Genomic DNA, 110,470 nt, shown 5'->3' with positions numbered 1-110,470 from the left:
GCTCCTCGCTCACCTCACGGGTCAGGTACTCCTCGCCGATCTCCTTCGGGCCGAACGGCCAGACGCGTTCCCGCCGGGCCCAGACCAGGAAGGCCGCGCAGCCGAGCGCCAGCCAGGCCAGGGACCACTCGACGGGACGACGGCCCGGGGAGTTCTCGTCCGCGTACCCGTAGATCACGCACCAGCCGGCGAAGGCGACGATGCCCGGCAGGGGGTACAGCCACATCCGGTACGGGCGGCGCAGGGCCGGCTGCCGCTTGCGCAGGACCGTGAGCGCGACGATCTGGGCGAGCGCCTGGACGATCACCATCACCGTGGTGAGCAGCTGGATCAGGGTGGCGAGATCGGTGTGGCGGCCGATCAGGAAGCCGGCGGCGGTGACCACGCCCATGGTCGCGAGGCCCAGCATCGGGAAGCGGTGCTTCGGGTGCAGCCTCTCGTACGGGCGGAAGAAGACCCGGTCGCGGGCGGCGTCGCAGGGCACCCGGGAGCCGCCCAGCAACCCGGCGAAGACGGAGGCGAACGCGGTGATCAGGATCAGCACGGTCACCGTGTCGGCCGCTCCCTTGCCCCAGGTCTCCTCCAGCACCGCGGAGGCCACCGAGCTGGAGGCGATGTCGTGCGGGTCGGTCATCCGGTGCCAGTCGACGACGCCGAGGGTGCCGATCTGCAGCAGCAGGTAGATCACCATGATGCCGAGGATCGAGAAGAGGATGGAGCGCGGGAGCGTGCGGCCCGGGTCCTTGATCTCGGCGCCCATGTAGGCGGTGGTGTTGTAGCCGAGGTAGTCGTAGATGCCGATGGTCAGGCCGGCGGCGAAGCCCGGCCAGAAGTGGCCGCCGGCCGGGTCGAAGGCATGGGCCGGGTAGGTGAAGGCGAGGTGCGGGCTGAAGTCGGTGGCCGCGGCGGCGATCACCAGCACCACCGAGGCGATCATCACGGCCCACATCACGGCGGTGATCCGGGCGATGTGCTCGATGCCGCGCCAGAGCAGGATCACCACCAGGGCGATGACGCCGAGGCCGATCAGGTCGCCGGTGGCCTGCCCCAGGCCGGGGGCGAGATAGCCCAGGTACTGCACGAAGCCGACCACGCCCGTGGACATGATCAGCGGGATGAAGAGCATCGCCGTCCACACGAACAGGAACGGCATCAGACGGCCGGTGCGGTACTGGAAGGCCTGGCGCAGATACACGTAACTGCCGCCGGAGCCGGGCAGGGACGCGCCCAGCTCGGCCCAGACCAGACCGTCACAGAGCGCCAGGACCGCGCCCGCGACGAACCCGACGACCGCTTGGGGACCGCCGAACGCGCCGACCATCAGCGGAATGGTGACGAACGGGCCGATGCCGCACATCTGGCTCATGTTGATCGCCGTGGCCTGGAACAGACCGACGCGACGGACGAAACCACCCGTGGGTGGCGGGCTACCGGACATGGGGACTCCTGACGCGACGGGCCCGGCCGCACCCCGGCGGAGGCCGGCAGGCCGATAAAGTTAAGGAGCCTTACTAGGGGCGTCAAGTATGCGTCGGGCATGCACGAGAATGGTGGGATGACCGCCGGCGACGTCGAAGAGCAGCAGGAACAGCCCTGGAGCCGCCGGCGCCTGCGCAGTACCAACGAGCGGCTGCTCCTGGACCGGCTGCGCGCCCTCGGCGCCGCCTCGCGCGCCCAACTGGCCCGGGAGACCGGTCTGTCGAAGCCGACGGTCTCCAGCGCGCTGGCCTCGCTGGCGACGGCCGGCCTGGTGCACGAGGTCGGCACGCACAGCCCGGAGCGCGGCCGCACCGCGGTGCTCTACGCCCCCGACCCGGCCGCCGGGTACGCCCTCGGTGTCGACATCGGCCGGGGCCGGCTGCGCGTGGCGGTGGTCGACCTGGACGGCACGGTCGTCGCCCGGGCCGACGTACGCAATCGGGCCCGCACCTCCGCCGCCCTGCTCGACCTGGTGGTGACCACCGCCCGTCAGGTGATCGCGAACTCGGGTGTGGAGCCCGGGGAGGTGGTGCACGGGGTGCTGGGCACGCCCGGGGTGTACGACGCGAGGCAGAAGCGGGTGCGGTACGCGATGCATCTGCCGGGCTGGGGGCGGTCCGGGCTCGTGGACCGGATACGCGCGGAGCTGGGCGTCCCCCTGGAGGTGCACAACGACGCCAATCTGGCCGCGCTCGGCGAGTACACGTACGGTGTCGGCGCGGGCAGCCGGCTCTTCGCGTACATCCTGATCGGCACCGGGGTCGGGATGGGGGTGGTCAGCGACGGGCGGCTGTTCACCGGCGCGCACGGGCTGGCCGGAGAGATCGGCTTCCTGCCCTGGCACGGCCGGCTGAAGCCGGAGCGGCTGGAGGATGCGGTGTCGGGGGTGGCGGTGGTGGAGGCCGCCCGGCAGTTCGGGATGCGCGGGCCCCTCACGGCGAAGGCCGTGTTCGACGCGGCCCGCGACGGTCATGCGGCCGCCGCGCGGGCGGTGGAGCTGGAGGGCGAGCGGATCGCGCACACCGTGGCGGCGGCCGCCGCCGTGCTCGACCCGGACCTCGTGGTGCTCGGCGGCGGGGTCGGCCACAGCGTCGGCCCGCTGCTCGGGCCGGTGCGGGAGCGGTTGCGCGCCCTCACCCCGCTGCGCCCCCGGATCGCGCCGGGCCGGCTCGGCGAGGACGCCGTCCTGCTGGGCGCGGTGGCCACGGCCCTGGACACCGCCCGGGACATCGTGTTCGAGCGCCGGACGGCCGGAACCTGACCCCGCTTCGGCGCCACCCCGGCGCGGGTCGTTGACGCCCGCCGTGGAGCGCCCTAGCGTGCGTCAAATTAGTAAAGTTTCCTAACTTTACGAGCCTGGAGAGCCCCGTGTTCCCTCGCCCCGCCTCCGGATACCGGTACGTCCGCACCGCCCTGGTCCTCGGTCTGCTCGGCACACTCACCTCCGCCGCCTGGCCCGGCGACCGGCAGCCGGCGCCCGCACACGGGCCCGCCCGGGTCACCCGTGTCCCCTCCGCCGCCGGCACCGGCACCCCGCTGTCCGGCTACGCCGTCCAGTCCACCGCGAAGGTGGGCGACTCCGCGACGGCCGTGTCCTCCCCCGGCTATCCGGCGACGGGCTGGTACCCGGCGGGACCCCGCTCCACGGTGCTGGCCGCACTGCTGGCGAACGGCGTGTACGCCGACCCGTTCCACTCCACCAACCAGCAGAGGATCCCGCAGGCCGCCTTCGAGGTCCCCTGGTGGTACCGGTCGGACTTCACCGTCGAGGACACCCGGCAGCGCACCCTGCTGGACTTCAGCGGCGTCGTCTCGGCAGCCGACGTCTATGTGAACGGCCGGCGGGTGGCCGAGGCCGCCGAGGTGACCGGTGTCTACACCCACCACGAGCTGGACATCACCTCCCAGGTCAGGTCCGGGACGAACACGGTCGCCTTCCGGGTCCGGCCCAACGACCCGAACCAGCACCTCACCATGGGCTGGCTGGACTGGCTCCAGCCGCCACCCGACCGCAACATGGGCCTCGTCCGGGACGTCCTGGTGCGCCGGGGCGGCCCGGTCGCGCTGCGCGACGCGCACGTGGTGACCGAGCCGGCCCTGCCCTCGCTCGCCACGGCCGACCTGACCGTGAAGGCCCGGGCCCGCAACGACTCCGGCGCGGCGGTCACCGCGGAGATCTCCGGCAGCATCGGCGGCACGCACTTCACCAGGACGGTGCCGCTGGCCGCCCACGAGACGAAGACCGTCACCTTCTCCCCCGCCGACGTACCCGGACTCCACCTCACGTCGCCGAAGGTGTGGTGGCCGGCCGGCATGGGCGGCCAGCCGCTGTACGACCTCGACCTCACCGCCACCGTCGCCGGTACGACGTCGGACACCGCGCACGAGACCTTCGGCATCCGTGACGTGCGGGCGCCGTTGAACTCCGACGGCGCCCGCCAGTACCGGATCAACGGCCGCAAGTTGCTGATCAAGGGCGGCGGCTGGTCACCGGACGAGTTCCTGCGCTGGGACCGCACCTACGCCGAGGACCGCCTGAAGTACGCCGTCGACCTGGGCCTGAACACCCTCCGCCTGGAGGGCCACCTGGAGCCGGACGAGTTCTTCGAGCTGGCCGACCGCCACGGCGTGCTCGTCCTCCCGGGCTGGGAGTGCTGCGACAAATGGGAGGGCGAGGTCAACCCGAGCGGGTCAGGGAAGAAGTGGACCGGCACCGACCACGCCGTGGCGAAGGCGTCCATGGCCGCCGAGGCCGCCCGGCTGCGCGGCCATCCGAGCGTGCTCTCCTTCCTGATCGGCAGCGACTCCGCCCCCGACGCGACGATCGAGAAGGGCTACCTGGACGCCCTGAAGGCCGCCGACTGGCCCGTCCCCGTGATTCCCGCGGCCTCCGAGGCGTCCTCGCCCCAGCTGGGCCGTTCGGGCATGAAGATGACCGGCCCCTACGACTGGGTGCCGCCCGGCTACTGGTACGCCAAGCGCGAGGGCGGGGCCACCGGCTTCAACTCCGAGACGAGCGCGGGCCCGAGCATCCCCACCCTGGACACGCTGCGCCGGATGCTGACGCCCGTCGAACTGGACACGCTGTGGAAGGACCCGGCGGCCAGGCAGTACCACCGCTCGCCGTCGTCCGTCTTCGGCACGCTCAGGGTCTACGACAACGCCCTCTCCGGCCGCTACGGCGCGCCCACGGGCCTCACCGACTACGTACGCAAGGCCCAGCTGGCCCAGTACGAGACCGTCCGCGCGCAGTTCGAGGCGTACGGCCGCAACGCCACGGACGCGGCCGAGCCCGCCACCGGCGTGGTGTACTGGATGTTCAACAGTGGCTGGACGTCCCTGCACTGGCAGCTGACGGACCGCTATCTGGACCAGAACGGCGCCTACTTCGGGGCGAAGAAGGCGAACGAACCGCTGCACATCCAGTACTCCTACGACAACCGCTCGGTCGTGGTGGTGAACAACCGGCATGCCGCCGAGCAGGGACTCACCGCCCGGGCCACGCTCTTCGACCCCGACGGGACGCAGAGGTACGACAAGACCGTCACCGGGATGACGGTCGCGGGCGACGGCGCCCACGCCCCGGCGCTCACGCTGCCGGTGTCGGTGAGCGGTCTGTCGCGGACGCACCTGCTCCGGCTGGTGCTGACCGACGCCGGCGGCAGGGAGGTGAGCCGGAACGTGTACTGGCTCTCCACCCGGCCGGACGAGCTCGACTGGGCCGGCACCGACTGGTGGCACACGCCGACGACGAGCTACGCCGATCTCAAGGGGCTCGCCTCGATGGCTCGGGTGCCGGTGTCGGCGACGGCGTCGACCGAGTCGTCCGGCGGCATGTCGACCACGACGGTGACCCTCCGGAACACCGGGACCGGCACCACCCCGGCTCTGTTCACGGATGTCCACCTGGTCGACGGGCAGGGCAGGCCGGTGCTGCCGGTGCGGTGGTCCGACAACGAGGTGAGCGTGTGGCCGGGTGAGTCGGTGACGCTGACCGCCGCCTACCGGACGGCCGACCTGCACGGCTCGGCACCGGGGGTGCGGGTCTCGGGCTGGAACACGGCACAGCGGTCCGTCCCGGCGGGGTGACCCGGCCGGCCCGGCGGGACAGGGGGTGGGCCGGCGCGGCCCACCCCCCTCTCGACGTGGCTCAGCCGACGTCGAGCGCGCTGTCGTCGATGACGAACGACGTCTGGAGGGTGGAGCCCTCGGTACCGGTGAACTTGATCGTGACCGTCTGGCCCGCGTAGCTCGCGAGGCTGAAGCTGCGCTGGGTGTAGCCGCTCGCCGCGTTCAGGTTCGAGTACGTGGCGAGGGTCGACAGCACCGTTCCGCTGCTGCCCAGGACCTGCGCCTTGAGGGTGTCGTAGGCCGTCGAGGTGGTCGTCTCGGCGGTGTCGACATGGAGGTGGAAGCTGAGGGTGGCGCTCGTGCATCCCGCGGGGATGGTCACGGTCTGCGCGAGGGTGTCGGTGTGGGCCGAGCCGTAACCGTTCAGCCATGCCTTGTAGGAGCCGGTGCGGGCGGCCTCGCCGGTGTCGTCGGTGATGACACCGCTGGACGCGGTCCAGGAGGTGGCGCCGGACTCGAAGCCGGGGTTGGCCAGCAGCTGGGCGGCCGTACAGGTGCCGCCACCGCCTCCGCCGTCGCTGCTGCCGCCCGCACCGGCCAGCCACTCGGTGGCGTTGAGGGCGAGGGGCGCGTTGGTGGCGGTGGAGTCGTTCCAGCCGTCGTAGAGGGTGTTGCCGGACTGGCCGGTGCCGTCGTCGATCGGGGAGCTGTCGCCCCAGAAGGCCACCCGGCCGCTGCCGAAGGTGCTGGTGGCGAAGAAGGCGCCGGTGTTGCCGGAGTAACCGGTGCGGTAGAGAAGGCCCTTGACGCTGGAGTTGTCGGCGGGCTTCAGGGTGGCGGTCGTGCCGCTCGCGATGAGGCTCTTGGTGACGGTGCCGAAGGAGCCGTGCAGCACCGGGTCGGTGCTGCCGCTGATGGCCGACGGGTGGTCGGAGCTGATGCTCAGCGAGTCGACGGAGAAGCCGAACGGGTCGGTGGAGTCGACGCTGTTGTTCGTCATCAGGTCGTTGAAGATCTCGACCGCGTCGTAGCCGTCGTTGTTGCGGTCGGCGCCGGTGTGGTCGGAGATCATGAACAGGCCGCCGCCGTTCTTCACGAAGTTCATGATCGCCGTCTTCTCGGCCGCCGTGAACATCGTGTTGGGCTCGGGCAGGACCAGCGTGTCGAAGTTCGACAGGTCGGTCGCGGACGTGCCGCCGTACGCGAGGCTGGACCCGGAGGGCAGCGTCCTCAGGCTGTAGCTGCCGGTCTTCTGGAGCGCCACGCCCCAGGAGGACAGGGCGCCGGTCCAGTCCGTCTCGGCGGACGGGGAGGAGTCCTGGCCGAGCGGGTCGGGCTGGCTGGTGGAGATGATCCAGTCGGCGTTGCCGGCCGTCTCGGCGTGGGCGTTGTCGAACAGGATCCGGTGGGTGGTCGCCGCGTGGGCGGGGGTGCCGGTGCCGAGCTGGACGGCCGCTCCGGTGAGCAGCAGTCCGAATCCGCCAAGGGGCCCGGCCGGGTCGAGTGGTTCGTCCGGGTCACCCTGGCGGCCCTGGGGCTGGCCGCACCGGACGGCACCCGGGCCCGCCGCCCAGTCAGCTCTCGTACAGGTACGGCGTCGTGGTGGTCAGTGGCCGGAAGCCGAGGCGTTCCAGGATCGGGCGGCTCATGGGCGAGGCGTCGACCTGGAGGTAGCGGTAGCCCTGGGCGGCGGCGACGCGGGCCCGGTGGGCGACCAGGGCGCGGTAGATGCCCCGGCCCCGCCATGCCTCGACCGTGCCGCCGCCCCAGAGTCCGGCGAACGGGGTGCCGGGCACCAGCTCCATGCGTGCGGAGCTGACGGGTTCGGTGCCGGCGAGGGCGACCACGGCGACGACCGTGCCGGGGTCGGCGGCCAGGCGGGCGCGCAGTCGGTGCCGCAGCCGGCCGCCGTCGGTCCCGAAGGCCCTCTCGTGCACGTCCACGACGAGGTCGACGTCGACCGGGTCGGTGACCCGGACGAAGCGGACACCGGCCGGGGGCGCGGTGTCGAGCGCGAGCCGGGCCACCTCGCCGATCATCAGCGTCTCCGCGGGCTCGGCCCGGAAGCCGGCGGCGAGCAGCCGAGCCCCGAGGTCCGCCGGCTCGTCGTGGGCGTACAGCTTCCACTCGCAGTCCCGGCCCAGGCCGGTGAAGTACGCGACCTGGTCACGGATCGCCCGGTCCGCGGCCGCCGCGTCGAGACCGGACCACAGCACGCCGTTCCAGCCCTGTGGGTCCGCGATCTGGCGCACGACCGCGCCGGCCCGTTCGATCCTGGCCGCGGGTCCGTCGGGCCGGGCGCCCTCGCGCATGTCACGGTCGTAGCGGGCGAGAAGGGCGCTGTGGTCCATGGCCTGCCACCTCATCAGGAACCAGCGGGTGAGGCAACGGACTTATCCGCTCCGGGCACCCTCGTCCGGCCGGACGGCGGCCAGGTAGGCGGTGAGCCGGTCGCGGTTGCGGGCCAGGCAGTCGATCCGGGCCTGAATGCGGTCGATGTGTTCCTGGAGCAGGGCGGCCGTCTCCGGCGGCACGCTCTCCGGGGCCGGCACGAGATGGCCGGGCCCGCAGAGGTACGGCAGGATCGCGCGGATCATCTCGGTGGTGAGCCCGGAGTCCAGCAGGCCCCGGATCTGCTGCACCTGCGCGACCGCGGCCTCCGGGTAGCTGCGGTAGCCGTTCCCGCTGCGTTCGGGGTGGAGCAGATGCTGTTCCTCGTAGTAGCGCAGCAGCCGGGTGGGGACCCCCGTACGGCGGGAGAGTTCACCGATCCGCATACCCGCCTCCTCGAACCGCGCTTGACCTTCACACTGATGTGAGGCTTCGACCATGGTCGCATGACGTTGTCCTCCCAGGCCAAGGGCGGTCGCCTGCCGTGGTCGGGGCTGCTGGCCCTGTCCTGTGCCGCCTTCACCGCCGTGCTGACTGAACTGCTCCCGGCGGGCCTGCTGCCCGCGATGGCCGCCCCGCTGGGCGTGGCCGGGTCCCGGATCGGTTTTCTCGTCACCGCCTATGCCGCCGCTTCCCTCGTGGCCGCGATCCCGGTCACCGCGGCGCTGCGCGGGCTGCCCCGGCGGCCGGTGCTGTGCGGAGCCCTGCTGGGGTTCGCCGTGAGCAACGCGCTGGTCGCGCTGTCGTCGTCGTATCCGCTCACCGTCGCGGCCCGGCTGCTGGCCGGGGTGATGGGCGGCACGCTCTGGGCGATGCTCGTCGGGTACGCGGCCCGGATGGTGCCGGCCGAACGGCGCGGCCGGGCCATCGCGGTGGTCCTGGCCGGGATCACGCCGGCCCTGGCTCTGGGGGTGCCCGCCGGTACCGCGCTGGCCGGTGCGGTGGGCTGGCGGGCGGCGTTCGGGACACTCGCCGTGCTCGCCGTCCTGCTCGTGGGCTGGGTGAGGCTCCGGGTGCCCGGCTTCCCCGGCGAGCCGGCGCACGCGCGGGTACCGCTGGTCCGGGTCGCCCTCCGGCCCGGGATCCGCCCGGTGCTGTCCGTGACGCTGTTCCTGCTGCTGGGCCACCAGGTGATGTACACGTACGTCGCCCCGTTCGCCGCGCACGCCGGGTACGGCGGCCGTACGGGCCTGCTGCTCGCGCTGTTCGGGACCGCCACCGTGGCGGGGATCTGGCTCACGGCTGCGCTGGTCGACCGGTACCCGCGGCCCGCGCTGCTGGGGGCGCTCGCGCTGGTCGCGGCCGTGCTGCCGGTCCTGGGCTGGGGCGCCGGGGTGCCGTGGCTGCCGGCCGGTGCGGTTGCGCTGTGGGGCGTGGCCTTCGGCGGGGCGCCCACCCTGATCCAGACCGCGCTGGTCGACGCGGCGGGGCCGGTCCACGCCGATGTGGCGACCTCGCTGCAGACCACGGTGTACAACGCGGGCATCGCGGCCGGTTCGCTCACCGGCGGTCTGGTGCTGGACACACTGGGCGCCGGGGCGCTGCCGTGGACCGCGCTCCCGCCGGTGCTGCTGGCGCTCGCGACGGTCGCGGCGGGGCGCCGGTACGCCTTCCCGGCCGGGCGGCGCGCCCGGGCCCCACGTGACCGGGCCGGGGCCGGTGCCGCAGCCGGTGGACGAGGTCGGGACCTGCACCGCTGCGTCCAGGCCGGCCGGCGTGCCGAACTGCCGTGACGGTCAGCCCAGTTCGAGGGTGGTGACGCCGAACACACGCTCCCTGGCATGGGCGCGCACCGGCCCGGTGTACATGCGGGCGGTCTCGAACGAGGGACGGAGTCCCGCCGCTTCGGCGAGGGCGACGCCGGCCGCGTTCGGCTCGGGCACGTCGAGGGCGACCTCTCGGCCCGCGACACCGGCGGTGAGGGCGGCGAACAGGGCCCGGGCGTCGTCGGCGGTGTCCGCGAAGAGGGGGCCGATGCGCAGGGTGTCGTGGCCGGGGCGGAGCACGCCGTAGCCGGTGATGCGCCCGCCGTCCTCGCGGACCAGGGCGTGGTGGCCGGGTGCGGTGAGCCATGCGGCGAGGAAGCGGGGGCGGTCGGCGGGGTGGCAGGCGCTGTCGTAGGCGGTGAGCGCGGCCAGGTCGGCGGGGCCTGCGGGGCGGACCCCGGTGGGCGTCTCGCTCTCCGGCGCGGTGCCGGTGAACCGGATCGTGCGGTAGGCGAGTTCGAAGCCGGACTGGCGGTAGTTGTCCTGCTGGGCGACGACTCCGTCCAGGCCGACGGTCCGGTCCCCGGCGTGCGCCAGGGCGGTCTTCCAGGTGGTGAGGCCGTGGCCGTGGCCGCGCAGGTCGGGGCGGACCAGGTAGCAGCCCAGGAAGGCGTAGGCGGGGCCGTGGTTGACCACGGAGACGGCGGAGACCGGCTCCCCGTCGATCCGGCCGAGGAAGAACCCGTCGGGATCCTGGGCGAAGAACGCGGGCCCGTCGGACAGCCCCGGATTCCAGCCCTCCGCCGCCGCCCAGGCGCTGATCACCGGCCAGTCGGCGAGGGTGGCCTGCGTGACGACGAGGTCGTGGGGGGCCGCAACGGTCATCGGTGCGCTCCGTTTCCGTGAGGGTCGGACTGTCGTGCGGCACGGCACTCGGCCGGGCCGCCCGCAGTATCCTTCCGGATCAACGGGGGCGACGCCACGGGGAGATCGGCCGACACGGCCCGCATCCGACGGCCGATACGGCCGCACGGCAGGCGGGCCCGGCCGGGGAGCCCGACGCGCGCCGAGCCCGCCCCGGACCGGCCCCACCGGCGTGTCCGGTGGGGCCGTGCGGGGTCCGGGTCAGTGGGGGCGGCCCGGGCGGAAGCGGCGGTAGAGGATCGCGCCCGTGACAAGGAGCGCGGCGCTGCCGGCGACGGCCGGGGCCGTCAGGTCCGCTCCGGTGTGGGCCAGCGTTGACGCCGCCGGGCGCGGGTGCGGGACGGGGTGGGAGCGGGCGGGGGCCGGGTGCTCGGGGGCCCGGGGTGTGGGCACGGGGGTGTGCGGGGCGCTGGGGTGGTCGCCGGGGCCGTTGACCGACTGGTTGCCGTGGGCCGGGTTGCCCAGGCCGACCACGTCGACACTGTTGCCGGAGACGTTCACCGGCAGGTCGACCGGGAGCTGGACCCCGTTGCCGGAGAGCACTCCGGGCGAATCCGCGGTGCGGCCCTGGGCGGAGGCCCCGCCGGACGCGGACGCCCCGCCGTCCTTTCCGGATCCGGCGCCCTTGCCGGATCCGGTGTTCGCGCAGGCGTTGCCCTCGGCCGGGTTGAGCAGCCCCACGACGTTCACCGTGTTGCCGCAGACGTTCACCGGCACGTGCACCGGGAGCTGGATGCCGTTGCCGGCGACCAGCCCGGGCGAGCCGCCCGCCGAGCCCTGGGCGTCGGCGCCGCCGGCCGCGAAGGCGGCGGACACCGGCATCGCCACGGCCATCGCGCCGGACGCGGCGGCGACGGCGATCACACCGTTTCGGGTAGCCCGTCTCATAGGTTCCCTGCCTTCCAGACATCGTCGCGGGCACTCGCCCGCACCTCCTAAAACGCCGGCGAACCATCAGAGTTATGCCTTATCGGTCCTTCACCCCATCGAGCGGCACTGTTATCGAACCTGATGTAAAGCCGCGGAATGATCGACAACCGCCACGGAGGGTGCGGAGGATACGACGGCGCGTGCCGTCCCGCTCGTCCGGAGGCGGGCCGTCCGGGGCCCGCTTATGGTGATCCGAGGGCGCCGTCCCGGTCCGCTGCGGGCGCCCCGGGAGGCTATCGATGCTGGTCAAGCTGTCCACACGGCCCGCCGTGCGGCGCTGCGCGGGCACCTCGGCGCTCGCCCTCGCGCTGCTCGGCGCCGGGCTGCCCGCGGCTTCCGGCGACCAGCCGGAGCCGGACCTGTCCCGGTTCTACCGGCAGAAGGTGACGTGGGCCGCCTGCACGGGCCCGGACATGCCGAAGGATCTCCAGTGCGCGAAGGTCACCGTGCCGCTCGACTACGCGCGACCGCGCGCGGGCACGCTCGACGTGGCACTGGCCCGCTACCGCGCCACCGGGAAGTCGCGAGGCTCGGTGGTGCTGAACTTCGGCGGCCCCGGCGGTGCCGGCGTCCCGGAACTTGCCACCAGCGGCAACGAGTTCATGGACCTGACCAACGGCTACGACGTGGTCACCTTCGACCCGCGCGGCGTCGGCCGCTCCTCCCCCGTCAGCTGCGGCGAGGGCAGTGACGAAGCCTCGGCCGTGACGAACGAGGACGCCGACATCAGCCATCCGCAGATGCTGCTCAAGCAGCTCCGGCACGCCGCCGACGAGTGCGCCCGGAACTCCGGCCCGGTACTGCCGCACATCGGCACCGTGAACGCCTCCCGCGACCTGGATGTGATCCGCCAGGCGCTCGGCGACAAGAAACTCAACTACCTCGGCTTCTCCTACGGCACCCGGCTCGGCGCGGTGTACGCGGCGCAGTTCCCCGGCAAGGTGGGCCGGCTCGTCCTCGACGGCGTGGACACGCTGACCGAGTCGCTGTCGGAGCAGGGGGTGGCGGGCGCCGAGGGGCAGCAGACCGCGCTGGACGACTTCCTGGACTGGTGCGCGACGGATCTCGGCTGTCCGTTCGGTCAGGACCGGCGCGTGGCCGGGGACGAGGTGCTCCGGCTGGTGCGCTCGCTCGACGAGAACCCGGTGCCCACGGATTTCGGCGGCTCGTTCTCCGGCCAGGACCTGGTGGGCGCCATCGGGCAGGCTCTCTACAGCAGGGAGCTGTGGCCCTCGCTGGAGCGCGCGCTGGCCTCGCTGATCGAGGACGGCGACACCCGGCGCGTCCTGGCCTTCTCCACGGGCGGCATCGGCCTGCCTCGCGGGGACGGCGGGCTGGTCGACGCCCAGGACGTCCCGGCGGACAATCTGCCGGCCGCGCTGATGGCGATCAACTGCGCGGACGATCCCGACCGGCCGGCCGCGGCGCGGCTCACCGAGGACCTGAAGAACCTGCGGGCCGCCTACGAGCAGGCGTCGCCGGTCTTCGGCCGCTACCGGCTCACCCAGTTGCTGATGTGCTACGGCCGGCCCAGGGGGACCGACTTCATCCGTGACGAGGTGCGGAACGTGCACTCGGCGAAGATGCTGCTCGTCGGCACGCGCGGCGACCCGGCGACGCCGTACCGGTGGACGGTGGAGACGGCCCGCCGGCTCGGCCCGTCGGCGGTGGTGCTCGACAACAAGGGCGAGGGCCACACCGGGTACTCCTCCTCGACATGCGTGCACCGCAAGGTCAACGACTTCCTGCTGTACGGCTCGCTGCCCGCGAGCGGCAGCTCCTGCCCGGCGGCCGCGGCCGGCGACGACGGCAGCTCGGACACCACCGGCTGACGGGCACGGACACGACCGGCCGGTGACAGGAGTGGCGCAACCGGGTAACAGCCGCGAACCGGGGCAACCTGCCGGCCTCCGCGCTCGTCACACTGGGCAGGCGCGCTTCGGCCGCCGTATCCCGTCAACCACTGCCCCTGGGGGACACCGCCATGCGTATCCGCGCCGCCATCGCCGTACCCGCCGTCTCGGCCGCCGCTGCGGCCCTGCTGCTGACCGCTCCGCAGAGCCAGGCCGCCACCGGCCACGACCGGCCCGTCCGCTGCGCGGAGAAGTCGCTGACGCTGCGGGCCAAGGCCGCGGCCGGCGATCCGACCGTGCTGCGGGTCAGCGTCGAAAACCGCGGCGCCCGCGCCTGCGTCGTCGACCGCGTGCCCACGGTGACCTTCGGCGACCTGGACGGGGCCGCGCTGCCCCTGCCCGAGGGAGGCACCGGGACGTACCGGCTCGCCGCGGGCGGCACGGCCCACGCCGACGTGCGGACCATCGCCGACCCGGCGGACCCCGAGGCCCGCCGGGTGGACGCGGTCACGGTGGCGGCGTCGGCCGCGCACTGGGGCCGGTCCTTCACCGCCGCGCAGCTCGGCATCGGGCGGCAGGTGCTCGTCTGGGAGCCGGTGACCACGTGGTGGCAGCGGTCGGCGGCGGCCGCGGACCGGATCATCGGGCTCGACTGAGCACCGGCGCGGACGGCTCAGTCGAGCACCAGCTCCGGCGAGTAGAGGTCCAGCCAGCCCGCGAGGTCCAGGGTGCGTTCGAGATCGCGCCGGGCCGCCTGGGTGCTGACCGGAGCGCTCCGCTCGGCCGCCCGACGGACCCGGTCCCGGTCGACGAGGTCGAAGACGCGGTGGGAGGGCCGGGCGAGCAACTCCTTGACCTGCTCCTGGAGCGCGCGGGCGTACCGCGGGTCCTGCGTGGACGGGTACGGGCTCTTCACCCGCTCGTACACCGAGCGCGGCAGGACGTCCGCGGCCGCCTCCCGGAGCAGGCTCTTCTCGCGGCCGTCGAAGGATTTCAGGGCCCAGGGCGCGTTGTAGACGTACTCGACCAGCCGGTGGTCGCAGAACGGCACCCGGACCTCCAGGCCGACGGCCATGCTCATCCGGTCCTTGCGGTCGAGCAGGGCCCGCACGAAGCGGGTCAGGTGCAGATGGCTGATCTGCCGCATCCGGTACTCGAAGTCGCTCTCGCCGTCCAGCCGGTCGATGCCGGCGACGGCGGTCCGGTAGCCGTCGGCCACATAGCCGTCCAGGTCCAGGGACTTGGCGAGGTCGGCGCGCACCACTCCGGCGTCCTCGCCGAAGTGGCGGCCCATGGTCGCGAGCCACGGGAAGGTGTCCGCGCGGCGCGCCTCCTCGTCGAAGAACTGGAGGTAGCCGCCGAAGACCTCGTCGGCGGACTCGCCGGACAGGGCCACCGTGGACTTCTCCCGGACGGCGCGGAAGAGCAGCAGCAGCGAGGCGTCCATGTCGCCGAAGCCGGCCGGCAGGTCGCGGGCCCGGATCACCCGCTCGCGGACGGCGGGGTCGGCGAGGGACTGGGCGTCGAGCACGATGTCCTGGTGGTCGGTCCGGGCGAGCCGGGCGACGTCGTGCACGAACGGGGTGTCGGGGGTGCCGCGCAGTTCGTCGGCGACGAAGTGTTCGGCCTGGCCGGCGAAGTCGACGGCGAAGCTGCGCACCTTCTCGCCCTGCGCGGCGAGTTGCCGGGCGGCGAGCGCGGTCATGGCGGAGGAGTCGAGTCCGCCGGAGAGCAGGGTGCAGCGCGGCACGTCGGCGACGAGCTGGCGGCGCACGATGTCGTCCAGGAGCGAGCGCACGGTAGTGATGGTGGTGGCGCGGTCGTCGGTGTGCGGGTGGGTCTCCAGGCGCCAGTACACGCGGGTGGACAGGCCGGACCGGTCGACGGTGACGACGGTGCCGGGCTCCACCTCGCGCATGCCGTCCCAGACGGCGTGTCCCGGGGTCTTGACCATGACGAACAGCTCGCGCAGACCGTCCAGCGCGACGCGGGGCCGGACCAGCGGGTTGGCGAGGATCGCCTTGGGCTCGGAGCCGAACAGGACGCCGTCGGCGGTCGGGTGGTAGTAGAAGGGCTTGATGCCCATGCGGTCGCGGATCATCACGAGCTTGTCGTGCCGGCCGTCCCAGACGGCGAACGCGTACATGCCGTTGAGGCGTTCGGCGACCGCGTCGCCCCACTCCAGATAGCCGTGCAGCACGACCTCGGTGTCGGAGTCGGTGCTGAACCGGTGGCCACGGTCGCGCAGTTCCCGGCGCAGTTCGGTGAAGTTGTACGCCTCTCCGGAGTAGACGAGGGCCACGGTCCCCTCGGAGGCCGGCAGGGACATCGGCTGACGGCCGCCGGGGAGGTCGATGATGGCGAGCCGGCGGTGCCCCAGGGCGGCGGGACCCTCGACCCAGGTGCCGCGGTCGTCCGGGCCCCGGCAGGCCATCGTCTCGGTCATCGCATGCAATGCGGTGGCCTCGGTGGTCAGGTCACGGTCGAAGGAGACCCACCCGGTGATGCCGCACATGCGCTACCTCCCGCCTCCGGCTCCCGGCCGGCGCCCGGTCCCACCTGTGCTGTCGCGGGCGGGAAAGGCCGGCCGGCAAACCAGTTGTATCGAGCACCTATATGACGAGCGTCCGCCGGGCGCCCGGCGCGGTCAACGCGGCCGCAACACGGGCCGGCCCCCTGCCCCCACGGTTTCGGCCGCGTTTTGCCTCAGCAAAATCAGCGGATGGACCTGCCACCGGGCCGGGGCGGAAAGAAACCGGCCACAAGCAAAAACTTCCTCAAGCAGCTCGCGCGTCACGCCTTCGCGGTCAGAAACGAGTCCAAAGCCCCGGTGAGTTCGGCCGGCTTCTCCACCGGCAGTTCGTGCCCCGCGTCCAGGATCCGCACGACCGCGTCGGGATAGGCCTTGGCCATCCGGAGCATCTGCCGCACCGGCAGCTGCACATCGTGGTAACCGTGCACCATCAGGGTGGGTACGGAGATCTCGCCGGCCCGGTCCAGGACGTCGAAGGCCCGCATGGCGCCGTAGAGCGTCATGACGACCTCGCGCGAGGTGGCGGCGGAGGCCCGGATGTGCGCCCGCACCTCCTCGCGCGGGTACCCGGGCGCGAAGGCCCGCTGGATGTTGGCGGCCACGAACAGCTTGAACGGCACCAGCGTGGAGGCCGCCATCAGCAGGCCCCGGCCGCGGTTGTACGTCATCCGGCCGATGGAGTTGACCAGCACCAACCGCTCCAGCCGCGCCGGCTGCGCGAGCGCGATGGTCTGGGCGATCATCCCGCCCATCGAGTGGCCGACCAGCGCGCAGCGCTCGATCCCGAGGTGGTCGAGCAACGCGAGGACGTCCTGGGCCAGCTCCGCGATGGTGCGCACCCCGGCGCCCGTGCTCTCCCCGTGCCCGCGCAGGTCCAGCCGGACCACCCGGCGCCGGGCGGAGAAGTGCGTCATCTGGTGGTCCCAGCGGTGCCGGTCGGCGGTCCAGCCGTGCACGAACACCAGGGGCACCTCCACCGCGTCGCGGGGACCCTCGTCGTCGTACGTCAGCGTCGCTCCGTCGACGTCGAGCTGCGGCATGGGGGCCTCCCGGGGTGCGGTACGGACTGGTTACTGACGGGTACGGTAACCGGCCGCACGGCCCCGCGTCACCGGCCTTCGCCAGGGAATTCCCATGGCGGCCGGGCATGGTCACATGAGTCCGGATTACCCCGAATGCCGGACAGGTGAATCCGCCCTATCGTGCTGTCATGGAGCACGCACTGAGTCCCGCGACCCTCGCCGAACTGCGGCGCCCGCGCCCCTACCCGGCGGTCTCCGTACTGACCCCGACGCACCGTCGAGAACGCGGAGGCGGCCAGGATCCGGTCCGGCTGCGCAACATGGTGACCGAGGCGCGCAAGCGCCTGGAGTCCGACCCCGCCGTCACCCGCGAGCGACGCGCCGAGGTCGTGGCACAGCTCGACCGCGCCCTGGCGGAGGTGGACCTGACGCACGCCGAGGACGGCCTGGCGATCTTCGCCGCGCCGGGCGAGCACCAGGTCTGGTCCCTGGCCCGGAGAGTCCCCGAGCGGGTGGTGCTCTCGGACACCTTCCTCACGCGCAACCTGGTCGCCGCCCAGGCCGCCGAACGGCCGTTCTGGGTGATGTCACTCTCCGCCGACCGCGTCACGCTGTGGAGCGGCGGCCCCGACCGCGTCGTCGAGGACCACTCCGGCGGCTTTCCGCTGATCCACGTCCGGGAGAACTTCGACGCCGAGCGGCTGATGCAGATCGGCGACCAGCCGAGCACTTTCCGCGACGAGGGCACCCGCCAGTTCCTGCGCGAGGCGGACACCGCGATGAGCACGGTCCTGCGCGACCAGCCCCGCCCCCTCTACGTCACCGGCGAGCAGGCCGCGCTCTCCCTGCTGGACGAGGTCGGCAGCGTCGCCAAGTCCGCGGTGCACGTGCGGCACGGCGGGCTCACGCACGCCGGCCCCGACGCCGTGTGGCAGGCCCTCCGGCCGGTCCTGGAGGAGGAGGCGGCGCGGGACACCGGCTCCGTGGTCCGGGAACTGACCTCCGCCCGCGGTCACCGGACCTTCGCGGCCGGCCTGGACGAGCTGTGGCAGAGCGCCCGGGAGGGCCGGGTCCGGCTGCTGGCCGTGGAGGAGAACTACCGCGCGACCGTCCGCGACGTCGGCGAGCATCTGCTGCCCGCCGAGCTCGGGGACCTGGACGCCCGCGAGGACATCGTGGACGAGATCGTCGAGCAGTGCCTGGAGACCGGCGCCGACGTCCGCTTCGTCCCCGACGGCACCCTGGGCGACGCGGACGGCATCGCCGGAGTGCTGCGGTACTGAGGGGCACGGGCGCCCTCACGGACCCTGACGCGTCCTGCCGCCCGCCGGTCCCCTCTCCCGTCGGCGTACGCTACGGCGTGATCGCCGGCGAGCGCCGACGGGAGGGAGCGCGTATATGGGTGACCTGCTGGGGGTGGCGATACTGGGCGCCGGCCACATGGGGGCCGACCATATACGCCGTGTCGACCAAGTGATCAGCGGTGCCAGGGTCGCGGCCGTGGCCGATCCCGAACGCGACCGGGCCGAGGAGGCGGTGGCCGGCCTGGCCGGGGTCACCGTGCACACGGACCCGGTGGCCGCGCTCGACGCGCCCGGGGTGGCGGCGGTCCTGATCGCCTCCCCCGGGCCCGCGCACGAGGAGGCACTGCTCGCCGCGTTCACCCGCGGGCTGCCGGTGCTGTGCGAGAAGCCCATGGTGCCGGACTCCGCCGGCGCGCTGCGGGTCATGGAGGCGGAGGCGCGGCTCGGCCGCCGGCTGACGCAGATCGGTTTCATGCGCCGCTACGACGCCGAGTACCGGCGGCTCAAGGCCCTGCTGGACGGCGGCAGTCTGGGCCGGCCCCTCATGCTGCACTGCACACACCGCAACGTCTCCTCCCCCGCCGGCTTCACCAGCGCCATGCTGATCAACAGCTCGGTCTCGCACGAGATCGACGCGGCCCGCTGGCTGCTCGGCCAGGAGCTGACGGCGGTCACCGTGCTGCGGCCCACGCCGTCCGCGGGCGCGCCGGCGGGCCTGCTCGACCCGCAGTTCGTGCTGTTCGAGACCGAGCGGGGCGCCCTGGTGGACGTGGAGGTCTTCGTGAACTGCGGCTTCGGCTATCAGGTGCGCTGTGAGGCGGTGTGCGAGGCGGGCAGCGCCCGGATCGGCGACGAGCACACCATGGTGGTCACCACCGCGGGCGGTGCCCGCGAGGAGGTGGCGCAGGACTATCTCGTCCGCTTCGCCGACGCCTACGACCGCGAGGTGCAGGCATGGGTCGACGCCACCCGGCGCGGGGAGGTCACCGGACCGGGAGTCTGGGACGGCTACGCGGCGTCCGTGGTCGCCGAGGCGGGGGTCCGGGCGCTGGAGACCGGCGGCCGGGTGGCCGTCGAACTCGCCTCGCGCCCGGACCTGTACACCGGGGTCAGCCGCTGACGCCGGCGGCACCCGTCTCCAGGTGCCCGGTGAACCGGCGCGACCAGGTCGCGTCGGAGTCGACGGTCGCCCCGTCCTCGCTGCACGAGGTCCCCTGCGGCACACCGTGCGCCAGGGCGCCCGCGGTGATCGTCGGGGTCCATACCCGTGCGGAGCTCGCCGACGAGTCCGGGCACTGCCAGGGATCTCCGGCAGCGAGGCGGGAGTGAACAAGAGTCAAAGTCGGGCCCGGGACGCCCCCGCGCCGGCCCGCGGCCGGCTCAGACCCCGCCGAACAGGGCGCTCAGCCCCCGCTCCACGACCTGCGCCACGTCCTCCTGCCCGCACGCCACCACCTCGTGGGTGCGCAGCAGGAAGCGGCGCAGCGTCGACGCCTGGAACAGCAGCAGGGCCATGCCGTGCGGCGAGTGGAACTCCAGCACCGTCCGGGTGCGGCCGTACGGCCATATCTGCACGTCCCCGTGGCCGGCCGGGGCCCGCAGCCCCTGGTCGAGCAGGGAGCGCGCGAAGGTCCAGGTGACCTCCTCGCCGTGCAGGGCGGCCTCCGCCGGGAAGTCCACGAACACGGCGAGGGGATCGCCCGCGGAGTAGCGGAGCGTGGCCGACACCGGGACCTCCCGGTCCTCGGCGGTGACGAGCCGGGCCAGTGCGAACTGTTCGACGGTGATGTCCATGCCTTTAAGGAGTCGGCGGCGCCCCGTCACATGCCGCCAAATCCGGTCAGAGTTCGGCAGGTACCGGCCGCTCTTCGACGCCTGGAACAGAGAAGCGTCGAACATCCGATTGAGCGCCGCCCCCAGGTGACCTGTCTGGCTCAACTCGCGTAAGTGGCATACGACTTGGACACCGCAGCGCGTACGTCATTCGTACCACCGGATCACTCCGGGAAGACTCTGGCATATGCCGGAAGCACCACCGTATCGTGTGTTGCCAAATCCCTTACAGGGCGTCGCGGGCTGTGCCAGAGTCGTAGCGGTCCCCCCGTCGTCCCCGCCGTACCGTCCCCCCCATCGGAGTGCGTCATGCCGTCCCCAGTCTCCGCGGACCGCCCAGCCGCTCAGCCACCCGGACGCGGCTCGGTCGAAGCGCTCATCACGCAGACGCGGCGGCTCAAGGGCGACGTGGACGCCGTGCGGCGGGACACCCGGAGTGACGGTGCGGACCCTGAGGAACGCTGGCAGCGCGCCCTGTACGACCTCGCCCTGCACGAACTGAACGACCTGGACGCGCACTTGGCCCAGCTGCGGGACGGCCCGGCCCCCGCCCCGGCAGAACCCGCCGAGCCGCCCGCCGTCCGGCCCGCGCCGGCCGCCGCCCCGCGCGGTGCGCTGCTCAGCCGTGTCGGCAGCGCCGAGTGGAACCTGCTGACCGACGAGGCCTGCTGGTCCGGCGAGCTCTACCAGATCCTCGGCCTCGACCCGGCCCGCCCGGCCCTCACCCTGGACGAGCTGCCCTCGCTGATCCTGGAGGAGGACCGGCCGAAACTCACCGCGATGGTGACGGACTGCCTGGTCGACGCCAAGCCGATCGACGGCGAGTTCCGCGTCGTACGGCCCGACGGCTCGACGCGGACCGTACACATGATGGGCGAACCCGTGCTCGGCGCCGACGGCGGCACGACCTCCATGTGGGCCGTGCTGCGCGACGTCAGCGAACTGCGCCGCAGCCAGCGGACGGTGAGCGAGACCCGTGACTCGCTGCACCGGCACCGCCGGCGCGAGCAGACCGAGCACCGGATCGCGGTAGAGCTGCAGGAAGCCGTGCTACCACCATGGCGCGGCTCCCTGCGACTCCCGCAGCAGGGGCCGGGGACCCTCGACCTCGCCGCCCACCGCCTGCCGGCCGCGACCGAGACGCTGCTCGGAGGGGACTGGTACGACGCGCTGGAGCTGTCCGACGGGCAGACCCTGCTCAGCGTCGGCGACCTCACCGGACAGGGCGTGGCCGTCGCCTCCGGCATGGCGATGCTGCTCGGTGCCGTACGCGGCATGGCGATGGGCGGGGCGGAGCCCGGCCGGCTGCTCACCATGCTCAACCAGTTACTCGACGCCACCGTACAGCCCGCCCTCGGCAGTGCCGTCTGCTGCCGCTACCGGCCCGAGACCCGCACCCTGGTGTGGGCGCAGGCAGGGCACCCCGCCCCGCTGCTGTACCGCGACGGGACGGGGCGCATGCTGAACACACCGGACGGCGTCCTCCTCGGCGCCTCCTCAGGCGCCGTCTACGGACAGTCCGTCGTCACCCTGCAACCGGGCGACCTGCTCCTGCTGCACACCGACGGGCTGCTGTCGGGCCACAGCGGGACGGCGGCCGCGGACCGGCTGCTCGGCCTCGCCCCACGGTTCGACGCGGCGCGCACCGCCCAGGACTGTGTGCGCACGGTCGTCGAGGAGTTCGGCGGATCCGGGCGCGAGGACGACGCCTGTGTGCTCGTCGCCAAGGTCACGGCGTGACCCGACCGCGCGGTGACGGGAAGAACCGACCGCCAGATCACGGCATGAACCGGCCCCGTTGAGCGCATGAACCGACCGCGAGGTCACCGCGGAATACGACCCGTTGGATCGCGCGGCGCACAGGCCCCCCTATGCCTGTGCGCTGTTGCCGTCTTGCTTGGCCCTCGGCCTGGGCAGGACGAGCCTGATCTCCTCCCGCAGCTGGTGGATCTTCGGATAGCCCGCGTACTCCGCGGTCAGCCGGTACATCTGACGCAGCCGGTCCCAGGTGCGACGGGAGGAGTTCGAGCCCATCGACATCAGGGCCAGCCGTGCGTAGCGGTCGGCCTGTTCGGGGTCGTCGGCGATGAAGCAGGCCGAGGCCATGGAGAGATGGTCGAAGATCTTCGACCGCTCCCGTCCGTCGACCCGGAGGGCGAGGGCCTTGTCCGCGTAGTACTGGGCGTGCACGGCCGCACTCGGATCGAACTCCGCCAGTGTGCGGTAGGCGAGCGCCTGCATGCCGTACAGATCCTCGTCCTTGAAGGTCTGCATCCAGTCCGGCGGTTCGACGTCCTGCCGGTCGGAGACGAAGAGGTCCTCCGCCTGCCCGAGCGTGCGGCGCATCGCCTGGCCCTTGCCCATCGACGCCTGCGCCCAGGCCTCGATGGTGTGGAACATCGCCTTCGTCCGCGGCTGAAGCCGGTCGCCGGCGCCGGACTGGGCGAGCTTCATCAGGTCCAGGGCGTCGTCCGGCCGGCCGAGGTGCACCATCTGCCTGGCCGCCCGGGACAGCGCCTCGCCGGCGCGCGGCCGGTCCCCGCCCTCCCGGGCGGCGTGGGCGGCGATGACGAAGTACTTCTGCGCCGTGGGCTCCAGACCGACGTCGTGTGACATCCAGCCCGCGAGGACGGCGAGGTTGGCCGCGACGCCCCACAGGCGCCGCTGGAGGTGGGGTGGATGGTGGTAGGCGAGCATGCCGCCCACTTCGTTCAGCTGACCCACGACCGCCTTGCGCTGGAGCCCGCCGCCACGGGCCGCGTCCCAGGCACGGAACACCTCGACCGAGCGCTCCAGCTCCTCGATCTCCTGCGACCCGATGGGGGCGGCCTCGTAGCGGTCGAACCCGGCGGGGTCGGCGTGCAGGGGGTTGTCGAGAACAGGGGCGTCGGCCTTCAGGGCCGGGTCGGTGTGCAGCCAGTCGTACATGGCGCTGCTGAGTGTGGATCCCGCGGCGAGCGCGGCACCCGCGCCCACCAAGCCGCGTCGGTTGAGCATGAGGTCCATTCCCGTGAATTCGGTGAGGACCGCGGCGGTCCGTTCGGGCGCCCACGGCACACCGTCGGGATGTTCCTCGATCCCGTCGCCCTGCCGTCTCCCCGCACGCCCGTGCCGCACCAGACCGAGGTCCTCGATGGTCACGACACGGCCGAGACGCTCGGTGAACAGAACCGCCAGCACCCGCGGCACGGGATCGCGCGGGATCTCTCCCGTGTCGATCCACCGCCGCACCCGGGAGGTGTCGGTCGCCAGCTGGGGGTGGCCCATGGCCGCCGCCTGCCGGTTGACCAGTCTCGCGAGTTCGCCCTTGGACCAGCCGGCCAGGCCGAACAGGTCCGCAAGGCGGGTGTTGGGTTGTCCGCTCACGTCAAGCCCCCAGGTTCTCGGCTGAGTTGACAGTAGCCCGGTGGAGGTTGCCGGGCGACTATTCGCCAGGGTTCGCCAGGGTCCGCCAGATGGTGTGCCACTGGGCATCGGGTGTCAGGTAGGAACGAGCCACCCCGACCCGGTCGCCACCTCCCATGGACGGCCCCTGTGGCCGCATATGACGGGCACATTCCCCAGGGTGTGCCCGGACGACCGGGCCGGGTGGGCGCACGCTCTCGAAACCACGCTCACGGGTCACACCCGGAGCAGAGGTTCGGAGCGCGGACGTACAGGCAGGCACCGCAGGCACACGAAGGGATCTGTATCTCCCATGTACGCAGCATCGTCCTCCGTGTCCGCCCCGCCCCGGCCGCTGCGCTCCCGCCCGGCGGGCGGCGGGCCGTATCTCGACCCGGCGGCGCGACCGGGCGGACCCGTGCCGGTCGTTGGCCGGCCCCGGCGGATCCCGGGCCAGCCCGGGGCCCAACCACTCAGCGGGAGACTCGACTTGTCCGGCCCCCAGGGCGCGCAGCTGCGCACCGCGCTCGCCTCGGTGCACCGGATCTGCCCGGAGTTCGCCCCGGTGCAGGTCCTGCGGCGCAGCGGACGGTCAGTCCTCCTCGTCGGGACGACAGGGCGCAGCACGGCCGTCGCCAAGTGTCTCCTGGACCACTCGCCCGCCTGGGCGGAGCGGGCCCGCCACGAAATAGCCGCATACCGCTCGTTCGTCCGGCACCGGCCGCCGGTCCGGGTGCCGAGGCTGATCGCGGCGGACCCGGACAACTGCACGCTGGTGATCGAGCGGATGGCGGGCCGGACGGCGGCGTTCCAGCGGCATCCGACGGAGGCGCCGCCCCGCGCGGACATCCGGGGCGCGCTCAGCGCGATCTGCCGGCTGAACGCCTGGCGGCCGCCGGCGGGCACCTTCGACATGCCCCTGGACTACGCGGCCCGGATCTCCCGGTACCACGAGCTGGGCCTGCTCACCGACCGGGACCTCGGCGACCTCCAGAAGCTGCTGCACGGCATCGCCCACGAGGTGGGCCGGCACGGCATGCTCCAGTTCTGCCACGGCGACGCCCTGCTGTCGAACATCCTGCTCTCACCGGCCGGTCCAGTGCTGGTGGACTGGGAGCACGCGGGCTGGTATCTGCCGGGCTACGACCTGGCGACGCTGTGGCTGGTCCTCGGGGACGCGCCGGTGGCCCGTCGGCAGATCAGCCAGATCGCCCAGTCGGCGGGCCCGGCCTCCCGGGACGCCTTCCTGGTGAACCTGATGCTCCTGCTGACCCGGGAGATCCGGACGTACGAGACGGCCGTGCAGCGTTCGATGCACGACACGGCCCCGGCGGCACCGGGCACGGCCCACCCGGGTGCTGCGCCGTCCGGCGAGGAACAGCGGCTGCTGCTCAGGCGGCTGCACGACGACTGCCAGATGGCCCGCAGGGCCGTCCGCGCGGCGGTCGGCACTCGCTGACGGGGACGACGGCTCCGCGGTGCGCCCTGAGCGGCGGCGCACCGCGGACCTTCGTCTCTCTGGCGCATGCGGCCCGGGAGGCCCGCCCTGGAGCCCGTTTCTCCCGGCGCGCCCGGCGCGCCCACTGGTGTATGCCAGTGACGCCTCGCAGGCCCGCGCACCGCCGCCGCGAAACTCGCCCGAAAACCCTCGTGACGTGGGAAATCGCCTGTTGGTGCGCATCATTGACGGATCGTCGGCAAGCCGGTACCACTGACCCAGCTCGGCGCCGCACGCCCCGCCACGCTCCGCCCGTCACAGGAGGCCGCATTGCGAGGATCCGCCACCGACCCCACATCCACACCCGGTCACAGACGACTGCGGCGGACCGCCGTCCCGCTCGCCTCCGTCGCCCTGCTGCTGCCCCTGCTCGGCGCGGCCCCGGCCCACACCGCCACCGACTCCTCCGCGCACCGGCTCCAGCACGCCTTCGCCACCGCGGCGGCCGATCACCACGTGCCGCAGAGCGTTCTGCTGGCCGTCTCCTACCTCCAGTCCCGCTGGGACTCGCACGGCGGCGCGCCGAGCGTGATCGGCGGCTACGGCCCCATGCACCTCACCGACGCCCGGACCGCGATCGCCACCACGGAACACTTCGCCGACGGCGCGGAGGACGCCCGGGGCGACACCGCACGGGCCGCGCTGCACCCCACCGTCGAGGCGCCGGCCGAGGCGGCGCTTCCGGCCCGCCTGAAGACGCTGCCGAAGGCCGCGGAGCTGACCGGCATTCCGGCCGGCGAGCTGCGCACCGACCCGGCGGCGAACGTGGCCGGCGGCGCCGCGCTGCTCGCCGCCGCGCAGAAGGAGCTGGGCGAGCCGCCGAGCACCGACCCGGCCGACTGGTACGGCGCGGTCGCCCGGTTCTCCGGCGCCGACGACACGGCGACCGCCGCCGCGTACGCCGACGACGTGTACGACGTACTACGCACGGGCGAGGAACGCACCACGGACGACGGCCAGCTGGTCGCCCTGGCCGCCCAGCCGCGGCTCACCGCCGACACCGCCCCGCTGCAGCGGGCCGGCCTGCGCACCCTGCCGACGGACGGCACCGAGTGCCCGAAGTCGGTGTCCTGCGCGTCGGTCCCCGCGCCGTACGCGGAGTTCGGGGACAACGACTACGGCAACCACGACCTCGGCGACCGCCCGGCGTCACAGAGCATCAAGTACATCGTCATCCATGACACGGAGGGCGCCTGGGAGGGGGTCATGAAACTGATCCAGGACCCCACCTATGTGTCGTGGAACTACACGATCCGCTCCACCGACGGTCTGATCGCCCAGCACGTCAAGGCGAAGGACGTCGCCTGGCACGCGGGCAACTGGTACGTCAACGCCAAGTCGATCGGCATCGAGCACGAGGGCTTCCTCGCCAGCCCGGACGCCTGGTACACGGAGGCGATGTACCGGTCCTCGGCGCGGCTCGTGCGCTACCTGGCCAGGACCTACGACATCCCGCTGGACCGGCAGCACGTCCTTGGCCACGACAACGTGCCCGGGCCGACCGCCTCCACCATCCCGGGCATGCACACGGACCCGGGCCCGTACTGGGACTGGCGGCACTACTTCCGGCTGCTGGGCCACCCGTTCCAGCGCACGGCCGGCCGGCACGCCGGCGCGGTGACGATCCTGCCGGACTACGCCTCGAACCGGCCCGTGTACACCGGCTGCACCACCAAGGGCGAGCCCTGCACCGCGCACGGCTCCAGCGAGGTGCGGCTGTACACGGACCATGACGTGACCGCCCCGCTGGTGAAGGACATCGGCCTGAAGAAGGACCCGACCGACGGGGTGAACGATCTGTCCTCGCGGGTCTCGACCGGCCAGCAGTACGCGGTCGCCGACCGCTGGGGCGACTGGACGGCCATCTGGTACCTGGGCCAGAAGGCATGGTTCCACAACCCGCGCGAGGAGCCCGCGGCGGTGCCCGCGAAGGGCCTCGTGGTGACGCCGAGGGACGGCCTGGCGAGCGTCCCGGTGTACGGCCGTGCCTACCCGGAGAAGGAGGCGTACCCGGCGGGCGTACCCGCCCAGTCGGTGGTTCCGCTGCCCTACACGATCCCGGCCGGGCAGAAGTACGTGGTCGGTGACGAGGTGCCGGGCGAGTACTACTACGCGGTCACCTTCACCACCGACTCGCACCGGGTGGTGGTGGGCACGGACCTGTACTACGAGATCCAGTACGGCCACCGGGTCGGCTTCGTCCGCGCCGCGGATGTGACGCTCGAGGGATCGGCCGGCTGAGCCGCGGCCGGGCGGTGTCTCAGCCCTGCTGGAAAAGCTCCGCCGGGAGCGGCTTCAGCAGGGCGTACAGGTCGTCGGTGATGGGGCGGTCCCAGGCGGCGATGGTGACGAGGACACCGTCGCTGCGGTCGAACTGGACGCAGGAGATCCGGCTCTCGGAGAGCTTCAGCCGCCGCACGATGAGGAGGTTGTCGCCCTGGAGCACCGGGGTGTCCTCGGTGCCGACGACGGTGATCTCCTCGTCGTTCTCCAGCGCCACCAGCAGCTGTCCCACCTCGAAGGGGATCTCTCCCTCGGCGACCTCGCGGGCCGGGGATCCCTCCGGGAGATTGCCGATGATCATGGCGGGGCCGCGTCCGCCGAACAGGTCGTAGCGCAGGAAGACGCCCTGGCAGGTGCCGTCGGGGGCGGGCAGCAGACCCGCGCCGAGGTTGCCCGGCCAGTCGCCCGGGTCCATGGCCAGCACGTCGAAGTCGGGTCCGGCGGGGGTCGCGCTGCGGCGGCGGAGGAACGACATGCGGCCATGGTACGTGCCCGTGCCCCGGTGGGTGACCTGCGGGCGCCCGGAAGATCATCTAGCCCAGCGGGCAGCTGGTGAGCAGGGTCGCCGGGTCCGCGCCGGCCGGGCGGGCGACGGTGTGGCCGGCGGGCGGGCGGCCCGCTCCGGCGATCCAGCGTTCCAGTGCCGTGAAGGCGGAGCGGTGGCAGGGCACCATCGGGCGGAGCCTGTCGGGGAAGGCGTCGGCGAGCGCGTCGGTGTGGGTGCCGTCCTCGATGCGGTAGTAGCGCAGCAGGGAACCGCGGCCGGCCTGCCGGACCATGCGTGCGTAGACGTCGGAGTCCTGGCTGATCGGCAGCAGCACGTCGAGGGTGCCCTGGAGGGTGATCAGCGGCTTGCCGATGTGTCCGGTGAGGGCGATGCGGTCGACCGCCCGGTGGACGGCGGGCCGGCCCGGATAGGCGTAGTCGGCGTCGCAGAAGGGGGTGCCGGAGACGCAGTACGGGGTGCCGGCCTCGGTGTCGCCGTCGTAGCCGGGGTCGAGTTCCTCCCGGTAGATGCGCTGGGTGAGGTCCCAGTAGACCCGGTGGTGGTACGGCCAGAGGAACTCGGATCCGGCCGGGAAGCCGGCCCGGTGCAGTGCCTCCGCGGCCTCGGCGGCTTGGGGGCCGCCGGCGGCGAAGGCGGGGTAGTGGCGCAGCGCGGCCGGCAGGAAGGTGAGCAGGTGGGGGCCGTCGGCACGCCAGAGGGTGCCTTCCCAGTCGACGCCGCCGTCGTACAGCCCGGGGTGGTGCTCCAGCTGCCAGCGCACCAGGTAACCGCCGTTGGACATGCCGGTGGCCAGGGTGCGGGCCGGGGGCCGGTGGTAGCGCTGGGTGACGACGGTGCGGGCGGCGCGGGTCAGCTGGGTGAGGCGGGTGTTCCATTCGGCGATGGCGTCGCCGGGACGGCGGCCGTCACGGTAGAAGGCCGTGCCGGTGTTGCCCTTGTCGGTGGCGGCGTAGGCGTAGCCGCGGGCGAGCACCCAGTCGGCGATCGCCCGGTCGTTCGCGTACTGCTCGCGGTTGCCCGGGGTCCCGGCGACCACCAGGCCGCCGTTCCAGTGGTCGGGCAGCCGGATGACGAACTGGGAGTCGTGGTGCCAGCCGTGGTTGGTGTTGGTGGTGGAGCCGTCCGGGAAGTAGCCGTCGATCTGGATGCCGGCCACGCCGCTGGGGATGGGCAGATCCTCGGGGGTGAGCCCCGCATAGTCGGCCGGGTCGGTGTGGCCGGAGGCCACGGTCCCGGCGGTGGTCAGTTCGTCCAGGCAGTCGGCCTGCGCGCGGGCGGCTCCGGGCACCGTCAGCTGGGCGCGGCCGGCGCAGTGCGCGCCCGGTGTCCCCGGGCCGGCGGGTGCCGCGCCGGCCGGGGTGACAGGGAGGGAGCAGACGGCGGCGAGCGCCAGCGCGCCCATCAGGGTACGGCGGACCGGGCGGCCGGGTGGTGAGGTGGGGTGGGGCCGGCGGTGAGTCGGGCGGTGGGGAAGCATGCGGATCCTCCGGCGGGTTGGGTGGAGCCGGGGCGGCGCCACGGCGGGCTGGGGACGCGCTGGAGGCTAGGGGTGGTGTGGTGGTTCCGGACATGTGTGGGGCCGCCATGATGACGGCCCGTTCAGGGGCGTCGGGCACCATGGCGGCCGGTTCCGGGCGCTGACGTCCGGTCAGGGGCAGCCGGTGTCGGCGATGGTGAAGTAGCCCGTGGGCGACTCCTTCAAGGTGTGGGTGACGAACGTGTTGTACAGGCCCATGTTCTGGTGGGAGCCGGTGGCGTAGGTGTAGCCGCCGCTGGTGGTGGCCCGTCCCGCCTGCACCTGGGCGTAGTTGCCCGCCGTCCAGCAGGCGGCGGTGCCGCCGCCCGGATCCGAGCCGCCCGGGTCGGAGGTGTCCAGGCCGAAGAAGCGGGCGATCCAGCGGCTGGAGCAGATCGAGTCGAGGAAGTACGGGGCTGCGGTGGCGCCGCACTGCTCGCTGCCGGTGCCGGGGTCGACCGGAGTGCCGTGCCCGATGCCGGGGACGCGGTCGACCTCGACGGCGACCGTGCCGTCGGCGGCCAGGTACTGGTCCTGGCGGGTGGCGTCGGTCCCGATGCTCCTCGTCCGGGTGGGGGTCTGGGACAGGCCGTGCAGTGCCGTCCACTGGTCGCGCAGTTCGGTGGCGTTGCGCGGGACGACCGTCGTGTCCTGGTCGCCGTACCAGATGGCGGTGCGCGGCCATGGCCCGGTGTACGACGCGTAGGCGTCGCGCACGCGCTGCGCCCAGGCGGCCGGGCTGAGGTCGACGCCCGGGTTCATGCAGGTGTAGGGGCTGTTGTCCTTCGTGCAGTCGTAGGGCAGCCCGGCGACGACCGCGCCCGCGGAGAAGACGTCGGGGTAGGCGGCGAGCATGACCGCGGTCATCGCGCCGCCCGCGGACAGCCCGGTGGCGTAGACCCGCCCCGGGTCGGCGCCGTAGGCGGTGACGGCATGGCTCACCATCTGCCGGAGGGACAGGGCCTCGCCCTGGCCGCGCCGGTTGTCGGCGCTCTGGAACCAGTTGAAGCACTTGCTGGGGTTGTTGGCGGTGCCGGTCTCGGCGAGGACCAGCAGGAAGCCCTTCCGGTCGGCGAGTTGCGGCAGGCCTGAGTTGTCCGCGTAGACCTGGGCGCTCTGTGTGCAGCCGTGCAGGGCCACCACGACCGGCGGGTGGGCCGGCAGGTCGGCGGGCCGGTACACGTACATGGTCAGCGCGCCCGGGTTGGTGCCGAAGTCGCTCACCCTGGTGAGCGTCACGGCGGCGCGGGCGGCGGGCACGGGCCCGGCGAGTGCGGTGCCGAGGACGACGGCGAGGACGGCGAGGAGACGGAGCAGGAGGCGGGCGCGGGGTGGTGCTCCGGGTGCCGTGCTGGACAAGGGCAGGGGCATGGCGGCTCCTTCGGTGGACACACGGGTCCCGGCCGCTCCCGCGCGGGGACGGCGCCTGGAGTGCCGGGGGTGGCGGAACCATAGATTCGGGGTGTGTCCGGGCACCATGGCGCCGGGCACCACAGCCGTAGGTGTCTCGGTCGGCACCGGACGGATTGCAGGGCGCTGTGGGGTGTGCTAGGCGGCTTGGTGCCGGCCTCAGTCCTCAGGCGGAGCCGGCGGTACCACCGCGACCGGGCTCGCCGCGTGCAGCAGCACGGCCTGGGTGACCGAGCCCATCATGCGGGCCGGGGCGAGCAGCCGCCGCCGGTGCCGGCCGACGACGACCAGGTAGGCGTCCTTGGATGCGGCGACCAGGTGGCCGGCCGCGTCACCGGGCAGCGCCTCGGCGTCGGCGCGGACCTCGGGGTGCCGTGCGCGGTGCGGTGCGAGGAAGCCCTCGGCGAGGGCTCGGGTCTCGTTCGCCACGGCGTCCTGGTCGAGCGGCGGCGGCACCAGCTGTCCGGGCGCGGACCAGGTCTGCACCGGCCAGGGGTAGGCGGCGATCACCTGGAGCCGGGCGTCACGCAGGGCGGCCTCGGCGAAGGCGAAGGCGAGCAGGGCCTCGTCGGGGCTGTCGGCGTGCAGACCGACGACCACCCGGGGACCGGGCTCGGCCGGTCCGTCTCCGTGCACCTCGCGGTCCGGGCGCGGTACGACGACGACCGGGCACTCGGCGTCCCGGGCGGCGGCGAGGCCGTTGGAGCCGAGCAGCAGGCTGGCGAAGCCGCCGCGGCCGCGCGAGCCGAGCACCAACAGCTGTGCGTCGGCGCCCAGTTCGGGCAGGACGGCGCCCGGTACCCCCTCCAGGGCGACGTACTCCACGGCCGGGTCCCCGGCACGGCCCGCGAGCCGGGTGCGCACCTCGTCGAGCACCGGGTCGCCCTCCGCCTCGGGCGGCGCGGCGACCAGCACGTCGGCCTGGCCCCAGGCCGCGTACTGCCGTACGTGCACGACCCGCAGCGGTGCCGTACGGCGGCGGGCGGCGTCCAGGGCCCAGTCCAGGGCGCGCAGGCTGTCCGCGGACCCGTCGACCGCGGCGACGACCGGCGCAGCGCTCATGCTTCCTCACCTCCGGAACACGACCTTCCCCTTGCTGGGGCCAGCCTCGCTCAGGTCCGGCCCGGGCAGGGCACTGCCGCTCGCGTGTCCGGAAATCCGGCGGCAACACCCCCGGTTCAGGTGAGGTCCGGGTGCGGCGCCGGAGGAGGCCGAGGGCGGGTCAGGTGAGGTCGAACTCACCCTCCCGCGCGCCGGAGACGAAGGCGCCCCATTCGGCGGGGGTGAAGATCAGGGACGGGCTCTCCGCCCGGCCGCTGTTGCGCATCGCGATGAAGCCCTCCACAAAGGCGATCTGGACATCGCCCAGGCCTCGGCTGCTGGACTGCCACTCGGCCCTGCTGAGGTCCAGCTCCGGCTTGTCCCAGCCCGCGAGCGGCTGCTGCTGGGTGGTGCTCTCGGCCACGTCCGTGCTCCTCCCGGTTCGTCGTCCGCGGGCCAGCCTAGCGACCGGCCGCTACGGCCGACAGGGCACGCGGGGACGACCTTCGCGCCGTCCGGCCGGACGTCCGCGGCCGGTCCGTCACGTCGCGGGGGGCTCGGCGCCCACCAGCCACATGGAGAAGAACTGCGAGCCGCCGCCGTAGGCGTGCCCGAGCACCCTGCGGGCGCCGTCGACCTGGTGTGCTCCGGCCTGTCCGCGCACCTGGAGGGCGGCCTCGGCGAAGCGGATCATGCCGGAGGCGCCGATGGGATTGGTGGACAGCACCCCGCCCGACATGTTGACCGGCAGGTCCCCGTCGAGTTCGGTCACCCCGGACTCGGTGAGCTTCCAGCCCTCGCCCTCCGCGGCGAAGCCCAGGTTCTCCAGCCACATGGGCTCGTACCAGGAGAACGGCACATACATCTCGGCGGCGTCGATGTCCCGGCGCGGGTCGGTGATGCCGGCCTGCCGGTAGACGTCGGCGGCGCAGTCCTTGCCGGCCTGCGGGGAGACGAAGTCCTTGCCGGCGAAGAGGGTCGGCTCGCTGCGCATGGCACCGCCGAGCAGCCACGCGGGCGGCCGAGGCGCGCGGGCCGCTCCGGCGCGGTCGGTGAGGACCATGGCGCAGGCGCCGTCGGAGGACGGGCAGGTCTCGGAGTAGCGGATGGGGTCCCACAACATGGGTGACGCCAACACCTTTTCGAGGGTGATGTCGTGTTCGTGGAGGTGGGCGTAGGGGTTCTTGAGGGCGTTGCGCCGGTCCTTGTAGGCGACGAGGGCACCGATGGTGTCGGGGGCACCGCTGCGCCGCATGTAGGCGCGCACATGGGGGGCGAAGAAGCCGCCGGCCCCGGCGAGCAGGGGCTGCTGGAAGGGGATGGGCAGGGACAGGCCCCACATGGCGTTGGACTCGGACTGTTTTTCGAAGGCGAGGGTGAGGACCGTGCCGTGGACGCGGGCGGCGACGAGGTTCGCGGCGACCAGGGCGGTGGACCCGCCGACGGAGCCGGCGGTGTGGACCCGGAGCATGGGCTTGCCGACGGCGCCGAGCGCGTCGGCGAGGTACAGCTCGGGCATCATCACGCCCTCGAAGAAGTCGGGCGCCTTGCCGATGACGACGGCGTCGATGTCGGCCCACGTCAACTCCGCGTCGGCGAGCGCACGCCCGGCGGCCTCGCGGACGAGTCCGGCGATCGACACGTCCCGGCGGGCGGCCACGTGCCTGGTCTGGCCGATCCCGGTGACGGCCACGGGCTCCTTGCTCATCGGGGATCCCCTTCGAGTACGGCGACCAGGTTCTGCTGGAGGCAGGGTCCTGAGGTGGCGTGGGCGAGGGCGCGGTCGGAGGCGCCGCGGTGGATGCGGGCGGCGGCCTCGCCGATGCGGATGAGTCCGGCGGCCATCACCGGGTTGGCGGCGAGGGCACCGCCGGAGGGGTTGACGCAGACGCTGTCGTCCAGCCGGAGCGCACTGCGCAGGACCACCTCCTGCGCACTGAACGGCGCGTGCAACTCGGCGGTGTCGACGGGGCGTTCGAAGGCGCCTGCGCGTTCGGCGGCGAGCCGGGCGGAGGGCGAGTCGGTGAGGTCGCGCACGCCGAGGCCGTGGGCCTCGATGCGGTGGTCGATGCCCCGGATCCAGGCGGGCCGCTCGCACAGCCGGCGGGCCCGCTCCCCCGCGGCGAGGATCACGGCCGCGGCGCCGTCGCCGACGGGCGGGCAGTCGCCGGTGCGCAGCGGCCGTACGACGTAGTCGCCCTGCGGTACCGGGCCGGTGAGCTGGGCGTGGGGGTTGGCGGTGGCGTCGGCGCGGCTGCGGGCGCCGACGGCGGCGAGGGCCGGTTCGTCGGTGTGCCCGGCGTCGATGAGGGCCTGTGCCTGGAGGGCGGCGAGGGCGACCGCGTCGGGCCACAGGGGGGCGAGGTAGTACGGGTCGAGCTGGCGGGTGAGCACATCGCGGACGGAACCGGGTGAGCACTTGCCGTAGGAGTAGACGAGCGCGGTGTCGGCGTCCCCGGTGAGCAGCTTGGTCCAGGCCTCGTACAGCGCCCAGGCGCCGTCCGTCTCGACGTGCGACTCGGAGATCGGCGGCCAGGCGCCGACGCCGTCGAGGGCGAGGGTGAAGGAGAAGGCGCGGCCGGCGAGGTAGTCGCTGGAGCCGGAGCAGGTGAACCCGATGTCGGCGGTCTTCAGGCCGGTTCGGGCCAGGACGTCGTGCAGCACCGGCATGACCATCTCGACCTCGGAGGACTCCTCGGTGGAGCGCCGGTGGTCGGTCTGCGCGAAGGCGACGACGGCGACGTCCCGGGGGCCGGGGGCTTCTTCGCTGGTCACAGCAGCTCCTTGTACGTCTCGTAGTCGGCGTCGGGTTCGCCGGTGGGCCGGTAGTGGTCGGGGTGGCGGGCGCCCTCGGTCCACACCGGCTCGACGCGCAGGCCCATGCGCACCCGGTCGTAGGGGATGCCGCCGATCCGGGCGTGCAGGGCGAGGTCGGCGCCGTCGAGGGCGATGTGCGCGTAGACGTACGGCACTTCCATGTCGAGGTTCGCCGGATGTGCAGCCTTGATGTTGACGATGCAGAAGGTGGTGACCGTGCCCCGGGGACCCACTTCGACCTGTTCCGCTGTGGCCACACCGCATGTGGGGCAGGCACCCCTCGGCGGGACGTACACCTTGCGGCAGGTCGGGCAGCGTTCGCCGACGGTCCGCCGTGCGGAGAGGGCCTCGAGGTAGGCGGACTGGGCGCGGCCGGGTGAGTAGGTGTAGTCGAGGCGGGCGTGGGCGACGATCCCGGTGAGCGGGTCCGCGAACTCACCGCTGTGGCCGCCGGGTCGCTCCGGTTCGCCGTCGTAGGGCTCGAAGCAGGCGATGTCGGTGATGGCGCCGGTGCGCTCCTCGGCCCAGCGGATCCGCACCCGCATGCCGGTGTGCAGCGCCTCGGGGCCGGGGGCGTCGAGGGCGTGCAGCAGGGCGGTGTCGGCGCCGTCGAGCCGGACCAGGACCCAGGCGAAGGGGGTGGTGAGGGGCTGGCCGCGGCGGGGGGCGTGGTTCCAGGCCCAGGTGGTGACCGTGCCGGTGGCCGCGACCTCCACCAGGTCGCGGATCTCCTCGGCGGTGGCGGGGTCGTACTCGACGGGCGGGACGAGGGTACGGCCGTCGGTGGTCCTCACGCCGAGCACGACCCGTTCGCGCAGGCCGGTGAGGAAGGCGCTCTGGACGGGGCCGAGGGAGCGGGTGAAGGGGAACTCGACGACGAGTGGCGCGGAGAGGACTTCGGGCATCGGGTGCTCCTCGGGTCAGGCGCGCTTGTAGACGGGGGGCCGTTTCTCCGCGAAGGCGCGGGCGCCCTCCTTGGCGTCGGCGGTGTCGAAGACCGGCCAGCCGCAGGCGAGTTCGGCGGCGAGCCCGTCGGACTCGGTCATCTCGGCGGTCTCGTACACCGACGCCTTGACGGCCTCGACGGCGAGCGGGCCGCAGGCGTTGATCTGTCCGGCGATCTCCAGGGCCTTGGCGAGGGCGGTGCCGTCGGGGACGACATGCCCGATCAGGCCGATGCCGGCGGCCTCCGGTGCGCTGTACGGGCGGCCGGTGAGCAGCATCTCCAGGGCGTGGGTGCGCGGGATCTGGCGCTGGAGGCGGACGGTGGAGCCGCCGATCGGGAACAGTCCGCGTCTCACCTCGAACAGGCCGAAGGTCGCGGACTCGCCCGCGACCCTGATGTCGGTGCCCTGGAGGATCTCGGTGCCGCCCGCGACGCAGTGACCCTCGACGGCGGCGATCACCGGCTTGCGCGGGCGGTGGTGGCGCAGCATCGCCTTCCAGTGCAGGTCGGGATCGGCCTTGAGCCGGTCGCGGTACCGCTGCCCCTGCATGCCGTCGCCGGCCAGCGCCTTGAGGTCCATGCCGGCGCAGAAGGCGCCGCCGGCCCCGGTGAGCACGATCGAGCGGACCGTGTCGTCCTCGTCGGCCTCCAGCCAGCCGTCGTACAGGCCGACGAGCATCGCGAGCGAGAGCGCGTTCCTGGCGTCGGGCCGGTTGAGCGTGAGTACCAGTGTGGCGCCTTCTCGCCGCACGGTGAGGTGTTCCGTCCCACCCATGGGCCATCTCCCCTCGGTCAGAACGAGAACAGGTTGCAGGAGGGGAGGGGGCACTTCAAGGGTTTTCTGACAGCCAGTCAGATTTCTTGGTGCGGGCCCTTCCCAGTTGCCGCGCGCTTTGCTCTGATGACCGGCGAACCGACGCATGCGCCTCTCATCGCCAGGACCGCCGGGGTCAGGAGGAAGCGGTGGAGTACAACCTTGCCGACCTGTTCGAGTCGGTCGTCGACGTGGTTCCGGACCGCGAGGCGCTCGTGTACCTCGACCATCCCGGCACGGGCGCGGAGCGCCGGCTGACGTACGCCGGCCTGGACGCCGCCGCCAACCGCATCGCCCACCACCTGATCGACAGCGGTGTCCGGCCCGGGGAGCATCTGGGCCTGCACCTGTACAACGGCGTCGAGTACCTCCAGACGGTGCTGGCCTGCCTGAAGGCCAGGATCGTCCCGGTGAACGTCAACTACCGCTATGTCGAGGAGGAGCTGGCGTACCTCTACCGGGACGCGGACCTGGTCGCGCTGGTCTTCGACGCGGAGTTCGAGGACCGGGTGGCGGGGGCGCTGCCGCGGGCGCCGCGGCTGCGCCGTCTGCTGCGGGTGGGCACCCCGGCCGCGCAGGCGGTGCCGGGGGCCGTGCCGTTCGCCGAGGCGGAGGCCGCCGGGTCGCCCGGGCGGGGCTTTCCCGCGCGGTCCGGGGACGACCAGTTCATCATCTACACCGGCGGTACGACCGGCATGCCCAAGGGGGTGATGTGGCGTCAGGAAGACCTGTTCTTCGCGGGTCTGGGCGGCGGGGCGCCGACCGGAGAGCCGGTGAAGGCGCCGGAGGAACTGGCCGAGCGGGTCGCGGCGGGCGGCGCCGGGATCACCTTCTTCCCCACTCCCCCGCTGATGCACGGCACCTCCACCCTGACCGCCTTCATCGGCTTCGACTTCGGTCAACGGGTCGTACTGCACCGCAAGTTCGTACCGGAGGAGGTGTTGCGGACGGTCGAGCGGGAGCGGGTCACCAGCATGTCGCTGGTCGGTGACGCGATGCTCCGGCCGCTGGTCGACGCGCTGAGGGGGCCGATGAAGGGCACCGACTGCTCGGCGCTGTTCAGCGTCTCCTCGTCCGGCGCGATCATGTCGGAGACGGTCCGCCGGCAGTTCCGCGAGCTGGTCCCGAACGCCCTGCTGCTGAACAACTTCGGCTCCTCCGAGTCCGGCTTCAACGGCACCGCGACCGAGGACGCGGGACCCGAGCGCGGCTTCCGCATCCGGGTCAACTCCCGTACTCAGGTGGTGGATCCGGTGACATACGAGCCGACGGCGGTGGGCGAGGTGGGCCGGGTCGCACAGTGCGGGCACGTGCCGCTCGGCTACTACAACGACCCGGCGAAGACCGCCGAGACCTTCTTCGAGCGGGACGGGCGGCGCTGGGTGCTGCTGGGCGACATGGCCACGGTCGGCGAGGACGGCGTGGTCACCGTCCTCGGGCGGGGCTCGCAGTGCATCAACACCGGGGGCGAGAAGGTGTACCCGGAGGAGGTCGAGCAGGCGCTCAAGGCGCATCCGGACGTGTACGACGCGCTGGTCGCCGGCGTGCCGGACGCCCGGTGGGGCAACCATGTGGCTGCCGTGGTGCAGCTGCGGGCGGGGGCGCCGCGCCTCTCGCTGGCCGATATCCAGAGCCACTGCCGTACCCGCCTGGCCGGTTACAAGGTTCCCCGCCAGCTGGTGATCACGGACGCCGTTCAGCGGTCCCCGAGCGGCAAGGCCGACTACCGGTGGGCCCGGGAGGTGGCGGTGGCCGCCGAGCAGCCGTGACCGCCGGGGTGTCCCGCCGCCGCTCCCGCCCGCGAGGATTACTCTGTGCGCACAACCGAGTCGCCTCGCTGACTTACGGTGACGGCCGACTGGGGCGACAGGCCCGGCCGCCCGCTCCGTCGGGGTGACCGGCTGCGGGCCCCGCACGGAAGGACCCTCGGGTGTCTCACCTCTCGCCCGGTCGCCTGCCGGACGGCACGGCGGAACCGGACACCCGCGACGCGGCGGCCGGGCACCGCGGCGCGCGGGCGACGGCGCACCCCGGTCCCGGCCGGGGCGCCCGGCTCCGCCGTCGGCACCCGCGCATGGCGCGGTGCGTGGGCGTGAGTACGACCGTGCTCGCCGCCGCCCTCCTCCTCGGCGCGCTGCTGCTGCCCAACCAGCTCGACCGGCTCGCCCCGGGCGCCTTCCTCCGCCTCCCGGTCGAGGGCCTGGTGGTCGCCGCACTGCTGCTCGTACTGCCGCCCCGGGCGCGGCGGGCCGGCGCCGTGGCGGCCGGTTGCCTGATCGGGCTGCTCGCCCTGCTCAAGGGGCTGGACATGGGATTCCACGCGGTGCTGCTCCGCCCGTTCGACCCGGTGCTGGACTGGGGTCTGCTGGAGAACGCGGCGGACTACGTGCGTGAGACGTCCGGCAGGACCGTGGAGTTGCTCGCCCTCGCCGCGGGCGCCACCGTCGCGATCGCCGTGCCCGCCCTGACCGCGCTGGCGGCGGTCCGGCTGACGGCGCTGCCGGCCCGGCACCGCCGGCGCGCGCTCGGCGTCACCCTGGTGCTCGGCACGGCCTGGATCACCTGCGTCACGCTCGGTCTGCGCGCCGACGGGGTACCGGTCGCCGCGGCGGTCGACGCGGAGCTCGTCGGCGAACGCGTCCAGCAGGTCCGTGCGGCCCTCACGGACGCGCGGGCCTTCCGGCGCCAGGCCGCCCACGACGCGTTCGCACACACGCCGCCCGACCGGCTGCTGACCGGTCTGCGCGGCAAGGACGTGCTGTTCACCTTCGTCGAGAGCTACGGCCGCTCCGCGATCGAGGATCCGGCGATGGGCCCTCGGATCGGCGCGGTGCTGACCGAGAGCACCGCCGCTCTCCGGGCGGCCGGCTTCGAGGCGCGCAGCGGGTGGCTGCGCTCGCCGGTGACGGGCGGCGGCAGCTGGCTGGCCCACTCGACGTTCCTGTCCGGGCTGTGGATCAGCAATCAGCAGCGGTTCCGCACCCTCACCTCCAGCGACCGGACGACCCTCACCGGCGCCTTCCGCACGGCCGGTGCCTGGCGGACCGTCGCTGTCGCGCCCGGGGTGGACAGGGCCTGGCCGGAGGGCCGGTTCTTCGGCCTGGACCACATCTACGACCGGGGCCGTCTCGGCTATCACGGCCCCGCCTTCGGCTGGTCGCACATGCCGGACCAGTTCACCCTGGAGACCTTCCGGCGACTGGAGTTCGGGCGGCGCGGCCGGGGCCCGCTGATGGCGGAGATCATCCTGACCTCCAGCCATCACCCCTGGGCGCCCGTCCCCCGTATGACCGACTGGCGTGGCCTGGGCGACGGCTCGGTGTTCCACCGCCTCGGCCGGGACGGCGAGGACGCCGCGGAGGTCTGGAAGAACCCGCAGAGCGTGCGCGCCGGGTACCGGAGGTCGATCGAGTACTCGCTGCGCAGTCTCGTCGGGTTCCTGCGCCGCTACGGCGACGGGAACACGGTCCTGGTCTTCCTCGGCGACCACCAGCCCGTTCCGACGGTCACCGGGGGCAGCCCCCGCAAGGACGTGCCCGTGACGATCGTCGCCCGCGACCCGAAGGTCCTTGAGCGGATCTCCGGCTGGGGCTGGACCGAGGGCCTCAAACCGGCCCCGGACGCCCCGGTCCGGCCGATGGACGCCTTCCGCGACCGGTTCCTGACGGCGTACGGGCCTCGGCGTGGCTGAGGGCACCCGGCTCGGCCGGAGGAACTCCGTCGGCAGGGCGAGGACCCTTCGGGCGGGACGCGTGTACGCCGGCCGGGCTGGGAGGCAGGCACGCCGTCCGGGCGGCACCCGTGCGCACCCACCGGGCGGGGCCGGTGCGGGTCATCCGGGCGGTGCGGGTGCGCGCCCACCGGGCGAGGCGGGTGCGGGCCGCCTATTTCGCCGGGGGCGGAGCGCTGACCGTGGGCTCGGCGAGGAAGGCGGCGAGCCGGCTCCGGAACCGTGCCGGGTCGTCCAGCCAGGGGTAATGGGCGGCGCCGGGCTGGACGGTGCACTCGGCGTGCGGGAAGACCTCGGCGGTGCGGCGGGCGAGCGCCGGGCTCGGACCGCCGTCGACTTCGCCCGCGTACACGAGGACCGGCGCGGCCAGGGCGGCGAGGGCGGCCCGGGTGGCGTCCGGGGTGAAGGCGCCCTCGGCGAAGTGGCGCTCCGCCGCCTCCTCGTTGGTCTGCTCCGGCTCGGCGTCCGTGTGCGCCCGGGCGGTGTCGTCCCAGCGGCCGTGGAAGAAAGGCAGGAACACCTCGTCGAAGTCCGCCTCGCCCGCCAGCCAGGCCCGGAAGGCGGGGTACGCCCGCGGGAACCACGGCTCGTCCGCGCGCAGCCGGGCCGCGGCCAGCCGGTCCTCGGGCGTGGCCCGCATGCCCAGGGCGGAGGGGTTGGGGGTGATCAGCACGAGCCGCCGTATCCGGTGCGGGTGCCCGGCCGCGTAGAGCATCGCCAGGGCGGCGCCCGCCGAGTGAGCGAGGAGATCCATGTGTTCCAGGCCCATGTGGGCGCGCCATAGCTCCACGTCCTCGACCATCCGGTCACACCGGTACGTCTCCGGGTCCGCCGGCCTCTCCGAGTCCCCGGTGCCCCGCAGGTCCAGCAGGGCCAGTCGGCGGTGCGCGGTCAGCCCGCCGAGATCCTCGAGGTAGGCGGAGGCGCGCATCGGGCCGCCGGGCAGGACGGCGAGAGGCTCGCCGGTCCCGCGCAGATGGTAGGAGAGCCGGGTGCCGTCGGCCGCCAAGAAGGTGGGCATGCACTGATCATCCTCGGCGGCCTCGCCCCGCCGCAACGCCTTTCGCGGCAGCTGGCGGCCGGGGCGCCGGAAAATTCCGCAGACCTCTTGCCCGGAGGCGCAGGGGCCTGAATTACTGACCCCGAACAGATCGACCGAATGATCGGTCGTCCGGAATGTGCGGCTGGCAAGGGAGGCGTCCCGATGGCGGATGCGACGGACCTGCTCGACGCGGGCGAACGGCTCGGGCCCGAGGAGCTGCGGGCGTTGCAGTGGGAGCGGCTGCGCGCCTCGCTGCGGCACGCCTACGAGCGCGTGCCGTTCTACCGGGAGTCCTTCGACAAGGCCGGCGTCCGCCCGGAGGACTGCCGTTCACTCGCCGACCTCGCCCGCTTCCCTTTCACCACCAAGGCCGACCTCCGGGAGAACTACCCGTACGGCATGTTCGCCGTCCCCCGGGAGCGGATCCGCCGGCTGCACGCCTCCAGTGGCACCACGGGTCGCCCCACGGTGGTCGGCTATACGGACAACGACCTTTCCATGTGGGCCGACATGGTGGCCCGGTCGATCCGGGCGGCCGGCGGCCGGCCCGGTGACATCGTGCATGTGGCCTACGGCTATGGACTCTTCACCGGTGGCCTGGGCGCCCACTACGGGGCCGAGCGCCTGGGCTGTACGGTCGTCCCGGCGTCCGGCGGCATGACGGCCCGCCAGGTGCAGCTGATCCAGGACCTGGAACCGTCCGTCATCATGGTGACTCCCTCCTACATGCTCACGCTGCTGGACGAGTTCGAGCGGCAGGGCGTGGACCCGCGCTCCACCTCGCTGCGGGTGGGCGTGTTCGGGGCCGAGCCCTGGACCGAGGAGATGCGGCGGGAGATCGAGGAACGGTTCGCGATCGACGCCGTCGACATCTACGGGCTGTCCGAGGTGATCGGTCCCGGCGTCGCCCAGGAGTGTGTGGAGACCAAGGACGGCCTTCATGTGTGGGAGGACCACTTCTACCCGGAGATCGTGGATCCGATCACCGGTGAGGTGCTGCCGGAGGGCGAGCGGGGCGAACTGGTCTTCACCTCGCTGACCAAGGAGGCCATGCCGATCGTCCGGTACCGGACGCGGGACCTGACGCGGCTGCTGCCCGGCACGGCCCGGGCGTTCCGGCGGGTGGAGAAGATCACCGGGCGCAGCGACGACATGGTGATCCTGCGCGGGGTCAACCTCTTCCCGACCCAGATCGAGGAGATCGTGCTGCGCACGCCCGGCGTCGCGCCGCACTTCCAGCTGCGCCTCGGCCGCGAGGGCCGCCTGGACACGCTGACCGTCCGGGCCGAGGCCCGCCCGGACGCGTCGCCGGAGGCCCGGGAGGCGGCGGCCCGGTCCATCGCCGCGGCGGCCAAGGACGGCATCGGGGTGTCGGTCGACGTGGAGATCGTCGAGCCGGAGTCGCTGGAGCGGTCCGTGGGCAAGATCCGCCGGATCGTGGACCTGCGACCGAAGATCTGACCCGGCCCGGCCCGGGGGCCACTATCAGCCCCGCTCAGGTCGGTCCACAAGCGCCGTCCCTACCCGTCGACCCGATCCGGCGTACCCCCTGGCCGCCGAAGCGGTCCCGCAGTTCGCGCTTGAGGATCTTGCCGCTGGCGTTGCGCGGCAGCCCGGGCACGAAGAGCACCCGCTTGGGTGCCTTGAACGGCGCGAGCTTCTCCTTCACGTGCGCGATGAGCTGATCCTCCGTCACTTCACCGCGCGGCACGACGACCGCCGTGACGGCCTCGATCCACCGCTCGTCGGGCAAGCCGATCACCGCGGCCTCGGCGACCGCCTCGTGGGTGTACAGGGCGTCCTCGACCTGGCGTGAGGCCACCAGCACGCCACCGGAGTTGATGACGTCCTTCACCCGGTCCACGATCGTGAAGTAGCCGTCGGCGTCCCGCACCGCGAGGTCCCCGGAGTGGAACCAGCCGTCGCGGAAGGCCGCGGCGGTCTCCTCGGGCTTGCCCCAGTACCCCTCGCACAACTGCGGTGAGCGGTACACGATTTCGCCGGGCGTGCCGGCGGGCACGTCCGCGCCGTCCTCGTCCACGACCCGGGCGTCCACGAAGAGCACGGTGCGGCCGCAGGAGTCCAGCCTGCCCTCGTGCTCGTCGGGGCCGAGGACCGTGGCCAGCGGGCCGATCTCGCTCTGCCCGAAGCAGTTGTAGAAGGCGAGTCGCGGCAGGCGCGCCCGCAGCCGCTCCAGGACGGGCACCGGCATGACGGACGCGCCGTAGTACGCCTTGCGCAGGCCGCCGAGGTCGCGGGTGGCGAAATCGGGCCGGCCGGCGAGGCCGATCCACACCGTGGGCGGCGCGAACAGGCTGTCCACGCGGCCGTTTTCGATCAAGTCGAAAAGCCGGTCCCCGTCCGGCGCGTCCAGGATGACGTTCGTGGCGCCGACCGCCAGGTAGGGCAGCAGGAACACGTGCAGCTGCGCCGAGTGGTACAGCGGCAGCGCGTGCACCGGCCGGTCGCCGGCGCTCAGATCGAGCGCGGTGATCGCGCTCAGGTACTCGTGCACCAGGGCCCGGTGGGTCATCATCGCGCCCTTGGGCAGGGCGGTCGTGCCGGACGTGTACAGCAGCTGCACCAGGTCCTCGGTGCGGGGTTCGGGACCCTCGTACGGCGTGGTGTCCGGGAGCCGGGCGAGCAGCGAGTCGCCGGTGTCACGCAGCGCCAGCATCCGCGCCCCCTCCGGCAGTCGCCCGGCAAGGTCCGGGTCGGCGAGGACCAGGGCGCTGCCCGACTGGCCGATGAGGTAGGCCAGGTCGTCGCCGGTGAGGCTGTGGTTGACCGGTACATGGACCAGGCCCGCCCGGGCGCAGGCGAGGAAGGCGATCAGGTACGCGTCGGAGTTGTGGCCGTAGGCGGCGACCCGGTCGCCGGGCGCGAGGCCCTCCGCGCGCAGCAGCGCGGCCGCGCGGGAGACGGCGTCGTCCAGTTCCTCGTACGTCCACCCGCGCTCGCCGTACTCCACCGCGACCCGTGCCGGGGTGCGGCGGGCGCTGCGCCGCAGCACCCCGTCGACCGTGCTGCCGTGTCCCTGCGTCATGACAGCCGATCCTCGGGCCCGCCGGAGGTGCCGGTCAAGCACCCGGAGACCGGGCCCGGCACGCTCACTCGTCGAAGTTGCCCGTCTCCAGGTGCTCGGCCTTGACGAGGACCCAGAAGTCCTCGGCCAGCCCGTCGTGGACGTAGCGGTAGGGCAGGTAGCCGTATCCGCCGTCGCCCCAGCGCTGTCCCCAGGAGTTGCGGATGACCAGGGCGCCTTCGGTGGTGCTGCCGTCGATGGGGTTGGTGACGACGCGCTCGTCGTCGTAGCCGACCACCACGACGGCGTGTCCGCCGGCCACCGTGTCGCGCCGGCCGGGGTAGGGGATGTCGCCGCCGGTGGCGACGTCGATGCTGTTGTAGACGGTGAACCCGAACATCGCGGGCAGCCCGGAGACGACGTGGGCCTTGATGTCCGCGAGCAGGTCCGGCCGGGAGATGCCCGCCGGATCCAGGCGGTAGTAGGTGAGGGCCTGGAAGTTGCTGGCGAACGAGTAGCAGAACGACGAGGGCTCGGTGTCGAACAGCTCGGTGTCGTACGGCCAGTAGCGCTCCGGCGGGGCCCCGAAGAGGCTCAGCGCGCCCATGGTCGAGCGCAGGTACGCGCCGGTGTCGCCGGTCCACTGGAGGTAGTCGCGGGTCGCCTTGTAGATGAACAGCCGGGACGCGGGCGCGTAGCCGCCGTGGGCCTGGAGTTCGAAGTACTCCAGAACCCCGGCGGCGGCGTTGGCCGTGCAGGACCCGAGGCTCGCCTGGTCCACGATCGGAGAACACTTCTCGCGCAGGTCCATCCGGGCCGGGAGCGGCCCACCGACCGCCTTGAGGACACCCGTGCGCTCGACGAGCTGCGGGACGCCGTTGGAGTTCTTGGTGAAGTCGCGGATGTCGGGCCGGTCCGGCAGCCAGCCCATACCCTTCCCCTGCGTGACCGCGAGGCGCGCGGTATCGGTCATGGTCCACCTCGTTTTCTCGAGCGGGTCGTTGTGGCATATGCCTGCCACCCGCGCCGGAGGTGCGATCAGGTGTCACTCGCCTGCCTCGTTGTGTGCGGGTCACACCGGTCGGGTACGCCCCCGCCAGTACGGCTCGCGCAGCCGCCGTTTGTACAGCTTGCCGTTGGGATCGCGGGGCATCTCGGCGATGAAGTCGACGCTCCTCGGCCGCTTGTAGCCGGCCAGCCGGTCGGAGCAGTGCGCGAGCAGGGCGGCCGCCAGCTGCGGCCCCGGTTCGTGCCCGGGGGCCGGTTCGACCACGGCCTTGACCTCCTCGCCCCAGTCGTCGTGCGGGATGCCGAAGGCGGCGGCGTCGGCGACGGCCGGGTGGGCGAGCAGCGCGGACTCGATCTCGGCCGGGTAGATGTTGACCCCGCCGGAGATGATCATGTCGATCTTGCGGTCGCGGAGGAAGAGGTAGCCGTCCTCGTCCAGACAGCCGAGATCGCCGACGGTGAAGAAGTCGCCGATACGGTTCCCGCGGGTCTTGGCCTCGTCCTTGTGATAGGCGAAGCCGCCGGTGCTCATCTTCATGTAGACGGTGCCGAGCCGGCCGGGTGGGAGCCGGTTGCCGTCGTCGTCGAAGATCGCGAGTTCGCTGATGGGCCAGGCCTTGCCGACCGTGCCGGGCTTCTTCAGCCAGTCCTCGGCGGTGGCGAAGGCGCCACCGCCCTCGCTGGCCGCGTAGTACTCCTCCACGCAGTGCCCCCACCAGTCGATCATGGCTCGCTTCACATGGTCCGGGCAGGGGGCGGCGCCGTGGATGGCGTGCCGCATGGACGAGACGTCGTGGCGGGCCTTCACCTCGTCCGGGAGCGCCAGCAGCCGGTGGAACTGGGTCGGGACCATATGGGTGTGCGTGCATCTGTGGGTGTCGATGAGGCGGAGCATCTCCTCGGGGGTCCACTTGTCCATGAGCACCAGGCGGTGGCCGATGTGCAGGGACGCGCCGGCGAACTGGAGGACGGCCGTGTGGTACAGCGGCGAGCAGACGAGGTGGACGTTGTCGTCGAACGGCCTGATGCCGAAGATGCCGAGAAAGCCGCCCAGGTGCGACTCCTCGGGCAGCTTGCCGGGCAGCGGGCGGCGGATGCCGCGCGGGCGTCCGGTCGTGCCGGAGGTGTAGTTCATGACCCAGCCGAGTTCGCGGCCGGCAGGGGCCGACTCCGGCCCGGCGGCCAGGAGTTCGGCGTAGGGCCGGAAGCCGTCGGCCGCGCCGACGCCGTACCGGTGAGTGGCCGGGAGTGCGGCCTCGTCGGCGGCCCGGCGTGCCGCGTCGGCGAACCGCTCGTGCGCGATGAGCACCCTGGCGCCGGAGTCGGCGACGATCCAGGCGATCTCGGGGCCGACGAGATGGTGGTTGACCGGCACCAGATAGAGGCCGGCCTGGGTGGCGGCCAGGTAGGCGGTGAGGAACTCGACGCCGTTGGGCAGGACGACGGCGAAGGCGTCGCCGCGCTCCAGGCCGGCCGCGCGCAGCCCGTGGACGAGCCGGTTGGCGGCGGCGTGCAGGCGGCCGGCGGTCCACGCCTCGCCGTCCGGCGCGATCAGGACCGTGCGGTCGGGGTCCTGGGTGGCCTGGGCCCAGAAACCGGCGGGGGGTGTGGTCACGGGTGCACTCACGGCCGGCCGCTCCTTCCGGCGATGCGGTTGATGCGGTCCACGGCCTGCTCGAAGCCGCGGGTGAGGTCGTCGACGACGGCCTGGACGCTGCGTTCGCCGGTCATCCGGCCGACGATCTGGCCGACGGGGGTGCCGAGCAGCGGCTCGACCTCGTACTTCTGGATACGGGAGACCGCCTCGGCGACCAGCAGGCCCTGGAGCGGCATGGGCAGGGCGCCGGGCCCGGCCGGGTCGTCCCAGGCGTCGGTCCACGCGGTGCGCAGCTGGCGCGCGGGCTTCCCGGTCAGCGCGCGGGAGCGGACGGTGTCCCCGGACCCGGCGGCGAGCAGTTTGCGGGTCAGGGCGGGCGAGTGGAGGTCCGCTTCTGTGGTGGTCAGCCATATGGAGCCCAGCCACACACCCTGGGCGCCGAGGGTGAGCGCGGCTGCCACCTGCGGGCCGCTGCCGATGCCCCCCGCGGCCAGTACGGGCAGCGGGTCCACGGCCTCCACGACCTCGGGGGTGAGCACCATGGTGGCGATCTCCCCGGTGTGGCCGCCGGCCTCATAGCCCTGGGCGACGACGATGTCGATGCCCGCGTCCCGGTGCTTGCGGGCGTGCCGGGCGCTGCCCGCGAGCGCGGCGACCCGGACGTCCCGGTCGTGGGCGCGGGCGACGACGTCGGCGGGCGGGGAGCCGAGGGCGTTGGCGAGCAGCCTGATCGGGTAGTCGAAGGCCACGTCGAGCTGGGTGCGGGCGACCTGCTCCATCCAGCCGGTGATGCGCCAGCCGGACGCCTCGCCCTCGGCCAGTGCCGGGACTCCGTGCCGGGCGAGGGTCTCCCGCACGAACCGCCGGTGCTCCTCGGGGATCATCGCCTCGACGTCGGCCTCGCTCAGTGTGTGGTCGCTCGGGGCCTCCGCCTTCTTCGCCGGCATGACCACGTCCAGCCCGTAGGGCCGGCCCTGGGTGTGCGCGTCGAGCCAGTCGAGGTCGCGTTTGAGGTCGTCGGGGGCGGTGTAGCGGACCGCACCGAGCACGCCGAAGCCGCCGGCCCGGCTGATGGCCGCGGCGACGGCGGGGAACGGCGTGAAGCCGAAGACGGCGTGCTCGATTCCCAGTTTCCTGCTCAGCTCCGTCTGCATGGGCGCAGGATGCCGCAGCCTGCCGGACGACGGAAGACCCTTTCTGATGCTCCGTCAGATTCATGGAGCCACGCACCCCGTTGACACGTCCCCCGCCTGACAGGAAAGTTTCACGGGCAGGGCAAGCCCCGAAAGATACTTTCAGACGGGAGGCCGCGCGATGACGGACGATCAGGCAGGCAGACGGGCGCAGGGGCTGACGCGCCGCCGGCTCGTCGTGGGCTCCCTGGCGGCGGGCGGCGCACTGGCCCTGGGCGCGCTCCCCGCGGGCCCGGCCGCCGCCGCACCCGCCGCCGGCCGCCGCACGCTGCGCCACGGTTCACCCGAACGCGCCGGGCTGCTCCCCGCGCACCTGCGGCAACTCGTCACGGACGCGGAGGCGTTCCTCGCCCCCTCCCCCCGCCACCCCTGGTACGCGGGTGCCGTCCTGCTCGCCGGGCGCGGCGGCATCGTGGCCCTGCACGAGCCGATCGGCATGGCGGTGCGCTACGCCGCCTACGACGAGAAGACGGACACCGGCGTCGAGTTCCCGCCCGGAGAGCAGCTCCCGATGACCCGGGACACCGTCTTCGACCTGGCCTCCGTTTCCAAGCTGTTCACCTCGCTGCTGGCCGTGCAGCAGATCGAGCGGGGCGCGCTGGACCTGGAGGGGAAGGTCGCGGCGTACCTTCCGGACTTCGGACGCGCCGGCAAGCAAGAAGTGACGATCCGGCAGCTCCTCACGCACACCTCCGGGTTCCGCGCCTGGATCCCGCTGTACGGCGCGCCGACGCGGGAGCGGAAACTGGAGCTGATCTGGAACGAGGCCCCGCTGCACCCGCCCGGCACCGCGTACCTGTACTCGGACCTGAACCTGATCTCCCTCCAGCTGGTCCTGGAGGAGGTCACCGGCCGCCCGCTGGACACGCTGCTGCACGAGGAGATCACCGGCCCGCTCGGCCTGGACAGCACCCGCTACAACCCGCCCGCCTCATGGAAACCGCGGATCGCGGCCACCGAGGACGCGCGCCGGCCCTGGTCCGGGCTGGACCGCGGGCTGGTCTGGGGCGAGGTGCACGACGAGAACGCGTACAGCCTGGGCGGTGTGGCGGGTCACGCGGGTGTCTTCGGCAGCGCGTGGGACCTCGCGGTCCTCGGCCGTACGCTGCTCGACGGCGGCGTTCACGGCCGCACACGCATCCTGCGGCGCGAGTCGGTGGAGCTGCTGTTCACCGACTTCAACACGGCCTTCCCGGGCGACGAGCACGGCCTCGGCTTCGAGCTGTACCAGCACTGGTACATGGGGGCGATGGCCACCCCGCGCACGGCCGGCCACACCGGCTTCACCGGCACCTCGCTGGTGCTCGACCCCACGACCGACACCTTCCTGATCGTCCTCGGCAACTCGGTGCACCCGGTGCGCACCTGGCGATCGGGGTCCGCTCCGCGGGTGGCCGCCGGGAACAACCTGGCCCGTGCGGTGCCAGTGCGCCCCGCGCGGGGCCGTACGGCCTGGTTCTCGGGCATGGCGAGCGGCACGTCGGCGACCCTCGCCCTCCCGCCGCTGGACACCTCCCCGGGTCCGGCCCGCCTGCGCTGCGCCCTGTGGTGGGACACCGAGCCCGTCTCCGACGTCCTGACCCTGGAGTCCAGCACGGACGGCGGTACCACCTGGCAACCGGTCCCGTTCACCGCCTCCCGGCCCGGCGAGGGCGCCGAGGACCACCCCGCGGGGACCGCCACCGGCTGGTCGGGCCGGGTCTGGCACCGGGTGACCGCGGCCCTCCCGGCCGGCATCGGGCTCACCCTGCGCTGGCGGTACACCACCGACCGGCTGTACGCCGGCCGGGGCGCCTACGTCGACGCGCTCTGCGTCGAGGCCGGCGGAAGGGTGCTGTTCGACGCGTCACGCCCGGCGGACGAAGCACGCGTCACGGCGGTGGGCTGGCGGCCGTCGGCCGACTAGGACCCCAGGACCGCCCTACGTCTCCAGCACCGCCATCGCCGCGTTGTGCCCCGGCACCCCGCTCACCCCGCCCCCGCGCACCGCGCCCGCGCCGCACAGCAGCACGTTGGCATGCCGGGTCTCCACGCCCCAGCGGCCCGTGTGCCGCCCGGCGTACGGCCAGGACAGGGCCCGGTGGAAGATGTTGCCGCCGGGCAGCCCGAGGTCCCGGTCGAGGTCGAGCGGGGTCTTCGCCTCGATGCAGGGGCGGCCGTCGGCATCCGTGGCCAGGCAGTCCGCGAGGGGTTCGGCGAGGTGGGCGTCGAGCTGGGTGAGGGTGGACATCAGCAGTTCCTCGCGCACGCCGTCGTTGTCCTCCTCGAAGAGCCGGGCCGGGGTGTGCAGGCCGAACAGGGTGAGCGTCTGGTAGCCGCGCTCGGCGAGGTCCGGGCCGAGGATGGTGGGGTCGGTCAGGGAGTGGCAGTAGATCTCCGAGGGCGGTGGGGCGGGGAGTTCGCCGGCGGCGGCCTGGGCGTGGGCGGCGGCGAGCTGCCGGTAGCCCTCGGCGATGTGGAAGGTGCCGGCGAACGCCTCGCGCGGGTCGGTGTCGGGGTCGCGCAGCCGGGGCAGCCGCTCGAGCAGCATGTTGACCTTGAGCTGGGCGCCCTCGGCGGGTTCGGGCGCCGGGTCGCCGGTGAGGGCGGCCAGTTCCCGCGGGGAGGCGTTCACCAGGACGTGCCGGGCGGCGGCGGTACCCTCGCCGTCGGCGGTGCGGTAGGTGACCTCGGCCGTCTGCCCGTCGGTGTCGATCCGGACCGCTTCGTGGCCCGTGGCGATGACCACGCCCGCCGAGCGGGCCGCCGCCGCCAGCGCGTCGGTCAGCGCGCCCATGCCGCCGACCGGCACGTTCCAGGCGCCGGTCCCGCCGCCGATGACGTGGTAGAGGAAGCAGCGGTTCTGGGCGAGGGAGGCGTCATGGGCGTCGGCGAAGGTGCCGATGAGCGCGTCGGTGAGGACGACGCCGCGGACCAGGTCGTCGGTGAAGGTCTCCTCGATGGCGACGCCGATCGGCTCCTCGAACAGGGCCCGCCAGGCGGCCTCGTCGTCGATGCGGCGGCGCAGTTCGTCGCGGGTGGGCAGGGGTTCGGTGAGCGTCGGGAAGACGCGCTGGGCGACGCGGCCCGTCATGGCGTAGAAGCGCTGCCATGCCTCGTACTCGCGGGTGCCGCCGGTCAGCCGGGCGAAGGCGTCCCGGGTGCGCTGCTCACCGCCGCCGACGAGCAGTCCGGTGGGCCGTCCGGCCCGTTCCACCGGGGTGTACGAGGAGATGGTGCGGGTGCGGACGCGGAAGTCCAGCCCGAGGTCGTCCACGATCTTCTGCGGCAGCAGACTGACCAGGTAGGAGTAGCGCGACAGGCGGGCGTCGACACCGGCGAACGGGCGGGTGGAGACGGCCGCGCCGCCGGTGTGGTCCAGCCGTTCCAGCACCAGTACGGAGCGGCCGGCCCGGGCCAGGTAGGCGGCGGCGACCAGGCCGTTGTGGCCACCGCCGACGATGACGGTGTCGTACGAGCGGATTCCCTCGGTGGCAGACATGGTTCTTGCTAACACATGGTGATCGACCAGGGAAGCCACACGTCTCTGTGGTGATGTGACCCCTCCACTTGGACCAGACACCGTCAAGACCGCGGGCCCGGCCGCCGATCCTCCCTGAGCAGACCTGCTGTCGCGGACGCGCGAGCGAGGAGTCGCAGATGGGCAGAACGGCAAGGTGGGGGGCGAGGACGCGCGACATGCTCGGGACGATGCCGTACTGGTCGTCCCGGGACGAAATGGGGCCGTGGGAACAGCGCGAGCTCTTCCTGGCGCGGATCACCGAGCTGGAGGCCGTCCTCGACGGGATCTCGGCGCGCGCCCAGGCGGACAGCGACCGCAGTGATCTGGCCGCGTCCTACGTGGCCAAGGCACGCCTGGAGCTCGACGCGGCCCGCGACGTCCTCGCGCACCGGGCCCATCCGATGACACGGCGGGCGGCGCACCTGGGTGTGGCCCAGTCACATGTCGACGCCGCGCTGAACCTCACGGTGTGGACGGCGTCCCTCGACGACGTCAAGGCGCTCCTTCCGGACATGACGGCGCTGGTGCAGGAGCAGTTCCCCGCCCGTGACCCGCGCCGGCTCCGCATCGAGGAGATCACCCGCAGGCTGAACGAGCCGGACACCCGGACACTCGAGCCCAGCGACCGCTCCTTTCTCGCCGAGACGGTCAGCCTCGCCCGGCGGCTGCTGCGCAAGGAGACCCTCCGGGTGCGCAGCTTCGTGCGCATCGTGTCGCTCGTGACGCTCGGTCTGGCCCTCGGCGCGGTCGCGGTCGCTCTCGCCGCCTACCGCTGGAACGACATGGTCCCCCTGTGTTTCACGCCGGAGTCCGACAACATGTTCACGATCGTGTGTCCCACCCGGACCATGGGCGGCTTCACCCACCCGCCCGGGACGGACGAGGTCGCCCGGGCCTCTCGCGCGGCGGACTATCTCGTCGTCGAGATCGTCGGCCTCGTGTCCGCCGGCATCGCCTCCGCCGCGGCGCTACGACGGATCAGGGGGACGTCGCTGCCGTACAACGTGCCGGTCGCGCTGGCGCTGCTGAAGCTCCCGACCGGTGCGCTGACGGCGGTGCTGGGGCTGCTGCTGATGCGCGGGGGCTTCGTGCCCGGGCTCAGCGCCCTCGACTCCACGGCCCAGGTCATCGCCTGGTCGGTCATCCTCGGCTACTCCCAGCAGGTGTTCACGAAGTCCGTCGACAGCCAGGGCCAGGCCGTCCTGGACGCCGTCCGCGGTCCGCAGAGCCCCGGCAAACCCGGCGAGCCGGAGAGGTCCTGAGCCACCGGGCGTGCCGGACCAGGCCCTGTCGTCACACTCCCGCCTGCCCCACGACGCCATGCACGCACTCTCGCCGCACCGGGCCCCGACCCACGTACATCCCGTACGAGGGCCGGGACCCGGCACTCCCCCGGCCTTCGGCCGGGGGACTCCCGGAGCACGCACCTGACGCCGCGCGGCCCGCCCTCCGGGCGGACGACGGGAGTGTGACGACAGGACCCAGCGCGAGTTTGACGACAGGACCTAGCGCGGCAGTCCGTCCACCGCGGGCCGCGCCTCCGGGCCCAGCCGCGCCATGGCGCGCAGGATGTGCCGGGGCGGCAGCCGCCAGCGCAGCCGTGCGGGTATCGCCCGCAGCAGGACGCCGGTGGCGCGGAGCCGGCGGGTGACGGTGGCGGGGGCGGGGGCCGGTCTGCCGTACAGCTCGTGGGCGTACGGCGGCAGGGCGGCGTACGCGAGCTGCGCCACGTGCCGCCACAGCAGCTCGCGTACCGGGACGAGCAGAGGGTGCGTCGGCGGACGGCGCAGGAAGTCGTCCACATCACGGGCCTCGGGTCCGGCGGTCAGTTCCGGCCGGACCTTCTCGAAGTACGCGGCCAGTTCGGCGCGGCTCGCCGGTACGGTCTGCGGGTCGAGGCCCACCAGCCGGGCGCTGACGCGGTGCTCGGCTATGTACCGGTCGGCCTGGGCGTCGGTGAGCGGGAAGCCGGAGCGGCGCAGGACGTGCAGGTAGGAGTCGATCTCCGCGCAGTGCACCCACAGCAGCAGCGCGGGTTCGCCGACGCCGTACCGCTCTCCCGTGTCCGGGTCGGTCGCCCGCAGCATGCCGTGGATCCTCCGCACCCGCGCACCGGCCCGTTCGGCCGCCTCGCTCGTGCCGTACGTCGTCGTCCCGACGAAATCCGCGGTACGCATCAGCCGTCCCCAGGCGTCCCGCCGGAAGTCGGAGTTCTGGAGCACGCCGCGGACCGCCCGCGGGTGCAGGGCCTGGAGGTAGAGCGCGCGCACGCCGGCGACCCACATCATCGGGTCGCCGTGCATCTGCCAGGTCACCGACCCGGTACCGAAGAGACCCGGGTCGCCAGGGGTGTCCGCACCGTCCACACCGGCAGTGTGAGCAGGTCCGCGGCCGGTGTTCAAGGGCGGCGGCCCGTGATGTCTCCCGGGCCGCCGGCTCCGGGCGGGGGCGCGGCGGAGCACAGGTGGACGCCGGGGATGCCGGTGGCGTACGGGCCGAGTGGGACGAGTTGGGATGAGGGCACGAGCCCGTTGGGCCCGCCGCCGACCACGACCGCGGTGGTCATGTGACCGCCTCCTTCCCGTTTGGCCCGGTGGGCCGGATGGCGAAGTGACGGCCTCGCGCGACGTACTTGGGAGCCGGCGTCCAGGGCTTGTGCGGCTACAACGCCGCGCGGTGAGCACTCGCCGCTCTGAAGGGACGATGAGGTCGGCCGACTTGGTCGAAGGACCGAGTCGGTGGTCGGTCTCGTCCCGCGATCAGCGCCGCACCCGGGGCATGCCCAGGCCGATCCAGGAGATGATCTCGCGCTGGATCTCGTTGTTGCCGCCGCCGAAGGTGAAGATGACCGCCGAGCGGTAGCCGCGCTCCAGTTCGCCGTGCAGGACGGCGCTCGCCGAGCCCTCCTTCAGCGGGCCGGCCGCGGCGACGATCTCCATGAGCCAGGCGTAGGCGTCCCGGCGGGCCTCGGAGCCGTAGACCTTGACCGCCGAGGCGTCCTGGGGGGCCAGTGTGCCGTCCTGGACGGCGGACACCATCTGCCAGTTGAGGAGTTTCAGCGCGTCGAGCCGGGTGTGGGTGCGGGCCAGCAGCCGGCGCACCCAGGGCAGGTCGGCCACCCGGCGGCCGTCGGCGAGCTTGGTCTCCCGCGCCCAGCGCTGTACGTCGTGCAGCGCCCGGATGGCCATGGTGCCGTGCGCGGCGAGGGTGACGCGCTCGTGGTTGAGCTGGTTGGTGATCAGCCGCCAGCCCGCGTTCTCCTCGCCGACGCGGCGGGAGACGGGGACGCGGACGTTCTCGTAGTAGCTCGCGGTGGTGTCGTGGGAGGCCAGGGTGCGGATGACCGTGCAGGAGTAGCCGGGGTCGGAGGTCGGCACCAGCAGCATGGTGATGCCCTTGTGCGGCGGGGCCGCGGGATCGGTACGCACGGCCAGCCACACCCAGTCCGCGGTGTCGCCGTTGGTCGTCCAGATCTTCTGCCCGTCGACGACGTACTCGTCACCGTCGCGTACCGCGCGGGTCCGCAGCGAGGCGAGGTCGGTGCCGGCGCCGGGCTCGCTGTAGCCGATCGCGAAGTCGATCTCGCCGGAGAGGATGCGCGGCAGGAAGTACGCCTTCTGCTCCTCGGTGCCGAACCGCATGATCGTCGGCCCGACCGTGTTCAGCGCCATCAGCGGCAGCGGTACGCCGGCCTGGGCGGCCTCGTCGAAGAAGATGAACTGCTCCATCGCGGTCATCCCGCGCCCGCCGTACTCCTTGGGCCAGCCGACACCGAGCCAGCCGTCCGTGCCGAGCCGGCGGATGGTGGCGCGGTAGAACCGTTTCTGCGCGACCGGGTCGGCATACCGGGCGTAGGCGTTGTCCGGAACCAGCTCGGCGAAGTAGGCGCGCAGCTCGGTGCGCAGCCGCTGCTGCTCGGGCGTGTGGTCGAGGTGCACGGCGCCTCCAGGCTCCCCAAGGGCGGTCCTGACGGCGCACACCGTAGAACGTGTTTCAGAAATTGGGAATGGCGGACCCCGGGGGAATTCCGTGGCGGCGGATGTCGGCGACCGGCGCCGGGATCCCGGTGCCGGCGCTCACTTGAGTGTCTCCAGGAAGGCCGCGCAGGCATCCGCACAGGTGCGGCAGGTCGCCGCGGCCGATTCGGCGCCGGGGTACTCGTCGAAGGCGCGGGCGCATTCCAGGCAGACCGAGCGGCACCAGTCCACCCGGACCCGCATCCCCTCCTCGTCCTGGCGGTTCTCCTCGCTCAGCACCCGGCAGGTGGCGTCACACACCTCGGCGCACATGATGCCCATCCGGCGCACCCGCTCCTGGCGCTCGGTGCCGTCCGGGTCGACGAGGCTCGCCCGCACCGCACAGGCCCTGGCACACTCCGTGCACGCCTGCGCACAGGTGAACCGGTCCTCCAGGAAGCGGTAGAGCTGCTGCGAAGTCGGCGATGTCACAGCGCCCGGGTAGCCGGGGCGCGCGGCCACAAACCACCGTCCCTGCGCCATCGGCGACCGCCGGAGCGCCGGTGCGTCACCCCCACCCCGAGGCCGTGCACGAAACGATCACCCGCACCATTCACCCCTAATGTCCGGGTTCACCCTGTTCTGGGTGGGGTACTCCGGTCCTATGAACACCGCATCGACGCAGCTGGCCGCGGCGAGCGGCCTGATGAGCCTCGTTCTGTTCGTCGTGGCCCTGGCCGTGCTCGCGCTGCTCGCCGGTGGTTTCTGGCTGACCGCCCGCGAGAAGTACCGCGAGTCCCCGCGCCCCCGCCCCGACGAGCAGCCCAAGCTGCCGCCGGAAGGCGCGGTGCACGAACTCCGGCAGAACAGGGAGTCCGCGGAGGTGCCGCAGATCCCCAAGGGCGAACGCCCGCTCACCCCGTACGAGCTGAGCAACATGGACAGCCGGCCGAGCGCGGCGAAGGAGCGCCCGCGCTGGAGCAAGGGGTCCAGCGGCTCGTTCGGCGGCGGCGGACTGGGCGCCCACTGAGTCCCTGAGTCCCTGAGTCCCCGACCTCACATCCGGGCCGCGGCCCCACACCTTCCGGCACCCCGGCCCGCGCCGGACCGCCGTACGCCCCTAGGAATCCTTCCGGGCGGCGTCGAGGCGGCCGACGCGGGCCACGTTCCGGCGGTCTTCCGGATCCTGGCTGGGCTCGGCCGCGAACCAGGCGTCGAGGATCTCCTTCAGCACCGGTTCGGAGGTGAGCCTGAGGCTCAGCGCGAGGACGTTGGCGTCGTTCCAGCGGCGCGCGCCGTCCGCCGTGGCGGCGTCCGTGCACAGGGCCGCGCGTACGCCGGAGACCTTGTTGGCCGCGATCGACGCGCCGGTGCCGGTCCAGCAGCACACCACCGCCTGGTCGGCCGCGCCCTCGGCCACGTCCCGGGCCGCGGCCGCCGAACAGGCCGCCCACTGCGCGTCGGCCCCGGGCCGCAGCGCGCCGTGCTCCCGGACGTCGTGGCCGCGGCGCCGCAGCTCCGCCACCAGCAGGCGGGCCACGGGTTCGTCCATGTCGGAGGAGACGGAGATCCGCATACCCCGGAGCCTAGCGCCCGTCGGCGGCCCGCAGGCCGGTCCCGGACATACCGAACGGCCCCGGAACGGCCCCGGACATACCGAACGGCCCGTCGCAGGGCCGTTCGGTAGGGCGTTTTGGGAGGTCAGGGATGATCGGGCTGCTGTGCGGGAGGCACCCCGCCGCCCTCTCCCCCGCCCTTGGCACCCTTGTCCGAGCCGTGCGGGCGGGCGCCCGCGTCACGGCCGGCCGCCTGTCGTGCCTTCTGTTCGCCGCTGTCCTGCGGGGTGGCGCCTCCCTTGTCACTGCGCCGCTGTTCGGGCTGCTGTGGATTGGACATGCGCCGGGCTCCCTCCGGTGGTGGTGATCCATTGCGGGGTCCGGGTTCCCAGGGTGCCGCGGGTGACGCACCTCGCCGGCGGATGGGCCGCACGGGGGTGCGCACCGGGCGGCGCCCGCGCGGGCCGCCGTACCGCCCCGTCCGGTCCGCGCCCCGAGCCGTGAGCCGGCCGCCGTGCCGCCCGTCCGGCGGCCGGCTCAGGGCGCGGTGCGGGTCAGCGTCAGCACGCGGTGGAGGTGTTCCAGGGCGTCCAGGAGCACCGAGCGGTGGTACCAGCTCAGCCAGGCCGACGTGTCCGAGGCCAGCAGGGCGAACGCCTCGGCCTGCGCGGCGGTGGGCCGGTGCCCGGCGTCGGGCCAGTGCAAGGTGACCATGCCGGTGCACGAGCCGGTGGAGGACAGCACCGGGATGCTGTGGAGGGCAGCGGTGCCCGTGGTCAGCAGGGCGCGCCGGCAGTCGTCGGACAGCAGCGTGTCGCCGGCGACGTCGGGCACGCTCACCTGGCGTCCCCGGGTGCGGGCCACCGCGTCGGCCGTGCCCTCGCCGCGGCCCCGCACGAGGTGATCGAGGAAGGTCTCCGCGCAGCCGTAGTGGGTCTCCAGCGTCAGCGTGTGCACGGCCGGGTCCACGAGCTGCACGTATCCGGCGGGTGCCCGGCCGATGGCCAGCCCCTCGTGCAGCACGGCGTCGATCATCTGCCGCCGGTAGCGCGGGTCGCGGCCGCCGCGGGCCAGGATCCGCAGCTGCGGCACGGGCAGGGGGCGGCGGCCCGGGAACCACACCTCGCCGGCCGGGGGCCGGGCCACGACCACGGCGGAGACGAGGACGCGCAGCGGCACGTTGAACCGCTGCGAGGCATCGCGCAGCACGCGGAAGGCACTGCCGGAGTCGGGCAGGCCGTAGCGGACCATCAGCACGCCCTGCGCCATGCCGATCACGGGTGCGGTGCGCACCCGGGCGCGCAGCGCGCGGACCTCCTTGTGCAGGTCCTCGTAGGAGGGGCGCAGCGGGTCGGCCATCTGTGACCGCCAGGCGGGCAGCTCCTCCACCCGGGAGGCGGCGCGGGCCAGCTCGCGCAGCGCCTCGTCCAGGGTGGCGTACAGCCGGACGCCGTCCAGGCGGGCCAGGTGGACCGCCTCGCGCACCCCGGGCCGGGCGCGGACGATGATCAGGTCGGGGCGTCCGGCGCGCGCCCGGGTCGTCTCGCTGAGCGTGCGCAGCACGGCGGCGCCGCCGAGCTGCACATGGGCCATGTCGAGCACGGGGCGCAGTCCTGCGCGGTCCGCCTGCTCCAGGTGGCCGCGCAGTTCGTCGGACCAGGTGCGCACGCCATGGGCGTCGAGGCTGCCCGACATGCGCAGCAGCAGGGCGCCTTCCGCGGGCAGGCCCTCGACGACCGAGGACTCGATGACGAGGGGAGCCGGGGCGGCCGGCCGGCCGGAAGACGGTTTCATGGCATCACCCAGACAGGACGGTCCCAAAAAGGTCGTTCGACCTCTTCCCGACCTTTGCACCACCTTGCACGCTTGCCCCCCGGGTATCAACCGCGCCGGGCCGCGCGGCGGCTACCCGGGTCCGCCGCGGTCCCCGCGGGCGGGTGTGGGGGCCGCCAGAGCGTGCAGGGCCGACGCCACGGTGGCATGCGTGCGGAGCCCCGGCAGGCCGGCCGCCGTCAGGGCCTCCCGCACGTGCGGCCGGGGCTGTACGACAGCGAGCGCGCGGCCGGAGCGGGCGAGGTCCGCGGTCGCCCCGGCCAGCGCGCTCACCGCGGCGGCTCCGGCGAGATACACCTCGGTCAGGTCCAGCAGCGGGTGCTCTCCGGTCCGGCCTGCTTGTGCGAGGTGCTCGGTGACGCTCTCGGCGAACCAGCGGGCGTTGGAGGCGTCGACCGTGCCCCGGGCCTTCAGGACGCTGATCCCGCCGAGCCCGCTCCGGTGCTCGTGCACGGTCTGGAGGAGCAGCGGGGCCGGGCCGCCGGGGCGGACGCGGGCAGGGGACGGCTGATCGGTTGCCATGGGGACGGGCTTCCTGGACGGGGAGGAAGGATCAGCCGGCCGCGTCTTGACCGGGAGAACACTGTGACCCGCCGGTGTCTTCGGCGCAACGACGTCTCCGGGGCGTGTCGTGGGGCCGTGGGACGTCAGCCGACGTACCGCCGTGCGGGCAAGTCCCTGCGGGCCCGTTCCAGCGCGGCGAGCCGGCGTTCCAGCTCCGGCGGCACGGGATCGCGCTCGCGCAGCACCCAGGGCAGTCCGGCGGTGGCGCGGGCGAACGCGCGGGCGGAGGCCGTGTCCCGGGGCACGGTCCGGATCAGCCGGCCGGTGCGGCGCAGCGCCGGCAGCAGCGGGCGGCGCAGCCAGGTGAACCACAGCGTGTTGCGCAGTCCGAGGACGCGGCGCGCCGTGCTGTCGCGCAGTCGGGAGGCCTGGTGGTGGACGGTGAGTTCCTCGGCGTAGGCCAGCCACCAGCCCTGGCGCAGCAGATCGCAGGCGAGCAGTTCCTCCTCGCCGCCGAGCCACAGGCCGGGGTGGAAGCCGCCGCCGGCGCGGAAGGCGTCGGTGCGCAGGACGGTGGCGGCGGCGAGGAAGGAGCCGAGGGCGGGTCCGGGCAGCCAGTCGGGGGCGGGCAGCGGGGACTCGCGCAGTTCGCGCACGACCGGGTCCTCGGTGCCGCCCGGTTCGACGAGGATGCGCGCGGTGACGGCCGCGAGCCGGGGCCGGGTGGCGAGCAGGTCGGCGGCCCGGCGCAGGCTCCCGGGCTCCCACCAGGTGTCGTCGTCGCAGAAGGCGACGTAGGGGGTGCGCACCTGCTGGACGGCCAGGTTGCGGCCGATCGCGCCGAGGTTGCGGCCGGGGCGCAGCAGGGTCATCTCGGGGAAGTCCCGGGCGACCGCTCCGGCGGTGCCGTCGGTGGAGGCGTTGTCGGTGACGATGACGGGCGGGCGTTCGGGGAGCCGGCGCAGCAGGCCGAGTGTGCGCAGCAGTTCGTCACGGCGGTTGTGGGTGATGAGGACGACGGTCGTACGGTCGTCGGGGCCGGTGCGGGTCATGGTGCGGCCCCTTCCGAGGGGCGTCCGGCGGCCTTTCCGTCGAGCAGGCGGGCGGCCTGTTCGACCCGCGGGGGCAGGGTCCGGCGGCGGGCGAGCGCGGCCGGGAACCGGGCCACGGTCTCCCTCAGGGCGCGGCGCGCGCCGGGGCGGCCGGCCGCGGCGGCCCGGGCCAGGTCGGCGCCGGCGCGCAGGGCGACCGGCCAGGGGCGGCGCAGGCAGGTGGTGAGCACGTGGTTGCGCCGGACGAGGAAGGCGCGGCCGGTGCGGCCGTGGTCCTCGGGGTGGTGGCGGGCGCGCAGGGCGGGCTCGTAGGCGACGCCCCAGCCGGCGGCGGCAAGGTCGTAGGCGAGCAGGGTCTCCTCGCCGCCGAAGAAGAGCAGCGGATGGTAGCCGCCGACGTCGAGGAAGGCGTCCCGGCGGACCACGCAGGCGCAGCCGAGGAAGCCGAGCACCGGGCGGCCGGGCAGGTCGGGCTCGGGCGGCAGGGGCGAGGCGGCGAGTACGGCGTTGAGCGGGTCCTCGGCGGCCTCGTCGCCGACCAGGGTGCGGGCGGCGAGCAGGCCGAGCCGGGGGTGCCGGTCGAGCAGGTCGGCGGCGCGGGCGAGACTGCCCGGCTCCCACCAGGAGTCGTCGTCGCTGAAGGCGACATAGGGGGTGGCGGCGTGCCGCACGGCCAGGTTGCGGCCGAGGGCGCCGGTGTTGCCGGCGGGGCGCAGCAGCCGGGCGATCGCCGGGTGGCCGGCCACGGCCCGGCGGGTGGTGTCGTCGCGGGAGTTGTCGACGACGATGACCGGCGGCCGCTCGGGCAGCGCGGCCAGCGCGTCCAGGGTGCGCAGCAGGCTGGCGCTGCGGTCGCGGGTGATGATCGCGACGGTGATCCGGGGATCGCCCGCGGCGGTGGGCCGGCGGATCCGGCCGGGAGCGTGCTCAGTGGGCATGCGCCACCTCCGGTCCGGCCCGCCGCTGCCCGCCGCGGATGTCCCGGAGCAGCATCAGACAGGCCGCGGCGACCTCGCCGGTGCCGATCCGCAGCAGACGGGCGTCGGGAGTGCGGCCGTGCGGGTCGCCGGGCGGGCCGGGTTTCCACAGGGCCAGGTGGTGCCGGCTCGGCGGCGGTCCCCACAGGCGCGGGGAGACGGGTCCGAACAGGGTGACGGAGCGGGTGCCGTGGGCCACCGCGAGATGGGCCAGGCCGGTGTCGCCGCTGAGCACCAGGGACGCCTCGGCGACCAGCGCGGACAGCTGCCCGAACGGCAGGCCGCCGGTCAGCACGTCACGGCTGGGCTGGCCGCCGCGTTCGGCGACCGAGCGGACCAGGGCCTCCTCGCCGGGGCCGCCGGTGAGGACCACGCGGTGGCCGGCGGCGCGCAGGCACCGGACGACGGCGGCGAACCGCTCCCCCGGCCAGCGGCGGGAGCCGGAGGCCGCGCCGGGGTGCACGACGACCGCGCCCGGGGCCGGGGACGGCGTGGCGGGCGGGGGCAGCCGCAGATCGAGGGGGTCGGCCGGGATGCCGTAGCCGTGCAGGAAGCCGCACCAGCGGTCCCGTTCGTTGGCGTGGCCCGGCCACGGCGGGCCGTCCGGGCAGGCATGGGCGAGCAGCCGGCGCGGGTGCAGGGCGGCGAGGGCGTCGCGGCTCTCGGGGCCGTTGCCGTGCAGGTCGACGGCCACGTCGGGGGGCAGGTCCGGCCAGTGGGTGAGGTCGGGCACCATGCGGCCCGGTGCCTCGGCCGGGAGGACGGCGTCGACCGCTCCGGTGGCCAGGGCGAGTTCGGTGAGGCCCGGCGGCTGGGCGAGGACGATCCGGTGGCCGGGGAAGGCCCGGCGGATGCCGCGCAGCGCGGGCACGCCGGCCAGCAGGTCGCCGAGCCCCAGCGCGCGCAGCACCAGGACGGTCGGGGGGTGTGGGGTGCGGGTCACCGCGTCGGTCCTGCGGACGCTCACCTGGTACGTCCTCCCGTGGGTGCGGGGGCCAGGGCCGCGCGGCGGGCCAGGCCGGTGGTGGAGCGGCCGTCGAGGTAGGGCAGCAGCAGGACCTGGCCGCCCCAGCTCTCCACCAGCGGCTGTTCGGGCAGCTGGGTGCGGGCGTAGTCGCCGCCCTTGGCCCAGATGTGCGGGCGGAGTTCGCCGAGGATGCGTTCGGGGGTGTCCTCCTCGAAGACGGCGACCGCGTCCACGCACTCCAGGGCGCGCAGCACCCGCACCCGGTCGGCGGCCGGGACCAGGGGGCGGCCGTCGCCCTTGCGGCGGCGCACGGAGTCGTCGGAGTTGACGCAGACGATGAGGCAGTCCCCGGCCCGGCGGGCGGCCTGGAGCAGGGCGACGTGCCCGGCGTGCAGCAGGTCGAAGCAGCCGCCCGCGGCGACGACGGTGCCGCCCGCGGCCCGGACCCGGGCGGCCGTCCGCACGGCGTCGGCGGTGGTGTCGCCGTCGGCCGGGGGCTGCGGGGCCGGCTCGGGCTCGTCCGGGGCGGCGACGGCACGGGCGCCGCCCTCGGCGACGTACCGGGTGGCGGCGTGCACGGCGGCCTGTACGGCGGCCTCGGTGAGCTCGCCGTCGGCGAGCAGGCCGGCGGCGGCCGCGGCGAACCGGTCGCCGGCGCCGCAGGGGTCGCCCGTGGCGGCGGCCGGGGTGGGCACGAGCAGCGGGGTCTCGCCGTGGGAGAGCAGGGCGCCGCGTTCGCCGAGGGTCACCGCGACGGCCTGGGCCTGCCAGGCCCGCACGAGGGTGCGGGCGTCGCGGGCGGCGGTGCGCAGTCCGGCCGCGTCGCCGGCCTCCCCGTCCTCGTCCAGCTGCCGGGCGAAGGCGCGGGCCTCCTGGGCCGAGGGGGTGGCCAGGCGGACGCCGGGCACCGGGGGCCGGCCGCGGACGTGGGGGTCCCAGACGACGGGGGCGGCCGTGTGCGTCAGCGCGTCCCGGAGGACGTCGGCGGTGCCGCGGCCGTAGTCGGCGACGAGGATGCCGCCGGCCGCCGCGATCGTGGACACCGCTTCCTGGGTGGCCTCGCGGGCGCGGCCGTCGCCGTCGTCGAGGCGCAGCAGCGGCCGGTCTCCGGCCATGACGCGGGTCTTGCTGCTCAGGGCGCCCTCCAGCGGCACCTCGACCAGACCGACCCGGCCGGCCAGCAGCTCGCGCAGGGTGTCGCTGGCGGCGTCGGGCCCGAGCGCGGTGACCAGGGTGACAGGGCGTCCGTCGGCGGCCGCGAGGCAGGCGGCGAGGGCCGCGCCGCCCGGCCGGGAGCTGCGCCGGGTGCCGTGGACGACGGGTACGGGCGCGTCCGGGGCCAGCCGCTCGGCACGGCCGCACAGGTCGTGGTCGAGCAGGGCGTCGCCCACGACGACCAGGGGTGTGTGCGAGGTGGTCATGCGTGTCCCTTCTCGGGGGCCACGGGCGTGCCGGGCGTGGTCCGGCCGACGGTGCGGGCGCGGCCGACGAGCCGGCCGACGACGCCCGGTCTGCCGTCGGCTCCGGCGCCGTCGCCCCGGTCGGCCGTACCGCGCTCGACGGCCCGGTCGAAGGACTCGCAGAGCATGTGCACGGCGACCAGGTGCAGTTCCTGGACGGTGGCGGCGACCGGCGCGTCGACGCAGAGCGCGTCGTCCACGCCGAGCTGGAGCGGGTTGGGGGCCCTTCCGGTCAGCGCCCACACGGTCAGGCCCATGCGCCGGGCGCGCTCGGCGGCGGCCAGCAGGTTGGCGCTCGCGCCGCTGGTGGACAGCAGCATGAGCACGTCTCCGGGCCGGCCGTGGGCGGCGGTCTGCCGGGCGAACACCTCCTGGACGCCGTAGTCGTTGGCGATCGCGGTGGTGGAGGAGGTGTCGGCGTGCAGGGCGACCGCGGAGAACGGCGGCCGGTCGTCGCGGTAGCGGCCGACGAGTTCCGCGGTGAGGTGCTGCGCCTGCGCGGCGCTGCCGCCGTTGCCGGCGACGAGCAGCCGGGCGCCGGAGCCCAGCCGCCGGGCGAGTTCGGTGCCCCAGCGCTCGATGAGCGGTCCGTGGTCGCGGAAGGTCTCCAGCGCCCGCAGCAGGTCGTCGCAGTGGGTGGTGTCGGTGACGGTGTTCCGGTACGTGGTGCCGGTGACGGTCTTCATCGGACGACTCCCGAGAGCGAGCGGACGGAGGACACGGCGCCGTACACCCCGGCCACGCCGTCGGCCACCCGGTCCCAGGTGTAGTGGGTGAGCACCCGGCCGCGGCCGGCGGCGCCGTACCGGGCGAGCCGGTCGGGGTCGGCGAGGAGGGCGCGGATGACCGCGCTGAGGTCGTAGTCGTCGTCGGCCGGGACCAGAACGCCCGTGGTGCCGTCGACGACCGTGTCGAGCTGACCGCCGACGGCGGTGGCGACGACCGGCGTGGCACAGGCCATGGCCTCCAGCGGGACGATGCCGAACGGCTCGTACACGGGCAGCGAGAGGACCAGGTCGGCGCTGGACATCAGCCGGGGCATGCGGGCCCGGCCGACCCCGCCGAGCAGGGTGACCCGGTCGGAGACCCCGTATTCGCCGGCGATGCCGTAGAGCCGCTGGGCCTCGGGTTCGGCGCCGAGCAGGTCGGCCTCCGGGCCGCCGGCGATGAGGAGTTCGGCGTCGGGGATGCCGGCGAGGGCGCGGATGGCGCGGTCGAAGCCCTTGCGGGGCACCAGCCGGCCGACGGCCAGCAGCCGGCGGCGGGCGCCGGGCGGGCGGGTGCGGGCGACGGGCGCGAACTGGTCGGGATCGACGCCGCAGGGCACGACGCTGATCCGGTCCTCCGCCAGTCCCATGGCCTTCAGTTCGGCCACCTCGTCGCTGCACGTGGCGATGATCCGGGCGCACTCGTGGCCGATGGCCTCCTCGATGGCGAGGCGCTGCGGCGGGCTGGTGTCGGCGGCGCCCTGGTAGCGCTTCTTCACCGTGCCCAGCGCGTGGTAGGTCTGCACGACGGGGATGCCGAGGTCCCGGGCGCCGGCCAGGGCGGCCAGGCCCGACATCCAGAAGTGGGAGTGCACCACGTCGGGTGGGCTGTTCTCCCACTGCCGGGCCAGGAAGTTGCCGAACTCGGTCATGTGCGGCAGGAGTTCGTCCTTGGGGACGGGTGCGGGCGGCCCGGCGGGCACGTGCACCACCTGGACGCCGTCGATGAGAGTCACCCGGTCCGGCAGGCCCGCCGAGTCCCGCCGGGTGTACACCGTGACCCGGTATCCCTTTCTGGCGAGCTGCCGGGCGATCTGCGCCACGTACACGTTCTGGCCGCCCGCGTCCGGTCCCCCGAGCGCGGCCAGCGGGCTGGCATGCTCGGAGACCATGGCGACGCGGCCGGCCGTGTGCGGAGTACGGCTCATCGGGTGACCTCCTTGATCAGGCGCTCCCAGTCGTCCAGGAAGCGCCGCTCTCCGTAGCGGGACCGCGCCGCTGCCCGGGCGGCGGCGCCGGTGCGGCGGGCCAGTCCGGGGTCGGCGAGGAAAGCCCGTACGGCGTCCTCCAGTACGTCGAGTCGGTTCGAGACCACCCCGGCGCCGTCGGGTACCGCCTCCCGGACCTCGGTGGTGTCCAGGGCGACGACGGGCATGCCCAGGAACATGGCCTCCAGCAGGGACAGGCCGAGCGAGGTCCAGCGCACGGGGTGCAGATAGACCCGGCACCGGGCCATCTCCCGGTGCAGCCGGTGCTGGGGCAGGTCCCGGGTGCGGCAGCGCTCGGGGGGCAGGCCGAGGTGCTCGGCGAGTCCTTCGGTGCGCATTCCGAAGACGTCCAGGGGTGCGGACCGGGCGAATCGGGGCAGCAGGTCGGTGCCGGTCGTACGGCCCCTGCGCACGGGATCGTTGACCACGACGGCGGCCCGCCGCTCGGTTCCGGTCCACAGCGGGCCGGGGTCGACGATGCCGTGCTCCACGACCTCGGTCGGGGCCCGGCCGTTGTCCCACATCAGCCGGTTGAAGTGGGTGACGTGGACGACGGGGATCGCCGACTGCCCGGCCAGCGGGTGGAGTTGCCGCTCGGGGGACGCGTCGGGGCTGTTGTGCTCGACGTACACGGCGGGCACGTCCACTCCGGGCCGGCGGCCGGTCCAGCGCAGGGCCAGGTCGAGTTCGTGCGGGCGCTGGAGGACCATCAGGTCGATGTCGGACTCCCGCAGTTCCCCGGGGGTGCGTTCCCGCACGGACGGCGGCCAGTCCCAGGTCACGGCCCGGCCGAGCCCGTCGGGTCCGCGGTCCTCGGTGACCGGGACCAGGTAGGTGTGCGGGCCTTGCACGAAGGCGGTGAGCCAGGATCCGTGCACGTGCCAGACGAGGATGTTCATGACTGCCGCTCCTGGATGAGCTTGTGCACCGCGCGCACCACGTCCTGTCCGGTGACCTCGTCCAGGCAGGGGTGGCCGGGGACCGGGCAGGTGAGGGCCCGGGTGCCCGCGCACGGCGCCGACTGGTCGCCGAGCAGGATGACGGGGACCCCGTACGGTGCCCAGCGCTCGGCCGGGACCACGGGGGCGAACAGCGAGACGACCGGGGTGCCGACGGCGGCGGCGAGGTGGGCGGGGCCGGTGTTGGCGCTGACCACGACGTCGGCCATGCGCAGCACGCCGGCGAGGGTGCGCGGGGAGGTGCGGCCGCCGAGGTCCACGGCCAGGCCGCCGCTGACGCACCGGGTGAGCACGGTCTCGTGCGGGCCGCCGGTGACGACCACCCGGTGCCCGGCTTCGGTGAGCAGGGCGACCGCCTCCGCGCACCGGCGCGGGTTCCAGGCGCGGGCGGGCGCGCTGGCGCCCGGGTGCAGGACGACGTACGGGCCGTTGCCGGTCAGGCCGCTGGTGTCCGGGGGCGGGAGGACGCGCAGGCGGCCGTCGTCCCCGGGCGGCGGCAGGAAGCCCAGGGCGGCGGCCGTGTCGAGGGCGGCCTCGGCCTCGTGCCGGCCGGCCGGCCGCCGGTGGCGTACGTCCAGCAGGCGCCCGGGGTGGTCGACGCTGTCGGCGCCGATCCGGCCGATGCCCGCGAGCCGCAGCAGCAGGGCGGTGGGCAGGGGGCTCTGGTGGAAGGAGGTGAGGATCAGCGCGGTGTCGAAGGCGCCGGCGGCCAGCCGCCCGACCAGGTCCGCGATGTCGGCCGGGTCCACCGGCGGCGGTTCGAAGCCCTCCCAGGGCGACTCCCACACCAGCACCTCGTCCACGCCGGGCAGCAGCCGGGCGGCGTCCGCGCCGCGCGGGCCGCACAGCAGGGTGACGTGCGCGCTGTGGGCGGCGACGGCGCGTACGGCGGGGCCGGCGAGCAGCACGTCACCGAAGCTGTCGAGCCGGACGACGAGGGATCTCATGACGCCGGCCTCCCCCCGGTGACGGCCAGCGCGCTGCCTACGGCGGTGAGCAGGTCGGGGGCGCACTGGCCGGCGAAACGTTCCACCTCCGCCGGTGCCGTGGCCGCGTTCGGCACGAGCACGCCCCGGGCACCCGCCGCCCGGGCCGCCAGCACGTCCGCGGCGATGTCGCCGATCACCAGGCACGCGGCGGGCGCGACACCCAGCCGGGCGGCGGCCGTGCGGACCAGGCCGGGCCGCGGCTTGCGGCAGGGACAGCCGGCGTCGGGGGCGTGCGGGCAGAACACCCAGGTGTCCAGCCCGCCCAGCAGCGCGTCGGCGCGTTCGTTGACGCGGAGCACCTGCTCGACGGTGAGCAGCCCGCGTCCGATGCCGGACTGGTTGCTGACCACGCCGGTGGCCAGACCGTGGGACCGGGCCAGGGCGACGGCCGCGGCGGCACCGGGCAGCAGCCGGACCCGGTCGGGGTCGCCGTTGTACGGCACGTCCGCCACGAGGGTGCCGTCGCGGTCGAACAGGACGGCGGAGACGCTGGTCATCCGGCACCTCCCAGCGGTTCGGCGTGCCGGTGGCGGACGACTCCGCGCAGCCAGTGCCGGACGGCGAGCGGCGGGATGAGCACGCTGGTGCCGAGCATCCCGGCGATCTCACGCGCGGTGCGCGGGCCGGGCAGGATGCGGGCGAGGGCGAACTCGGCGGTGCCGAGCGTCCACAGGGCCGCGCAGGCGGTCGCGGCCCGGCGCCGCCCGGTCAGGACGCAGGAGGCGGCGGCGAGGGCCGCACCGGTGACCACCAGGTGGCGGGACAGCCGGCCGCGGGGCGCCTGTGCGCGGTCCCACCAGTCGCGGCCGTGCAGCCGGTTCATCAGGGCGTCGTCGGCGTTGCCGCGCTGTGCGGGCAGTGAGGCCCACCAGTGGGCCGGGCGGACCGGGTGCCGGGTGACCCGCGTGCCCCGGGTCAGGGTCCAGCCGGCCCGCCCCACGCGCAGGGCGAGGTCGGCGTCCTCGCGGAAGGCCCGAGGGAAGCGTTCGTCGAAGCCGCCGGTGCGCTTGAGCGCCTCGGTGCGGTAGGCCATGTCGGCGGTGGCCCAGGCGGCGTCCTCCAGGCCCTTGGTGGTGCGTTCCCAGTCGGTGGGCCGGCGGTCCAGGGGCAGGGGGACACGCAGCTGCCCCTGGACACCGCCGACGTCCGGGCCGGCCTCGCGCAGGTCCGCGGCGAGTCGCCGGGACCAGTCCGGCAGCACCTGGACGTCATCGTCCAGGAAGACCGTCCAGGGCGTACGGACGGTCTGCCAGCCGGCGTTGCGGGCGGCGGCCGGGCCCTTGCCGCCGGTGCGCAGGGTGCGCACCCGGTCGAGCAGCGGCCCGGCCGCCGTCAGCGGCAGGTCGCCGTCGGGCGCGGGCCGGTCGTCCACGACGATCACCTCGTGCGGCGGATGGTCGGCGGCTCCGGCGAGCGCGCGCAGGCACTCGGCAAGGCAGGGGCGGCCGATCGTCGGGACGACGACGGTGTAGGCGGGTGCGCCGGTCATGCGAACGCCTTCCCGCGGCGAATCGCGAACGGCCCGAGCACCAGCAGGTCCACGGGGGCCGAGCCGAAGCACTCCAGGGCGTCCCGGGGATCGTCCACCATGGGCCGTCCGGCGGTGTTCAGGCTGGTGTTGACCACCACCGGCAGCCCGGTCCGCCGTTCGAAGCCCTCGATCATGCGGGCCACCAGCGGCTCCAGGCCCCGGTTCACGGTCTGGATGCGGGCGGTGCCGTCCACGTGGACGACGGCCGGGATACGGGCCCTCCAGTCGGCGGCCACATCGTGCACGAACAGCATGTGGGGGCTGGGCAGCGGCCCGTCGAAGATCTCGGCCGCGCGCTCGGCGAGCACCATGGGCGCGACGGGCCGGAACTCCTCGCGTCCCTTGACCGCGTTGAGCCGCTCCAGGTTCTCCGCCTTGCCGGGGTGGGCGAGCAGCGAGCGGTGTCCGAGCGCGCGCGGCCCGTACTCGCTGCGCCCCTGGAACCAGGCCACGATCCCGTCGGCGGCCAGCGCCTCGGCGGCCGTCTCGGCGATGTCGGCGGGCTCCTCGTACGGTACGGCGGCCCGCTCCAGCCAGGCGCGCAGCTCGGCGTCGCTCCAGCCGCGCCCCAGGGCGGCCGTCGGCATCGGCTCCAGGGTGTCCTTCTGCCCGGCGACGTGCGCCGCCGCGCCCAGGGCCGTACCGGCGTCCCCGGCGGCGGGCTGCACCCACACGTGCCGGAAGCCGCTCTCCCGCCACAGGCGGGTGTTGGCCACGCAGTTGAGCGCGACGCCGCCGGCCAGGGTGAGCGCGTCCTCGCCGGTGCGCTCGCGCAGCCACCGGGCGAGGGCGAGCACGGCCTCCTCCAGGCACAGCTGGGCGCTGGCCGCGAGGTCGGCGTGGTCCTGGCTCCATGCTCCGCCGGCCGGGCGCGGCGGGACGAACTCGGCCCAGGGGACGGGCCGGGCGCGGAAACCGCCCCGCTCGTCGGCCTGGACGTAGGCGCGCAGCCGGTCCGTGAAGCGCGGGGTGCCGTAGGAGGCGAGTGCCATGACCTTGAACTCGTCGCTGCTGCGCAGGAATCCGAGGTGCTGGGTGAGGTCCTCGTAGAACAGGCCGAGGGAGTCGGGCAGCTGCTGGGTGCCGAGGACGGTCAGTTCCCGGTCGGTGTAGCGGCCGGCCAGGTGGGAGCCGCACTCGCCGCGGCCGTCCAGCACGAGGACCGCGCAGTCCGGGTACGGTGAGACCGGTCCGGCGGAGGCCGCGTGCGCGACGTGGTGCGGGACGAACCTCACCTTGGCCGGGTCGAGTCCCGGCAGCGCCTCGGCGAGGAAGTCCGGTGCCCGGCGGGCGTACTGCTGGCGCAGGTGGTCCCAGGGGTCGTGCAGGCCCATCCGCTCGGCGGGCCGGGCCAGGGAGGGGTCGTAGGAGTAGGCGACGGCGTCCAGGTCGGACGGGCCGAGGCCGGCCTGCTCCAGGCACCAGCGGGCCGACTGCTCGGGCAGCTCCCAGGCGGAGAAGGGCACGGGCCGCTTGCCGTGCTTGCGGCGGGAGAACCGCTCCTCCTCCGCCGCCGCCACGATCCTGCCGTCGGTGATGAGGGCGGCCGCGGGGTCGTGGAAGAGTGCGTTGATACCGAGGACGTGCATGCGCTGTCTCCAGGGCCGGGGACGGGCGGCGTCAGGACTGGGGTGCCTCACACGGGTCCGGTTCCGGGGGCCGGGCCGCGAAGTAGGCGATGGTCTGCTTCAGGCCCTCCTCCCAGGGGACCTGCGGCGACCAGCCGAGCAGCTCGTGCGCGAGGGTGGTGTCGGGGCGGCGCCGGCCGGGGTCGTCGACGGGCCGGTCGATGAACGCGATCGGGGAGCGGGAACCGGCGAGGGCGACGATCCGGCGGGCCAGGTCGGCGACGGTGATCTCCTCGCTGCCGCCGATGTTGACGGGACGCACGGATTTGCTCGCGGCCACGCGCAGGATGCCGTCGACCGTGTCGTCCACGTAGCACAGCGAGCGGGTCTGGCTGCCGTCGCCGGTCACCGTGAGCGGCTCGCCGGCCAGGGCCTGGCAGATGAAGGTGGGCACCGCGCGGCCGTCGTCGGCGCGCATCCGGGGCCCGTAGGTGTTGAACAGCCGCACGATTCCGGCGTCCGCCTCCCTGACGCCGGCGTGCGCGGTGACGAGCGCCTCGGCGAACCGTTTGGACTCGTCGTACACGCTGCGCGGCCCGACCGGGTTCACATTGCCCCAATAGCCCTCGTGCTGCGGGTGCACCTGAGGATCGCCGTACACCTCGGAGGTGGAGGCGAGCAGGAAGCGGGCACCGTCGCGTTCGGCGATCGCCAGGGCGTTGCGGGTGCCGAGGCTGCCCACGTCCAGGGTCTCCAGGGGCATGCGCAGATAGTCGGCGGGCGAGGCGGGGCAGGCGAAGTGCAGCACCAGGTCGTAGGGGCCCGGCAGCAGCTCGGGGCACTGCGGTGCCGAGACGTCGCACTGTGTGTAGCGGAAGCCGGGCCGGTCCTCCAGGTGGGTGACGTTCTCGCGGCGCCCGCAGGCCAGGTTGTCGGCGCAGTCGACTTCAACGCCTGAATCCAGCAGCCGCTCGCACAGATGGGAGCCGAGGAAGCCGGCGCCGCCGGTCACGAGGGCGCGCCGCCAGGAGAACGGTGTGTCACCAGTCATTGGGGGCTACTCCTTCGTCGTCCTTCATCCACGCCGTCTGCACCGTCTGGGTCGTCTGGGTCGGCTGAGGCGTCGTGCGCCTGTTGGGAGGCTCGGCGCGGGCGTTCGGCGCGTGCCGCGTCGCCGGGTCCGACGTCGTCGGCCCGTAGAGTCGGCCCGTAGAGGGGAAAGGACAGGGCTCGGGTCCCGCTGGTCCGGAGGACCGCCCTGGTCGGCCGCCGCTGGCTGGACGGCACTGGCAGCTGGGTTCCCCTGCCAGTTGGTTTCACACGTTTGACCCTTATTGTCCGGAATGCCGGGTGCTCGCGCGACTCCGGGGACCGCATACCACGGTGGAGAGGATCACGCACGACGACGTCACGGCGGCGGTACTGGAGACGCTGCGCACACCTGCCCGGCCTCCGGGACGGCTGTCCGCTCTGCATGCCAGATTCAGAACCTGTCGGCGACTGGCCGCCGCGTCCGATGGTCCACCGGCCGCCCCCGGGGCCAGGGCCACCGCTTTCCACGCGATCGTCGCCCGCGACGGCCCATCCGACCCGGCCCGACTCGATCGCGCGGCCACCGCGCCGGCGGGCCCCCTGCCGCCCGTGGCCGGGGTGGCGCCCTCGCACGGGCAGGTCGAGTACGGGGCCCGCCGCCGGCACACGGAGGCGAACGAGCGGAGCGGATCGCCGGCGGGAGTGGGCGCTGCCGGAGACGGGCCGGATGGCCGCCGCGTGCCACTCGATGCGCTGAACCGGGGCCGGCGGGCCGTGTAGCGGGCTGTGCCCGGGGCACTCAACGCGGCGACGGCCGGCCGTTCACGGGCCGCCGCGGTTCACGCAGGAGGTAACGACAATGGGTCACGGCGGAAACGTCATCCAGGAGCTGACCACCGACCACCGTGAGGTCGAGGAGATCTTCGCCCGTATCGAGGCGCTGCCGTCCGGCTCCAAGGAGCGCAAGGACCTCTGCGACCAGGTCACGATCGAGCTGGTCCGCCACTCGGTCGCGGAGGAGGCCTACCTGTACCCGGCGGTGCGCCAGCACCTGACGGGCGGGGACGCCCTGGCCGACAAGGAGCTCGAGGACCACGCCAAGGCCGAGCAGCTCATGAAGGACCTGGAGGGCTGCAAGGCGGACGATCCGCAGTTCGACATGCTCATGACCAAGCTGATGAGCGAGATCCGCTCGCATGTGGCGGACGAGGAGCAGAACCTCTTCCCGCAGATGGAGGGGGCCTGCCCCCCGGACGCGCTGATGGACCTCGGCGACAAGGTCCGCCGGGCGAAGAAGATGGCCCCCACCCGCCCGCACCCGTCGGCACCGGACACTCCCCCCGCCAACAAGCTGCTGGCCCCGGGAACCGGCCTGGTCGATCGCATGCGCGACGCTTTGACGGGCCGCGGCAAGAAGAGCTGACGGGACGCAGTCCACGCTCGGTGTGACGCCGCCCGGCCCTTTCGGGCCGGGCGGCGTCACACCGAGCGCCGGAGTCCCGGGGAAGCCCGCCGGAGTCACGGGGAAGCCAGGGGCGGCCCCTCCTCGGGGTCAGCGCCCGCTCAGAGCCATGGAGTCAGCCGGGTGCCGGCAGAGGGGCGCGGGTCGGTCGTCCGGCGGAGCAGGCGGAACACCTGGAAGAGGGTCAGCGGCCACAGCAGCGCGAAGCACCACAACAGCGCGGGATCCGAGGTGCGGATGCCCATGACCGCGACGAACACCGACGCGGCCGCCAGCAGCAGCACCCCCGCCGGCAGCCAGAACCCGCGCCGCGCCGCGGCCATGCGGCGCACGAACCGGCGGTCCTGCCGCAGGTTCGCCTCGATCCGCAGCAGCGCGAGCCGCTCGCGCGGTGACAGTCGCACCTCGTCGTCCCTCTCCCACGTCTCCCAGTCGTCCACGGCGACGCACCTCCTCCGCCGGTCGGCGGCCTGCGGGTTACGGCCCACCGAGTTCCCCGGACGGGCCGGCCGATGCGGCGCGGGCCCATGGCGCCCCGTCGGGTCCGCGAGGACACCTCTTCTGACGGCCTGACAGCACAGCAGCGGTGGGTGATACCCATGTCGCCCACCGTGACGGCGCACGCCTGCGCGTGACCTCCCCTGGTCCAGGGCAGATACTGCCATTAGCTCCATCAGCGAACTCGGCCCGACGTCGGAACGCAGGTCTCAAGCCCACCCGCAAGGCTCACGAGGAGACACCCATGAGGATGCTGATCAACGTGCCGGAGACCGTCGTGGCGGACGCGCTGCGCGGCTTGGCTGCTGCGTATCCCGACCTGAACGTGGACGTGGAGAACCGGGTCATCGTCCGCCGGGACGCCCCCGTGGCCGGGCAGGTCGCGCTCGTGTCGGGCGGCGGTTCCGGGCACGAGCCGCTGCACGGCGGGTTCGTCGGCCCGGGCATGCTCTCCGCCGCGTGCCCCGGAGAGGTGTTCACCTCCCCGGTGCCGGACCAGATGGCGCGTGCCGCGGCCGCGGTGGACAGCGGCGCCGGGGTGCTGTTCGTCGTGAAGAACTACACCGGCGACGTGCTGAACTTCGACATGGCGGCCGAACTGGCCGAGGACGAGGGCATCCAGGTCGCCAAGGTGCTCGTGAACGACGACGTGGCGGTCACCGACAGCCTCTACACGGCCGGCCGGCGCGGGACGGGCGCGACGCTGTTCGTGGAGAAGATCGCGGGCGCCGCCGCGGCCGAGGGGCAGCCGCTGGAACGGGTGGAGGCCATCGGCCGCCAGGTCAACGAGAACTCCCGCAGTTTCGGCGTGGCCCTCAGCGCCTGTACGACCCCGGCGAAGGGCTCTCCCACCTTCGATCTGCCGGACGGCGAGCTGGAGTTGGGCATCGGCATCCACGGCGAGCCGGGCCGCGAGCGGCGGCCGATGATGACCTCCGGGGAGATCGCCGACTTCGCGGTCAACGCCGTCCTCGAGGACATGCCGCCGCGCGGCCCCGTGCTGGTGCTGGTCAACGGCATGGGCGCGACCCCCCTGCTGGAGCTGTACGGCTTCAACGCCGAGGTGCAGCGGGTACTGCGGGAGCGCGGCGTCTCCGTGGCCCGCACCCTCGTCGGCAACTACGTCACCTCGCTGGACATGGCCGGCGCCTCGGTGACGCTGTGCCAGGTCGACGAGGAACTGCTGCGGCTGTGGGACGCGCCGGTGAAGACCCCGGCGCTGCGCTGGGGGATGTGATACGGCGGAGCAGGCGGCCGCTGATCCGGCCGTACGGTCAACAGCCCTACCACGCAAGGAGTTCCAGTGCTCGACGCCGACTTCTTCCGCCGTTGGATGACAGCGGCCGCCGCGGCCGTGGACCGCGAGGCGGAGCGGCTCACGGCCCTCGACTCGGCCATCGGGGACGCCGACCACGGCAGCAACCTTCAGCGCGGATTCACCGCCGTGGCGGCCGCCCTGGACAAGGAGGCGCCGGACACCCCGGGTGCCGTCCTGACCCTGGCCGGGCGGAAGTTGATCTCGACGGTCGGGGGCGCGTCCGGGCCGCTGTACGGCACCCTGCTGCGCCGAACCGGCAAGGCGCTCGGTGACGCCGCCGAGGTCGGCGAGGAGGAGCTGGCCGCGGCGCTGCGCGCGGGCGTCGACGGGGTGATGGCGCTCGGCGGGGCGGCACCCGGCGACAAGACCATGATCGACGCCTTGGTCCCGGCCGTGGACGCGCTCGGGTCGGGCTTCGCCGCCGCGCGGACCGCGGCGGAGGAGGGCGCGCTGGCCACCACGCCGCTCCAGGCCCGCAAGGGCCGGGCGAGCTACCTGGGCGAGCGCAGCATCGGCCACCAGGACCCGGGGGCGACCTCGTCGGCGCTGCTGATCGCCGCGCTGGCCGACACGGCGGAGGCGAACGGTGAGTGAGGGGAAGCTGGTCGGGATCGTGCTGGTGTCGCACAGCGCGGAGGTGGCCGCCTCGGTCGCCGAGCTGGCGAAGGGGCTCGCGGGCGGCGCGCCCTCGGTGCCGGTGGCCGCGGCGGGCGGCACCGAGGGCGGCGGGCTCGGCACCAGCGCCGAGCTGATCTCCGCCGCCGCGGCGTCGGTGGACCGGGGGGCCGGGGTGGCGGTCCTCACCGACCTGGGCAGCGCGGTGCTCACCGTGAAGGCGCTGCTCGCCGAGGGCGACGAACTGCCGGACGGGACCCGCCTGGTGGACGCGCCGTTCGTCGAGGGTGCGGTGGCCGCGGTGGTCACCGCCGCCGCGGGCGCCGGCCTGGACGCCGTGGAGGCCGCGGCGGCGGAGGCGTACAGCTACCGGAAGGTGTGACGCTCCCGGCCGTCCGGGGGCGGTGCCTGGCGGGGCGTCACCTCGGCCCGATGCCGAGCGCGGGTCATCTCTTCATGGCGAAGAGCCTGGCCAGCCGCTCCCCCGCCGTCACCGCCGCCGCGCGGTCCTGGATGGGTCTGACCCGGGAGTTGCGGAAGACGATGTAGGTCACGCCGGAGGACGCCCCGCCGACGCGCGGGTCGGGCCGGATGCCGAGGCCGCGCGCGGTGGCGTAGGAGGCCTCGCCGATGATGTCGCGCGCGCCGGTGTCGCCGACCACCGCGTACTGCACCCGGCCCCGGTAGACGACGGCGGCCAGGGAGCCGCCCCGTACGCCGGACGCACGGTAGTTCCAGCGCGAGCTCGGCGCCGGGACCACGATGTAGGGCAGCTTCTCGGCGTTCAGATGGCGCCCGTCGGACTGCTGGAAGGCGGTGGTGGGGGCGAAGTACGGGTCGGTGCGGCGGTTGCAGCGGGCGGTGGGCCTGCCGTCGCAGTCGATGTCCAGGTCGGCCTTCCAGAAGACGGCGTCGCGGGTGCCGCAGACACGGACGGTCGCGGGGCTGTCGGCGTCGGTGCGGTAGCGGCCCCGGGAGATTTGGGTACACCGGCCGGCCGCCCGGGCCAGCAGGTCGGCGGCGGTGACCGCGCCTTTGCCTCCGGCCACGGGCCGTTCCTGGGGCGGGACGGCGGTGGCCGGGGCGGGCACCGCCGCCGGGGCGAGCAGGGCGGCGCCGGCCGCGGCCAGCATCAGCGACGGGACACGCACGATGGGGGACCCTCTCGTCGGGGACGGACGTCCAGCCCACTGTGCGGTGGCGCAGGGCGCGCGGCCACGGGGGCCGCCGGGAAGGGGCCGGATGGAGCACGCTTCTGACACCCCGTAAGGGGACATCGCGGAGACGGAGGGGGCGGGAGGGGTGGCGGGGACAACAGGGGCCGGGGGATCCGGACCTGTCCCGCCCGGATCCCCCGGCCACCCGCGCCGGCGCGGGATCGGCGACGACAGCGTGTCCGCGCCACGGGCATGAACTCCCGTGTCCTGGCGGGCAGTTCAGCCGTAGGAGCCTCAGCATACGTAACGTGCGGGCATGGTCACCAACACGCCCCTCTTGCTGTGGCCGTACCGGCCGGGCATATTGGTCCGGACCTTTACATGAGTCGAGGCCGTCCCCGGGGAGGCAGAGCCGTGCGACGCGTCGCCCTTCCCCTCGTACTGGTCTGCGGGGCGCTGCTGCTGGTCGCGTCCTGCGGCTGGAGCCGGGCCGACGGCGACGGCCGGGCGCCCGGCGCTCCGGGCGGGGTCACCGCGGCGGCGGGCAGCGCCACGAGCGTGCACGTGATGTGGAACGCGGCGCCGGGCGGTGCCGGCGTCCGCGCCTACGAGGTCTATCGCGGCACCACAAAAGTGGCTGAAGTAGCGGGTTCACAGCACATGGTGGACGTCACCAGGCTCAGGCCGTCCACCATGTATGCCTTTACCGTGCGGGCCCGGGACAGCGGGGGCCGGCTGGGTCCGCCCAGTCGCGCGGTGCGGGCCCGGACACCGGCCGCGGTGGCGGCGGACCGCTCGGCACCGACCCGGCCGTCGAGGGCCACCGGGCGGGCCGCGGGCAGCCGCGCGGTCCAGCTGTCCTGGGGCGCGTCCCGGGACGACCGGGGCGTGGTGTCGTACGACGTCTACCAGGGCGGGGTGAAGATCCACAGCGTCGGCGGGAACCAGACCGCCACCGTGGTCACCGGCCTGCGGCCCGGCAGCCGTTACGTGTTCACGGTGCGGGCGCGGGACGCCGCCGACAACCTCTCCCCCGCCGGCCCGGCGGTCCGCCTCACCACGCCGGGCAGCGACGACGGCCGGGACACCGCGCCCACCGGGTTCACCGCCGCCACCCATAGCTCCGGCGGGGCCTACTACATCGACCTCGCCTGGGATCCGCCGCGCACGGACGGTGTGATCACCGAGTACCGGATCCAGCTGGACGGCGCCGCGGCCAGCTCGCTCGTCTGGGGCGGCACACCGCCGCGCGGCCGGGCGCACCACAGCTTCTACCTGGGCACCGCCGCCGGGGAGGAGCACCGGGTACGGCTGCGGGCCCGGCTGCCGGACGGCACCTGGGGCGGCTGGTCGGCACAGCGCACGGTGACCACGGGCGGCTGACCGGCACCGGGCGTGTCCGCATGCGCCGGACGGAGGACTCCGTCACCTGACCGGACCCCGCCGGAGTGCGGGCGTGGCCGGGACCGCGTTGGCTGCGGTTGAGGCAGCACGGACGTTTCCCGACCCTCGGCGGCGCATGGGACGTACCGCCAACCGTGCCGCCGGAGGCCACCCCATGGACAACTCGCGACTTCTGCTCCGCTCCGGCCTGACCCTCGCGGCTGCCGCCGCGCTCCCGGCCGCGCTGGCCGGGCCGTCCGCCGCGGCCTCGGGCATCTCGGTCAGCACCACCGGCTCGACGGTCTCGGTGGTCACCAGCGCGTGCACCCAGATCAACGGCAGCTGGGGGACGGCGGCCCTGCTCACCAGCCGCCAGGCGAACTTCGCCCAGGGCCGGCAGGTGGCCCTGTCCGGCACGTCCGTCAGCCAGTCCGCGGCCTGGTCGTCGGTGAGCCCGGGGACGTACACCGTGGTGGTGGTCTGCTCCAGCGGCAGCACCGCGGGCAGCCAGTCGGTGATCGTCTCCGCGCCCGCGAGGCCGACGATCTCGTCGACGTCCAGCGCGGCGCCGTCCCGGGGCGTGATGGGCGGCCTCGGCGGCGCCGCCCGCGACTACGGCCCGCTGACCCTCGGCATCGGCGCGGCCCTGGTCGGCGCCGGGGTCGTCGCCACGGGCTGGGTCCTGCACCGCCGCTCGAAGCCGTACCGGCTCTGAGCAGCCGTACCGGCTCCGAGGGACGCCCGTGCCGCACCGGGCCCCGCGGCCGTATCGGCCGGGCCGCCCGTGCCGCACTGAACCCCCGCGGCCGTACCGGCTCCGAGCAGCCGCCACGGCGCCGTCAGGTCTCCTTCTGCCCTTCCGTGGGCAGTGCGGGGAACTCCGCCAGGGCGTGGGTGAGCCACTGGGTCCAGAAGGTCTCCAGGTCGATCCCCGCCCGCAGGACCAGGTGGCGCAGCCGGTCCTCCGGGGCGTCCCGGTCCGGCGGGAAGTCGCGCTTCTCGATCTCCTGGTACTCGGCCAGCTGCCGCCGGTGCAGCTCCAGGTGGCGGCGCAGATCGGCCTGAAGGCCCGCCGTGCCGACCACGGCCGCCGCGCGCAGCCGCAGCAGGAGCGTGTCCCGCATCGGCTTGGGATCCTGCGCGGCGGCGGTCCAGCGCTCCAGTTCGGCACGGCCCGCGGGCAGGACCTCGTAGCTCTTCTTCTGCCCGCGGGCCGGCTGCTCGGCCGGCAGCGTGCGGATGAACCCCTCGGCCTCCAGTTTCCCCAGCTCGCGATAGATCTGCTGGTGCGTCGCGGACCAGAAGTAGCCGATCGACTTGTCGAACCGGCGGGTCAGCTCCAGTCCCGACGACGGCTTTTCCAGCAGGGCGGTGAGAATCGCGTGCGGGAGTGACATGGGCTCATCCTAGGGAGGCGCGCGCCGGGCCCTACAGCGCCGCCGCCAGCTCGGTGCCCTGCTTGATCGCCCGCTTGGCGTCCAGTTCGGCCGCGACGTCCGCGCCGCCGATCAGGTGCGCGCTGCGCCCGGCGGCGACCAGCTCGTCGTACAGGTCGCGACGCGGCTCCTGGCCGGTGCAGAGCACCACCGTGTCGACCTCCAGGACCGTGCTCTCCTCGCCGACGGTGATGTGCAGGCCGGCGTCGTCGATCCGGTCGTAGCGCACGCCGGGCACCATGGTCACGCCGCGGTGCTTCAGCTCCGTGCGGTGGATCCAGCCGGTGGTCTTGCCGAGACCGGCGCCGACCTTGCTGGTCTTGCGCTGCAGCAGGTGGACCTGGCGGGGCGGCGCGGACCGCTCCGGGGCGGCGAGTCCGCCCGGCGCCTGGTAGTCCATGTCGACGCCCCAGTGGCGGAAGTACGTCTCCGGGTCCTCGCTGGCCTTGTCGCCGCCGTCGGTAAGGTACTCGGCGACGTCGAAGCCGATGCCGCCGGCGCCGAGGACGGCGACGCGGTCGCCGACGGGGGCGCCGTCGCGCAGGACGTCGAGGTAGCCGAGGACACGCGGGTGGTCGACGCCGGGGATGTCGGGGGTGCGCGGGGTGACACCGGTGGCCACGACGACCTCGTCGTAGCCGGCGAGGTCGTCGGCGCTCACCCAGGTGCCCAGGCGTACGTCGACGCCCTGGGCGTCGAGCTGGTGGCGGAAGTAGCGCAGGGTCTCGTCGAACTCCTGCTTGCCGGGCACCTTGCGGGCGACGTTGAGCTGGCCGCCGATCTCGCTCGCCGCGTCGAACAGGGTGACCGTGTGGCCGCGTTCGGCGGCGGAGACCGCGCAGGCGAGGCCGGCCGGGCCGGCGCCGACGACGGCGACGCGCTTGGCCAGCCGGGTCGGGGAGAGCACCAGCTCGGTCTCGTGGCAGGCGCGCGGGTTGACCAGGCAGGAGGTGATCTGCCCGCTGAAGGTGTGGTCGAGGCAGGCCTGGTTGCAGCCGATGCAGGTGTTGATGGCCTCCGGCGTGCCGGCGGCGGCCTTGGCGACGAAGTCGGGGTCGGCGAGCATCGGGCGGGCCATGGAGACCATGTCCGCATAGCCACCGGCCAGCAGTTCCTCGGCGAGTTCCGGGGTGTTGATGCGGTTGGTCGTCACCAGGGGCACGGAGACCTCGCCCATGAGCTTCTTGGTGACCCAGGTGTAGGCGCCGCGCGGCACGGAGGTGGCGATGGTGGGGATGCGGGCCTCGTGCCAGCCGATGCCGGTGTTGATGATCGTGGCCCCGGCGGCCTCGACGGCCTTGCCGAGGGTGACGACCTCCTCCAGCGAGGAGCCGCCCGGGACCAGGTCCAGCATGGACAGCCGGTAGATGACGATGAAGTCCTCGCCGACGGCCTCGCGCACCCGCTTGACGATCTCGACCGGGAAGCGCATCCGGTTCTCGTACGAGCCGCCCCAGCGGTCGGTGCGCCGGTTGGTCGGCGCCGCGGTGAACTCGTTGATGAGGTAGCCCTCGGAGCCCATGATCTCCACGCCGTCGTAGCCGGCCTGCTTCGCGAGGCGGGCGGCGCGGGCGTAGTCGTCGATGGTCCGCTCGATGTCGGCGTCGGTCAGCTCGCGGGGCGCGAAGGGGCTGATCGGCGCCTGGAGCGGGCTCGGGGCGACCATGTCCCGGTGATATGCGTACCGGCCGAAGTGCAGGATCTGCATGGCGATCCGGCCGCCCTCGCGGTGCACTGCCTCGGTGATGGTCCGGTGCTGCTCGGCCTCCGCCTCGGTGGTGAGCTTGGCTCCGCCCTCGTACGGCCGCCCCTCCTCGTTGGGTGCGATGCCGCCGGTGACGATGAGGCCCACTCCGCCGCGCGCGCGGGCCGCGTAGAACGCCGCCATCCGCTCGAAGCCACGCTCGGCCTCCTCCAGGCCGACGTGCATCGAGCCCATGAGGACGCGGTTGGGCAGCGTGGTGAAGCCCAGGTCGAGCGGGGTCATCAGGTGCGGGTAACGGCTCATCGGGCCCTCCGTGCGCGGTGTCGTCGCTCCTTGTTGTAGAGGAAGCCCGACCGTTTATGCAACTAGTTGCACAACTGCCGCCGGGTGACGGCGACCACTTCTGCACCCACCTCGCCACGATCACGCTGTACCTACGCGTACGTACACAGGACGTCTGCGGGGAGACGTCCGGACGGCCCTTCCCGCCTCGGTCCCACGCACGTACGCCCCGGCCGGCGGTGAGCCGGCCGGGGCGTCGCCCTGAGGGTTCAGCGGCTTTCCAGGCGCAGATGCAGGTCCCGCTCCTGGTCGCCGGAGGCCGTGCAGGTCTCCTCCACGGTGAATATCGAGTCCAGGGTGGTGCGGAACCGGTTCACGGCCCAGTAACCGCCCTGGACGTCCGCCTGGACGGACGCACCCAGGTGCACGGGCGGGCAGCCGCCCGTGCGGGGGTCCGCGACGTCGTACGTGCCGAGCCACACCATCGGCCGGGTCTCGTGGAGCTGCTGGGGCTCCTCGTCCGCTCCCCGGTCGGAGGCGAAGCACGACCTCAGGGCGTCGAAGACGATGCGGGCGTCCTCCTTGGAGCCGCTGATCTCCACCGTGACGGTTTCCGGATGCGACCGCTCCGTGTCTGCCATTGATCGCTCCTTTCGTGGCCGCGCTGCGGTGGAAGGGAGTACCCCGCCGAACCGCGTCCATCCTCAGCAAAGCACCACCGGCGGCCGCACACACTTCAGCTGCGGGCGAACTTGTACGTCTTGCTGTCCGTCAGCACGCAGAAGCCGGGCGAGATCACGATCACGCGCAGGATGCCGCTGCGGCGGTCGTAGTCGATGCCCTCCGCCTCGAAGGCGCCCGAGCAGGAGCTGCGCAGTGGCAGCCCGCGCAGGGCGGTGACGTGGCCGGAGACGTCCGCCGTGCCGTCGGGTGCGGCCGACAGGTCGATCTGGAGCAGCGGCTTGGGGATGCCGAAGAGGCTGCCCTCGGGGTCGTCGGAGGAGCACAGCAGGGTGGTCGGGCCGGAGAAGTCGCAGCCCTGGACGTCCCGGACGGCGTGGTCCAGCCGGACGGCCGAGACCTGCGGGAGGTCGGCCGAGGGGGAGGTGGAGGCGTTGACGCCCGGAGTCGGGAAGACGAGAAAGCGGGTCATCGTGCCGTACTCGCCCGAGAGCATCCACCGGCCGTCGGGCGAGATGGCGACCCAGGAGTTGTTGAGCGCCTCGCCCGCTTTCAGTGTGTGGACGTACTCCGACCAGGCGCCGCCGGGTGCCTGCACGCGGAACATCTTGGAGTTGCCGGAGTCCCGCTGGTAGGGCTCGATGGAGAAGCCGTCGTACGAGGCGTCGGGGTCGCCGACGTGGTTCCAGCCGCGGAGGGAGAGACCGACCGGGATGGTGCCGATGCCGGTGTAGTGGTTGGGGCTGTTCGCCGGAACCTCCACCGAGGTCAGGCCCTGGCTCTCGGTCAGCGGGTCGGCGCGGTCGGAGCCGGTCTCGGTCCAGGTGTCGGCAGCGGCGGCGGAGGTGGGCATGGCCAGGGACACGACGGCGGTGGTGGCGAGGGTGACGAGTACGGCGAGAACTGCGTGACAACGTTGCCGGGCGGACGCGGGCATGGCCGACTCCTCGGACGGGGGACGGGGACACCGGGTGGCCGGGTGGGGACACCCGGTCGGCGGACAGTGTGGCGTGGCGTGTTAGTCATGTACAGGCCAATGCCGCAACATGAGCGTGATCCCTCACGGCCCGCCGGACCGCGCTGTACGGTCTCGGCAGGAGGCCCCGCAGCGCGCGCAGCACCGACGCGGCGACTTCGGCGGACGTCCGCCGCCGTGTTGAGAGAGGGTGGACATAGACGGTGACGGCGGCGGAGAGTCGGGTGTGAGCGCGGTAGAACAAGGGGAGTCGGCACGGGGAACGGCGTACCGTGCGGACGGTCGAAGGCGGTGCGTGGCATGAGTGCAGCCGAGGCTCCGGTGACGGAGAGCGGCGAGCCCGCGCGCGGGCCGGTGCGGCCAGGCGGTCTGCTCGACGTGCTGGGCGTGGCGTCGGTGGTACTGGACACCGAGGGCCGGATCGTGCTGTGGAGCCCGCAGGCCGAGGAGCTGTTCGGTTACACCGCGCAGGAGGCCCTCGGCCAGTACGCCGCCCGGCTGATGGTGCACGAACGGCACAGCCAGCTGGTCGGCAAGCTCTTCGCGGAGGTGCTGCGCACCGGCCGCAGCTGGGCCGGCGGCTTCCCGATCCGGCACAAGGACGGCAGCACCCGGGTGGTGGAGTTCCGCAACATGCGGCTGCTCGACGACCGCGGGGACGTCTACGCGCTCGGGCTCGCCGCCGACCAGTCGACCGTACGGCGGCTGGAGCAGGACGTGGCGCTGTCCGAGCGGATGGTGAAGCAGTCGCCGATCGGATACGCCGTGCTCGACACCGAACTGCGGTTCGTCTCGGTCAACCCGGCCCTGGAGAGGATCAACGGGGTACCGGCCGCCGCGCACGTGGGCCGGACGCTGCACGAGGTGCTGCCGATGCTGGACTCCACTTCCCTGGAGGCCGGCGCCCGGCAGGTGCTGGAGACCGGCGAGCCCGTGATCGACGACACGCTCGTCGGCCGTACCCCCGCCGACCCGGACCACGACCGCACCTGGGCGCACTCGCTGTACCGGCTCGAGGACACGATGGGCAACGTGCTGGGCGTGGCCGTCTCGGTGGTCGACATCACCGAGCAGCACCAGGCCTCGCTGGAGGCCGAGGCGGCGCGGCGGCGCCTCGCGGTCATCGCGGACGCCTCCGCCCGGATCGGCACGACGCTCGAACTGGAACGCACCGCCTCCGAGCTGGCCGAGGTCGCCGTGCCGGAACTGGCCGACGTGGCCGCCGTGGACCTGCTGGACGCGGTGGTGGAGGGCCGGCCCAGCGCCCTCGGCCCGTCGGAGTCGGCGGTGATCCGGGCCCTCGCGCTCCGCCCGGACGACGAGTCGGACGCCGTACGGGCCGCCGATCCGCCCGGCCAGATCGCCCTGTACGCGCCCGACCGCCTGGTCACCGAGTGCGTCCGCACCGCCGAGGCGGTGCTGCTGCCGCAGGTGAAGGACGAGGATCTGCCGCGCATCGCCCGCTCCCCCGAGGCGGCGGTCCTGCTCGGCCGGGCGGGTCTGCACTCGTACCTCGCGGTGCCGCTGATCGCGCGCGGCGAGGTGCTGGGCGCGCTGGACCTCAAGCGCACCCGCAATCCGGCCCCCTTCGACGAGGACGACGTGCTGCTGGCGCGGGAGCTGGCCGCCCGCGCGGCCGTGCAGATCGACAACGCGCGCTGGTACCAGAACGCCCGCAACACCGCGCTCACCCTTCAGCGCAGCCTGCTGCCCAGCGATCCGCCGGTGACCACCGGCCTGGAGGTGGCCTCCCGCTACCAGCCGGCGGGCGCCACCAGCGAGGTCGGCGGCGACTGGTTCGACGTCATCCCGATGGACGGGGGCAAGACCGCGCTCGTCGTGGGCGACGTGATGGGCAGTGGCATCAGCGCCGCCGCCACGATGGGCCGGCTGCGCACCGCGACGACCACCCTCGCCGCCCTCGACCTCGACCCGGCCCGGCTGCTGGAGCACCTGGACAAGACGACGTCGGCCCTGGACCACTCCATCGCGACCTGCGTGTACGCCGTCCACGACCCGCATCTGCGCCAGTGCCGGATCGCCAACGCCGGCCATCTGCCGCCGGCCCGGGTACGGCCCGGCCGCCCGCCGGAGCTGCTCGACCTGCCCACCGGGGTGCCGCTGGGGGTGGGCGGGGTCCAGTTCTCCACCGTCACGGTCGACTTCGAACCCGGCGACGAGCTGGTGTTCTACACCGACGGTCTGGTGGAGACCCGCTGCCATTCGCTGGACGAGCGGCTGGCCTTCCTGCTGTCCCTGCTCGACGACCCGGCCCGCCCGTTGGAGGAGACCTGCGACCTCCTCCTGCGCACGCTGCACCACCCGGACAACCACGACGACGTGGCCCTGCTCATCGCCCGGGCGCAGGAACTGCCGTAGCCCTCAGGCCCGTACGCCGATCACCACGTGCGCGTACCGGTCCTCGCTCACCGCCAGCCGGGCCGTCAGGCCCGCGTCGGCGAAGACCCGTACGGCGGCCGGTGCCTGGCGTTCGCTGGTCTCGCTCAGCAGGCAGCCGCCGGGCGCGAGCCACTCGGGCGCCCCGGCGGCCACCCGGCGCAGCACGTCGAGGCCGTCGGCGCCGCCGTCCAGCGCGACCAGCGGCTCGTGGTCGCGAGCCTCCGCAGGCAGTAGGGCGACCTCGGTGGTGGGCACGTAGGGCACGTTGGCCGTCAGGAGGCCCACCCGGCCGCGCAGGGGCGCGGGCAGGGCGTCGTACAGGTCGCCCTGGTAGGCCCGGCCGCCGTGGGCGGCGAGATTGCGGCGGGCACAGCGTACGGCGGCCGGGTCGATGTCGGCGGCGTGCACCTCGGCCCCGTCGAGGGCGGCGGCCAGGGCAGCGCCGAGCGCACCGGAACCACAGCACAGGTCCACGACGACGGCGGCGTCCGGCGCCGCGGCCAGCGCCTGGTCGACCAGGAACTCGGTACGCCGGCGGGGGACGAACACCCCCGGTTCCACGGTGACGCGCAGGCCGTGGAACGCCGCCCAGCCGAGGACCTGTTCGAGCGGCTGACCGGCGGCGCGCCGGTCCACCATGCGGGTCACTTCCTCGGGGGTGCGGGCACCGGCGAGGATCAACTCGGCCTCTTCCTCGGCGAAGACGCACCCTGCGGCGCGCAGCGCGGAGACTGCGGGGGACGGGGAGAACGGAACGGGAGTGGCCATGAAAGCCGAAAGCCTTTCGGGAGCGCGAAACGTCTGGGCGCTCCCGCGGTCACCGCTTCCGGTGTACCGCGCGGTCACGAGGAGAGAGCACCCCAGCCGACACAGCGGTAATGGGTCTCACCTCCTCATCGTCATCGGGCCGCGGACATCCGCGGCGGAACGGCCACCTTACCCCAAGGGATGCGGGAAAAGGGCCGGTTGGGGCGGACGGGACCGCTCCGCCCCCACTGGGCCACAGACGGCCGCTCAGACGCCGACCGTCTCCTCGGCCTCTTCCTCGGCCTCCTCGGCGTCCCGCCGGGCCTGCCGCTCGGCCTCGGTCGCGGTGGGCGCGGTGCCGGTCTCGGGACGGACCGGCTCCTGCCGGGCCCGGCGGGCACGCTCGTACAGGCCGGCGACCGCGGTCACCCCGAGGCCGGCCAGCAGCCAGCCGACGAGGGTCCACACCGTGCGGGCGAGGCCGTCGTCGCCGAAGTAGAGCAGGCTGCGGACACCCTCGACGAAGCCGGCACCGTTCCAGAAGGCGTGCAGGGTGCCGAAGAAGCCGTTCTGCAGTTCCGGCCGGAACAGGCCGCCGGAGCTGGTGAAGTTCAGCATCACGAACAGCACCATCATGGTGAGCGTGGTCCACCGCTTGAGGAAGGTGTGGAGGCCGACGCCGATGAGCAGGATGCCCGCCGAGTACAGCCAGGCCATGGCCCAGACGCCCGCGAGGTCGTGGTGGGCGAGGTGGAACACCGGGCCGGCGAGCAGCGCGCCGATGCCGCTGACCACGGCCGAGACGCCGAGCGCGAGCAGCGCCCGGACCCGCATCGCGAGGGCGGCGCCGGCGGCACCGAGGGCGGCGACCGAGGCGTAGGAGCCGATGCTGACCGCGATCAGCAGGAAGAACAGGCCCTGGCCGGTGGGGTCGTCGGGGACCGGCTTGGCCACGTCGGTGACCGTCAGCGGGACGCCCTCCTCGACCGCGACCGGCGTGAAGACCTTCTCGACGGCCGTGGCGCCCATGTCGGAGGCGGCGCTCGCGACCAGCAGTTCGGGCGACTTGGCGCTCGGCACATAGGCGCCGGTCACATCCCGGGACCTGAGCAGGCCGACGGCGTCGGCGCGGGTGGCCACCGTGCGGACGTCGAGCTTGTCCCCCGCGGCGTCCTTCACCGTCTGCGCGAAGACCTTCGCCTTCGGGGTGGTGCCGACGACGGCGACCGGCAGGTGGTGCGGCTCGGGGGTGACGAACGCCCCCATGTACGCGAGCCCCATGCCTATGCACATCAGCAGCGGGGTGATCAGGTGCGTGAGCACATGACGCAGTGCCGGTGACCTCATCGCGCGCGACCCTCCAAAGGTTGGCTTATACAACTTTCCATTCAAGTTGTACTATACAACTAGAACGCCGGAGGAGGTATTCCCGTGAGCGCAGCGGAGTCGGCCGTCGAGACGATCCAGCGCGAGATGACCATCTTCGCCCGCCGGGCCCGCGCCTCGGCGGGCCGCATGCACCCCGAGCTGTCCTTGGTGTCGTACACCCTGCTCGGGCACCTGGAGGAGCAGGGCGGCTGCCGGGCCACGGACCTGGCGGCCCACTACGCCCTGGACAAGTCCACGGTCAGCCGCCAGGTCGCGGCACTGGAGCGGGCCGGGCTGGTCGAGCGCCGGCTGGATCCGGAGGACCACCGCGTCCAGGTGCTGCATCTGACGGACGCCGGCCAGGAGATCCTGGCCCAGGTCACCCGCAGCCGCCGGGCCGCCTTCCAGGAGCGGCTCGCGAACTGGCCGGAGGAGGACCTGGTGCGGTTCGCCGCGTACCTGGAGCGGTACAACGCGGGACCGGGCGGCACGAGGGCGGACTGAAGCCGTCCCGGTGGGGGCGCGGCGGGGCCGGCGGTCACGGGCCGGGGGCTGGGCCGCCGGTGACGCCCGTCCTCCGGCGGGCCGGGCGACCCACCAGGGGTGCGGCCGTGACAGCCGGGCCATCGCGCCGAGCCATCGCGCGATGGCCCGGCCTCGGGCGGCCAGGCCCTGTCGGGAGTCCGACGACAGGACCTAGGGGGTTTCGTTTGGATCAGGTCGGATCAGGCCGCGGCGCATGGTGCGGTGCATCGCAAGGCGGAGGATCACCCGCGTACTGGGCGTACTCGGGTGGTCCGACAACGCGGCGAGGTGCCGTGCCGGGCGTCGCGGACCCGGGCTGATCCAAACGAAACCCCCTAGGCCGCCGGCACCGGCGTCCGGTCGTCCGGCAGCCGCTCCGGTGCCCGGGCCGCCAGGAACGCCGTGCGGCGGCGCAGGCGGAAGCCGAGGGACTCGTACAGCCGGATGGCGCCCGTGTTCCCCGCGCCGGTGTGCAGGAACGGCGTCTCGCCGCGCTCCCGGATGCCGTGCGCGACCGCGAGGATCAGACGGGTGGCCAGGCCCTCTCCGCGGAAGGCCGGGTCGGTGCAGACCGCGCTGATCTCGGTCCAGCCCGGCGGACGGAGCCGCTCCCCCGCCATCGCGATGAGCGCGCCGCCCCGCCGGATGCCGAGGTAGGTGCCGAGTTCCACGGTGCGCGCCAGGAACGGCCCGGGCTGGGTGCGCGCCACCAGGTCGAGCATCTCGGGCACGTCCGCGGGGCCGAGCCGGACCGCCTCCGCGTCCGGTGCGGCGGCCACGCCGTCGTCCACGAGCTGCACACCCTCGACCCGCACGGTGATCTCCCAGCCCTCCGGGACCTCCCCGCGGAAGCCGGGCAGCGGGATCTCCGCGCCGGGCCCGGCCAGCGCGGCCAGGTCCGCCCAGTCCTGTGCGTCCGGTTCGTCGGGCAGGGCCAGCCACGGGGAGACGTCGACCGGGTAGCGCACCACCCGGCCGCGCCGCTCGGCGAGGTGGGCGTGCGGGCCGGTCAGGGAGGCGCGGGCCGGGTTGTCGAGGACGTGCGGGACGCCGGCGGCGGCCCGGCCGGGACCGCCCGGCGTGCTCGCGACGCTCATACGGCCACCTCGATCTCGGTCCTGGAGACGTATGCCTGGGGCATCCTCGTGTCCTCGCTTCTCTCCGGCTGTCACCGGCGCACGGAGCCGGCACTCGGCGGCAAGGAGCGGCGCCGGGCCGGTATTCCCAGCCCCGGGCAGAGTTCACACGGCCGCAATGAGCGGGGTGCCGACCAGAGACCGAGCACCCGGAACGACAGCGTACGGTTGAACCATGAACGTCACGCGAGGCTTCACGGGCCGTCCGCGCCTGCACAATCCGGGGCTGCCGCCCGGACAGTACGACGCGCGCGACGACTGGCCCGTCCTGTCCGCCGAGGTCACCCCGGACCTCTCATACGCCGACTGGTCCTTCCGTATCGACGGCCTGGTCGAGCGCTCGCACACCTGGGACTGGGACGCCGCCCACGCGTTGCCGGCGTCGGCGTACGAGGGCGACATCCACTGTGTGACCGGCTGGTCGAAGTTCGGTGTGCGGTTCGGTGGCGTCTCGCTGGACGCCTTCCTGAGTGTGGTCCAGCCACATGGGTCCGCCACACATGCCCTCGCCCACTCCCACACCGGTTACACCACCAACCTGCCGCTCGCCGACCTCACCGGCGGGCGGGCCTGGATCGTCTGGGAGTACGACGGCGAACCGCTGGCGCCGGAGCACGGCGGCCCGGCGCGACTGCTGGTGCCCCACCTCTACTTCTGGAAGAGCGCGAAGTGGATCGCGGGCATCACACTCCTGGACCACGACGAGCCGGGCTTCTGGGAGCGCAACGGCTACCACGCGCGCGGCAACCCCTGGGAGGAGCAGCGGTACTCCGGTGACTGAGACGGTGACGACGACACAGACGCAGACGCAGACGGCACAGCTGACACAGGCGCAGGCGGAGGCGGAGGCTCAGGCGGAGATGCAAGCGCGGACCGCAGAGGCGACACGCACGACCGGCCGGACCCCGGACTCCTCCGTACCGGCCACCGGATCAACCGCCGCAGCCGCCGATTCGGCCGCCCCGCCCACCGGATCGACCACTTCGCCCACCGGATCGACCACTTCGCCCGCCGGTCCCGCGACGCGTTTCGCGGTGCCCGGGCGGATCGCCGTGAGCGGCCAGGTGGCGACCATGTGGCAGACCGCCACGCTGACCGAGATCCGGCGCGAGACGCCGCACGCGGCCACGTTCCGGCTTGCGGTGCCGCAGTGGGCGGGGCATCTGCCGGGCCAGCACCTGATGCTGCGGCTGACCGCGGCGGACGGCTATGTGGCACAGCGCCACTACTCGATCGCATCCGCCCCGGACGACTCCGGCCACATCGAGCTGACCCTGGACCGAGTGCCGGACGGCGAGGTCTCCGGCTGGTTCCACACCGTGGCCAGGCCCGGGGACACGGTCGAGGTGCGCGGTCCGCTGAGCGGCTTCTTCGCCTGGCCCGGCGACCGGCCCGCACTGCTGCTCGGGGCCGGCTCCGGGATCGTCCCGCTGATGTCGATGGTGCGGCACCACCGGGCGCGCGGTCTCGGCGTCCCACTGCGGATGCTGGTGTCGGCGCGCAACCCCGAGGAGCTGATCTACGCCGACGAACTGGGCGCGGAGACGACGCCCGTGTTCACCCGCAGCGCCCCGCCCGGGGCGCCGGTGGGACGTATGACGGCCGCACATGTGGCGCCGCTCCTGGCCGAGCAGCCCGCCGGTGGGTGGGAGGCATATGTCTGCGGGTCCAACGGGTTCGCCGAGCACGCGTCCCGGCTGCTGGTCGCGGCGGGCCAGCCGGTGGAGCGGATCCGGATCGAACGGTTCGGCTAGGCCGGGTGATTCGGCCAGGCCGGGTGGTTCGGCCAGGCGCCCAGGTCTCGCGGCGGGCGTCCGGCGCGCGGTCGTGGGGCGCATGGCGCGTCCCGTGCTCCACGTGGGCCGGAACTCGCGGTTCGCGGCATGCGCGAGGGGCGCCGAACGGGGTACGAGACGGGTGTGGACGCTCGCGCACGTGAGCGGTGGGGACGGTGGACCGGCGATCCGGCTCCTCCGGCTCTCCGGCTCCGGCGGTGGCGAGGAGGTGGACATGCGTACCCGGGTGCGTGGCTGGCGCTGGCGGCGCAATCCTCTGCGGCGCCGGGCGGATGTCGTGGAAGCGTGGACGGTGCTGGTGGTCGCCGTCCTGCTGTTCGTCGTCGCGCCTCTGGTCGGCGTGGCCGCGGGTCTGCACGCCCATGAGCAGGCCGCGTCGCTCGCCGCGGCACAGCGGGCGGAACGCCATCAGGTACGCGCCGTGGTGATAGGCGATCCGCCCGAGCGGCAGTCCTCGGTGCAGGGCGACCGGCAGCGCCCTTACCGCGCCCAGGTCCGCTGGACCGAGCCGGGCAAGGGCGTGCGGACCGCGTGGGCTCGGGTGCCGGCGGAGGCCCGTACCGGCGAGCCCGTCTCGGTGTGGTTCGACTCGCGGGGCCGCAATGTCGCACCGCCGCCGGACGGGGTGGCGGTCTGGCAGCACGCGGTCAGGGTCGGGCTGACCGCGGCGGGCGGCACGGCCGCCCTGGTCGTTCTCGGCCACGCGGTCGAGCGCCGGATCGCCCTGCGGCACCGGCTGGCCGAGTGGGAGCGGGAGTGGGCGCAGACCGGGCCGCGGTGGACCCAGCCCCGGACATGACCGGCAAGTGACCCGACCATTCGCAGCCTGACCATCCCGATCCCCCCACCCGGGAGCAAGCGCTTACTCATATCCGGGCCAGCACACTGACGGCTCCGGACGAGCGACCGGATCGACCCTCATCCCCCGCACATCCCTGGCGAGTCATCCGACCACCCCCGTACGGTGAGACGACGCAGTCTCCCTTGTCAGAGGTGGTTGTTGATGGCCCTGTTCGATCTGCCCCTCGATGAACTCCGCGCGTACCGCAGCGAGTCCACCGAGCCGGAAGACTTCGACGCCTTCTGGGACAAGACGCTCCAGCAGGCTCGCGAGCACGAACTGGACGTCCGGTTCGAGCCGGTGGAGACCGGACTGTCCACGGTCGAGGTGTACGACGTGACGTTCGCCGGGTTCGGCGGCCACCCCGTCAAGGGCTGGCTGCGGCTGCCGGCCGGCGCCACGGAACCCCTGCCGCTGGTCGTGGAGTTCATCGGTTACGGCGGCGGGCGCGGACTGCCGCACGAGAACCTGCTGTGGGCGTCGACGGGCCGGGCGCACTTCGCGATGGACACCCGCGGACAGGGCAGCGCCTGGGGCGCCGGGGGCGGCACGCCGGACCCCGTGGGCGCGGCGCCCGCGTACCCCGGGTTCATGACGCGGGGCATCGACGCGCCCGAGAACTACTACTACCGCCGGGTGTTCACGGACGCCGTGCGCGCGATCGAGGCGGCTCGGTCGCACCCGCTGACCGACCCGGCTCGGACCGTGGCGACCGGCGCGAGCCAGGGCGGCGGTATCGCCCTGGCCGTCGGCGGGCTGGTCCCCGACCTGGTCGCGGTCGCCCCGGACGTGCCGTTCCTGTGCGACTTCCCGCGCGCGGCGACGCTGACCGACCGGCACCCGTACCGGGAGATCGGGCTGTTCCTCAAGACGCACCGCGGGCGCTCGGCGGAGGTGCTGCGCACGCTGTCCTATTTCGACGCGGTGCACTTCGCGGCCCGCGGCCGGGCGCCCGCACTGTTCTCCGCGGCTCTGGAGGACCAGACCTGCCCGCCGTCGACCGTGTTCGCGGCCTTCAATGCGTGGGCGCACGAGGACAAGGCGATCGAGGTCTACGACTTCAACGACCACGAGGGCGGCGGACCCTTCCAGGAGGCCGAGAAGGTGCGCTGGCTGCGCTCGTACGCCTGAGGCCCGCCGCCGGCCCGGTGTCGTCCCGCCCGCCCTTCCCTCCAGTCCGACCAGTCGGTACGTTCGGAGCGCCCGGGCCGCAGTGCCGCGGCCCGGGTTCCCGGCGACGACGGAGGCCACATGTCCGGGCACGAGACGCAACAGACACCGGAGACGCACGCACAGATCCACGGGCACTGCGATCCGCGGTACGCCGCGGTGGGCGAGGCGTTCGCGGAGAACTTCCGCACCCGCGGAGAACTCGGCGCCGCGGTGGCCGTGACCGTGGACGGTGAGAGGGTGGTCGACCTCTGGGGCGGCTGGGCGGACGCGGCGCGCACCCGGCCCTGGGCGCGGGACACGGTGGTGAACGTGTGGTCGACCACCAAGGGGCCCGTGGCTCTGTGCGCTCATCTCCTCGCCGACCGGGGACTGCTGGACTTCGACGCGCCGGTGGCCGCGTACTGGCCGGAGTTCGCCGCCGCGGGCAAGGACAAGGTGCTCGTACGCCATCTCCTGTCGCACCGCGCCGGGCTGGCCGGACTGCGCGAGCCGCACACCGTGCCGGAGCTGTACGACTGGGAGCTGACCACCGCGCGACTCGCGGCCATGGAGCCCTGGTGGGAGCCGGGCACCCGGTCCGGGTATCACGCGCTGACGTACGGCTTCCTGGTCGGGGAGGTCGTACGGCGGATCTCGGGCCTGCGGCCGGGGGCCTTCCTGGAGCGGGAGGTGACCGGGCCGCTCGGGATCGACTTCACGGTCGGCCTGCCGGCGCGGGAGTCCGGCCGGGCGGCGGAGCTGGTGCATCCGCGAGCCGCGTCGACCACGGAACGGGCGGCGGTCTTCAGCCAGTTGGCGCCGGCCGCGGTGGCTGCCCTGACCAACCCGGCCGTCGGGGCGGCGGAGGCGAACAGCCCCGGCTGGCGGGCGGCGGAGATCCCCGCGGCCAACGGGCACGGCACCGCACGGGCGGTCGCGGCCCTCTACGGCGTCTTGGCCGGACGCGGCGCGCACGGCGGCCGGCGGATCCTGTCCAGGGAGGCGGCGGAGCGGGTGCGCGAGGGCCAGGGCAGCTGCCGTGACCTGGTGATCGGCGCGGGCTTCGAGGGCGAGACCGAGATCGGGCTCGGTCTGTGGCTGAGCGGACCCCAGGGGTCGTACGGCCCGAATCCGCGGGCTTTCGGCCATGACGGATTCGGCGGTTCCTGTGGGCTCGCCGACCCGGACGCGGGGGTGTCGCTGGGCTACGTCATGAACCGGATCGGCCCGCACATCGCCAATGATCCCCGGAAGACAGCACTGGTCGACGCCCTCTACACCACCCTGTGAGAGTGCCTTGCCGCGCCGGGGGACGGCCGTGCGGGCGGGTGGATTTCGGTCGAACCGACCGGCCGCTCTTCCCTCGTGGTTTAGACCAATGCTAATTGTGGTCGCGCAATGAGCCCGCACGACTACGTCTTGTCACCGACAGGAGGGCGCGGCATGGCCCGCACCACCTCACACGATCCCTCGCCCAGCGACGACCGGCCGCTGTACGGACGGATCGCCGCACTGCTCCTCGACGAACTGCGCGAGGGCACCATTCCGCCCGGTGAACGGCTACCGGGCGAACGGCACTTGGCCGCGCACTTCGGGGTCAGCCGGGAGACCGTCCGCCAGGCGCTGGAGGTGCTGCGCCGCGGCGGTCTGGTCGCCACCGACCGGCGGGGCAGCCACGCGACGCTGCCCGGCCGACCGGTCGAGACGCCGGAGTGCCTCACCTTCCCCGTGGGCGCCCGGCCGGTGGATCCGTGTGCGGTCGACCGGGCCACGGTGACCTGGGAGGCGCCACCGCCGGAGCATGCCGAGGCGCTCGGCCTGGCCCCGCACCGGCCGACGCTGGTGCACCGCTACCGGTCGGTGACGCCGGACGGCCGGTCGCTGCGGACGGCGGTGACCTCGTTCTCGGCGGTGGTGCTGGCCGAGGTGGCGGAGCTGGCCCGCTACCGGAGCCGGGCCGACGGGGCCACGCCCGCGCAGCTGCGGCGGGCCTACGACTGGATGCGCAAGGCCGGGCTGACCCTGCACCACCGGGATGCCATCAGCCAGGTCGGTGACGCCTCTTCGGTGCGGGTGACTCGGCGGGTGCACGACCAGTACGCGCGCCCGCTGGAGATCACCGACCTGGTGATGAACGCCGAACAGGACGCGCTGGTCTACGAGTTCACGCTGCCCGCCGCGGTCTGACCGCCGACGGGCCGCGCGCCGGCTCGGCGGGCCACCACCAGCCGGGCGCGCGGGCTGCCGTCGGCCCGCCGCCCGAACTCGGGCAGAGCGACCAGCTCGACGGTGAGGCCCGCGCGCTCCAACTCCCCCAGCACCGCCCCGAGCCGGAAGGCCCGGTAGTACATGACGAAGGGCGGCCGCCACAGCGCGTTGCGCACCCGCATCACCGCGTCGAAGCCGAGCAGCAGCCAGAAGGCGGGGTGCGTGGGGCGGGGCGGGGCGAACACCGGGAAGGCGAAGCGGCCGCCCGGCCGCAGCACCGCGTGCACCTGAGCGAAGAGCCTCGGCAGCTCCGGTGGCAGGAAGTGACCGAACGCCCCGAAGGAGACGACGAGATCGAAGGCGGCCGTGAACGGCAGGGCCCGGGCATCGCCGCGTACCCAGGCGACACCGGGCCCGCCGGCCGGGCGCACCCGGTGCCGGGCGACATCGAGCATGCCGGCGCTGAAGTCGATCCCGGTGACGCTGCGGTGGCACAGCCCGGTCAGCAGCCGCGTCCCGGCGCCGGTGCCGCAGCACAGGTCGAGTCCGTCCGTGAAGGGTCCGAGCGGCTCCAGTGCCTTCGCCACGGAGTCCAGCACCTCGTCGGGTGTCCGGAAGGGGGTGTGATCGAATTTCGGCGCGAGCAGGTCGTAACCGCGCTCGACGGACGACATCGCCTGTACGGCGAGTTCGCGGAGCGTGGGGCCTTCGGGACCGTACATTCCGTCAGCCTAGCCCGGCCGCCGCGTCGACGGGGCAGCCCGTGGGCGGCCGCTCGCGTCAGCCGAAGGCGTCGCGACAGAGCTGGACGATCTCCGGTGCGGCCACTCCGTCCGCCTCGCGGCACAGATCGCGCATGCCGACGGTGGCGGGCGGGCGCGGGACCGGGCGCCGTGCGGGCGGCCGCCGCTGTGGGCGGGGCTGCCGCACCGGCGGGGCGGCGGGAGCCGCGGCCCGGGGCGGTGCCGGGGGCCGTGCTGCGCGGGCCGGCGCGAGCCTCCGTCGCGGCGCGGCGGCCGGACCGGGCCCGTGCGGCCGCTCGCGGCCCGTGCGCACGAGCGCCGCGCGCCCGGGGGGCACTCTCACCGGTGCGTTGAGGACCGACGGTCGCACCGCCGTCTCCGGCGCCAGGGAGCGCCCGTAGCGGGCGGCGTCGGGTGTCGGGGCGGAGCTGACGGTGGTGCAGCCGGCGACGCTCATCAGCGCCGCCACCAGCAGCGGAAGAAGTCGGCGAGGCACCCGACCACTGTGCCGCACCGCTCGCCGTCACGACCCGTGTGGCGCGGCGGCACCACCCCCACGAGCGATCGGCCGGACCGATGCGACGCGCGTGAGCGCGCCCGCCCCGGCACCGCCGGGTCAGTTCCTGAGCTGCTGAAGCGTGGCCTTGGTGTCGGTCTTCAGCCAGTCGGAGATGTCGGTGAGCGCGGGCGGGTCCTTGTCCTCGTCGTACGAGCTGAGATAGGTGCTGTAGCTCATCGTGTACGTCACCCAGCCGTCGCGGACGGCGATCGTGGCGTACCGGGAGCCGCTGGAGGATCCGTTCGTGGTGTCCTGGCTGACCAGGTACGCCTCGTCGCCGATGCCCTCGACCGGGTCGACGTCGTAACCCGTGTGGCTCTCCCCGTAGTTCTTCCAGGTGGCGGTGAACTCGGGCGCGGGGTCCGTCTTCTTGTGCAGGTCCAGCTGGAGGGTCAGGTAGGCGTCCGCGTATGTCGAGCCGGGTTTCTTCAGGCTGAGGCTGCAATAACTCTCGTCCAGCGCCGTGTCCTTGAGGGAGGTGCGGGTCGGCGAGGAGTCGTTCTCGGTGTACTCGTCCTTGAAGGACGAGTAGTCGGCGCTGGAGCACATGTTGGAGGGGGCCGAGTAGCCGCGCAGGTCCGCGCTGTCGCTCTGCCCACCGACGAGGAAGACACCGGCCGCCCAGGCGGCGGAGGCCACGACCGCGCCGACGGCGGCCCACAGCACCGCTCGGCCGGCCCCACCGCCGCCACCGGCCGCGGGCGCGGGCGGCACGAGCCCGTACTGGGGCGGCTGCGCGTACGGGTTCCCCGGCTGCGGCTGCCCCGGCACGGGCTGACCGACCAGCGTGGGCTGCGCGTGGAAGGCGCCCGCCGGGGGCGACTGCGGGTGGGGGTACGGGTAGGCCGTCGGCTGGGACGGAACGGCCGGTTGCCCGGCGGGCTGCTGAGGGTGGTGGGGCTGCTGACCAGGCTGGTCGGCCGGCTGCGGGGACTGCGGTGGCGTGGACATGCCGCGAAGATATTACACGGTTGGCGGTCAAGTCCCCCGACGTCCGGGATCGTTATGGTCTGCGGACATCTGCTATGTATCCACCACGGTACGACGGCGCCGCTCAGGACCCGAGCGGTGCCGGCCGTACCGGCAGGCTGCGTACGCTGTTGCCGACGAACCCCGCGTGTGGCACCAAGTCTGTCTCGTGCACGGCCAGTTGAAGGTCGGGGAAGCGGGTGAACAGCCGTTCCAGGGCGACCGTGGCCTCCAGCCGCGCCAGCGGTGCGCCCAGGCAGTAGTGGGCGCCGTGGCCGAGAGAGAGGTGGCGTACCGCGTCGGGCCGGGCGGAGCGGGTCAGGTCGAAGCGGCCGGCGTCCGGGCCGTGCGCCGCCGGGTCGCGGCCGGCGGCGGAGTAGCCGGCCAGGACGGGGGTGCCGGCGGGGATGAGCGTGCCGGCCACGGTCAGGTCCCGCACCGGGTAGCGGAACGGGAAGTAGCTGACCGGCGCGTCCCAGCGCAGCGTCTCCTCCACCACGTCCGCCCAGCTCGCCTCGCCCGCACGCACCAGGCCGAGCTGGTCGGGGTGGGCACAGAGGGCGCGTACGGCGTTGGTGATCAGATTGAGGGTGGTCTCGTGCCCGGCGATGATCATCAGCAGCAGGGTGCCGATCAGCTCCTGCTGGCTGAGCCGGTCGCCGCCCTCGTCCCGGGCGGCGATGAGCGCGCTGGTGAGGTCGTCGCCGGGGTGCGCGGCCTTGGCCGCCGCGATCTCGCCCAGGACGGCGACGAGTTCGCGGTTGGCGGCGATGGCCTCGGCGGGGCCGGTGTCGGTCGCCACGACCAGGCTGCCGAGGCGACGCAACCGGTCCCGGAACCCGACGTCCACACCGAGGAGTTCGCAGATCACGCCCATCGGCAGAGGCAGCGCGAAGTGCCGGCGGAGATCGGCGACACCGTCACCGGCGGCCGCGGCGCGCACCAGGCCGTCGAGCAGTGACTCGGTCAGCTCCGCTATGCGCGGCCGCAGTTCCGACACTCGGCGGGGCGTGAAGGCGCGGCTCGCCAGGGACCGCAGCCGCCGGTGGTCGTCGCCGTCGGCGGTGGTCATGCCCGGGACGGTGGCGAAGGTCAGCAGCGGCCAGCCCTCGGCGATCCTGCCCTCCCGCAGGGCCGTGAAGTGGCGGGCGTCCTTGGCGACTTCGGGGTGCTGGAGGAACTCCTTCAGCGCCTCGTGTCCGAGTACGGCCATGCCCTCGATGCCGCCGGGCAGCTCGACCGGGGCGACGGCGCCCTGGGCCAGCAGCCGTGCGTTGCCGGCGTGCGGGCAGCCGCCGGCCGGGTCCAGGCGGTGCGGGGTGCGGGCGGGTGAGATCTCCACCGGATTCTCCTGACGTTCCCCTGACGAAGACGGTCGATCGTAGGCCCGGTCAGCAGTTTCCGGCAGAGTGCCCCGGGCAGACCACGGCGGGTGCGCCGGGGTCGTCGGTCAGCGCGCGCCCGACCGGCCCCCGCCACCCCGGGAATAGCCCGATGCGGTGGTGTGTTGAGCGAGACACGGACACAGGACCGTGTCGAGTGGTACCGTGCCGTCAGCACTTGTGTACGCCCCCTGGGGCGCCGGTGCCAGTTTCACCTCTTCACGCTGATCCTTCCGCCGCTGTCCGGATGTCCGGCACCCGGCGTGTCAGCTTCTCGGCATCACCTCGAGACGAGCGTTCCTCGCCGTACCCGGGGTGCCGTTCCCGCCGCCCGGAGGCAGTCGTAGACGCCTCCCGTTCGCGGCCTTTCCCCTTCCTCCCGCTTCCTCCTGCTTCCTCCCCCTTTCCTTCCTCGTCCTCCGCGAAAGGACTCCCACCATGACCACCACTCTCGAACACCTACCCGAGGCCCGGCAGGCTCAGGGCGAGCCGCTCGTCGCCGGTGTCCTCGACATCGACGCACACGGGAAGGGGCACCTGCGGGCCACGAGCCTCCTCCCCTCCCCCGCCGATCCGCAGGTCCCGCCGGCGCTGATCCGGCGCCACGGGCTGCGCAAGGGCGACCTGGTCGAGGGCGTGCGGGGCGCGCAGCGGGCCCTGACCGACGTCGCGCGCGTCAACGGACGTGCTCCCGGCGAGCTGCGCTCCCGGCGGCACTTCCGCGACCTCATCCCGCTCCACCCGCACCGGCGCATCCGTCTGGAACACCCCGCCTCCGGTCCGGCCGGACGCGTCACCGATCTGCTCGCCCCGGTCGGCAAGGGCCAGCGGGGCCTCATCGTGGCCCCGCCGAAGAGCGGCAAGACGGTGCTGCTCCAGCAGTTCGCCGCCGCCGTGGCCGGCAACCATCCCGAGTGCCGGCTGATGGTCCTCCTGCTGGACGAGCGGCCCGAGGAGGTCACCGAGATGCGCCGCTCGGTGCGCGGCGAGGTGTACGCCTCCACCTTCGACCGGTCGGCCAAGGAGCACATCGCCCTCGCCGACCTGGTCGTGGAGCGGGCCAAGCGCCGGGTGGAGGCCGGCGAGGACGTCGTCGTCCTGCTGGACTCGCTGACCCGGCTGTGCCGGGCGCACAACAACGCCTCCGCCGCCGGCGGCCGCACCCTGAGCGGCGGTGTCGACGCGGGTGCGCTGCTCGGCCCCAAGCGGTTCTTCGGCGCCGCGCGCCAGGCCGAGGAGGGCGGCTCGCTCACCATCCTCGCCACGGTCCTGGTGGACACCGGCTCCCGTGCCGACGGCTACTTCTTCGAGGAGCTGAAGAGCACCGGCAACATGGAACTCCGCCTGGACCGGGAACTCGCCGCCCGCCGCCTCTTCCCCGCCGTCGACATCGACGCAACCGGCACCCGCCGGGAGGAACTCCTGCTCAGCGCATCCGAGTTGACGGCCGTACAGGGGCTGCGCCGTGCTCTGCGCGCCCGGGAGGCCGGACCGTCCTCCCTGGAGACCCTCCTGGAACGGCTGCGCGCCACGCCGGACAACGCCGCGTTCCTGCGGCGGATCCGGCCCACCCTGCCGGCCGGCTGAGACCCGGCCGCGGGACTGCCGGGACGAGTATCGGGCCGCGGGACTGCCGAGTGGTGAGTGCCGGGCCGCGGGACTGCCGAGCAGGGGACCGCGCGGCGGCCGGGTGCGGCATCCGGGTTGCTCGGGCGACCCGAACGGCCCGGCCGGCCTGGTGCGGGCGGACCATGTTCGTAGGTTGATCATATGGTCACCGGAATCTCTTGTCGCGCGGCAGTGTCGGCCTGCTCCCTCTGTGTGGCGGGCCTGCTGGTGCTCACGCCGGCCGCTGCCGCCGCCGCACCCCGGGCCGGGGAGCCCGCCCCGCCCCGCCCCCGGGCGGCGATGCCCGGGCCCTCCCTCCTCTACCACTCCGGCACCCAGGTCCGGCCGCACCGGGGCGCCCCCGAAGTGCCCGACGTCTCGGCGCTGTCCTGGCTCGTCGCCGACGCGGGCACCGGGGAGGTGCTGGCCGCGAACGACGCGCACCGCGAACTGCCGCCCGCGAGCACCCTGAAGACCCTGTTCGCACTCACCGTGCTGCCGGCGCTGCCCAGCGGCCTGCGGCACACCGTGCGGTACGAGGAGCTGGCGGACGTCGGCGAGGGCAGCAGCCTGGTCGGCGTCGAGGAGGGGCACACCTACCAGGTGGCCGACCTGTGGCGCGGGGTCTTCCTCAGCTCCGGGAACGACGCCGTGCACGTGCTCGCCGAGCTGGGCGGCGGCTGGCAGGCCACGGCCGGCCGCATGCAGGCCAAGGCCCGCTCACTCGGCGCCCTGGACACCCATGTGGTCTCCCCGGACGGCTACGACGCCCCCGGCCAGGTGTCCTCCGCCTTCGACCTGGCGGTGTTCGGCCGGGCCGGCCTGGCCAACCCCGACTTCGCCCGGTACTGCTCCACCGCCCTGGCGGACTTCCCCGGTGACGGGTCGCCGTACCCGATCGAGAACACCAACCGGCTGCTGACCGGCGAGGACGGCGTGGCGCCGTACCCCGGGCTGATCGGGATCAAGAACGGGTACACCAGCAACGCGGGCAACACGCTGGTGGCCGCGGCCCGCCGGGGCGGGCGCACCCTGGTGGTCAGCGTACTGAACCCTCAGAGCGACGGCGGGTTCACCGTGTACGAGGAGGCCCGCGCCCTGCTCGACTGGGGCTTCGACGCGGCCGGGCGGGTGGACCCGGTCGGCTCGCTGGACGGGCTGCGCACCCCGTCCCGTACCCGGGCCTCCGCCACGCCGGTGGCGGCGGCCGTGGCATCGGACGACGACTCGGGCTGGTCCGGAACCGCCGTCGTCGCGGGACTCTCCGGGCTCGGCGCCGGAGCCGTGGCGCTGGCGCTGCGGGTCAAGGGCAACCGGGCGCCGCGCGGCTGACCCGCCGGCATGCCGAGAGCGCCCGCGACCAGGTGCAGGAGCACGAGCGGGTTGAGGGCGCCGAGCCACAGGGCGGCGGCCGGGCCGGCGCCGCTGTGCCGGGCGAGGCGGGGCAGCGCCACGGCCATGAGGGCCACTTCAGGGCGCCTTCCGCGGCCCCCTGCCGACCCGTCCTGTCAGAACACCGACAGTCCGGTCAGGGTCGTGAACCGGTCCAGGGCCGCCACACCGGCCACCGAGTTGCCGCGTTCGTCCAAGCCTGGGCTCCACACGCACAGCGTGCACCGGCCGGGTACGACGGCGATGATCCCGCCGCCGACCCCGCTCTTGCCGGGCAGGCCGACCCGGTAGGCGAAATCGCCGGCCGCGTCGTACGTGCCGCAGGTGAGCATGACCGCGTTGACCTGCTTGGCCTGGCTGCGGCTGAGCAGCCGGCTGCCGTCGGCGCGGACGCCGTGCCGGGCGAGGAAGCCGGTGGCCAGGGCCAGGTCGGCGCAGGAGGCGGCGATGGAGCACTGCCGGAAGTACTGGTCGAGCAGGACCGGTATCTCGTTGTCGATGTTGCCGTAGGACGCCATGAAGTGGGCGAGGGCGGCGTTGCGGTCGCCGTGGGCGGTCTCGGAGGCGGCGACCTCCTTGTCGAAGTCGAGGGCGGGGTTGCCGCTCTCGGCGCGCAGGAAGGCCAGCAGCTCGCCGGCCGCGTCCCCGGTACGGGTCTGGAGGCGGTCGGTGACGACGAGGGCACCCGCGTTGATGAAAGGATTCCGCGGGATGCCGTTCTCGTACTCCAGCTGGACCAGGGAGTTGAACGGGTTGCCGGAGGGCTCGCGCCCCACGTGCTCCCAGAGTTCGTCGCCCTCCCGGGCCAGGTCCAGGGCGAGCGTGTAGACCTTGGTGATCGACTGCGCGGAGAACGGCTGCCGCCAGTCCCCCACCCCGTACACCGTGCCGTCGAGCTCGGCCACGGCCATGCCGAAGCTGCGCGGATCGCGGGCCGCGAGGGCCGGGATGTAGTCGGCGGGACGGCCGCGTCCGGGCGTGCGGCTGATCTCCTCGGCGATGCGCTCCAGGACCGGCAGGAAGGCGTGGGACGACGTCGTTGTCATGATCACCATTGTGCCCGCCAACCGGCCCCTGAGCGTAATCGTGGTGGCGTTGCCGCAGGTCAGGCGGCTGGCGCCCCGCTGCCCGCGACGATCTCGGGGCGTAGCAGGTCGGCGAGCCTCTCGGCGGGCAGCAGGCCCTTCTCCAGTACCAGTTCGGCCACGCCTCGGCCGGTGACGAGGGCCTCCTTGGCGATGTCGGTCGCCGCCGTGTAGCCGATGTGCGGGTTGAGCGCGGTGACCAGGCCGATGGAGTTCTCGACGGTCGCGCGCAGCTGCTCGGTGTTGGCGGTGATGCCGGACACGCAGCGCTCGGCGAGCGTGCGGCAGGCGCTCTGGAGGTGCGTGATCGACTCCGACAGGGAGTGCAGGATGACCGGCTCGAAGGCATTGAGCTGAAGCTGCCCGGCCTCGGCGGCCATGGTGATGGCGACATCGTTGCCGATCACCTCGAAGGCGACCTGGTTGACCACCTCGGGGATGACCGGGTTGACCTTGCCCGGCATGATCGACGAACCGGCCTGCACGGGCGGCAGATTGATCTCTCCGAGGCCCGCGCGCGGCCCCGACGACAGCAGGCGCAGGTCGTTGCAGCTCTTGGAGAGCTTGACCGCGACGCGCTTGAGAACGCCGGACATCTGGACGAAGGCGCCGCAGTCCTGGGTGGCCTCGACCAGGTTGGCGGCCGTGACCAGCGGGAGGCCGGTGATGGCTGCGAGGTGCCGGCGGGCGGCCTCGGCGTAGCCGGCGGGTGCGTTGAGGCCGGTGCCGATGGCCGTGGCGCCCAGGTTGATCTCATGGATCAACTCGACAGCCTCGGCAAGACGGCTGCGGTCCTCCTCAATCATGACGGCAAATGCAGAGAACTCCTGACCGAGCGTCATCGGTACTGCATCCTGCAACTGTGTACGGCCCATCTTGAGCACGTCACGGAACTCGACGGCCTTCCGGGCGAACGCGTCCTGCAGTACAGACATCGCCTTGAGCAGTCCATGTACCGCGAAGACCGTCGCTATCTTGACGGCGGTCGGGTAGACGTCATTGGTTGACTGGCCGAGGTTGACGTCCTCGTTGGGGTGCAGATGCGTGTACTGCCCCTTGGCGTGGCCGAGCAGCTCCAGCGCACGGTTCGCCACGACCTCGTTGGCGTTCATGTTGGTGGACGTGCCGGCCCCGCCCTGGATGACGTCCACGACGAACTGGTCGTGCAGCTTGCCGGCCCGGAGCTCGCGGCAGGCGGCGACGATCGCGGCGGCCTTCTCGGGCGCAAGCAGCCCGAGTTCCTCGTTGGCGAGCGCGGCGGCCTCCTTGACGGCGGCCAAGGCGTCGATCAGGTGCGGGTAGGCGGAGATCGGGGTGCCGGTGATGGGGAAGTTCTCCGTCGCGCGCAGGGTGTGGATGCCCCAGTACGCGTCGGCGGGGACGTCACGGTCGCCGAGCAGATCGTGTTCGCGGCGGGTGGCGGCGGTCATGGGAGTTCAGGTCCTCTTTCTGAGGTACGGAGGTGAGAGCGCCCCGAAAGGGGCGGGGGCGTTGTCGACGTGCGGCTACCGCCGTGCGGGCGCGACGAGCCACGGACGGCCCACGGACCGGAGACGACCCCCAGTCCCCCGAACGATCGGCGATCAGCGACGCGCTACGCGCAGGTGGTGAGCGGCACCGGGTCCAGCGCGCGCACGGCCCGCACGCACCCCACCGGCTCCCCGCCGCCCAGCAGGGGCTCCCCAGCGAACTCGGTCAGGAGGTCGGGGTTCACACCCGCGCGGGCGAGCGCCGCCGCGGCGACCGGAACACGCGCCCGATTCGCCCCGTCGGCGATCTTCACGGCGACAGCAGTGCCGTCGGGCAGCGCGGCCACCTGGACGCCCTCGAAGCCGTCCTTGGCGAGCAGCCCCGGCACGGCCCGCATGAGCGCGGCGACGTCCCGGCCGGAGCCGGAGGCCATTTCGGCGTGCTCCCGCATCGCGTCGGCGACCCGGGCCTCGGGGGTGCCGGGCGCTGCGGAGGTGATCCGGGCGAGGGCGCGGGCGAGGCCGTGCAGGGAGATGGAGAACAGCGGGGCGCCGCAGCCGTCCACGGTGACCCGGGCCACACGCTGGCCGGTCAGTTCCTCGACGGTCGCGGCGACGGTCTGCTGGAGCGGGTGCGCCGGGTCGAGGTAGTCCTCCAGGGACCAGCCGTTGAGCTTGGCCGTCCAGAGCATCGCCGCGTGCTTGCCGGAGCAGTTCTGGGCGAGCCGGGAGGGCAGCCGGCCCTCGTGGACCCAGGTGTCCCGGACGACCGGGTCGAACGGCATGTCGGGGACGTTGCGCAGGTCGTCCTCGGTGAGTCCGGCGAGTTCGAGGATGCGCCGGGTGCCGGCGAGGTGGCGCTCCTCGCCGGAGTGGCTGGCGGCGGCCAGCGAGAGCAGTTCGCCGTCGAGCGGGAGTCCGGCCCGCAGCATGGCCACGGCCTGGACGGGCTTGAGGGCCGAGCGCGGGTAGAAGGCGGCCTCGATGTCGCCGAGCCGGAACGGCACCTGGCCGTCGGCGCCGAGGACGACGACGGAGCCGTAGTGGATGCCCTCGACGACCCCGCCGCGGATGAGGTGGGCGACGGGAGCATGGAGGGGTTCGCGGACGACGGGTGCGTCGGCGGGGGAACTGCTGTACATCACTGCCTGAATCATGGGGTCGGGGTCGGCCGGAACGCGGGTCACGCGTCGGCGCCGGTGGATGTGCGGGCTGCGCGGGCGCGGATGCCGTACCAGCCCGCGACCAGCGCTGCGGCGATCAGCGGCAGACAGAGCACGGTGGTGCGTCCGGCGCCGCCGTCGGCGTACATGAGGACCAGGACGGAGGCGAGGAACGCCAGCGTCACGACTTCGGTCCAGGGGGAGCCCGGCAGCCGGTACGACGGCCGGGTCAGCTCGCCCTTCCGGGTCTTCTGCCAGAAGAGCAGGTGACAGAGCATGATCATGCCCCAGGTCGCGAGGATGCCGATCGCCGCGAAGTTGAGGACGATCTCGAAGGCGTCGGCGGGCACGACGTAGTTCAGGCCCACGCCGAGGACACAGATACCGCTGGTGAGCAGGATTCCGCCGTACGGGACCTGGCTGCGGCTCATCCGGCCGGTGAACTTCGGGGCCGAGCCGCTCATCGCCATGGAGCGCAGGATGCGGCCGGTGGAGTAGAGGCCGGAGTTGAGGGACGACATGGCCGCGGTCAGGACGACCAGGTTCATCACGCCGCCGGCCGCCGGGACGCCTATGTTGGACAGGACCGTGACGAAGGGGCTCTCGCCGGCGGTGTACTTGTTCCACGGGAGCAGCATCGACAGCAGGACCACCGAGCCGACGTAGAACAGGCCCACGCGCCACATGATCGAGTTGATCGCCTTCGGCATGATCTTCTCGGGGTTCTCGGTCTCGCCGGCGGCGACGCCGACCAGCTCTACGGAGGCGTAGGCGAAGACGACGCCCTGGACGATCAGCAGCATGGGCAGCAGGCCGTTGGGGAAGACGCCGCCGTTGTCGGTGATCAGTGACGGGCCGGGGTGGTGGCCGGCGACCGGGTGCTGGGTGACCAGCAGGAAGATGCCGATGCACATGAACACGACGAGCGCGCCGACCTTGACGATCGCGAACCAGAACTCCAGTTCGCCGAAGATCTTGACGGAGATCAGATTGACGGTCAGCACGACCGCCAGGGCGATCAATGCGATCAACCATTGCGGGATGTCGGAGAACATGCCCCAGTAGTGGGTGTAGGTCGCGACGGCCGTGATGTCGGCGATACCGGTGGTCGCCCAGTTGAGGAAGTACATCCAGCCCGCGGTGTACGCGCCCTTCTCGCCCAGGAACTCCCGGGCGTACGACACGAAGGCGCCGGAGGACGGGCGGTACAGGACGAGTTCGCCCAGGGCGCGCACGACCAGGAAGGCGAAGACGCCGCAGACGGCGTAGGCGATGAAGAGGGAGGGCCCGGCGTCGGCGAGCCGGCCGCCCGCGCCGAGGAAGAGGCCGGTGCCGATGGCACCGCCGATGGCGATCATGTTGACGTGCCGGTGCTTCAGGCCTTTGCTGTAGCCGGCGTCTCCGGCGTCGACATGGCCGGACGAGGGGCGCGTCTCGTCTTTGAGGTGCTGCTCGCTCACGCCTCGGGTCCGCCTTCCGTAGGGTGGTCCGTCCGCTGGGGACGCACGATGTCGGTGAGGGTCGTCTCTACGCGGTCCAGATGGTGGCTCATGGCCTCCACCGCGTCGTGTTCGGAACCGTCGACCAGCGCCTCGACGATCGCCCGGTGCTCGCGGTTGGACTGCTCGCGGCGGCCGCCCAGCTCGTTGAGGAAGGCCGACTGACGCGCCAGTGCGTCGCGGATCTCCTCGATGACCCGGCGGAAGACCGGGTTCTGGGCGGCCTCGGCCACGGCGAGGTGGAAGAGGGTGTCCATCGCGACCCAGGCGGTGGTGTCCGTCTCCCGCTCCATGCGGTCGAGCAGGTGGGCCAGGTGGTCCAGGTTCTCCGGGGTGCGGCGCCGGGCCGCGTATCCGGCGACCGGGATCTCGATGTGGCGACGCACTTCGAGCAGGTCGCTGGCCGCGTAGTCGCCGAAGGTGGGGTCCTCGACGGCGTTCGCGACGACGAAGGTGCCCTTGCCGGTCCGGGAGACCGTGAGGCCCATCGTCTGCAGCGCGCGCAGCGCCTCGCGGAGCACGGGCCGGGACACCTCGAGGGTGCGGCACAGCTCGGCCTCGGAGGGGAGCTTGTCGCCTATGGCGTACTCGCCCCGTTCGATGGCGCTGCGGAGGTGGGCGAGGACCGCTTCCATGGCGCTCACGCGCCGGGGGCCCCGGCCACCTGTCTGGCTGTCTGACAGGTTCACGGGAGACGATCCTGCGGGTTGCGGGTGGGAACTGTCAAGGCATCAAGTAAGGAAACATTTACGGGGTGCGGACGCCTGCATACAGGCATCCGCACCCCGTGGTTGACCAGCGCGTTCGCTCAGCTGCTGAGCGTGCCCGTGCCGAGGAGGCCGAGGAGGAGGACGCCGATCACGATCCGGTAGATCACGAAGGCGTTGAAGGAGTGCTTGGCGACGAACTTCAGCAGCCAGGCGATGGAGGCGTAGGCGACCACGAACGACACGATGGTACCGACGGCCAGCGGGGCCGCGCCCACACCCGCACCGAGGGCGTCCTTCAGCTCGTAGATGCCCGCGCCGGTCAGGGCCGGGATGCCGAGGAAGAAGGAGAGGCGGGTGGCGGCGACCCGGTCCAGGTCCAGGATGAGCGCGGTGGACATGGTGGCACCGGAGCGGGAGAAGCCGGGGAAGAGCAGGGCGAGGATCTGGGAGCAGCCGACCCACATCGCGTCCTTGAAGGACGTGTCGTCCTCACCGCGCTTGTGCCGCCCCATCTGGTCGGCGGCCCACATCACACCCGAGCCGATGATCAGGGAGCCGGCGACCACCCACAGCGAGGCGAGCGGGCCGTCGATCAGCGGCTTGGCTGCCAAACCCACCACGACGATCGGGATCGTGGCGGCAATCACCCACCAGGCGAACTTGTAGTCGTGGTGGTAGCGCTCCTCGCGGTTGGCCAGACCCCGGAACCAGGCGGTGACGATCCGCTTGATGTCCTTGAAGAAGTACACGAGCACGGCGGCGATGGCGCCGACCTGGATGACGGCCGAGAACCCGACGACGGACTTGTCGTCGACGGGAATGTCCATGAGCCCCTCGGCGATCTTCAGGTGACCCGTGGAGGACACCGGGAGGAACTCGGTCACCCCCTCGACTACTCCGAGGACGACGGCTTGACCGACGGAGATGGCGCTCATGGGATCCAGTTCTGAGGAGAGGGGGCCGACAGTGCCGTAGACAGTACTTGCTGTTTCCGGCCGGGCGACAAGCACCTAGGCCCACAGGGCGCCGGCGAACCAGACCCCGGTGAACGCCGCCGCGAGTCCCGCGATCAGGCTTGCCACGACGTTCACGGCAGCGTAGAGGCCGGAGCCGGCCTCGGTCAGCCGCAGGGTCTCGTAGGAGAAGGTCGAGTACGTCGTCAGCGCGCCGCACAGTCCGGTGCCCACCAGGAGTTGCGCATGGGGTCCGGCGACCCCGGCGGAGGCGGCACCGGTCAGCAGCCCGAGAACCAGGCAGCCGGCCACGTTCACCACGAAGGTGCCCCACGGGAAGAGCGTGTCGTGGCGGGCCTGCACGGCGCGGTCGGTGAGATAGCGCAGGGGTGCACCGACGGCGGCTCCGGCGATGACCAGCAGCCAGTTCACAACGAGTTCTTACCCTCCGTTTTCCGTTTTGTCCGAACTAGGCGCGTGCCCGGACCAGCACCCGGCGGGCGGCGGCCGAGGCGAGCCAGACCGCCGCGAGCGCCCCGCACAGCGTCGCGGCGAGATAGGCGAGCCCGAGGCCGGGTCGGCCGGCGTCGACCAGCTTGTGGATGTCGACCGCGTAGGTGGAGAAGGTGGTGAAGCCGCCGAGGACGCCGGTACCGAAGAACGGCCGCAGGAGGCGGTGGGCGGCCCACACCTCGATGATCAGCACCATGAACACCCCCATGACCGCGCAGCCGGCGACATTCGTCCACAAGGTCGCCCAGGGAAAGCCGCCGGGGGGCGTGGGCCAGGCGAGAGTGAGCGCGTAGCGGGCCACCGCGCCGAGCGCGCCGCCGAGTGCCACGACCGCGACGACGGGCGCCTGGGTACGCCACGCGGACCGCCGCGGCGGCGCCGGGCGGTCGCTGAGGCTCTCCGTTTCCGGGGCTGACATGCTCGTACGTCTCCTGTTCGGGCCCTGACCCGACGGGTGATCACGGCGGGACCAGGGTACCGCCGCCTCAGCGGACGGAGGGCCGCGCACAGACGGCCACTCCGGACTCCCAGAGGCTGCCGAGCACCAGATGATCGCCGGTCGCGCAGACACTCGTGACCATGCGGAAGCCGGAGCGCCGGCGGGTGAGGTGGTGCACGGTCCGGCCCTGGTCGTCGACGGCGACGACGCCGACGGTCCCGCTCGGGCGGTACGGCGCGTGTACGGCGGCCCGGGCGGCGCTCCGGCGGATCGCCGGCCCGGCGCGGTGCAGCAGGTCCAGCGGGGGGACGCGGGGACTGGCGAGGGCGACCCAGACCGGCCCGCCGGGACCCTCGCGCCAGAGGTTGTCCGGCATGCCCGGGAGGTCGGCGAAGGGTTCGGTGTGTCCGGCGCGAGGGCCGGTGAGCCGGTAGCGGGTGAGGCGGCAGGAGCCGCTCTCCGCGATCACCAGGAAGGAGCCGTCGGCGCTCGCGGCGAGTCCGTTCGCGAACTGCAGCCCTTCCAGCAGGACTTCCGGTTCTCCGCCACCGGGAGCGAGCCGCAGCAGGCGCCCGGTGCCG

Annotated in this window: 100 protein-coding genes and 1 pseudogene (2 of these 101 cut by a window edge); 32 read left to right on the top strand and 69 right to left on the bottom strand. The window is 73.4% G+C overall.

Going from position 1 to position 110,470, the window contains the following annotated elements; translation table 11 throughout:
- Window positions 1–1,438, bottom strand: the 5' portion of a protein-coding gene (locus ACZ7DL_RS23990) for an APC family permease (RefSeq protein WP_470776842.1). It extends 23 nt beyond the left edge of the window; the window shows 1,438 of its 1,461 coding nt (coding positions 1–1,438); its start codon is at window positions 1,436–1,438; its stop codon lies off the left edge, out of view.
- A gap of 117 nt (window positions 1,439–1,555) precedes the next feature.
- Between ACZ7DL_RS23990 and ACZ7DL_RS23985 the strand changes: the two genes are divergently transcribed.
- Window positions 1,556–2,740 carry an ROK family protein gene (locus ACZ7DL_RS23985; RefSeq protein WP_470776840.1) on the top strand — a complete coding sequence of 395 codons (1,185 nt, stop codon included), beginning with the start codon at window positions 1,556–1,558 and terminating at the stop codon, window positions 2,738–2,740.
- Window positions 2,741–2,847: 107 nt separating this feature from the next.
- Entirely contained in the window at window positions 2,848–5,568 is a 2,721-nt protein-coding gene (locus ACZ7DL_RS23980) for a glycoside hydrolase family 2 protein (RefSeq protein ID WP_470776839.1), read from the top strand.
- A gap of 61 nt (window positions 5,569–5,629) precedes the next feature.
- Here ACZ7DL_RS23980 and ACZ7DL_RS23975 read toward each other — a convergent pair whose 3' ends face one another.
- The 3 genes from ACZ7DL_RS23975 to ACZ7DL_RS23965 all read right to left on the bottom strand — a co-directional run bounded on the left by ACZ7DL_RS23975 (window position 5,630) and on the right by ACZ7DL_RS23965 (window position 8,327).
- Entirely contained in the window at window positions 5,630–7,021 is a 1,392-nt protein-coding gene (locus ACZ7DL_RS23975; RefSeq protein ID WP_470776925.1) for a hydrolase, read from the bottom strand.
- A 103-nt stretch (window positions 7,022–7,124) separates the two neighbouring features.
- Window positions 7,125–7,901 (bottom strand): GNAT family N-acetyltransferase, encoded by a 777-nt coding sequence (locus ACZ7DL_RS23970; RefSeq protein WP_470776837.1) that lies wholly within the window; start codon window positions 7,899–7,901, stop codon window positions 7,125–7,127.
- Window positions 7,902–7,943: 42 nt separating this feature from the next.
- Window positions 7,944–8,327: a MerR family transcriptional regulator gene (locus tag ACZ7DL_RS23965; protein ID WP_470776835.1), complete on the bottom strand. Its 384-nt coding sequence runs from the start codon at window positions 8,325–8,327 to the stop codon at window positions 7,944–7,946.
- 60 nt (window positions 8,328–8,387) lie between these two features.
- Between ACZ7DL_RS23965 and ACZ7DL_RS23960 the strand changes: the two genes are divergently transcribed.
- Complete coding sequence (locus ACZ7DL_RS23960; RefSeq protein WP_470776833.1) at window positions 8,388–9,674, top strand: MFS transporter; 1,287 nt, start codon at window positions 8,388–8,390, stop codon at window positions 9,672–9,674.
- Window positions 9,675–9,677: 3 nt separating this feature from the next.
- Here ACZ7DL_RS23960 and ACZ7DL_RS23955 read toward each other — a convergent pair whose 3' ends face one another.
- Window positions 9,678–10,532, bottom strand: coding sequence for a GNAT family N-acetyltransferase (locus tag ACZ7DL_RS23955; RefSeq protein ID WP_470776830.1), 855 nt, complete (start codon window positions 10,530–10,532; stop codon window positions 9,678–9,680).
- A gap of 240 nt (window positions 10,533–10,772) precedes the next feature.
- Window positions 10,773–11,459, bottom strand: a complete 687-nt coding sequence (locus ACZ7DL_RS23950) for a chaplin (RefSeq protein WP_470776828.1) — start codon at window positions 11,457–11,459, stop codon at window positions 10,773–10,775.
- A 281-nt stretch (window positions 11,460–11,740) separates the two neighbouring features.
- On the opposite strand from ACZ7DL_RS23950, the gene ACZ7DL_RS23945 reads away from it, so the two are divergent.
- Both ACZ7DL_RS23945 and ACZ7DL_RS23940 read left to right on the top strand, forming a co-directional pair.
- Window positions 11,741–13,333 carry an alpha/beta hydrolase gene (locus ACZ7DL_RS23945; RefSeq protein ID WP_470776826.1) on the top strand — a complete coding sequence of 531 codons (1,593 nt, stop codon included), beginning with the start codon at window positions 11,741–11,743 and terminating at the stop codon, window positions 13,331–13,333.
- A gap of 152 nt (window positions 13,334–13,485) precedes the next feature.
- Complete coding sequence (locus tag ACZ7DL_RS23940) at window positions 13,486–14,010, top strand: DUF4232 domain-containing protein (protein ID WP_470776823.1); 525 nt, start codon at window positions 13,486–13,488, stop codon at window positions 14,008–14,010.
- Window positions 14,011–14,027: 17 nt separating this feature from the next.
- Here ACZ7DL_RS23940 and asnB read toward each other — a convergent pair whose 3' ends face one another.
- The gene (gene asnB, locus ACZ7DL_RS23935) at window positions 14,028–15,869 is read right to left on the bottom strand and encodes an asparagine synthase (glutamine-hydrolyzing) (RefSeq protein ID WP_470776822.1); all 1,842 of its coding nucleotides are present in this window, start codon (window positions 15,867–15,869) and stop codon (window positions 14,028–14,030) included.
- Between the two features lie 278 nt (window positions 15,870–16,147).
- Window positions 16,148–16,927, bottom strand: a complete 780-nt coding sequence (locus ACZ7DL_RS23930; protein ID WP_470776820.1) for an alpha/beta fold hydrolase — start codon at window positions 16,925–16,927, stop codon at window positions 16,148–16,150.
- 170 nt (window positions 16,928–17,097) lie between these two features.
- Here ACZ7DL_RS23930 and ACZ7DL_RS23925 point away from each other — a divergent pair, with 170 nt between their 5' ends.
- Together ACZ7DL_RS23925 and ACZ7DL_RS23920 are read left to right on the top strand one after the other, a co-directional pair.
- Window positions 17,098–18,192, top strand: a complete 1,095-nt coding sequence (locus ACZ7DL_RS23925; RefSeq protein ID WP_470776818.1) for a baeRF3 domain-containing protein — start codon at window positions 17,098–17,100, stop codon at window positions 18,190–18,192.
- 115 nt (window positions 18,193–18,307) lie between these two features.
- The gene (locus ACZ7DL_RS23920) at window positions 18,308–19,333 is read left to right on the top strand and encodes a Gfo/Idh/MocA family protein (protein WP_470776816.1); all 1,026 of its coding nucleotides are present in this window, start codon (window positions 18,308–18,310) and stop codon (window positions 19,331–19,333) included.
- A 260-nt stretch (window positions 19,334–19,593) separates the two neighbouring features.
- On the opposite strand, the gene ACZ7DL_RS23915 is transcribed toward ACZ7DL_RS23920, so the two are convergent.
- Window positions 19,594–20,007, bottom strand: a complete 414-nt coding sequence (locus tag ACZ7DL_RS23915) for an SsgA family sporulation/cell division regulator (RefSeq protein ID WP_470776815.1) — start codon at window positions 20,005–20,007, stop codon at window positions 19,594–19,596.
- Window positions 20,008–20,355: 348 nt separating this feature from the next.
- On the opposite strand from ACZ7DL_RS23915, the gene ACZ7DL_RS23910 reads away from it, so the two are divergent.
- Complete coding sequence (locus ACZ7DL_RS23910; protein WP_470776814.1) at window positions 20,356–21,786, top strand: PP2C family protein-serine/threonine phosphatase; 1,431 nt, start codon at window positions 20,356–20,358, stop codon at window positions 21,784–21,786.
- Between the two features lie 129 nt (window positions 21,787–21,915).
- Here ACZ7DL_RS23910 and ACZ7DL_RS23905 read toward each other — a convergent pair whose 3' ends face one another.
- Window positions 21,916–23,412 (bottom strand): DNA-binding protein NsdB, encoded by a 1,497-nt coding sequence (locus tag ACZ7DL_RS23905; RefSeq protein ID WP_470776812.1) that lies wholly within the window; start codon window positions 23,410–23,412, stop codon window positions 21,916–21,918.
- A 331-nt stretch (window positions 23,413–23,743) separates the two neighbouring features.
- Here ACZ7DL_RS23905 and ACZ7DL_RS23900 point away from each other — a divergent pair, with 331 nt between their 5' ends.
- Window positions 23,744–24,889: an aminoglycoside phosphotransferase family protein gene (locus ACZ7DL_RS23900; protein WP_470776810.1), complete on the top strand. Its 1,146-nt coding sequence runs from the start codon at window positions 23,744–23,746 to the stop codon at window positions 24,887–24,889.
- 309 nt (window positions 24,890–25,198) lie between these two features.
- The gene (locus ACZ7DL_RS23895) at window positions 25,199–27,169 is read left to right on the top strand and encodes an N-acetylmuramoyl-L-alanine amidase (RefSeq protein WP_470776809.1); all 1,971 of its coding nucleotides are present in this window, start codon (window positions 25,199–25,201) and stop codon (window positions 27,167–27,169) included.
- A gap of 19 nt (window positions 27,170–27,188) precedes the next feature.
- Here the strand turns inward: ACZ7DL_RS23895 and ACZ7DL_RS23890 are convergent, their stop codons facing one another.
- From ACZ7DL_RS23890 to ACZ7DL_RS23850, 9 genes are all read right to left on the bottom strand, one after another.
- Window positions 27,189–27,686, bottom strand: coding sequence for a hypothetical protein (locus ACZ7DL_RS23890; protein ID WP_470776807.1), 498 nt, complete (start codon window positions 27,684–27,686; stop codon window positions 27,189–27,191).
- A 58-nt stretch (window positions 27,687–27,744) separates the two neighbouring features.
- On the bottom strand, window positions 27,745–29,196 hold the full coding sequence (locus ACZ7DL_RS23885; protein WP_470776805.1) for a 3-hydroxybutyrate oligomer hydrolase family protein: 1,452 nt from the start codon (window positions 29,194–29,196) through the stop codon (window positions 27,745–27,747).
- Between the two features lie 171 nt (window positions 29,197–29,367).
- Window positions 29,368–30,606 carry an extracellular catalytic domain type 1 short-chain-length polyhydroxyalkanoate depolymerase gene (locus ACZ7DL_RS23880; protein ID WP_470776803.1) on the bottom strand — a complete coding sequence of 413 codons (1,239 nt, stop codon included), beginning with the start codon at window positions 30,604–30,606 and terminating at the stop codon, window positions 29,368–29,370.
- A 198-nt stretch (window positions 30,607–30,804) separates the two neighbouring features.
- Window positions 30,805–31,707: a universal stress protein gene (locus ACZ7DL_RS23875; RefSeq protein ID WP_470776801.1), complete on the bottom strand. Its 903-nt coding sequence runs from the start codon at window positions 31,705–31,707 to the stop codon at window positions 30,805–30,807.
- A 160-nt stretch (window positions 31,708–31,867) separates the two neighbouring features.
- Window positions 31,868–32,110, bottom strand: coding sequence for a DUF397 domain-containing protein (locus ACZ7DL_RS23870; protein ID WP_470776799.1), 243 nt, complete (start codon window positions 32,108–32,110; stop codon window positions 31,868–31,870).
- Between the two features lie 117 nt (window positions 32,111–32,227).
- Window positions 32,228–33,394: a thiolase domain-containing protein gene (locus ACZ7DL_RS23865; RefSeq protein WP_470776797.1), complete on the bottom strand. Its 1,167-nt coding sequence runs from the start codon at window positions 33,392–33,394 to the stop codon at window positions 32,228–32,230.
- Window positions 33,391–34,461 (bottom strand): thiolase domain-containing protein, encoded by a 1,071-nt coding sequence (locus tag ACZ7DL_RS23860; protein ID WP_470776796.1) that lies wholly within the window; start codon window positions 34,459–34,461, stop codon window positions 33,391–33,393. Before ACZ7DL_RS23860 ends, ACZ7DL_RS23865 begins: the two co-directional genes overlap by 4 nt.
- On the bottom strand, window positions 34,458–35,408 hold the full coding sequence (locus ACZ7DL_RS23855; RefSeq protein WP_470776794.1) for a Zn-ribbon domain-containing OB-fold protein: 951 nt from the start codon (window positions 35,406–35,408) through the stop codon (window positions 34,458–34,460). Before ACZ7DL_RS23855 ends, ACZ7DL_RS23860 begins: the two co-directional genes overlap by 4 nt.
- 15 nt (window positions 35,409–35,423) lie before the next feature.
- Entirely contained in the window at window positions 35,424–36,224 is an 801-nt protein-coding gene (locus ACZ7DL_RS23850) for a crotonase/enoyl-CoA hydratase family protein (protein ID WP_470776791.1), read from the bottom strand.
- Window positions 36,225–36,412: 188 nt separating this feature from the next.
- Between ACZ7DL_RS23850 and ACZ7DL_RS23845 the strand changes: the two genes are divergently transcribed.
- Window positions 36,413–38,032 (top strand): acyl-CoA synthetase, encoded by a 1,620-nt coding sequence (locus ACZ7DL_RS23845; RefSeq protein ID WP_470776789.1) that lies wholly within the window; start codon window positions 36,413–36,415, stop codon window positions 38,030–38,032.
- Window positions 38,033–38,193: 161 nt separating this feature from the next.
- Window positions 38,194–39,954 (top strand): alkaline phosphatase family protein, encoded by a 1,761-nt coding sequence (locus ACZ7DL_RS23840; RefSeq protein ID WP_470776787.1) that lies wholly within the window; start codon window positions 38,194–38,196, stop codon window positions 39,952–39,954.
- A gap of 193 nt (window positions 39,955–40,147) precedes the next feature.
- On the opposite strand, the gene ACZ7DL_RS23835 is transcribed toward ACZ7DL_RS23840, so the two are convergent.
- Window positions 40,148–41,014 (bottom strand): alpha/beta fold hydrolase, encoded by an 867-nt coding sequence (locus ACZ7DL_RS23835; RefSeq protein WP_470776785.1) that lies wholly within the window; start codon window positions 41,012–41,014, stop codon window positions 40,148–40,150.
- Window positions 41,015–41,197: 183 nt separating this feature from the next.
- On the opposite strand from ACZ7DL_RS23835, the gene paaK reads away from it, so the two are divergent.
- Window positions 41,198–42,496 (top strand): phenylacetate--CoA ligase PaaK, encoded by a 1,299-nt coding sequence (gene paaK / locus ACZ7DL_RS23830; protein WP_470776784.1) that lies wholly within the window; start codon window positions 41,198–41,200, stop codon window positions 42,494–42,496.
- 34 nt (window positions 42,497–42,530) lie between these two features.
- Here paaK and ACZ7DL_RS23825 read toward each other — a convergent pair whose 3' ends face one another.
- The 4 genes from ACZ7DL_RS23825 to ACZ7DL_RS23810 form a co-directional block, all read right to left on the bottom strand.
- Window positions 42,531–44,081 (bottom strand): acyl-CoA synthetase, encoded by a 1,551-nt coding sequence (locus tag ACZ7DL_RS23825; RefSeq protein WP_470776782.1) that lies wholly within the window; start codon window positions 44,079–44,081, stop codon window positions 42,531–42,533.
- A gap of 64 nt (window positions 44,082–44,145) precedes the next feature.
- Window positions 44,146–45,033 carry a C1 family peptidase gene (locus ACZ7DL_RS23820; protein WP_470776781.1) on the bottom strand — a complete coding sequence of 296 codons (888 nt, stop codon included), beginning with the start codon at window positions 45,031–45,033 and terminating at the stop codon, window positions 44,146–44,148.
- 99 nt (window positions 45,034–45,132) lie between these two features.
- Window positions 45,133–46,683, bottom strand: coding sequence for an acyl-CoA synthetase (locus ACZ7DL_RS23815; RefSeq protein WP_470776923.1), 1,551 nt, complete (start codon window positions 46,681–46,683; stop codon window positions 45,133–45,135).
- A gap of 8 nt (window positions 46,684–46,691) precedes the next feature.
- Window positions 46,692–47,819 carry a nitronate monooxygenase gene (locus ACZ7DL_RS23810; RefSeq protein WP_470776780.1) on the bottom strand — a complete coding sequence of 376 codons (1,128 nt, stop codon included), beginning with the start codon at window positions 47,817–47,819 and terminating at the stop codon, window positions 46,692–46,694.
- 160 nt (window positions 47,820–47,979) lie between these two features.
- Between ACZ7DL_RS23810 and ACZ7DL_RS23805 the strand changes: the two genes are divergently transcribed.
- Window positions 47,980–49,764 (top strand): serine hydrolase domain-containing protein, encoded by a 1,785-nt coding sequence (locus tag ACZ7DL_RS23805; protein ID WP_470776778.1) that lies wholly within the window; start codon window positions 47,980–47,982, stop codon window positions 49,762–49,764.
- A 15-nt stretch (window positions 49,765–49,779) separates the two neighbouring features.
- Here the strand turns inward: ACZ7DL_RS23805 and ACZ7DL_RS23800 are convergent, their stop codons facing one another.
- A complete protein-coding gene (locus tag ACZ7DL_RS23800) occupies window positions 49,780–51,339 on the bottom strand; it encodes a phytoene desaturase family protein (RefSeq protein ID WP_470776776.1) in 1,560 nt (519 codons plus the stop codon).
- Between the two features lie 197 nt (window positions 51,340–51,536).
- Between ACZ7DL_RS23800 and ACZ7DL_RS23795 the strand changes: the two genes are divergently transcribed.
- On the top strand, window positions 51,537–52,622 hold the full coding sequence (locus tag ACZ7DL_RS23795) for a hypothetical protein (RefSeq protein WP_470776775.1): 1,086 nt from the start codon (window positions 51,537–51,539) through the stop codon (window positions 52,620–52,622).
- A gap of 243 nt (window positions 52,623–52,865) precedes the next feature.
- On the opposite strand, the gene ACZ7DL_RS23790 is transcribed toward ACZ7DL_RS23795, so the two are convergent.
- The 4 genes from ACZ7DL_RS23790 to ACZ7DL_RS23775 all read right to left on the bottom strand — a co-directional run bounded on the left by ACZ7DL_RS23790 (window position 52,866) and on the right by ACZ7DL_RS23775 (window position 55,808).
- The gene (locus ACZ7DL_RS23790; protein ID WP_470776922.1) at window positions 52,866–53,663 is read right to left on the bottom strand and encodes an oxygenase MpaB family protein; all 798 of its coding nucleotides are present in this window, start codon (window positions 53,661–53,663) and stop codon (window positions 52,866–52,868) included.
- Window positions 53,664–53,758: 95 nt separating this feature from the next.
- A complete protein-coding gene (locus ACZ7DL_RS23785) occupies window positions 53,759–53,926 on the bottom strand; it encodes a hypothetical protein (protein ID WP_470776773.1) in 168 nt (55 codons plus the stop codon).
- Between the two features lie 193 nt (window positions 53,927–54,119).
- On the bottom strand, window positions 54,120–55,298 hold the full coding sequence (locus ACZ7DL_RS23780; RefSeq protein ID WP_470776771.1) for an acyl-CoA dehydrogenase family protein: 1,179 nt from the start codon (window positions 55,296–55,298) through the stop codon (window positions 54,120–54,122).
- 138 nt (window positions 55,299–55,436) lie between these two features.
- Window positions 55,437–55,808, bottom strand: coding sequence for a four-helix bundle copper-binding protein (locus ACZ7DL_RS23775; RefSeq protein ID WP_470776769.1), 372 nt, complete (start codon window positions 55,806–55,808; stop codon window positions 55,437–55,439).
- Window positions 55,809–55,980: 172 nt separating this feature from the next.
- Here ACZ7DL_RS23775 and ACZ7DL_RS23770 point away from each other — a divergent pair, with 172 nt between their 5' ends.
- Window positions 55,981–56,346 carry a DUF6479 family protein gene (locus tag ACZ7DL_RS23770; RefSeq protein WP_470776920.1) on the top strand — a complete coding sequence of 122 codons (366 nt, stop codon included), beginning with the start codon at window positions 55,981–55,983 and terminating at the stop codon, window positions 56,344–56,346.
- A 90-nt stretch (window positions 56,347–56,436) separates the two neighbouring features.
- On the opposite strand, the gene ACZ7DL_RS23765 is transcribed toward ACZ7DL_RS23770, so the two are convergent.
- From ACZ7DL_RS23765 to ACZ7DL_RS23690, 16 genes are all read right to left on the bottom strand, one after another.
- On the bottom strand, window positions 56,437–56,892 hold the full coding sequence (locus ACZ7DL_RS23765) for an RpiB/LacA/LacB family sugar-phosphate isomerase (protein WP_470776767.1): 456 nt from the start codon (window positions 56,890–56,892) through the stop codon (window positions 56,437–56,439).
- A 125-nt stretch (window positions 56,893–57,017) separates the two neighbouring features.
- Complete coding sequence (locus ACZ7DL_RS23760; protein ID WP_470776765.1) at window positions 57,018–57,212, bottom strand: hypothetical protein; 195 nt, start codon at window positions 57,210–57,212, stop codon at window positions 57,018–57,020.
- 197 nt (window positions 57,213–57,409) lie between these two features.
- Window positions 57,410–58,666: an ANTAR domain-containing protein gene (locus ACZ7DL_RS23755; protein WP_470776763.1), complete on the bottom strand. Its 1,257-nt coding sequence runs from the start codon at window positions 58,664–58,666 to the stop codon at window positions 57,410–57,412.
- Window positions 58,667–58,777: 111 nt separating this feature from the next.
- A complete protein-coding gene (locus ACZ7DL_RS23750) occupies window positions 58,778–59,227 on the bottom strand; it encodes an STAS domain-containing protein (protein ID WP_470776761.1) in 450 nt (149 codons plus the stop codon).
- A gap of 125 nt (window positions 59,228–59,352) precedes the next feature.
- On the bottom strand, window positions 59,353–60,261 hold the full coding sequence (locus ACZ7DL_RS23745) for a glycosyltransferase family 2 protein (protein WP_470776759.1): 909 nt from the start codon (window positions 60,259–60,261) through the stop codon (window positions 59,353–59,355).
- Window positions 60,258–61,199 (bottom strand): glycosyltransferase family 2 protein, encoded by a 942-nt coding sequence (locus tag ACZ7DL_RS23740; protein WP_470776757.1) that lies wholly within the window; start codon window positions 61,197–61,199, stop codon window positions 60,258–60,260. The genes ACZ7DL_RS23745 and ACZ7DL_RS23740 overlap by 4 nt, the downstream gene beginning before the upstream one ends.
- Entirely contained in the window at window positions 61,189–62,205 is a 1,017-nt protein-coding gene (locus ACZ7DL_RS23735; protein ID WP_470776755.1) for a glycosyltransferase family 9 protein, read from the bottom strand. The genes ACZ7DL_RS23740 and ACZ7DL_RS23735 overlap by 11 nt, the downstream gene beginning before the upstream one ends.
- The gene (locus tag ACZ7DL_RS23730; RefSeq protein WP_470776754.1) at window positions 62,202–63,626 is read right to left on the bottom strand and encodes a PfkB family carbohydrate kinase; all 1,425 of its coding nucleotides are present in this window, start codon (window positions 63,624–63,626) and stop codon (window positions 62,202–62,204) included. Before ACZ7DL_RS23730 ends, ACZ7DL_RS23735 begins: the two co-directional genes overlap by 4 nt.
- Window positions 63,623–64,351 carry a D-sedoheptulose-7-phosphate isomerase gene (locus ACZ7DL_RS23725; RefSeq protein WP_470776753.1) on the bottom strand — a complete coding sequence of 243 codons (729 nt, stop codon included), beginning with the start codon at window positions 64,349–64,351 and terminating at the stop codon, window positions 63,623–63,625. The genes ACZ7DL_RS23730 and ACZ7DL_RS23725 overlap by 4 nt, the downstream gene beginning before the upstream one ends.
- Complete coding sequence (locus ACZ7DL_RS23720) at window positions 64,348–65,580, bottom strand: glycosyltransferase (protein ID WP_470776751.1); 1,233 nt, start codon at window positions 65,578–65,580, stop codon at window positions 64,348–64,350. The genes ACZ7DL_RS23725 and ACZ7DL_RS23720 overlap by 4 nt, the downstream gene beginning before the upstream one ends.
- Window positions 65,577–66,539 carry a glycosyltransferase gene (locus tag ACZ7DL_RS23715; protein WP_470776750.1) on the bottom strand — a complete coding sequence of 321 codons (963 nt, stop codon included), beginning with the start codon at window positions 66,537–66,539 and terminating at the stop codon, window positions 65,577–65,579. Before ACZ7DL_RS23715 ends, ACZ7DL_RS23720 begins: the two co-directional genes overlap by 4 nt.
- Window positions 66,536–67,546, bottom strand: coding sequence for a glycosyltransferase family 9 protein (locus ACZ7DL_RS23710; protein WP_470776748.1), 1,011 nt, complete (start codon window positions 67,544–67,546; stop codon window positions 66,536–66,538). The genes ACZ7DL_RS23715 and ACZ7DL_RS23710 overlap by 4 nt, the downstream gene beginning before the upstream one ends.
- Window positions 67,543–68,085 carry a D-glycero-alpha-D-manno-heptose-1,7-bisphosphate 7-phosphatase gene (locus ACZ7DL_RS23705; protein WP_470776746.1) on the bottom strand — a complete coding sequence of 181 codons (543 nt, stop codon included), beginning with the start codon at window positions 68,083–68,085 and terminating at the stop codon, window positions 67,543–67,545. The genes ACZ7DL_RS23710 and ACZ7DL_RS23705 overlap by 4 nt, the downstream gene beginning before the upstream one ends.
- Entirely contained in the window at window positions 68,082–69,077 is a 996-nt protein-coding gene (locus ACZ7DL_RS23700) for a glycosyltransferase family 2 protein (RefSeq protein WP_470776744.1), read from the bottom strand. The genes ACZ7DL_RS23705 and ACZ7DL_RS23700 overlap by 4 nt, the downstream gene beginning before the upstream one ends.
- A complete protein-coding gene (locus tag ACZ7DL_RS23695) occupies window positions 69,074–70,708 on the bottom strand; it encodes a carbamoyltransferase family protein (protein ID WP_470776742.1) in 1,635 nt (544 codons plus the stop codon). The genes ACZ7DL_RS23700 and ACZ7DL_RS23695 overlap by 4 nt, the downstream gene beginning before the upstream one ends.
- Before the next feature lie 31 nt (window positions 70,709–70,739).
- Window positions 70,740–71,738, bottom strand: coding sequence for an NAD-dependent epimerase/dehydratase family protein (locus tag ACZ7DL_RS23690; RefSeq protein ID WP_470776740.1), 999 nt, complete (start codon window positions 71,736–71,738; stop codon window positions 70,740–70,742).
- Window positions 71,739–72,578: 840 nt separating this feature from the next.
- On the opposite strand from ACZ7DL_RS23690, the gene ACZ7DL_RS23685 reads away from it, so the two are divergent.
- A complete protein-coding gene (locus tag ACZ7DL_RS23685) occupies window positions 72,579–73,142 on the top strand; it encodes a hemerythrin domain-containing protein (protein ID WP_470776738.1) in 564 nt (187 codons plus the stop codon).
- 140 nt (window positions 73,143–73,282) lie between these two features.
- Here the strand turns inward: ACZ7DL_RS23685 and ACZ7DL_RS23680 are convergent, their stop codons facing one another.
- Window positions 73,283–73,621: a DUF3040 domain-containing protein gene (locus ACZ7DL_RS23680; protein WP_470776736.1), complete on the bottom strand. Its 339-nt coding sequence runs from the start codon at window positions 73,619–73,621 to the stop codon at window positions 73,283–73,285.
- Window positions 73,622–73,923: 302 nt separating this feature from the next.
- On the opposite strand from ACZ7DL_RS23680, the gene dhaK reads away from it, so the two are divergent.
- From dhaK to ACZ7DL_RS23665, 3 genes are all read left to right on the top strand, one after another.
- Window positions 73,924–74,916, top strand: coding sequence for a dihydroxyacetone kinase subunit DhaK (gene dhaK, locus ACZ7DL_RS23675; RefSeq protein WP_470776735.1), 993 nt, complete (start codon window positions 73,924–73,926; stop codon window positions 74,914–74,916).
- A 66-nt stretch (window positions 74,917–74,982) separates the two neighbouring features.
- Window positions 74,983–75,591, top strand: a complete 609-nt coding sequence (gene dhaL / locus ACZ7DL_RS23670; protein ID WP_470776733.1) for a dihydroxyacetone kinase subunit DhaL — start codon at window positions 74,983–74,985, stop codon at window positions 75,589–75,591.
- Window positions 75,584–75,994, top strand: coding sequence for a PTS-dependent dihydroxyacetone kinase phosphotransferase subunit DhaM (locus ACZ7DL_RS23665; RefSeq protein WP_470776731.1), 411 nt, complete (start codon window positions 75,584–75,586; stop codon window positions 75,992–75,994). The genes dhaL and ACZ7DL_RS23665 overlap by 8 nt, the downstream gene beginning before the upstream one ends.
- Before the next feature lie 64 nt (window positions 75,995–76,058).
- Here the strand turns inward: ACZ7DL_RS23665 and ACZ7DL_RS23660 are convergent, their stop codons facing one another.
- Window positions 76,059–76,763 carry a glycoside hydrolase family 75 protein gene (locus tag ACZ7DL_RS23660; RefSeq protein WP_470776729.1) on the bottom strand — a complete coding sequence of 235 codons (705 nt, stop codon included), beginning with the start codon at window positions 76,761–76,763 and terminating at the stop codon, window positions 76,059–76,061.
- A gap of 420 nt (window positions 76,764–77,183) precedes the next feature.
- Here ACZ7DL_RS23660 and ACZ7DL_RS23655 point away from each other — a divergent pair, with 420 nt between their 5' ends.
- Together ACZ7DL_RS23655 and ACZ7DL_RS23650 are read left to right on the top strand one after the other, a co-directional pair.
- Entirely contained in the window at window positions 77,184–78,152 is a 969-nt protein-coding gene (locus ACZ7DL_RS23655; protein ID WP_470776727.1) for a fibronectin type III domain-containing protein, read from the top strand.
- Between the two features lie 175 nt (window positions 78,153–78,327).
- Entirely contained in the window at window positions 78,328–78,867 is a 540-nt protein-coding gene (locus tag ACZ7DL_RS23650) for a hypothetical protein (RefSeq protein WP_470776918.1), read from the top strand.
- Window positions 78,868–78,991: 124 nt separating this feature from the next.
- On the opposite strand, the gene ACZ7DL_RS23645 is transcribed toward ACZ7DL_RS23650, so the two are convergent.
- From ACZ7DL_RS23645 to ACZ7DL_RS23630, 4 genes are all read right to left on the bottom strand, one after another.
- A complete protein-coding gene (locus ACZ7DL_RS23645) occupies window positions 78,992–79,549 on the bottom strand; it encodes a PadR family transcriptional regulator (RefSeq protein WP_470776725.1) in 558 nt (185 codons plus the stop codon).
- Window positions 79,550–79,580: 31 nt separating this feature from the next.
- Entirely contained in the window at window positions 79,581–81,596 is a 2,016-nt protein-coding gene (locus ACZ7DL_RS23640; protein WP_470776723.1) for an NADPH-dependent 2,4-dienoyl-CoA reductase, read from the bottom strand.
- Window positions 81,597–81,844: 248 nt separating this feature from the next.
- Window positions 81,845–82,216, bottom strand: a complete 372-nt coding sequence (locus ACZ7DL_RS23635; protein WP_470776722.1) for a hypothetical protein — start codon at window positions 82,214–82,216, stop codon at window positions 81,845–81,847.
- Window positions 82,217–82,311: 95 nt separating this feature from the next.
- Complete coding sequence (locus tag ACZ7DL_RS23630; protein WP_470776720.1) at window positions 82,312–83,193, bottom strand: hypothetical protein; 882 nt, start codon at window positions 83,191–83,193, stop codon at window positions 82,312–82,314.
- 339 nt (window positions 83,194–83,532) lie between these two features.
- Between ACZ7DL_RS23630 and ACZ7DL_RS23625 the strand changes: the two genes are divergently transcribed.
- Window positions 83,533–85,611: a SpoIIE family protein phosphatase gene (locus ACZ7DL_RS23625; protein WP_470776718.1), complete on the top strand. Its 2,079-nt coding sequence runs from the start codon at window positions 83,533–83,535 to the stop codon at window positions 85,609–85,611.
- A 3-nt stretch (window positions 85,612–85,614) separates the two neighbouring features.
- Here ACZ7DL_RS23625 and ACZ7DL_RS23620 read toward each other — a convergent pair whose 3' ends face one another.
- Together ACZ7DL_RS23620 and ACZ7DL_RS23615 are read right to left on the bottom strand one after the other, a co-directional pair.
- On the bottom strand, window positions 85,615–86,400 hold the full coding sequence (locus ACZ7DL_RS23620; protein WP_470776716.1) for a putative protein N(5)-glutamine methyltransferase: 786 nt from the start codon (window positions 86,398–86,400) through the stop codon (window positions 85,615–85,617).
- 246 nt (window positions 86,401–86,646) lie between these two features.
- Window positions 86,647–87,726, bottom strand: coding sequence for an ABC-2 transporter permease (locus ACZ7DL_RS23615; RefSeq protein ID WP_470776715.1), 1,080 nt, complete (start codon window positions 87,724–87,726; stop codon window positions 86,647–86,649).
- Window positions 87,727–87,852: 126 nt separating this feature from the next.
- On the opposite strand from ACZ7DL_RS23615, the gene ACZ7DL_RS23610 reads away from it, so the two are divergent.
- On the top strand, window positions 87,853–88,251 hold the full coding sequence (locus ACZ7DL_RS23610; protein ID WP_470776916.1) for a MarR family winged helix-turn-helix transcriptional regulator: 399 nt from the start codon (window positions 87,853–87,855) through the stop codon (window positions 88,249–88,251).
- A gap of 356 nt (window positions 88,252–88,607) precedes the next feature.
- Here the strand turns inward: ACZ7DL_RS23610 and ACZ7DL_RS23605 are convergent, their stop codons facing one another.
- Complete coding sequence (locus tag ACZ7DL_RS23605; RefSeq protein WP_470776713.1) at window positions 88,608–89,369, bottom strand: GNAT family N-acetyltransferase; 762 nt, start codon at window positions 89,367–89,369, stop codon at window positions 88,608–88,610.
- Between the two features lie 214 nt (window positions 89,370–89,583).
- On the opposite strand from ACZ7DL_RS23605, the gene ACZ7DL_RS23600 reads away from it, so the two are divergent.
- Complete coding sequence (locus tag ACZ7DL_RS23600; RefSeq protein ID WP_470776711.1) at window positions 89,584–90,189, top strand: sulfite oxidase-like oxidoreductase; 606 nt, start codon at window positions 89,584–89,586, stop codon at window positions 90,187–90,189.
- 69 nt (window positions 90,190–90,258) lie between these two features.
- On the opposite strand, the gene ACZ7DL_RS23595 is transcribed toward ACZ7DL_RS23600, so the two are convergent.
- Entirely contained in the window at window positions 90,259–90,483 is a 225-nt protein-coding gene (locus ACZ7DL_RS23595) for a hypothetical protein (protein ID WP_470776710.1), read from the bottom strand.
- On the opposite strand from ACZ7DL_RS23595, the gene ACZ7DL_RS23590 reads away from it, so the two are divergent.
- From ACZ7DL_RS23590 to ACZ7DL_RS23570, 5 genes are all read left to right on the top strand, one after another.
- On the top strand, window positions 90,482–91,162 hold the full coding sequence (locus tag ACZ7DL_RS23590; RefSeq protein ID WP_470776708.1) for a ferredoxin reductase: 681 nt from the start codon (window positions 90,482–90,484) through the stop codon (window positions 91,160–91,162). The two genes, ACZ7DL_RS23595 and ACZ7DL_RS23590, sit on opposite strands and share 2 nt — an antisense overlap.
- Window positions 91,163–91,343: 181 nt before the next feature.
- Window positions 91,344–92,003 carry an Rv1733c family protein gene (locus tag ACZ7DL_RS23585; protein ID WP_470776706.1) on the top strand — a complete coding sequence of 220 codons (660 nt, stop codon included), beginning with the start codon at window positions 91,344–91,346 and terminating at the stop codon, window positions 92,001–92,003.
- 204 nt (window positions 92,004–92,207) lie between these two features.
- Window positions 92,208–93,176 carry an acetylxylan esterase gene (locus tag ACZ7DL_RS23580; RefSeq protein WP_470776704.1) on the top strand — a complete coding sequence of 323 codons (969 nt, stop codon included), beginning with the start codon at window positions 92,208–92,210 and terminating at the stop codon, window positions 93,174–93,176.
- A gap of 120 nt (window positions 93,177–93,296) precedes the next feature.
- Window positions 93,297–94,487: a serine hydrolase domain-containing protein gene (locus tag ACZ7DL_RS23575; RefSeq protein ID WP_470776702.1), complete on the top strand. Its 1,191-nt coding sequence runs from the start codon at window positions 93,297–93,299 to the stop codon at window positions 94,485–94,487.
- Between the two features lie 153 nt (window positions 94,488–94,640).
- Window positions 94,641–95,384, top strand: coding sequence for a GntR family transcriptional regulator (locus ACZ7DL_RS23570; RefSeq protein WP_470776700.1), 744 nt, complete (start codon window positions 94,641–94,643; stop codon window positions 95,382–95,384).
- Here ACZ7DL_RS23570 and ACZ7DL_RS23565 read toward each other — a convergent pair.
- The 4 genes from ACZ7DL_RS23565 to ACZ7DL_RS23550 form a co-directional block, all read right to left on the bottom strand.
- The gene (locus ACZ7DL_RS23565; RefSeq protein ID WP_470776699.1) at window positions 95,354–96,127 is read right to left on the bottom strand and encodes a class I SAM-dependent methyltransferase; all 774 of its coding nucleotides are present in this window, start codon (window positions 96,125–96,127) and stop codon (window positions 95,354–95,356) included. The genes ACZ7DL_RS23570 and ACZ7DL_RS23565 overlap by 31 nt on opposite strands.
- A 58-nt stretch (window positions 96,128–96,185) precedes the next feature.
- A complete protein-coding gene (locus tag ACZ7DL_RS23560) occupies window positions 96,186–96,644 on the bottom strand; it encodes a hypothetical protein (RefSeq protein WP_470776697.1) in 459 nt (152 codons plus the stop codon).
- Between the two features lie 120 nt (window positions 96,645–96,764).
- Window positions 96,765–97,658, bottom strand: a complete 894-nt coding sequence (locus ACZ7DL_RS23555) for a hypothetical protein (protein ID WP_470776695.1) — start codon at window positions 97,656–97,658, stop codon at window positions 96,765–96,767.
- 103 nt (window positions 97,659–97,761) lie between these two features.
- Window positions 97,762–99,018: a cytochrome P450 family protein gene (locus tag ACZ7DL_RS23550; RefSeq protein ID WP_470776693.1), complete on the bottom strand. Its 1,257-nt coding sequence runs from the start codon at window positions 99,016–99,018 to the stop codon at window positions 97,762–97,764.
- 478 nt (window positions 99,019–99,496) lie between these two features.
- Between ACZ7DL_RS23550 and rho the strand changes: the two genes are divergently transcribed.
- Entirely contained in the window at window positions 99,497–100,645 is a 1,149-nt protein-coding gene (rho, locus tag ACZ7DL_RS23545; protein WP_470776691.1) for a transcription termination factor Rho, read from the top strand.
- Window positions 100,646–100,828: 183 nt separating this feature from the next.
- Complete coding sequence (locus tag ACZ7DL_RS23540) at window positions 100,829–101,998, top strand: D-alanyl-D-alanine carboxypeptidase family protein (RefSeq protein ID WP_470776689.1); 1,170 nt, start codon at window positions 100,829–100,831, stop codon at window positions 101,996–101,998.
- Window positions 101,999–102,015: 17 nt separating this feature from the next.
- Here ACZ7DL_RS23540 and ACZ7DL_RS23535 read toward each other — a convergent pair.
- The 10 genes and pseudogenes from ACZ7DL_RS23535 to ACZ7DL_RS23490 all read right to left on the bottom strand — a co-directional run.
- Window positions 102,016–102,135: pseudogene (locus tag ACZ7DL_RS23535) on the bottom strand (MptA/MptB family glycosyltransferase); the annotation flags it as partial.
- A gap of 39 nt (window positions 102,136–102,174) precedes the next feature.
- Window positions 102,175–103,113, bottom strand: coding sequence for a glutaminase (locus tag ACZ7DL_RS23530; RefSeq protein WP_470776688.1), 939 nt, complete (start codon window positions 103,111–103,113; stop codon window positions 102,175–102,177).
- A gap of 50 nt (window positions 103,114–103,163) precedes the next feature.
- Window positions 103,164–104,573 carry an aspartate ammonia-lyase gene (gene aspA, locus ACZ7DL_RS23525; protein WP_470776686.1) on the bottom strand — a complete coding sequence of 470 codons (1,410 nt, stop codon included), beginning with the start codon at window positions 104,571–104,573 and terminating at the stop codon, window positions 103,164–103,166.
- Between the two features lie 164 nt (window positions 104,574–104,737).
- Window positions 104,738–105,754 (bottom strand): asparaginase, encoded by a 1,017-nt coding sequence (locus tag ACZ7DL_RS23520; RefSeq protein ID WP_470776684.1) that lies wholly within the window; start codon window positions 105,752–105,754, stop codon window positions 104,738–104,740.
- Window positions 105,755–105,795: 41 nt separating this feature from the next.
- Entirely contained in the window at window positions 105,796–107,235 is a 1,440-nt protein-coding gene (locus tag ACZ7DL_RS23515; RefSeq protein ID WP_470776682.1) for an amino acid permease, read from the bottom strand.
- Window positions 107,232–107,909: a FadR/GntR family transcriptional regulator gene (locus ACZ7DL_RS23510; RefSeq protein ID WP_470776914.1), complete on the bottom strand. Its 678-nt coding sequence runs from the start codon at window positions 107,907–107,909 to the stop codon at window positions 107,232–107,234. Before ACZ7DL_RS23510 ends, ACZ7DL_RS23515 begins: the two co-directional genes overlap by 4 nt.
- A 173-nt stretch (window positions 107,910–108,082) precedes the next feature.
- Complete coding sequence (locus ACZ7DL_RS23505) at window positions 108,083–108,919, bottom strand: undecaprenyl-diphosphate phosphatase (RefSeq protein ID WP_470776680.1); 837 nt, start codon at window positions 108,917–108,919, stop codon at window positions 108,083–108,085.
- Between the two features lie 75 nt (window positions 108,920–108,994).
- Complete coding sequence (crcB, locus tag ACZ7DL_RS23500) at window positions 108,995–109,369, bottom strand: fluoride efflux transporter CrcB (protein WP_470776679.1); 375 nt, start codon at window positions 109,367–109,369, stop codon at window positions 108,995–108,997.
- A 37-nt stretch (window positions 109,370–109,406) separates the two neighbouring features.
- Window positions 109,407–109,868 carry a fluoride efflux transporter CrcB gene (gene crcB / locus ACZ7DL_RS23495; protein WP_470776677.1) on the bottom strand — a complete coding sequence of 154 codons (462 nt, stop codon included), beginning with the start codon at window positions 109,866–109,868 and terminating at the stop codon, window positions 109,407–109,409.
- 67 nt (window positions 109,869–109,935) lie between these two features.
- A protein-coding gene (locus tag ACZ7DL_RS23490; protein ID WP_470776675.1) for an SMP-30/gluconolactonase/LRE family protein crosses the window boundary here: on the bottom strand, window positions 109,936–110,470 show its 3' portion. The gene runs 425 nt beyond the window's last position; 535 of the gene's 960 nt are visible here — the last part of the coding sequence; the start codon falls outside the window, past its right edge; it ends in the stop codon at window positions 109,936–109,938.

Source organism: Streptomyces sp. NPDC036984, from assembly GCF_055607665.1.
Note: the sequence above shows the minus strand (reverse complement) of the source record. Positions and strands in the feature narration are given on the sequence as shown.

Excerpts from the sequence above, each read along its gene's own strand:
- ACZ7DL_RS23835 (WP_470776785.1), bottom strand. The coding sequence starts at position 41,014 with ATGCCCACCTTCTTGGCGGCCGACGGCACCCGGCTCTCCTACCATCTG.
- ACZ7DL_RS23920 (WP_470776816.1), top strand. The coding sequence starts at position 18,308 with ATGGGTGACCTGCTGGGGGTGGCGATACTGGGCGCCGGCCACATGGGG.
- ACZ7DL_RS23785 (WP_470776773.1), bottom strand. The coding sequence starts at position 53,926 with ATGACCACCGCGGTCGTGGTCGGCGGCGGGCCCAACGGGCTCGTGCCC.
- dhaK (WP_470776735.1), top strand. The coding sequence starts at position 73,924 with ATGAGGATGCTGATCAACGTGCCGGAGACCGTCGTGGCGGACGCGCTG.
- ACZ7DL_RS23795 (WP_470776775.1), top strand. The coding sequence starts at position 51,537 with ATGCTCGGGACGATGCCGTACTGGTCGTCCCGGGACGAAATGGGGCCG.
- ACZ7DL_RS23645 (WP_470776725.1), bottom strand. The coding sequence starts at position 79,549 with ATGTCACTCCCGCACGCGATTCTCACCGCCCTGCTGGAAAAGCCGTCG.
- ACZ7DL_RS23690 (WP_470776740.1), bottom strand. The coding sequence starts at position 71,738 with ATGACTGGTGACACACCGTTCTCCTGGCGGCGCGCCCTCGTGACCGGC.
- ACZ7DL_RS23850 (WP_470776791.1), bottom strand. The coding sequence starts at position 36,224 with ATGGGTGGGACGGAACACCTCACCGTGCGGCGAGAAGGCGCCACACTG.
- ACZ7DL_RS23865 (WP_470776797.1), bottom strand. The coding sequence starts at position 33,394 with ATGAGCAAGGAGCCCGTGGCCGTCACCGGGATCGGCCAGACCAGGCAC.
- ACZ7DL_RS23930 (WP_470776820.1), bottom strand. The coding sequence starts at position 16,927 with ATGCCGCAGCTCGACGTCGACGGAGCGACGCTGACGTACGACGACGAG.
- ACZ7DL_RS23640 (WP_470776723.1), bottom strand. The coding sequence starts at position 81,596 with ATGAGCCGTTACCCGCACCTGATGACCCCGCTCGACCTGGGCTTCACC.
- ACZ7DL_RS23855 (WP_470776794.1), bottom strand. The coding sequence starts at position 35,408 with ATGCCCGAAGTCCTCTCCGCGCCACTCGTCGTCGAGTTCCCCTTCACC.
- ACZ7DL_RS23970 (WP_470776837.1), bottom strand. The coding sequence starts at position 7,901 with ATGGACCACAGCGCCCTTCTCGCCCGCTACGACCGTGACATGCGCGAG.
- ACZ7DL_RS23700 (WP_470776744.1), bottom strand. The coding sequence starts at position 69,077 with ATGACCGGCGCACCCGCCTACACCGTCGTCGTCCCGACGATCGGCCGC.
- crcB (WP_470776677.1), bottom strand. The coding sequence starts at position 109,868 with ATGTCAGCCCCGGAAACGGAGAGCCTCAGCGACCGCCCGGCGCCGCCG.
- ACZ7DL_RS23985 (WP_470776840.1), top strand. The coding sequence starts at position 1,556 with ATGACCGCCGGCGACGTCGAAGAGCAGCAGGAACAGCCCTGGAGCCGC.
- ACZ7DL_RS23520 (WP_470776684.1), bottom strand. The coding sequence starts at position 105,754 with ATGTACAGCAGTTCCCCCGCCGACGCACCCGTCGTCCGCGAACCCCTC.
- ACZ7DL_RS23530 (WP_470776688.1), bottom strand. The coding sequence starts at position 103,113 with ATGGTGATCATGACAACGACGTCGTCCCACGCCTTCCTGCCGGTCCTG.
- ACZ7DL_RS23945 (WP_470776826.1), top strand. The coding sequence starts at position 11,741 with ATGCTGGTCAAGCTGTCCACACGGCCCGCCGTGCGGCGCTGCGCGGGC.
- ACZ7DL_RS23790 (WP_470776922.1), bottom strand. The coding sequence starts at position 53,663 with ATGCACGGCGACCCGATGATGTGGGTCGCCGGCGTGCGCGCGCTCTAC.
- aspA (WP_470776686.1), bottom strand. The coding sequence starts at position 104,573 with ATGACCGCCGCCACCCGCCGCGAACACGATCTGCTCGGCGACCGTGAC.
- ACZ7DL_RS23620 (WP_470776716.1), bottom strand. The coding sequence starts at position 86,400 with ATGGCCACTCCCGTTCCGTTCTCCCCGTCCCCCGCAGTCTCCGCGCTG.
- ACZ7DL_RS23940 (WP_470776823.1), top strand. The coding sequence starts at position 13,486 with ATGCGTATCCGCGCCGCCATCGCCGTACCCGCCGTCTCGGCCGCCGCT.
- ACZ7DL_RS23885 (WP_470776805.1), bottom strand. The coding sequence starts at position 29,196 with ATGCTTCCCCACCGCCCGACTCACCGCCGGCCCCACCCCACCTCACCA.
- ACZ7DL_RS23770 (WP_470776920.1), top strand. The coding sequence starts at position 55,981 with ATGAACACCGCATCGACGCAGCTGGCCGCGGCGAGCGGCCTGATGAGC.
- ACZ7DL_RS23720 (WP_470776751.1), bottom strand. The coding sequence starts at position 65,580 with ATGAGCCGTACTCCGCACACGGCCGGCCGCGTCGCCATGGTCTCCGAG.
- ACZ7DL_RS23900 (WP_470776810.1), top strand. The coding sequence starts at position 23,744 with ATGTACGCAGCATCGTCCTCCGTGTCCGCCCCGCCCCGGCCGCTGCGC.
- ACZ7DL_RS23615 (WP_470776715.1), bottom strand. The coding sequence starts at position 87,726 with ATGAGGTCACCGGCACTGCGTCATGTGCTCACGCACCTGATCACCCCG.
- ACZ7DL_RS23825 (WP_470776782.1), bottom strand. The coding sequence starts at position 44,081 with ATGACGCAGGGACACGGCAGCACGGTCGACGGGGTGCTGCGGCGCAGC.
- ACZ7DL_RS23580 (WP_470776704.1), top strand. The coding sequence starts at position 92,208 with ATGGCCCTGTTCGATCTGCCCCTCGATGAACTCCGCGCGTACCGCAGC.
- ACZ7DL_RS23880 (WP_470776803.1), bottom strand. The coding sequence starts at position 30,606 with ATGCCCCTGCCCTTGTCCAGCACGGCACCCGGAGCACCACCCCGCGCC.
- ACZ7DL_RS23725 (WP_470776753.1), bottom strand. The coding sequence starts at position 64,351 with ATGAAGACCGTCACCGGCACCACGTACCGGAACACCGTCACCGACACC.
- ACZ7DL_RS23890 (WP_470776807.1), bottom strand. The coding sequence starts at position 27,686 with ATGTCGTTCCTCCGCCGCCGCAGCGCGACCCCCGCCGGACCCGACTTC.
- ACZ7DL_RS23745 (WP_470776759.1), bottom strand. The coding sequence starts at position 60,261 with ATGACCCGCACCGGCCCCGACGACCGTACGACCGTCGTCCTCATCACC.
- ACZ7DL_RS23555 (WP_470776695.1), bottom strand. The coding sequence starts at position 97,658 with ATGTCCACGCCACCGCAGTCCCCGCAGCCGGCCGACCAGCCTGGTCAG.
- ACZ7DL_RS23710 (WP_470776748.1), bottom strand. The coding sequence starts at position 67,546 with ATGAGATCCCTCGTCGTCCGGCTCGACAGCTTCGGTGACGTGCTGCTC.
- ACZ7DL_RS23915 (WP_470776815.1), bottom strand. The coding sequence starts at position 20,007 with ATGGACATCACCGTCGAACAGTTCGCACTGGCCCGGCTCGTCACCGCC.
- ACZ7DL_RS23800 (WP_470776776.1), bottom strand. The coding sequence starts at position 51,339 with ATGTCTGCCACCGAGGGAATCCGCTCGTACGACACCGTCATCGTCGGC.
- ACZ7DL_RS23820 (WP_470776781.1), bottom strand. The coding sequence starts at position 45,033 with ATGACCGATACCGCGCGCCTCGCGGTCACGCAGGGGAAGGGTATGGGC.
- ACZ7DL_RS23955 (WP_470776830.1), bottom strand. The coding sequence starts at position 10,532 with ATGACCGTTGCGGCCCCCCACGACCTCGTCGTCACGCAGGCCACCCTC.
- ACZ7DL_RS23565 (WP_470776699.1), bottom strand. The coding sequence starts at position 96,127 with ATGTACGGTCCCGAAGGCCCCACGCTCCGCGAACTCGCCGTACAGGCG.
- ACZ7DL_RS23510 (WP_470776914.1), bottom strand. The coding sequence starts at position 107,909 with ATGGAAGCGGTCCTCGCCCACCTCCGCAGCGCCATCGAACGGGGCGAG.
- ACZ7DL_RS23540 (WP_470776689.1), top strand. The coding sequence starts at position 100,829 with ATGGTCACCGGAATCTCTTGTCGCGCGGCAGTGTCGGCCTGCTCCCTC.
- ACZ7DL_RS23575 (WP_470776702.1), top strand. The coding sequence starts at position 93,297 with ATGTCCGGGCACGAGACGCAACAGACACCGGAGACGCACGCACAGATC.
- rho (WP_470776691.1), top strand. The coding sequence starts at position 99,497 with ATGACCACCACTCTCGAACACCTACCCGAGGCCCGGCAGGCTCAGGGC.
- ACZ7DL_RS23760 (WP_470776765.1), bottom strand. The coding sequence starts at position 57,212 with ATGTCCAATCCACAGCAGCCCGAACAGCGGCGCAGTGACAAGGGAGGC.
- ACZ7DL_RS23625 (WP_470776718.1), top strand. The coding sequence starts at position 83,533 with ATGAGTGCAGCCGAGGCTCCGGTGACGGAGAGCGGCGAGCCCGCGCGC.
- ACZ7DL_RS23590 (WP_470776708.1), top strand. The coding sequence starts at position 90,482 with ATGTGGCAGACCGCCACGCTGACCGAGATCCGGCGCGAGACGCCGCAC.
- ACZ7DL_RS23695 (WP_470776742.1), bottom strand. The coding sequence starts at position 70,708 with ATGCACGTCCTCGGTATCAACGCACTCTTCCACGACCCCGCGGCCGCC.
- ACZ7DL_RS23505 (WP_470776680.1), bottom strand. The coding sequence starts at position 108,919 with ATGAGCGCCATCTCCGTCGGTCAAGCCGTCGTCCTCGGAGTAGTCGAG.
- ACZ7DL_RS23650 (WP_470776918.1), top strand. The coding sequence starts at position 78,328 with ATGGACAACTCGCGACTTCTGCTCCGCTCCGGCCTGACCCTCGCGGCT.
- ACZ7DL_RS23810 (WP_470776780.1), bottom strand. The coding sequence starts at position 47,819 with ATGCAGACGGAGCTGAGCAGGAAACTGGGAATCGAGCACGCCGTCTTC.
- ACZ7DL_RS23570 (WP_470776700.1), top strand. The coding sequence starts at position 94,641 with ATGGCCCGCACCACCTCACACGATCCCTCGCCCAGCGACGACCGGCCG.
- ACZ7DL_RS23910 (WP_470776814.1), top strand. The coding sequence starts at position 20,356 with ATGCCGTCCCCAGTCTCCGCGGACCGCCCAGCCGCTCAGCCACCCGGA.
- ACZ7DL_RS23730 (WP_470776754.1), bottom strand. The coding sequence starts at position 63,626 with ATGACCACCTCGCACACACCCCTGGTCGTCGTGGGCGACGCCCTGCTC.
- ACZ7DL_RS23685 (WP_470776738.1), top strand. The coding sequence starts at position 72,579 with ATGGGTCACGGCGGAAACGTCATCCAGGAGCTGACCACCGACCACCGT.
- ACZ7DL_RS23750 (WP_470776761.1), bottom strand. The coding sequence starts at position 59,227 with ATGGCAACCGATCAGCCGTCCCCTGCCCGCGTCCGCCCCGGCGGCCCG.
- ACZ7DL_RS23765 (WP_470776767.1), bottom strand. The coding sequence starts at position 56,892 with ATGCGGATCTCCGTCTCCTCCGACATGGACGAACCCGTGGCCCGCCTG.
- ACZ7DL_RS23960 (WP_470776833.1), top strand. The coding sequence starts at position 8,388 with ATGACGTTGTCCTCCCAGGCCAAGGGCGGTCGCCTGCCGTGGTCGGGG.
- asnB (WP_470776822.1), bottom strand. The coding sequence starts at position 15,869 with ATGTGCGGCATCACCGGGTGGGTCTCCTTCGACCGTGACCTGACCACC.
- paaK (WP_470776784.1), top strand. The coding sequence starts at position 41,198 with ATGGCGGATGCGACGGACCTGCTCGACGCGGGCGAACGGCTCGGGCCC.
- ACZ7DL_RS23705 (WP_470776746.1), bottom strand. The coding sequence starts at position 68,085 with ATGACCAGCGTCTCCGCCGTCCTGTTCGACCGCGACGGCACCCTCGTG.
- ACZ7DL_RS23925 (WP_470776818.1), top strand. The coding sequence starts at position 17,098 with ATGGAGCACGCACTGAGTCCCGCGACCCTCGCCGAACTGCGGCGCCCG.
- ACZ7DL_RS23605 (WP_470776713.1), bottom strand. The coding sequence starts at position 89,369 with ATGAGCGTCGCGAGCACGCCGGGCGGTCCCGGCCGGGCCGCCGCCGGC.
- ACZ7DL_RS23805 (WP_470776778.1), top strand. The coding sequence starts at position 47,980 with ATGACGGACGATCAGGCAGGCAGACGGGCGCAGGGGCTGACGCGCCGC.
- ACZ7DL_RS23630 (WP_470776720.1), bottom strand. The coding sequence starts at position 83,193 with ATGCCCGCGTCCGCCCGGCAACGTTGTCACGCAGTTCTCGCCGTACTC.
- ACZ7DL_RS23595 (WP_470776710.1), bottom strand. The coding sequence starts at position 90,483 with ATGGTCGCCACCTGGCCGCTCACGGCGATCCGCCCGGGCACCGCGAAA.
- ACZ7DL_RS23755 (WP_470776763.1), bottom strand. The coding sequence starts at position 58,666 with ATGAAACCGTCTTCCGGCCGGCCGGCCGCCCCGGCTCCCCTCGTCATC.
- ACZ7DL_RS23965 (WP_470776835.1), bottom strand. The coding sequence starts at position 8,327 with ATGCGGATCGGTGAACTCTCCCGCCGTACGGGGGTCCCCACCCGGCTG.
- ACZ7DL_RS23740 (WP_470776757.1), bottom strand. The coding sequence starts at position 61,199 with ATGCCCACTGAGCACGCTCCCGGCCGGATCCGCCGGCCCACCGCCGCG.
- ACZ7DL_RS23600 (WP_470776711.1), top strand. The coding sequence starts at position 89,584 with ATGAACGTCACGCGAGGCTTCACGGGCCGTCCGCGCCTGCACAATCCG.
- ACZ7DL_RS23635 (WP_470776722.1), bottom strand. The coding sequence starts at position 82,216 with ATGGCAGACACGGAGCGGTCGCATCCGGAAACCGTCACGGTGGAGATC.
- ACZ7DL_RS23715 (WP_470776750.1), bottom strand. The coding sequence starts at position 66,539 with ATGAACATCCTCGTCTGGCACGTGCACGGATCCTGGCTCACCGCCTTC.
- ACZ7DL_RS23875 (WP_470776801.1), bottom strand. The coding sequence starts at position 31,707 with ATGAGCGCTGCGCCGGTCGTCGCCGCGGTCGACGGGTCCGCGGACAGC.
- ACZ7DL_RS23610 (WP_470776916.1), top strand. The coding sequence starts at position 87,853 with ATGACCATCTTCGCCCGCCGGGCCCGCGCCTCGGCGGGCCGCATGCAC.
- ACZ7DL_RS23950 (WP_470776828.1), bottom strand. The coding sequence starts at position 11,459 with ATGAGACGGGCTACCCGAAACGGTGTGATCGCCGTCGCCGCCGCGTCC.